This window comes from Halomonas shengliensis (assembly GCF_900104135.1).
Classification (GTDB): Bacteria; Pseudomonadota; Gammaproteobacteria; order Pseudomonadales; family Halomonadaceae; genus Halomonas; species Halomonas shengliensis.
Genome location: NZ_FNIV01000003.1, coordinates 279732 through 387573, shown reverse-complemented (window position 1 = coordinate 387573; position 107842 = coordinate 279732). Strand labels below are relative to the sequence as shown.

115 protein-coding genes and 5 tRNA genes (1 of these 120 running past the window's edge) are annotated in these 107842 nt (G+C 67.2%); 68 read left to right on the top strand and 52 right to left on the bottom strand.

Translation table 11 applies throughout. From position 1 onward, the window contains the following. Positions 1–107 precede the first annotated feature (107 nt). Positions 108–539 (top strand): IS200/IS605 family transposase, encoded by a 432-nt coding sequence (gene tnpA / locus BLP95_RS06890; protein ID WP_089677648.1) that lies wholly within the window; start codon positions 108–110, stop codon positions 537–539. 159 nt (positions 540–698) lie between these two features. Here the strand turns inward: tnpA and BLP95_RS06885 are convergent, their stop codons facing one another. Then, complete coding sequence (locus BLP95_RS06885) at positions 699–2486, bottom strand: PglL family O-oligosaccharyltransferase (protein ID WP_089677647.1); 1788 nt, start codon at positions 2484–2486, stop codon at positions 699–701. Positions 2487–2743: 257 nt separating this feature from the next. Between BLP95_RS06885 and BLP95_RS06880 the strand changes: the two genes are divergently transcribed. From BLP95_RS06880 to BLP95_RS16825, 7 genes are all read left to right on the top strand, one after another. Then, positions 2744–3772, top strand: a complete 1029-nt coding sequence (locus BLP95_RS06880) for an MBL fold metallo-hydrolase (RefSeq protein WP_342670383.1) — start codon at positions 2744–2746, stop codon at positions 3770–3772. Next, positions 3766–4173, top strand: a complete 408-nt coding sequence (locus BLP95_RS17235; RefSeq protein WP_342670382.1) for an MBL fold metallo-hydrolase RNA specificity domain-containing protein — start codon at positions 3766–3768, stop codon at positions 4171–4173. Before BLP95_RS06880 ends, BLP95_RS17235 begins: the two co-directional genes overlap by 7 nt. Positions 4174–4237: 64 nt before the next feature. Then, positions 4238–4540, top strand: a complete 303-nt coding sequence (locus BLP95_RS06875; protein ID WP_089677646.1) for a nucleotidyltransferase domain-containing protein — start codon at positions 4238–4240, stop codon at positions 4538–4540. Then, complete coding sequence (locus tag BLP95_RS06870; RefSeq protein WP_245678698.1) at positions 4537–5007, top strand: hypothetical protein; 471 nt, start codon at positions 4537–4539, stop codon at positions 5005–5007. The genes BLP95_RS06875 and BLP95_RS06870 overlap by 4 nt, the downstream gene beginning before the upstream one ends. Before the next feature lie 28 nt (positions 5008–5035). Beyond that, positions 5036–5446: an SRPBCC family protein gene (locus tag BLP95_RS06865; protein ID WP_089677645.1), complete on the top strand. Its 411-nt coding sequence runs from the start codon at positions 5036–5038 to the stop codon at positions 5444–5446. Between the two features lie 140 nt (positions 5447–5586). Continuing rightward, positions 5587–6015, top strand: coding sequence for a large conductance mechanosensitive channel protein MscL (gene mscL, locus BLP95_RS06860; protein ID WP_089677644.1), 429 nt, complete (start codon positions 5587–5589; stop codon positions 6013–6015). Between the two features lie 213 nt (positions 6016–6228). Then, positions 6229–6375 carry a hypothetical protein gene (locus BLP95_RS16825; RefSeq protein WP_176760238.1) on the top strand — a complete coding sequence of 49 codons (147 nt, stop codon included), beginning with the start codon at positions 6229–6231 and terminating at the stop codon, positions 6373–6375. Positions 6376–6390: 15 nt separating this feature from the next. On the opposite strand, the gene BLP95_RS06855 is transcribed toward BLP95_RS16825, so the two are convergent. The 9 genes from BLP95_RS06855 to mntA form a co-directional block, all read right to left on the bottom strand. Further along, positions 6391–6675, bottom strand: coding sequence for a type II toxin-antitoxin system RelE family toxin (locus tag BLP95_RS06855; protein WP_089677643.1), 285 nt, complete (start codon positions 6673–6675; stop codon positions 6391–6393). After that, the gene (locus tag BLP95_RS06850) at positions 6665–6913 is read right to left on the bottom strand and encodes a type II toxin-antitoxin system Phd/YefM family antitoxin (RefSeq protein WP_023005199.1); all 249 of its coding nucleotides are present in this window, start codon (positions 6911–6913) and stop codon (positions 6665–6667) included. Before BLP95_RS06850 ends, BLP95_RS06855 begins: the two co-directional genes overlap by 11 nt. A gap of 74 nt (positions 6914–6987) precedes the next feature. Continuing rightward, on the bottom strand, positions 6988–7881 hold the full coding sequence (locus tag BLP95_RS06845; protein WP_089677642.1) for a DNA replication terminus site-binding protein: 894 nt from the start codon (positions 7879–7881) through the stop codon (positions 6988–6990). Positions 7882–7884: 3 nt separating this feature from the next. Further along, positions 7885–8121, bottom strand: a complete 237-nt coding sequence (gene yacG / locus BLP95_RS06840) for a DNA gyrase inhibitor YacG (RefSeq protein ID WP_089677641.1) — start codon at positions 8119–8121, stop codon at positions 7885–7887. 64 nt (positions 8122–8185) lie between these two features. Beyond that, positions 8186–8800: a dephospho-CoA kinase gene (gene coaE, locus BLP95_RS06835; RefSeq protein ID WP_089677666.1), complete on the bottom strand. Its 615-nt coding sequence runs from the start codon at positions 8798–8800 to the stop codon at positions 8186–8188. A gap of 399 nt (positions 8801–9199) precedes the next feature. After that, positions 9200–10459 carry a type II toxin-antitoxin system HipA family toxin gene (locus BLP95_RS06830; RefSeq protein ID WP_089677640.1) on the bottom strand — a complete coding sequence of 420 codons (1260 nt, stop codon included), beginning with the start codon at positions 10457–10459 and terminating at the stop codon, positions 9200–9202. After that, on the bottom strand, positions 10449–10712 hold the full coding sequence (locus BLP95_RS06825; protein ID WP_089677639.1) for a helix-turn-helix transcriptional regulator: 264 nt from the start codon (positions 10710–10712) through the stop codon (positions 10449–10451). The genes BLP95_RS06830 and BLP95_RS06825 overlap by 11 nt, the downstream gene beginning before the upstream one ends. 238 nt (positions 10713–10950) lie before the next feature. Beyond that, a complete protein-coding gene (gene hepT, locus BLP95_RS06820) occupies positions 10951–11361 on the bottom strand; it encodes a type VII toxin-antitoxin system HepT family RNase toxin (RefSeq protein ID WP_089677638.1) in 411 nt (136 codons plus the stop codon). Further along, the gene (gene mntA, locus BLP95_RS06815; RefSeq protein ID WP_089677665.1) at positions 11351–11761 is read right to left on the bottom strand and encodes a type VII toxin-antitoxin system MntA family adenylyltransferase antitoxin; all 411 of its coding nucleotides are present in this window, start codon (positions 11759–11761) and stop codon (positions 11351–11353) included. Before mntA ends, hepT begins: the two co-directional genes overlap by 11 nt. A 107-nt stretch (positions 11762–11868) precedes the next feature. Between mntA and BLP95_RS06810 the strand changes: the two genes are divergently transcribed. From BLP95_RS06810 to BLP95_RS06800, 3 genes are read left to right on the top strand one after another with little or no spacing between them, the layout of a single operon-like run. Next, positions 11869–14304, top strand: a complete 2436-nt coding sequence (locus BLP95_RS06810; protein WP_089677637.1) for a Lon protease family protein — start codon at positions 11869–11871, stop codon at positions 14302–14304. Further along, a complete protein-coding gene (locus BLP95_RS06805) occupies positions 14294–15091 on the top strand; it encodes a universal stress protein (RefSeq protein ID WP_089677636.1) in 798 nt (265 codons plus the stop codon). Before BLP95_RS06810 ends, BLP95_RS06805 begins: the two co-directional genes overlap by 11 nt. A 29-nt stretch (positions 15092–15120) precedes the next feature. After that, positions 15121–15354, top strand: a complete 234-nt coding sequence (locus BLP95_RS06800; protein WP_089677635.1) for a type II toxin-antitoxin system Phd/YefM family antitoxin — start codon at positions 15121–15123, stop codon at positions 15352–15354. Here the strand turns inward: BLP95_RS06800 and BLP95_RS06795 are convergent. After that, a complete protein-coding gene (locus tag BLP95_RS06795) occupies positions 15325–15771 on the bottom strand; it encodes a CopD family protein (protein ID WP_089677634.1) in 447 nt (148 codons plus the stop codon). The two genes, BLP95_RS06800 and BLP95_RS06795, sit on opposite strands and share 30 nt — an antisense overlap. A gap of 120 nt (positions 15772–15891) precedes the next feature. Between BLP95_RS06795 and BLP95_RS06790 the strand changes: the two genes are divergently transcribed. The 4 genes from BLP95_RS06790 (at position 15892) to aptA (ending at position 19089) form a co-directional block, all read left to right on the top strand. After that, a complete protein-coding gene (locus BLP95_RS06790; RefSeq protein ID WP_089677633.1) occupies positions 15892–16473 on the top strand; it encodes a YqhA family protein in 582 nt (193 codons plus the stop codon). Between the two features lie 65 nt (positions 16474–16538). Further along, positions 16539–17012, top strand: coding sequence for a hypothetical protein (locus tag BLP95_RS06785; protein WP_089677632.1), 474 nt, complete (start codon positions 16539–16541; stop codon positions 17010–17012). A 108-nt stretch (positions 17013–17120) separates the two neighbouring features. Beyond that, entirely contained in the window at positions 17121–17588 is a 468-nt protein-coding gene (locus BLP95_RS06780) for a tellurite resistance TerB family protein (protein WP_089677631.1), read from the top strand. Positions 17589–17808: 220 nt separating this feature from the next. After that, positions 17809–19089, top strand: a complete 1281-nt coding sequence (aptA, locus tag BLP95_RS06775) for an omega-aminotransferase AptA (RefSeq protein ID WP_281187374.1) — start codon at positions 17809–17811, stop codon at positions 19087–19089. A gap of 118 nt (positions 19090–19207) precedes the next feature. Here the strand turns inward: aptA and nadS are convergent, their stop codons facing one another. Beyond that, a complete protein-coding gene (gene nadS / locus BLP95_RS06770) occupies positions 19208–19492 on the bottom strand; it encodes a NadS family protein (protein WP_089677629.1) in 285 nt (94 codons plus the stop codon). Continuing rightward, positions 19489–19827 (bottom strand): type II toxin-antitoxin system RelE/ParE family toxin, encoded by a 339-nt coding sequence (locus BLP95_RS06765; protein ID WP_089677628.1) that lies wholly within the window; start codon positions 19825–19827, stop codon positions 19489–19491. Before BLP95_RS06765 ends, nadS begins: the two co-directional genes overlap by 4 nt. Before the next feature lie 55 nt (positions 19828–19882). On the opposite strand from BLP95_RS06765, the gene BLP95_RS06760 reads away from it, so the two are divergent. Next, positions 19883–20062, top strand: coding sequence for a hypothetical protein (locus tag BLP95_RS06760; protein ID WP_089677627.1), 180 nt, complete (start codon positions 19883–19885; stop codon positions 20060–20062). Here the strand turns inward: BLP95_RS06760 and BLP95_RS06755 are convergent, their stop codons facing one another. Continuing rightward, positions 20063–21073 (bottom strand): GSU2403 family nucleotidyltransferase fold protein, encoded by a 1011-nt coding sequence (locus BLP95_RS06755; protein ID WP_089677626.1) that lies wholly within the window; start codon positions 21071–21073, stop codon positions 20063–20065. A 400-nt stretch (positions 21074–21473) separates the two neighbouring features. On the opposite strand from BLP95_RS06755, the gene BLP95_RS06750 reads away from it, so the two are divergent. Continuing rightward, on the top strand, positions 21474–22718 hold the full coding sequence (locus tag BLP95_RS06750) for an NAD(P)/FAD-dependent oxidoreductase (protein ID WP_089677625.1): 1245 nt from the start codon (positions 21474–21476) through the stop codon (positions 22716–22718). Between the two features lie 75 nt (positions 22719–22793). On the opposite strand, the gene BLP95_RS06745 is transcribed toward BLP95_RS06750, so the two are convergent. Then, entirely contained in the window at positions 22794–23216 is a 423-nt protein-coding gene (locus tag BLP95_RS06745) for a hypothetical protein (RefSeq protein ID WP_089677624.1), read from the bottom strand. Between the two features lie 173 nt (positions 23217–23389). Continuing rightward, positions 23390–24286 carry a DMT family transporter gene (locus BLP95_RS06740; protein ID WP_089677623.1) on the bottom strand — a complete coding sequence of 299 codons (897 nt, stop codon included), beginning with the start codon at positions 24284–24286 and terminating at the stop codon, positions 23390–23392. A 123-nt stretch (positions 24287–24409) separates the two neighbouring features. Here BLP95_RS06740 and pyrC point away from each other — a divergent pair, with 123 nt between their 5' ends. Beyond that, entirely contained in the window at positions 24410–25447 is a 1038-nt protein-coding gene (gene pyrC / locus BLP95_RS06735) for a dihydroorotase (protein WP_089677622.1), read from the top strand. Between the two features lie 324 nt (positions 25448–25771). On the opposite strand, the gene BLP95_RS06730 is transcribed toward pyrC, so the two are convergent. From BLP95_RS06730 to folD, 4 genes are all read right to left on the bottom strand, one after another. Then, complete coding sequence (locus BLP95_RS06730; protein ID WP_089677621.1) at positions 25772–26710, bottom strand: alpha/beta hydrolase; 939 nt, start codon at positions 26708–26710, stop codon at positions 25772–25774. 4 nt (positions 26711–26714) lie between these two features. Then, a complete protein-coding gene (gene mtnN, locus BLP95_RS06725) occupies positions 26715–27449 on the bottom strand; it encodes a 5'-methylthioadenosine/S-adenosylhomocysteine nucleosidase (protein ID WP_089677620.1) in 735 nt (244 codons plus the stop codon). Next, positions 27449–27913, bottom strand: coding sequence for an S-ribosylhomocysteine lyase (locus BLP95_RS06720; protein WP_089677619.1), 465 nt, complete (start codon positions 27911–27913; stop codon positions 27449–27451). The genes mtnN and BLP95_RS06720 overlap by 1 nt, the downstream gene beginning before the upstream one ends. A 96-nt stretch (positions 27914–28009) precedes the next feature. After that, a complete protein-coding gene (folD, locus tag BLP95_RS06715) occupies positions 28010–28867 on the bottom strand; it encodes a bifunctional methylenetetrahydrofolate dehydrogenase/methenyltetrahydrofolate cyclohydrolase FolD (protein ID WP_176760237.1) in 858 nt (285 codons plus the stop codon). A 164-nt stretch (positions 28868–29031) separates the two neighbouring features. On the opposite strand from folD, the gene BLP95_RS06710 reads away from it, so the two are divergent. The 11 genes from BLP95_RS06710 (at position 29032) to BLP95_RS06660 (ending at position 39520) form a co-directional block, all read left to right on the top strand. Continuing rightward, positions 29032–29108: transfer RNA gene (locus BLP95_RS06710), tRNA-Pro, on the top strand. 68 nt (positions 29109–29176) lie between these two features. Further along, a tRNA-Arg gene (locus BLP95_RS06705) sits at positions 29177–29253 on the top strand. Positions 29254–29298: 45 nt separating this feature from the next. Further along, positions 29299–29373, top strand: a tRNA-His gene (locus BLP95_RS06700). Positions 29374–29409: 36 nt separating this feature from the next. Continuing rightward, positions 29410–29484 (top strand) — tRNA-His (locus BLP95_RS06695). A 333-nt stretch (positions 29485–29817) separates the two neighbouring features. After that, positions 29818–31185 (top strand): trigger factor, encoded by a 1368-nt coding sequence (tig, locus tag BLP95_RS06690; RefSeq protein WP_089677617.1) that lies wholly within the window; start codon positions 29818–29820, stop codon positions 31183–31185. 71 nt (positions 31186–31256) lie between these two features. After that, complete coding sequence (clpP, locus tag BLP95_RS06685) at positions 31257–31877, top strand: ATP-dependent Clp endopeptidase proteolytic subunit ClpP (protein WP_089677616.1); 621 nt, start codon at positions 31257–31259, stop codon at positions 31875–31877. Between the two features lie 107 nt (positions 31878–31984). Beyond that, positions 31985–33265, top strand: a complete 1281-nt coding sequence (gene clpX, locus BLP95_RS06680; protein ID WP_089677615.1) for an ATP-dependent Clp protease ATP-binding subunit ClpX — start codon at positions 31985–31987, stop codon at positions 33263–33265. A 165-nt stretch (positions 33266–33430) separates the two neighbouring features. After that, a complete protein-coding gene (gene lon / locus BLP95_RS06675) occupies positions 33431–35836 on the top strand; it encodes an endopeptidase La (protein ID WP_089677614.1) in 2406 nt (801 codons plus the stop codon). Between the two features lie 176 nt (positions 35837–36012). Beyond that, a complete protein-coding gene (locus BLP95_RS06670; RefSeq protein WP_023004950.1) occupies positions 36013–36285 on the top strand; it encodes an HU family DNA-binding protein in 273 nt (90 codons plus the stop codon). Positions 36286–36434: 149 nt separating this feature from the next. Further along, positions 36435–38252 (top strand): SurA N-terminal domain-containing protein, encoded by a 1818-nt coding sequence (locus BLP95_RS06665; RefSeq protein WP_089677613.1) that lies wholly within the window; start codon positions 36435–36437, stop codon positions 38250–38252. Between the two features lie 209 nt (positions 38253–38461). Then, a complete protein-coding gene (locus BLP95_RS06660; RefSeq protein WP_089677612.1) occupies positions 38462–39520 on the top strand; it encodes a CobW family GTP-binding protein in 1059 nt (352 codons plus the stop codon). Here the strand turns inward: BLP95_RS06660 and BLP95_RS06655 are convergent. Then, entirely contained in the window at positions 39495–40256 is a 762-nt protein-coding gene (locus BLP95_RS06655) for a UDP-2,3-diacylglucosamine diphosphatase (protein WP_089677611.1), read from the bottom strand. The genes BLP95_RS06660 and BLP95_RS06655 overlap by 26 nt on opposite strands. Positions 40257–40335: 79 nt before the next feature. Further along, entirely contained in the window at positions 40336–40833 is a 498-nt protein-coding gene (locus BLP95_RS06650; RefSeq protein ID WP_089677610.1) for a peptidylprolyl isomerase, read from the bottom strand. Positions 40834–41147: 314 nt separating this feature from the next. On the opposite strand from BLP95_RS06650, the gene BLP95_RS06645 reads away from it, so the two are divergent. The 4 genes from BLP95_RS06645 to BLP95_RS06630 all read left to right on the top strand — a co-directional run bounded on the left by BLP95_RS06645 (position 41148) and on the right by BLP95_RS06630 (position 46008). Next, complete coding sequence (locus tag BLP95_RS06645; protein WP_089677609.1) at positions 41148–42863, top strand: glutamine--tRNA ligase/YqeY domain fusion protein; 1716 nt, start codon at positions 41148–41150, stop codon at positions 42861–42863. Positions 42864–42871: 8 nt separating this feature from the next. Beyond that, positions 42872–44278, top strand: coding sequence for a cysteine--tRNA ligase (gene cysS, locus BLP95_RS06640; protein WP_176760244.1), 1407 nt, complete (start codon positions 42872–42874; stop codon positions 44276–44278). Positions 44279–44494: 216 nt separating this feature from the next. Continuing rightward, the gene (locus tag BLP95_RS06635) at positions 44495–44749 is read left to right on the top strand and encodes a helix-turn-helix domain-containing protein (protein WP_089677607.1); all 255 of its coding nucleotides are present in this window, start codon (positions 44495–44497) and stop codon (positions 44747–44749) included. After that, on the top strand, positions 44746–46008 hold the full coding sequence (locus tag BLP95_RS06630; RefSeq protein ID WP_089677606.1) for a type II toxin-antitoxin system HipA family toxin: 1263 nt from the start codon (positions 44746–44748) through the stop codon (positions 46006–46008). Before BLP95_RS06635 ends, BLP95_RS06630 begins: the two co-directional genes overlap by 4 nt. Before the next feature lie 15 nt (positions 46009–46023). On the opposite strand, the gene BLP95_RS06625 is transcribed toward BLP95_RS06630, so the two are convergent. Beyond that, entirely contained in the window at positions 46024–46992 is a 969-nt protein-coding gene (locus BLP95_RS06625; protein WP_089677605.1) for a DUF1853 family protein, read from the bottom strand. A 97-nt stretch (positions 46993–47089) separates the two neighbouring features. On the opposite strand from BLP95_RS06625, the gene osmF reads away from it, so the two are divergent. The 8 genes from osmF to BLP95_RS06585 all read left to right on the top strand — a co-directional run bounded on the left by osmF (position 47090) and on the right by BLP95_RS06585 (position 56864). Continuing rightward, a complete protein-coding gene (gene osmF, locus BLP95_RS06620; RefSeq protein ID WP_089677604.1) occupies positions 47090–48016 on the top strand; it encodes a glycine betaine ABC transporter substrate-binding protein OsmF in 927 nt (308 codons plus the stop codon). Positions 48017–48055: 39 nt separating this feature from the next. Then, positions 48056–49201 (top strand): ABC transporter permease, encoded by a 1146-nt coding sequence (locus tag BLP95_RS06615; RefSeq protein ID WP_089677603.1) that lies wholly within the window; start codon positions 48056–48058, stop codon positions 49199–49201. Further along, positions 49198–50154: an ABC transporter ATP-binding protein gene (locus tag BLP95_RS06610; RefSeq protein WP_089677602.1), complete on the top strand. Its 957-nt coding sequence runs from the start codon at positions 49198–49200 to the stop codon at positions 50152–50154. The genes BLP95_RS06615 and BLP95_RS06610 overlap by 4 nt, the downstream gene beginning before the upstream one ends. After that, positions 50151–50882 carry an ABC transporter permease gene (locus BLP95_RS06605; protein ID WP_245678697.1) on the top strand — a complete coding sequence of 244 codons (732 nt, stop codon included), beginning with the start codon at positions 50151–50153 and terminating at the stop codon, positions 50880–50882. The genes BLP95_RS06610 and BLP95_RS06605 overlap by 4 nt, the downstream gene beginning before the upstream one ends. Positions 50883–51047: 165 nt before the next feature. After that, a complete protein-coding gene (locus BLP95_RS06600) occupies positions 51048–52268 on the top strand; it encodes a thiamine pyrophosphate-dependent dehydrogenase E1 component subunit alpha (RefSeq protein ID WP_089677601.1) in 1221 nt (406 codons plus the stop codon). 1 nt (position 52269) lies between these two features. Continuing rightward, complete coding sequence (locus tag BLP95_RS06595) at positions 52270–53247, top strand: alpha-ketoacid dehydrogenase subunit beta (RefSeq protein ID WP_089677600.1); 978 nt, start codon at positions 52270–52272, stop codon at positions 53245–53247. A gap of 37 nt (positions 53248–53284) precedes the next feature. Beyond that, positions 53285–54940: a dihydrolipoyllysine-residue acetyltransferase gene (locus BLP95_RS06590; RefSeq protein WP_089677599.1), complete on the top strand. Its 1656-nt coding sequence runs from the start codon at positions 53285–53287 to the stop codon at positions 54938–54940. Positions 54941–55037: 97 nt separating this feature from the next. Next, a complete protein-coding gene (locus BLP95_RS06585; RefSeq protein ID WP_089677598.1) occupies positions 55038–56864 on the top strand; it encodes a protein kinase domain-containing protein in 1827 nt (608 codons plus the stop codon). A 169-nt stretch (positions 56865–57033) separates the two neighbouring features. Here the strand turns inward: BLP95_RS06585 and BLP95_RS06580 are convergent, their stop codons facing one another. Genes BLP95_RS06580 through BLP95_RS06570 form a run of 3 tightly spaced genes read right to left on the bottom strand, consistent with a single transcriptional unit; the run spans position 57034 to position 59242 of the window. Then, positions 57034–57795, bottom strand: coding sequence for an amino acid ABC transporter ATP-binding protein (locus tag BLP95_RS06580; RefSeq protein ID WP_089677597.1), 762 nt, complete (start codon positions 57793–57795; stop codon positions 57034–57036). Beyond that, the gene (locus BLP95_RS06575) at positions 57792–58466 is read right to left on the bottom strand and encodes an amino acid ABC transporter permease (RefSeq protein ID WP_089677596.1); all 675 of its coding nucleotides are present in this window, start codon (positions 58464–58466) and stop codon (positions 57792–57794) included. The genes BLP95_RS06580 and BLP95_RS06575 overlap by 4 nt, the downstream gene beginning before the upstream one ends. Before the next feature lie 17 nt (positions 58467–58483). After that, entirely contained in the window at positions 58484–59242 is a 759-nt protein-coding gene (locus BLP95_RS06570) for an amino acid ABC transporter substrate-binding protein (protein WP_089677595.1), read from the bottom strand. Positions 59243–59527: 285 nt separating this feature from the next. Between BLP95_RS06570 and BLP95_RS06565 the strand changes: the two genes are divergently transcribed. The 3 genes from BLP95_RS06565 to BLP95_RS06555 are packed head-to-tail and all read left to right on the top strand — an operon-like array spanning position 59528 to position 61448. Then, complete coding sequence (locus BLP95_RS06565) at positions 59528–59929, top strand: antitoxin Xre-like helix-turn-helix domain-containing protein (protein WP_089677594.1); 402 nt, start codon at positions 59528–59530, stop codon at positions 59927–59929. Then, positions 59923–60615: an RES family NAD+ phosphorylase gene (locus tag BLP95_RS06560; protein ID WP_218118524.1), complete on the top strand. Its 693-nt coding sequence runs from the start codon at positions 59923–59925 to the stop codon at positions 60613–60615. Before BLP95_RS06565 ends, BLP95_RS06560 begins: the two co-directional genes overlap by 7 nt. 32 nt (positions 60616–60647) lie before the next feature. Next, a complete protein-coding gene (locus tag BLP95_RS06555) occupies positions 60648–61448 on the top strand; it encodes a hypothetical protein (RefSeq protein ID WP_089677593.1) in 801 nt (266 codons plus the stop codon). 16 nt (positions 61449–61464) lie between these two features. Here the strand turns inward: BLP95_RS06555 and BLP95_RS06550 are convergent, their stop codons facing one another. The 4 genes from BLP95_RS06550 to BLP95_RS06535 form a co-directional block, all read right to left on the bottom strand. Next, a complete protein-coding gene (locus tag BLP95_RS06550; protein ID WP_089677592.1) occupies positions 61465–61998 on the bottom strand; it encodes a winged helix DNA-binding protein in 534 nt (177 codons plus the stop codon). Positions 61999–62031: 33 nt separating this feature from the next. Beyond that, positions 62032–63327: a TRAP transporter large permease gene (locus BLP95_RS06545; RefSeq protein WP_089677591.1), complete on the bottom strand. Its 1296-nt coding sequence runs from the start codon at positions 63325–63327 to the stop codon at positions 62032–62034. 15 nt (positions 63328–63342) lie between these two features. After that, positions 63343–63894, bottom strand: a complete 552-nt coding sequence (locus BLP95_RS06540) for a TRAP transporter small permease (protein WP_089677590.1) — start codon at positions 63892–63894, stop codon at positions 63343–63345. Between the two features lie 64 nt (positions 63895–63958). Continuing rightward, positions 63959–64963 (bottom strand): TRAP transporter substrate-binding protein, encoded by a 1005-nt coding sequence (locus tag BLP95_RS06535; RefSeq protein WP_089677589.1) that lies wholly within the window; start codon positions 64961–64963, stop codon positions 63959–63961. A 200-nt stretch (positions 64964–65163) separates the two neighbouring features. Here BLP95_RS06535 and BLP95_RS06530 point away from each other — a divergent pair, with 200 nt between their 5' ends. Genes BLP95_RS06530 through BLP95_RS06520 form a run of 3 tightly spaced genes read left to right on the top strand, consistent with a single transcriptional unit; the run spans position 65164 to position 67585 of the window. Next, positions 65164–65925 (top strand): 5-oxoprolinase subunit PxpA, encoded by a 762-nt coding sequence (locus tag BLP95_RS06530; protein ID WP_089677588.1) that lies wholly within the window; start codon positions 65164–65166, stop codon positions 65923–65925. Further along, entirely contained in the window at positions 65922–66644 is a 723-nt protein-coding gene (pxpB, locus tag BLP95_RS06525; RefSeq protein WP_089677587.1) for a 5-oxoprolinase subunit PxpB, read from the top strand. The genes BLP95_RS06530 and pxpB overlap by 4 nt, the downstream gene beginning before the upstream one ends. Next, positions 66641–67585, top strand: a complete 945-nt coding sequence (locus tag BLP95_RS06520; protein ID WP_176760236.1) for a 5-oxoprolinase subunit C family protein — start codon at positions 66641–66643, stop codon at positions 67583–67585. The genes pxpB and BLP95_RS06520 overlap by 4 nt, the downstream gene beginning before the upstream one ends. A gap of 22 nt (positions 67586–67607) precedes the next feature. Here the strand turns inward: BLP95_RS06520 and BLP95_RS06515 are convergent, their stop codons facing one another. Further along, positions 67608–67820, bottom strand: coding sequence for a ribbon-helix-helix protein, CopG family (locus tag BLP95_RS06515; protein WP_089677586.1), 213 nt, complete (start codon positions 67818–67820; stop codon positions 67608–67610). A 164-nt stretch (positions 67821–67984) separates the two neighbouring features. On the opposite strand from BLP95_RS06515, the gene sugE reads away from it, so the two are divergent. Then, entirely contained in the window at positions 67985–68305 is a 321-nt protein-coding gene (gene sugE / locus BLP95_RS06510) for a quaternary ammonium compound efflux SMR transporter SugE (RefSeq protein ID WP_089677585.1), read from the top strand. Here the strand turns inward: sugE and csiR are convergent, their stop codons facing one another. Further along, positions 68306–69010 (bottom strand): DNA-binding transcriptional regulator CsiR, encoded by a 705-nt coding sequence (gene csiR, locus BLP95_RS06505; RefSeq protein WP_425402544.1) that lies wholly within the window; start codon positions 69008–69010, stop codon positions 68306–68308. A gap of 69 nt (positions 69011–69079) precedes the next feature. Next, positions 69080–70813 (bottom strand): SulP family inorganic anion transporter, encoded by a 1734-nt coding sequence (locus tag BLP95_RS06500; protein ID WP_089677584.1) that lies wholly within the window; start codon positions 70811–70813, stop codon positions 69080–69082. A 120-nt stretch (positions 70814–70933) separates the two neighbouring features. On the opposite strand from BLP95_RS06500, the gene BLP95_RS06495 reads away from it, so the two are divergent. Then, positions 70934–72208, top strand: a complete 1275-nt coding sequence (locus BLP95_RS06495) for an O-acetylhomoserine aminocarboxypropyltransferase/cysteine synthase family protein (RefSeq protein ID WP_089677583.1) — start codon at positions 70934–70936, stop codon at positions 72206–72208. A 34-nt stretch (positions 72209–72242) separates the two neighbouring features. Here BLP95_RS06495 and rarD read toward each other — a convergent pair whose 3' ends face one another. Continuing rightward, positions 72243–73163: an EamA family transporter RarD gene (gene rarD, locus BLP95_RS06490; RefSeq protein WP_089677582.1), complete on the bottom strand. Its 921-nt coding sequence runs from the start codon at positions 73161–73163 to the stop codon at positions 72243–72245. A 164-nt stretch (positions 73164–73327) separates the two neighbouring features. Between rarD and BLP95_RS06485 the strand changes: the two genes are divergently transcribed. The 3 genes from BLP95_RS06485 (at position 73328) to BLP95_RS06475 (ending at position 76152) form a co-directional block, all read left to right on the top strand. Continuing rightward, the gene (locus BLP95_RS06485; protein ID WP_089677581.1) at positions 73328–74503 is read left to right on the top strand and encodes an RNA-guided endonuclease InsQ/TnpB family protein; all 1176 of its coding nucleotides are present in this window, start codon (positions 73328–73330) and stop codon (positions 74501–74503) included. A gap of 135 nt (positions 74504–74638) precedes the next feature. After that, entirely contained in the window at positions 74639–75454 is an 816-nt protein-coding gene (locus BLP95_RS06480) for an amidohydrolase (RefSeq protein WP_089677580.1), read from the top strand. Next, the gene (locus BLP95_RS06475) at positions 75454–76152 is read left to right on the top strand and encodes a pseudouridine synthase (protein ID WP_089677579.1); all 699 of its coding nucleotides are present in this window, start codon (positions 75454–75456) and stop codon (positions 76150–76152) included. Before BLP95_RS06480 ends, BLP95_RS06475 begins: the two co-directional genes overlap by 1 nt. A 25-nt stretch (positions 76153–76177) precedes the next feature. Here the strand turns inward: BLP95_RS06475 and BLP95_RS06470 are convergent, their stop codons facing one another. The 7 genes from BLP95_RS06470 to gloB all read right to left on the bottom strand — a co-directional run bounded on the left by BLP95_RS06470 (position 76178) and on the right by gloB (position 85783). Next, positions 76178–77968: a GGDEF domain-containing protein gene (locus tag BLP95_RS06470; RefSeq protein WP_089677578.1), complete on the bottom strand. Its 1791-nt coding sequence runs from the start codon at positions 77966–77968 to the stop codon at positions 76178–76180. A 53-nt stretch (positions 77969–78021) separates the two neighbouring features. After that, positions 78022–79632, bottom strand: coding sequence for an ABC transporter ATP-binding protein (locus BLP95_RS06465; RefSeq protein ID WP_089677577.1), 1611 nt, complete (start codon positions 79630–79632; stop codon positions 78022–78024). Then, positions 79625–80692, bottom strand: coding sequence for an ABC transporter permease (locus tag BLP95_RS06460; RefSeq protein WP_089677576.1), 1068 nt, complete (start codon positions 80690–80692; stop codon positions 79625–79627). Before BLP95_RS06460 ends, BLP95_RS06465 begins: the two co-directional genes overlap by 8 nt. A 4-nt stretch (positions 80693–80696) precedes the next feature. After that, a complete protein-coding gene (locus tag BLP95_RS06455; protein ID WP_089677575.1) occupies positions 80697–81770 on the bottom strand; it encodes a microcin C ABC transporter permease YejB in 1074 nt (357 codons plus the stop codon). Positions 81771–81773: 3 nt separating this feature from the next. After that, positions 81774–83630 (bottom strand): extracellular solute-binding protein, encoded by a 1857-nt coding sequence (locus tag BLP95_RS06450; RefSeq protein WP_089677574.1) that lies wholly within the window; start codon positions 83628–83630, stop codon positions 81774–81776. Between the two features lie 111 nt (positions 83631–83741). Continuing rightward, positions 83742–84941: a transglycosylase SLT domain-containing protein gene (locus tag BLP95_RS06445; RefSeq protein ID WP_089677573.1), complete on the bottom strand. Its 1200-nt coding sequence runs from the start codon at positions 84939–84941 to the stop codon at positions 83742–83744. Between the two features lie 74 nt (positions 84942–85015). Then, positions 85016–85783 carry a hydroxyacylglutathione hydrolase gene (gloB, locus tag BLP95_RS06440; RefSeq protein WP_089677572.1) on the bottom strand — a complete coding sequence of 256 codons (768 nt, stop codon included), beginning with the start codon at positions 85781–85783 and terminating at the stop codon, positions 85016–85018. A 67-nt stretch (positions 85784–85850) separates the two neighbouring features. On the opposite strand from gloB, the gene BLP95_RS06435 reads away from it, so the two are divergent. The 3 genes from BLP95_RS06435 to nudC all read left to right on the top strand — a co-directional run bounded on the left by BLP95_RS06435 (position 85851) and on the right by nudC (position 88260). Then, entirely contained in the window at positions 85851–86645 is a 795-nt protein-coding gene (locus BLP95_RS06435; protein ID WP_089677571.1) for a methyltransferase domain-containing protein, read from the top strand. 104 nt (positions 86646–86749) lie between these two features. Next, the gene (dnaQ, locus tag BLP95_RS06430; RefSeq protein WP_089677570.1) at positions 86750–87490 is read left to right on the top strand and encodes a DNA polymerase III subunit epsilon; all 741 of its coding nucleotides are present in this window, start codon (positions 86750–86752) and stop codon (positions 87488–87490) included. Beyond that, positions 87490–88260, top strand: a complete 771-nt coding sequence (gene nudC, locus BLP95_RS06425; RefSeq protein WP_089677569.1) for an NAD(+) diphosphatase — start codon at positions 87490–87492, stop codon at positions 88258–88260. Before dnaQ ends, nudC begins: the two co-directional genes overlap by 1 nt. A gap of 37 nt (positions 88261–88297) precedes the next feature. On the opposite strand, the gene BLP95_RS06420 is transcribed toward nudC, so the two are convergent. Further along, a complete protein-coding gene (locus tag BLP95_RS06420) occupies positions 88298–88609 on the bottom strand; it encodes an SCP2 sterol-binding domain-containing protein (protein ID WP_089677568.1) in 312 nt (103 codons plus the stop codon). Between the two features lie 119 nt (positions 88610–88728). Between BLP95_RS06420 and sohB the strand changes: the two genes are divergently transcribed. Further along, positions 88729–89784 carry a protease SohB gene (sohB, locus tag BLP95_RS06415; RefSeq protein ID WP_089677567.1) on the top strand — a complete coding sequence of 352 codons (1056 nt, stop codon included), beginning with the start codon at positions 88729–88731 and terminating at the stop codon, positions 89782–89784. 13 nt (positions 89785–89797) lie between these two features. Here sohB and BLP95_RS06410 read toward each other — a convergent pair whose 3' ends face one another. Further along, positions 89798–90121: an ArsR/SmtB family transcription factor gene (locus BLP95_RS06410; protein WP_023005440.1), complete on the bottom strand. Its 324-nt coding sequence runs from the start codon at positions 90119–90121 to the stop codon at positions 89798–89800. Between the two features lie 263 nt (positions 90122–90384). Here BLP95_RS06410 and BLP95_RS06405 point away from each other — a divergent pair, with 263 nt between their 5' ends. The 3 genes from BLP95_RS06405 to BLP95_RS06395 all read left to right on the top strand — a co-directional run bounded on the left by BLP95_RS06405 (position 90385) and on the right by BLP95_RS06395 (position 93960). Continuing rightward, positions 90385–92295: a propionyl-CoA synthetase gene (locus tag BLP95_RS06405; protein WP_089677566.1), complete on the top strand. Its 1911-nt coding sequence runs from the start codon at positions 90385–90387 to the stop codon at positions 92293–92295. Between the two features lie 173 nt (positions 92296–92468). Then, positions 92469–93152 carry a 7-cyano-7-deazaguanine/7-aminomethyl-7-deazaguanine transporter gene (locus tag BLP95_RS06400; RefSeq protein WP_089677565.1) on the top strand — a complete coding sequence of 228 codons (684 nt, stop codon included), beginning with the start codon at positions 92469–92471 and terminating at the stop codon, positions 93150–93152. Positions 93153–93174: 22 nt separating this feature from the next. Next, on the top strand, positions 93175–93960 hold the full coding sequence (locus tag BLP95_RS06395) for an alpha/beta fold hydrolase (protein WP_089677564.1): 786 nt from the start codon (positions 93175–93177) through the stop codon (positions 93958–93960). A gap of 3 nt (positions 93961–93963) precedes the next feature. Here the strand turns inward: BLP95_RS06395 and BLP95_RS06390 are convergent, their stop codons facing one another. Next, a complete protein-coding gene (locus BLP95_RS06390) occupies positions 93964–95184 on the bottom strand; it encodes an ABC transporter substrate-binding protein (RefSeq protein ID WP_089677563.1) in 1221 nt (406 codons plus the stop codon). Positions 95185–95327: 143 nt separating this feature from the next. Between BLP95_RS06390 and BLP95_RS06385 the strand changes: the two genes are divergently transcribed. From BLP95_RS06385 to BLP95_RS06345, 9 genes are all read left to right on the top strand, one after another. Next, entirely contained in the window at positions 95328–97034 is a 1707-nt protein-coding gene (locus BLP95_RS06385; RefSeq protein WP_089677562.1) for a potassium/proton antiporter, read from the top strand. Between the two features lie 75 nt (positions 97035–97109). Then, positions 97110–97199, top strand: a tRNA-Ser gene (locus BLP95_RS06380). 134 nt (positions 97200–97333) lie between these two features. Continuing rightward, positions 97334–97795, top strand: coding sequence for an NUDIX hydrolase (locus BLP95_RS06375; RefSeq protein WP_089677561.1), 462 nt, complete (start codon positions 97334–97336; stop codon positions 97793–97795). 92 nt (positions 97796–97887) lie between these two features. After that, complete coding sequence (locus tag BLP95_RS06370; protein WP_089677560.1) at positions 97888–98562, top strand: Bax inhibitor-1/YccA family protein; 675 nt, start codon at positions 97888–97890, stop codon at positions 98560–98562. Between the two features lie 85 nt (positions 98563–98647). Next, the gene (gene tusD, locus BLP95_RS06365) at positions 98648–99040 is read left to right on the top strand and encodes a sulfurtransferase complex subunit TusD (RefSeq protein WP_089677559.1); all 393 of its coding nucleotides are present in this window, start codon (positions 98648–98650) and stop codon (positions 99038–99040) included. 10 nt (positions 99041–99050) lie between these two features. Continuing rightward, positions 99051–99425, top strand: a complete 375-nt coding sequence (tusC, locus tag BLP95_RS06360; protein ID WP_089677558.1) for a sulfurtransferase complex subunit TusC — start codon at positions 99051–99053, stop codon at positions 99423–99425. Positions 99426–99435: 10 nt separating this feature from the next. Continuing rightward, positions 99436–99723 carry a sulfurtransferase complex subunit TusB gene (gene tusB, locus BLP95_RS06355; protein WP_089677557.1) on the top strand — a complete coding sequence of 96 codons (288 nt, stop codon included), beginning with the start codon at positions 99436–99438 and terminating at the stop codon, positions 99721–99723. After that, a complete protein-coding gene (locus BLP95_RS06350) occupies positions 99723–100076 on the top strand; it encodes a TusE/DsrC/DsvC family sulfur relay protein (protein ID WP_089677556.1) in 354 nt (117 codons plus the stop codon). Before tusB ends, BLP95_RS06350 begins: the two co-directional genes overlap by 1 nt. A gap of 7 nt (positions 100077–100083) precedes the next feature. Then, the gene (locus tag BLP95_RS06345) at positions 100084–100665 is read left to right on the top strand and encodes an acyl carrier protein phosphodiesterase (protein WP_089677555.1); all 582 of its coding nucleotides are present in this window, start codon (positions 100084–100086) and stop codon (positions 100663–100665) included. Between the two features lie 2 nt (positions 100666–100667). Here BLP95_RS06345 and BLP95_RS06340 read toward each other — a convergent pair whose 3' ends face one another. The 8 genes from BLP95_RS06340 to BLP95_RS06305 all read right to left on the bottom strand — a co-directional run. Further along, the gene (locus tag BLP95_RS06340; protein WP_089677554.1) at positions 100668–101903 is read right to left on the bottom strand and encodes a molybdopterin molybdotransferase MoeA; all 1236 of its coding nucleotides are present in this window, start codon (positions 101901–101903) and stop codon (positions 100668–100670) included. A gap of 77 nt (positions 101904–101980) precedes the next feature. Beyond that, positions 101981–102502 carry a molybdenum cofactor biosynthesis protein B gene (gene moaB / locus BLP95_RS06335; RefSeq protein WP_089677553.1) on the bottom strand — a complete coding sequence of 174 codons (522 nt, stop codon included), beginning with the start codon at positions 102500–102502 and terminating at the stop codon, positions 101981–101983. Beyond that, positions 102499–102822, bottom strand: coding sequence for a DUF1244 domain-containing protein (locus BLP95_RS06330; protein WP_089677552.1), 324 nt, complete (start codon positions 102820–102822; stop codon positions 102499–102501). Before BLP95_RS06330 ends, moaB begins: the two co-directional genes overlap by 4 nt. A gap of 84 nt (positions 102823–102906) precedes the next feature. Then, a complete protein-coding gene (locus tag BLP95_RS06325) occupies positions 102907–103962 on the bottom strand; it encodes a formate dehydrogenase subunit gamma (RefSeq protein WP_089677551.1) in 1056 nt (351 codons plus the stop codon). A gap of 12 nt (positions 103963–103974) precedes the next feature. Continuing rightward, positions 103975–104589: a formate dehydrogenase FDH3 subunit beta gene (gene fdh3B, locus BLP95_RS06320; protein WP_023005457.1), complete on the bottom strand. Its 615-nt coding sequence runs from the start codon at positions 104587–104589 to the stop codon at positions 103975–103977. 55 nt (positions 104590–104644) lie between these two features. Then, the gene (locus BLP95_RS06315) at positions 104645–107497 is read right to left on the bottom strand and encodes a molybdopterin-dependent oxidoreductase (protein WP_089677550.1); all 2853 of its coding nucleotides are present in this window, start codon (positions 107495–107497) and stop codon (positions 104645–104647) included. Between the two features lie 24 nt (positions 107498–107521). Further along, entirely contained in the window at positions 107522–107725 is a 204-nt protein-coding gene (locus BLP95_RS06310) for a twin-arginine translocation signal domain-containing protein (protein ID WP_023005459.1), read from the bottom strand. Positions 107726–107810: 85 nt separating this feature from the next. Further along, positions 107811–107842, bottom strand: the 3' end of a protein-coding gene (locus tag BLP95_RS06305) for a TorD/DmsD family molecular chaperone (protein WP_089677549.1). The gene runs 607 nt beyond the window's last position; 32 of the gene's 639 nt are visible here — the last part of the coding sequence; the start codon falls outside the window, past its right edge — the gene reads right to left on this strand; it ends in the stop codon at positions 107811–107813.

Genomic DNA, 107842 nt, shown 5'->3' with positions numbered 1-107842 from the left:
AATAAATAAGGTAATCCCCCGGCTTTGCCGGGGGACTACCCGAGGTTTGACCGTGTGATGCGGTCAAAGGGAACCTCCAATCTCGGCCAAGAGATAGGAAGTTCCCAATGAGAGAGTACCAGAGTCTTGCTCACACAACATGGAACTGCAGGTATCATGTCGTGTTCATCCTCAAAAAGCGAAAGAAGGCGATCTTTGGTGGTATCCGAAAACACCTTGGTGAGGTGTTCCATGAGCTGGCAAGACAGAAGGAGTGCCAGATCGTAGAGGGGCACCTGATGCGTGATCACGTTCACATGTGTATCAGCATCCCTCCGAAGCACTCGGTGTCACATGTGGTTGGCTACATCAAAGGGAAGAGTGCGATATCTATAGCCAGAAACTTCATGGGCAGATCGCGAAATTTCTCTGGTGAAAGCTTCTGGGCGAGAGGTTATTTCGTCTCGACAGTAGGGCTTGATGAAGGAATGGTAAGGGCCTATATCCGGAATCAGGAAAAGGTGGATGAGCATTATGATCAGCTCAAGTTTGGAATGTGAGGCAGCCGCCTTCAGGCGGCTCAGATTCTTGCCCCTTTGAGGGGCTAACAATATAAAGCCCCCGGCTTTGCCGGGGGATACTTACTTTACCTTAAAAATACCATAGAAATTTAGCTTTATTGAGCAGCGGTCGGCAGCAATGCCGGCCGCTAGATTTTTTTAATTCAGAGGCACAGTAGCGGCAGTGGATGTCGTCTTTATATCGGCTTTCTTTGCGCTCTCTATTTCAAGAGAAGTAGGAAAAAGCCGGCGTGACAACTCGGTAATCGGCGATAGTTCTCCCTCGTTTTTAATGACTCTTTCAGCGCGAATCATATTGGCGTAAAGATCAGGAGTGGGGTTCACTCTGCTGAGATTTTCCGCCCATACTAGATAGTGGTTAACCATTCCTGTCATACCCAGTCTAGCAGCAGACTTGAGCTGCTGCGACATTACAAGAAACTCCAGTGTCCTACCAATTCCGAGGGGATTGATAATCTTGGTCAGTGCCTGAAACCTCTCCCCCTGCGTCTCTACATAGCGTTTTGTTTGCCACAGCGTATGGAAATGCGTCCCCATAAATACCACCAGCACCGCCGGGACCAGTACTACACCAGCCCTAACCCCGAAGGTATAGCGATTTTCCCACTCCTTTTCCTGCCAGCACTTGCTGGCCACTATGCCGAGCATTAGCACAAACACCAACCAATGCGCCTGGCTATGATAGAAGGGCAGTTCCAGCATGCTGTGAACGATCAGCGGTAGCAGCAGGGCCGCCAGCAGCAGCCTTTCCCCCTTCGGCCCCTTCGCTCTTGATTTCAAGGGCAGCAGCCGCCAAAGCACCCACCCGCCGAAACCGATCAGCGCAAGCAGCGGCAGCAGCCCGCCCTCGATGCCCCAATAAAGCAATTCATTATGGGGATGGGCGTAGGTCTGGGTGATGATGGGGTCGACGATCTCCGGCTGGTTCTGGGGCAGAGCGGCGCGCCAGTCGGCGAAGCTGTGCAGAAACTCGTACTGGAAGCGGCCGTAGCCCCAGCCGGTGAGCGGCTCCTCCAGGATCATCTTCAGGCTATGCAGGTAGACCGGAATGCGCTCGCCGCCTCGGCTCATGGCTTCGATGCTACGGCCACCATCCTGAGGCATCAGGTTAAGCAGGATGGCAAAGGCGATGCCGGCGAGCAGGGCGCCACCCCACTGCCTGAAGCGCGCGCGATCCTGGTGCCACAGGTAGCCCATCACCAGCGGTACGGCGATCAGGGTGCCCAAGAAGCCGCTGCGTGAGGCGATGGTCAGCAGCAGGAAGGGAATGAACAGCGGGGCGAGCAGGGTGACGCCGCGTTCGATCTTGTTACGTGCCTCGGCGAACAGCCAGGCGGAGATGACGAGCCCCGTGGCCAGGAAGCTCGCCATCACGTTGACCTGTTGGAAGACGCCATAGGGGCGGCCGCTCTCCACCGGGTAGCCCAGCCAGTTGCCCGGCTGCAACACGAAGTGCTGCACATAGCCGAAGGCGGTTTCCAGCAGCACCCCGGAGAGGATCGCCATGCCGATCCACCACCAGTCCCGGCGGGTGAGCTGGAGCTGGGCGATGCCCAACAGCAGGATCGCCCCGGCGGTGACGGTGAGCATACGGGGCAGGGCGATCAGCGAGGCCTCGTTCCAGCTCCACAGGAAGGGCAGCCATAGCGCCAGCAGCAACAGCCCCAGTCCCTTGTGGAAGGCGCTGAAGCGAATCACCCCGCGGCTCGCCGGCCACATGGCGATCGCCATCATCACCCCGAAGCCCATCCACACCGCGGCGTTGTGGGGCATGCGCAGCCCCGTGCCCCCCAGGTTGGGGAAGGTGACGTGCAGCAGCACGGTGAAGGTGACGAAGGCGGTGATGATAAACGCCTTGCGCAGGCGCGGGTTGGGCGCCTGGTCGTCAGGCTCGGGGCGGCTCAAGGCCTCATCGGCGGCATGCATGGCGGTTCCCTGGCTTTAAGGATGTGGGGCTGTAGCGATTTGTAACCGCTAGTCTCCGGGTTGGTAGGGCGTAGCGCAATACGCAGGCTGTTCTTGACCCCTTGACCCCTTGACCCCTTGACCCCTTGACCCCTTGACCCCTTGACCCCTTGACCCCTTGACCCCTTGACCCCTTGCCCCTTGCCCCTTGCCCCTTGCCCCTTGCCCCTTGGCCTTCGCCTACACTGCAGGCGTTCCCCGGCATGGAGGCCAGCGCGATGCCCGATTCCCTCTTCTTCCCCCGGCTCTCCCACCACGGCGGCGCCGGAGGCGTCACCGGTAGCTGCCATCGCCTGCAGATCAGCGATGACCGTGCCCTGCTGGTGGATTGCGGGCTCTTCCAGGGCCAGGACGCCGACCACGTCGATGGCTTCGAGCAGCTTAAGGTCACCTTCCCGGTCGATGACGTGCTGGCACTGGTGGTGACTCATGTGCATATCGACCATATCGGTCGCCTGCCCTACCTGCTGGCGGCGGGGTATCACGGGCCGATTATCTGTTCGGTGCCATCGAGCCGGCTGCTGCCGCTGGTGATCGAGGATGCGCTCAAGATCGGCTTCACCCGCGACCGGGCGCTGATCGAGCGTTTCCTGGCCGAGGTGGAGGGGCACCTGGTGGCGCTGGATTACCGCGAGTGGCACACCCTGGTGGACGACGACCGCCACCGGGTGCGTGTGAGGCTTCAGCGCGCCGGGCATATCCTCGGCTCCTGCTATGTGGAGGTGGATACCCTCGACCGCGAGAGTGGCGAGCGCCATCGCACCCTGTTCTCCGGCGACCTGGGCGCACCCTATGCGCCGCTGTTGCCGGCGCCCAATCCGCCCTGGGGCTGCGACACCCTGGTGCTGGAGAGCACCTACGGCGACCGGTGCCATGAGGATCGACGCCACCGCCGCGCCCGGCTCAAGGCGGCCATCGACCGGGCGCTGGCGAACGGCGGCACCGTGGTGATTCCGGCGTTCAGCATCGGCCGCACCCAGGAGCTGCTCTACGAGATGGAGACGCTGATCCACCAGGCGGGCAGCCGCCGCTCGCGGGAGCTGGAGATCATCGTCGACTCGCCCCTGGCGGCGCGCTTCACCGCGGTCTACCGCGAGCTCAGGCCCTGGTGGGACGCCGAGGCCCATGCCCGGCTGCGTGCCGGGCGCCATCCGCTGAGCTTCGAGAACCTCTACACCGTCGATTCCCACGAGGAGCACGAGCGCACTGTCGAATACCTGGCCGAGAGCCATCGCCCGCGGTGGTGATCGCGGCGAGCGGCATGGTCAGCGGCGGGCGGGTGGTCAACTACCTCAAGCGCATGCTGGGCGACCCGCGTCACTGCGTGCTGTTCACCGGGTACCAGGGCGCCGGCACACCGGGGGGCGATATCCAGCGCTATGGCCCCAGGGGCGGTTGGGTCGAGCTCGACGGCGAGCGCATCACCATCCGCGCCCGGGTGGAGACGGTCTCCGGCTACTCGGCCCACGCCGATGGCCAGGATCTTCTGACCTTCGTGCGCCGCATGCGCCGCCCGCCGCGGCATATCCGCCTGGTGCACGGCGAGCGCCAGGCTCAGCAGGCACTGCGTAAGGCCCTGCTGGCCTGGGCGGCGGAGCAGGGGCATGCGATGACGGTGACGCTGGGGGTGGACCTTGCCGAGGGCTGATTTTCCCAAGGTGCTTGCAAGCTGCGATACTCTGCGTGGCCCGTGGAGCCTGTGAGGAGACGAAATGCGCCTGGAAGAATCCGAGTGCCGTGTGATCGCCGATACGCTGCGCAAGCGGTTCGGAGAGCAGAGCAGGATCTGGCTGTTCGGTTCGAGGGTCGATGATACAGCGCGGGGCGGGGATATCGATATCTACCTGGAGCCGGAGATCCAGGCGCCCGATGCCATCGTCGATGCGCGACTGGAGGCACTGGTTGAGCTCAAGCAACGACTGGGCGACCAGCGGATCGACCTGGTGATCCATCGTGCTGCCGCCCGGGAGCTGCCCATTCATGCCATTGCCAGGGAAACGGGGGTGAAGTTGTGAGAGCACTGGAAGCCTTCGAAGGTAGCCTCGATGTCTGTGAGCGTCACGCCGATCGACTGCGCTGGGCCATGGGGGAGCTCTCTCGGCACTTTCCGCTGTCACCAGGAGAGCTTGGCGAGTTGACGGATGTCGAGCTCGCCATCATCGACCAGTTCATCGTACGTTTCTCGAAGCTGCAGGATGCCATGGGCGCCAAGCTCTTCCCGAATGTGCTGGCCTTGACCCAGGAGCACGGTGACCTGCCGACGTTTATCGACAAGGTGAACAAGCTGGAGAAGATAGGGGCCATCGAGTCGGCCTCGGCCTGGTTGCGGTTGCGTGAGATGCGCAATCAGTTCGCGCATGACTACCCCGACGACCCCGAGATCCAGGCCGGTCTGCTGAACAAGGCTTACGGTATGGCGGATGACTTGCTGGATTGTCTCTCACACATCAAGGTTTTCTCGGAGCCCTACCGGGCAATGTGAGCCCGATCACCGTTGCAGGGAGCATGCCATGGCCACCATCGAACACGCCGCGATCCTCAAGGCACCGCCGGAACGGGTCTTCGCGCTGCTGGAGCGGGTGGAGGACTTCGCCGACTACTCCGACCTGATCCACAGCATCGAGGCGCTGGGCGACGACCGCTTCCGCTGGCACGTGCATGCCGTGGGGCGCGACTGGCACTTCGACGTGGCGATCACCGAGCGGCGCGCGCCGGAGGCGTTGGCCTGGGCCTCGCTGGATGGCGTGGAGAACCAGGGGCGTTATCGCCTGCGCCCGGTGGAGGGCGGTACCGAGGTGAACCTGACCCTCACTTACACGCTGCGCAACAAGCTGCTGGAGAAGGCGGTGAACAAGGCCGCCACGCCGCTGGTGAACCGGGTCAGCCGGCAGATCCTGGAAAGGGTGGCGGAGCGGCTGTGAGAGGTTAGCCCTTGCTGGCAGCAGCGGGGGCAGACGCCAAGGGGGAGTTCCTGCCAAGCCCGATGGCTTTTCTCCCCGAGGCATATACTCAGAGTGACCGGCACTCGCTGGGCATGCCAAGGCCTCAAGGAGGGCAGGAGATGTTAAAGGAGTTCAAGGAGTTCGCCGTACGCGGCAACGTGGTCGACATGGCGGTGGGGATCATCATCGGTGGCGCCTTCGGCACCATCGTCACCAGCCTGGTGAACGACGTGCTCATGCCACCGATCGGCCTGCTGATGGGCGGGGTCGACTTCTCCAATATCTTCCTGGTGCTGAAGGGCGAGGGACCCTACGCCACCCCGGCGGAGGCCGCCGCGGATGGGGCGGTGACCCTGAACATCGGGCTGTTCGTGAATAACGTGATCAGCTTCCTGATCGTGGCCTTCGCGGTCTTCCTGCTGGTGAAGGGGATCAATCGCCTGCGTCGCCAACAGGCCCAGGCGCCCACCGAGCCCGCGGCCCCACCCGAGGAGATCCTGCTGCTGCGCCAGATCCGCGATAGCCTGGCCGATCGGGAGGGTCAATAGTGGGCGATGCGGGGCAGCGCAGGGGCGATAGGCGAGGCGAGTAAAAGTGGCCTGCGTCATGATGGCCCTGCGCTCCCGGGAGCGCCCACCATCCCGCTATCGGTTATCCGTTCCAGATGGGTAAATTCTATTAGCCGGCTATCTAGCTGGCCGATGGCGGAGGGACTATGATCATGCCTGAGGAGGCCGTGGGCCTCCCTTGAGGATATCGACATGATCAAGGCGCTGTTCTGGTGTTTCGCCGTGCTGGCCGCCCAGCTGGCCCTGCTGCACTGGGTCGACAGGCGGGTATTGGGGATGAAGTTCGGTGGCAGGGAAGAGAGGGACGAGTTGCCGGAGGAGGCGCGGCCGGAGGGCTGATGCCCTGGAGGGGGGCTACTGTTGTCTGGCGGCCTTGAGATAGACGCCGTTTTGATCCCGTTTGCCGACGGCGATGACCAGCACGACCAGTTCGCTGTCACGGACCTCGTAGACCAACCGGAAGCCCGCGCTGCGCAACTTGATCTTGTAGCGATGCTGGCTACCCGACAGGCGTGAGTCGGGGATGGTTGGTGATTCCAGGATAGTGCGCAGTTTCTTCTTGAACTGCTCGCGTACGCTGCCGTCGAGCTTGTGCCACTCCTTCAGGGCCTCGGCCTGAAAGCGCAGTTCATAGCTCATCCAGTGTCACCGAGATCTCTGCCTGGTCGCTGCGCTCGTCGGCGATGCGGTTGAGTTCGGCGTCTTCCAGCTTCTCAAGCAGCTCCTCGTAGACGGCGGCCGGAATGCAGTAGAAAGCGGGCTCGTTGCGGTTCAACACGGCGACCGGGAAGCCTTCTCCCGCAGCCACGGTGGCCATGGGGTTCTTCTTGAGCTCGGAGATGCTGGCGGTGGTGGTCGCCAGGATATGGTGAGGCATGGGAGGTCTCCTGTGATGATCTCATCACCATTTTAGACCTGTTCCGAGTCTTTCAACAGGTCTTGAAGCTTCCCTTATCGATACCGATAGACCCGCAGGCTGGGGAGAAAGGGCTCGTCCTCGAGCTTCTCGTCGCGGCGGCGGGAGCGGGTGCGTTTCTCCGGCGGCGACAGCGGCGGCAGGTTGTGGTCGGGCAGGCGGCCGTCGGGCGCGGGAATGAACAGCGGCAGGGCGACGTTCATGGCGCGGCGTATTCGGCCATCCTCCAGCGGCTCCCGATAGAAGAGGTTGGCGCGCATCAGCGGCGCCTGGCGCTGCACCTGGGCCAGCGGCTCTCCGCTGGGGATGCCGGCCAGCTTGCGCAGCTGGATGCGGATATGCGGCGCCTCGTGGTCCAGGGCCAGCAGCCTCTGCTCGGCCTCCTGCACCGTCAGCTTCTTGATGGAGCGCCCGCTCGAATACCAGGCCAGGCGCACCCGGGCGAGCGGCGCCTCGCTGGTGGGGATCGCCCGCCAGCACTGCTTGAGGTGTACCCTGGCCAGCCCTTCGCCGCGCAGGTGGTCGTGCAGCGCAGGATGGCGGAAGGGCAGCACCGCCTTGGCCTCGGGGATCAGCGCCGGGGCCTGGTCGCGGATGCGCGCGGTGAGTGCGGCGAATTCGGCCTTGGCGGTGTTGGCCGCGGCCACCGCCTCCATCACCACTTCGCTTGCCGCCACCAGGCCGATATGGGCGCGGGTGGCGCGGCCGTCCTGGCCATCCTGGTACCAGACGTCCTGCAGCGCCCGACGCAGCCATGCCGCGGCGTGCTCGGGGGAGACCGGCTCGGGCTCGCCGAAGATCCAGCAGGCGCCGGGGGCGCGGGCGTAGGCCTCGGCCACCGCGGCGGCGCGCTCGATCACCGCATCGAAGGCGGCCTCTAGCTCGGCGAGCAGGCGGTACTCGGGGTGCTGAGGGCTGGCGTCGTTCATTTCTTACTCTTGCCCGTCGTCCTGCAGGCCGCGCTCGGCGCGCAGGATCATCTCGTCGATCTCGGTCTCGTCCATGGCCGGCTCACCGGCGATACGGTGGCTGCCATCGGCCCAGGCGCCGAGGTCGAGCAGCCGGCAGCGCTGGCTGCAGAAGGGGCGGTAGGGGTTGTCCTCCCGCCATGCCACCTTCTTGCGGCATTGCGGGCAGGCGACGTGCAGGGGGCGTTGGGATTCGCTCATGGGGCTCCGGGGGTGGTTCAGTGTCAGTGTCAGGAGGTGCTGAGGTGCCTTGTGGGAGCTGAATTTATTCGCGATGGGGGGTGAGGACCAGCTGGCGATAGCGCCGATCCAGCTCGGCGACCTGGCGGCGCATCTCGGCCTCGCTGCCGCCATTATCCAGCACGTCGTCGGCGCGGGCCAGGCGCTCGGCGCGGGGCATCTGGGCGGCGACGATGCGCCGGGCCTGGTCGGCGTCCACGCCGTCGCGGGCGGCGGTGCGTTCGATCTGCAGCGCTTCCGGCACGTCGATGACCAGGGCGCGGTCGACCATCTCGACCTGGCCGGACTCGAACAGCAGCGGGGTGACCAGCAGCACATAGGGGGCACCATCGGCCACCAGGCGTTCCAGATGGGCGATCAGCCGCTCGCGGATGCGCGGGTGGGTGACCGACTCCAGCCAGCGACGCTCGCCTTCATCGGCGAAGACGATCTCACGCAGCTCACGGCGGTTCAGGGTGCCGTCATCGTTGAGTACCCGCGCGCCGAAGCGCTTGGCGATCTCGGCCAGCGCCGGCTCGCCGGGCGCCACCACCTCGCGGGCGACGTCGTCGGCATCTACCCAGGGGGCGCCCAGCGCCGCGAAGGCGCGGGCGACGGTGGACTTGCCCGAGGCGATGCCGCCGGTCAGGCCGATGATCAGGGCCATGTCGCTGTGCTCCTTGAAGCTGGCGTATCGGGAAGGTCGATGCTGCTGTGGCGGCATGATGCCATTCGGCGGGAGTGTGCTCCAGCAACTCGAACGATCCTTGGCTACTGGCATTGTGCCGAAATGGTAGGATAGTCATCCAGAATCCTCAGGGTGCCCACACCGTCTCAGGCCTGTGGTCTTGCCGACCTCGCTGATGTCGTCGGCGGCAGGAACATCCTGGCGAAAGCGCATGAGTACCCTTCAGGGCAGGGCTTGCCCGTAGCGCCTGTGATGTGAACGGTGCGGTAAGGCCGTCAGCAGCAGGAAGCGGCCACCCGAGTGATCGGGCTGGCACCCGAAAGGGAATCCTCTTCCTGAGTCGCGATGGCGCGAAGGGGGATTAGAGCGTCATCAGCGTTTCGACCACCGTTCCGGCAGCTTCCTGCAGTTGCTTAATAGCCTATTTTGCAACCTCTCCAACAGCGTCTGCTCCGCGCCCTGATGAGCCTGGGGGGCCAGAGCGACGAGGGTGCTGTCGATGGCCGCCGGGATGCGTTCGGCGAGTCCAAGCCCTTGGCGCAGGAAGTAGCGTGGCTGGAACTGCATCGAGCGCGCTAATGATTCGAGGTGCGAGCGTTCGATGCTGCCGGGGCGATCCTCACCGGCGATGCGAAACGCGAAGCGTCGAGAGAGGCCGCTGTAGAGCGTTGTGCTCATCAAGTCGTAGAACGGTGCCAACCGCGGACCTGCTTCCGTGTAGAGGATGGAGAGGTTCTTGGCGTGGCTATCGTTGTTGCCGATCAGCAGGTTAAAGAAGAACCAGGCGATCAGGCGTTGCAAGTCCTTGGCCGGTGTTCCCACCTGCTGCAGGAGTTCACGGCAGCGCACCAGGCCGGGGCCTCCGTCACTTTCGTATTTGATCAGTGAGGGAGTGTCGGCAAGCTGGCAGAAGTCGAGCTGGTGCAGGCGCTGCAGCCTGCCCTGTTCGTCGGGCATCCGGTCGTATCGTCGTACGAGGCAGGCGCGGGTATCGGGCTGGTAGCTAGCCTCAGCGACTTCGAGCCCGAGTTCGGCGGCCAGCTGCATGCAGAAGGTCTCGTTGATGGCGGTGGCCCATATGCCTCCCAGGCCTCGAATGTTCGGCTTGAGAACATGGCTGGACGGTGCCGATCCTTCCGGAATGGCGGGGCTTCCGTCTGCCTGCACCATCACCAGCAACTTGTCCTGGGCACCCGCCAGCGAGATACGAGCCTCTTCGCCCTGTTGTGAGAGCAGAGGGCCTCGTTCCCTGTGCCGCAGGTGGTCCGCCAGCGCTTCCCAACTGATAGGCCGATAGTGCGGCGGAGCGGGTGTCACCCCCGGTGGCAACAGAGTGAAGCCGCTGGCCGTGTCTCCGCCGATGGCTTTCAGCAGCCCGAAAACAGTAGTGGTGTGGTGGCGAAGCTCTAGGTGATGACGCAAGTCGCCTTCCGGCAGCAGGTTCTCGAAATAGGCCAGCACCGCATCGCCTACGTGCACCTGCTGCGAGAGGGGCAGGGAGGGTGAGAGACTCACCGCTTCAGGGTGTTCCAGCCACTCCGGAGCATACTCTAAGCGCAGCGGTTGAGCGTCATGCAGCCGGCCGACATGCTTGTCGCCGAGGTAAACCTCCAGGGCATCGTCACTCGCCATGGTGGCTGCCGCCCTTGCGCCGTACGACCACCTCGAGCCCCATCAAGTCCAGCACGTCCAATACCTTCTGCAATTGCAGGGTCGGCTTGCCCCGCTCCAGGTCGACGATGAAGCGATTGCCGGTGCCGGCCAGCCCGGCCAGGTCGATCTGCAACAGCCCCTGCTCGGTGCGCATCTGGCGCACCAGCCTGCCGAGCTCTTCGCTGTCGCGGATGGTGGCGGCCTGGGGAGTGAGGGGGTCGGTGGTCGGCATGGAAACCTGTATGTGATTACCGTTCAGTAACTCTAGCCAGGATTCCGGTGCCTCGCAACGCAATAATTACCGATCGGTAACTATTCTAGCAGCTAAGGCTGGATTAACGAACGAAATTACCGTTCGGTAATCCTTCGATGGGATCGCGGGTGAAGCTGACATGAAGCTGGTGGTGAGATGGATGGATGCCTGGGGCATGCCTGTCTCCTAGGCTTGGGCCATGATTTCCGTTTGCTTGCTACGCCAGCTCGACCAGCCGCGTGGCGAACGCCAGAAGCTCGTCGGTGTGATCCTCGATGATGGCCACCACGATGGGGATATGGATGGCCTGGTAGTCGTGCACGGCGATATTGCGAAAGCATGTCATCTGCTTCATCGCCCTGGCGAGGGGCGTGTCGATCAGCTCGGCCGTGGCCAGAATATCGAAGACATCTCGGGCGCTCTGGGGTAGCCCCAGCCTGTGGCGGCGAATCAGCCAATTCCCCGCGTCGATCGTGGCTTCACAGGCACGCTGCAGGTTGAGGATGGCGGCATCCTGTCGAGTCAGGTCATCGGGGAAGGTCGCCGGGTCCTTGGCGTACTCCTCGCGAGCACGCCCGACACCGCGCTCGATGGTGGCCGCCTTGTTGAGCAGGACATCATCCGCCATGCACACTGCCTCGTTGCTTGATGTCATCGATCAGCCCCCGCCGCTGGATGGCGAGGTCCCAGTATTCGCTCTGCACCATCAGCTCGAACTCGTCGGCCTCTGACCCGCACGCCCAAAGCCGCCTGCCCTCGCTGAGTACCTGCTGCTGGAGCACCGTCGAGGCCTGGCGAAGATCGACCAGGTCCACCTCGCGGTTCAGACGCTCGGCAAGTTCACCGGCAAGGGCCCAGCGCTGGGCGGCACTCAGCGGCCTGGGCAACAGGATGGCGAGGTCCACGTCGCTCTCGGCGTTGGCCTCGCCGGTCGCCTGGCTGCCGAAGAGATAGATGGCCTGCAGCGTGGACAAGGCGTCTCTAAGCAGGTCGACGCTTTGAGACGTGTCGATCTGGGGCAGTGACATGAGGATCTCCTCGGCTGGCATGCCTGGCGGGCCAGGCTTCAAGTCTACCATCCTTGATCTCGGTGCTGGCGGTAGTGGCGCGGCTGCTCCATGGTGAAGGTATTGGCATGGACGACAGGAGACGAGCCGTGGTCGAGCCGCTGACAAGCGCACAGGTGTATCAGGCATGCCCGGAGGAGGCCTTCGCCTTCGAGGTCACCAGCGAGCTGGAGTCGCTGGACCTGCTGGCGGGGCATGAGCGGGCGCGGGAGGCGCTGGCTTTCGGCACGGCGATCCGCAGCGACGGCTTCAACCTCTTCGTGCTGGGCCAGCCGGGGCACGGCAAGCACAACCTGGTGGGCCGCTACCTGACCGAGCGCTCCAGCCAGGACGCCTCGCCGCCGGACTGGTGCTACCTCTACAACTTCGAGGATCCCTCGGTGCCGCTCTACCTGCAGCTGCCGGCGGGGCTGGGGCGTCAGCTCAGGCGTGACATCGAGTCGCTGGTGGAGGAGCTGCGCGGGGCCATCCCGGCGGTGTTCGAGAGCGACGAGTACCAGAACCGCCTGCAGGAGCTGAAGCAGGCCATGGGCGAGCGCCAGCGCGATGCCGTGGAGGCGGTTCGCCGCGAGGCCCGCGAGCAGGGCGTGCTGCTGCTCTCCACCCCCAACGGCTTCACCTTCGCCCCCGCCGATGGCGACAGCGACAAGATGCTATCGCCCAAGGAGTACGAGAAGCTCCCCGAGGAGGAGCGCGAGCGAATCGAGCACACGGTGGAGATCCTGCAGCGCAAGCTGACCCAGGCGATCCGCCGCATGCCGAAGCTGGCCAAGGAGCTGCGCGATCAGGTCCAGCAGCTCAACGAGGAGGTGCTGCAGACCGCCATCGGCGCGCCCCTGTCGGAGCTCGAGGAGCGCTACCAGCACGAGGAGGGCGTGATCGCCCACCTGACGGCGATCCGCGAGGCGATCCTGCAGCACGCCGACTCCTTCATCAACGAGGAGGCGGAGATCCCGCCCGAGGCGATCTTCAGCCGCTGCTACCTCAACCTGCTGGTGGACAACGCCGACACCGAGGGGGCGCCGGTGATCTACCAGGACCTGCCGGGCCACCAGCACCTGGTGGGACGCATCGAGCACCATGTGCACAACGGCACCCTGCTCACCGACTTCTCGCTGATCCGCGCCGGCGCCCTGCACCGTGCCAACGGCGGCTACCTGGTGCTGGATATCCGTGGCCTGCTCACCCAGCCTGGCGCCTGGGAGACCCTCAAGCGCGTGCTGCGCGCCGGCGAGATCCGCACCGAGTCGCTGGAGCAGGCCTACGGCCTGATCAGCACGGTGAGCCTGGAGCCCCAGCCGATCCCCCTGGACATCAAGGTCGTGCTGCTCGGCGAGCGGCTGCTCTACTACCTGCTGTGCGAGCACGACCCCGAGTTCCTGGAGCTGTTCAAGGTACAGGTGGACCTGGAGGACGAGCTCGAGCGCAGCGACGAGAGCCTGGCGCTCTACGCGCGGATGATCGCCACCCTGGCGCGGGAGGCGGCGCTGGCTCCGCTGGATCGCAGCGGGGTGGCGGCCACCATCGAGCGAGCCAGCCGCCTGGCCGATGACCAGAAGCGGCTGACCGCGCGCCATCGTGATCTCCACGACCTGCTGATGGAGGCCGACCACTGGGCCAGCGTGGCGGGTTCCAGCGTGATCCGACGCGAGGATATCGAGAAGGCGGTGGCCCAGCAGCTGTGGCGGGCGGGTCGCATCCGCGAGCGCAGCCATGAGCAGATCACCCGCGGCAGCGTGATGATCGCCACTCAGGGGCGCGTGGTGGGGCAGGTCAACGGCCTCTCGGTGCTCGCGCTGGGCGACTTCGCCTTCGGCCAGCCGACTCGCATCACCGCGACGGCCAGGCCCGGCAGCGGCCAGGTGGTGGACATCGAGCGCGAGGCGCGCCTGGGCGGGCGCATCCACTCCAAGGCGGTGATGATCCTGTCGCGCTACCTGGCCGGGCGCTACGCCGCCGAGAGCCCGCTGTCGCTGTCGGCGAGCCTGGCCTTCGAGCAGTCCTACGGCGGCATCGAGGGCGACAGCGCCTCGGTGGCGGAGGTGTGTGCGCTGGTCTCGGCCATCGCCCGGGTAGGGCTCGACCAGGCCTTCGCGGTCACCGGCTCCATCGACCAGCACGGCGAGGTGCAGGCGGTGGGTGGCGTCAACGAGAAGATCGAGGGCTTCTTCGATGTCTGCGTCGCCCGCGGCGAACTTGAGGGCCAGGCGGTGATCCTGCCGGCCACCAACGTCGAGCACCTGATGCTCAAGCGCGAGGTGCGCGAGGCGATGGAGGGGGGCCGTTTCCGTATCTTCGCGGTGCGTCATGTGGACGAGGCATTGACCCTGCTGACCGGCGAGACCCTTGGCGAAGCCGACGAGGCGGGCAGCTTCCCGGCAGAGAGCCTCAATGGCAGGGTCCAGGCGCGCCTGGCCAGGTTCCAGGAGGTGGTGAAGGCCGCCTCCGGCAACGGTGACGAGCAGGCCGCCGAGGGCGGCGAGGAGGGCGGCGATGACGCCTGAGCTGCCATCCACCGAGCCTGGGCGTTCCACCGCGACGGGGCTAACCTCCGATGAGGCGCTGCGGGTATTGGCGCTGCTCGACGACTCCCGTCAGGGACTGGCGGCGCTGCAGGCCGCGGCGGCCCTGGCCGAGCAGGCGCGCGCCGAACTGGTGGCGCTGTTCGTGGAGGATCTCGACCTGCTGGCCTGCGCGGCCTTCCCCTTCTCGCGGGAGGTGGGAGCCAGCAGCGGGGTGGCCCGCCCGCTCTCCAGCGAGAGCCTGGAGGCGAGCCTTGCCCGCCAGATGCAGCGGGTGCAGCGTGCGCTGCGCCTGGCGGCGGAGGGCCGCGCGCTGCGCCATCGCCTGCAGGTGAGCCGCGGCCAGGTGGCGAGCGTCGCCCTGGAGGAGGCCGGGCCCGGCGACGTGCTTGTGCTGGGCAAGGCGGGGCTCTCGGCGCGCTGGGGCAATCGCCTGGGCTCCACCAGCCAGCGCCTGCTGCTGGAGGCGCCCTGCACGGTGATCATCTGGGACGAGCGCCACCCGCCGGAGCCGGGCCCGCTGCGCTACTTCCGTGGCGAGGTACCGGCGCTGCCCTGGGGCGAGACGCCGGAGGAGGCGGTGCGCCGCCATCCGCTGTTCCTGGGTCGCGAGGAACTCGCCCCCATGGACGCCCCGGCGCTGGAGCGCTTCCTCGCTCGCGCCCGCCGCGGCGCCCTGGTGATCACCCGCGCGCGGCTGATCACGCTGCTGGAACAGGATGTCGACCTGCTGGCCCGTATCCCGGTGCCAGTTGTCGTGGTGCCTTGAGATCGCCTCACCAGTTCATTGGAGTTCGTATGAAACGAATCAGCGATGTTGATCTCCGGGGAAAACTTGAGTCTGTCCTCGATGATCTGAGTGAGCCTGTGATGGTGGCTCGGGGCTCGGGTGAGCCGGTTGTGTTGCTGTCATATCAAGAGTTCCGGTCTCTCCAAGAGACTTTGTATCTCATGGCAAGTCCGCGAAATGCACAGCGTCTCAATGAAGCTATTGCTGAGGTCTCACATCCCCCAGCTGACTCGGAAGGATAGCCCGGTGACCACGAAGGCCACCGAGAGCAGGGTGACCGCGGCGATATGCCAGCCCATCAGCGGCAGGGTGGCGGCGGAGAGTCGCGGGATGACCCGTAAGCGGGCGTGGGTGGCGACCAGGGCGGTGAGCAGCAATAGCGCAAGCTTCACTCGGATCAGGTGGGCGATGGGGCCGGCGTCCGGGTCGAACCACAGCGAAAGCGACGGCACCTTCTGCCAGGCCAGCCACAGGCCGGTGACGGTCTGCACCACCAGCGCCGGCATGCCAATCCGCTCGTAGCCCTGTTCGAACCACTCAAGCGCGGCGATGTCGCGCCCCTTGAGTACCCGCGGCAGGATGGTGAAGGCGAGCACCAGATGGCCGCCGGTCCAGACGGTGGCACCGAGCAGGTGCAGGAGCAGCAGGGTGGCGGTCATGGTGCCCTCCATGGCGAGAACGATTGTCGCTTATTCTACCGGTCCGACACCGCCGGGCTATCTCTCCAAGGGGGTAGCGGGTGGTATCGTGGGCGCCGACACTTCATCGCAGGAGCCGCCATGACCCACCCCTCGAACACTCCCAAGGAAGCTCGGGCCGAGACCTCGCCCCAGGCCAGGAGCGGCCGCTACGAGCGGCTCTTCGAGCGCTTCCTGTGGAACAGCCGCCTGCTGGTGATGCTGGCGGTGGTGCCGAGCCTGCTGGGGGCGCTGGTGCTCTTCATCATCGGCACCCTGGATATCCTCAAGCTTACGGTGACCGCCGCCACCTACTACCTGGTCGGCGGCCAGCCTGACATCCACGAGACGGTGGTGCCCAGCGTGGTGATGGCGGTGGACATCTATCTGGTGGCCATCGTGCTGCTGATCTTCGGCCTCGGCGTCTACCGGCTGTTCGTCTCGCCCATCGAGCCCGCGGAGTCGCATCCCGCCTCCAACCCCTTCAACGTCAGCTCCTTCGACGAGCTCAAGGACAAGATCGCCCGGGTGGTGATCCTGGCGGTGATCATCGAGTTCTTCCGCGCCGTGGTGGACATCACCTTCGCCACACCGCTGGACGCCATCTACCTGGCGCTCTCCGTCCTGGCGCTGGCCGCGGCGCTCTACCTGATGAGTCGCGCCCACAAGCACCACCACAAGTAGGGGTAGCGAGCCGTCGCTGTCCGCTGTGGCACAATACCGGGTCTGAACATCGACAAGGATCGCCAATGGCCTATGTACTGGTGATGGGCGGCCTCGCGCTCTCGGTCAGCTTCACCCTGGGCTGGGCGCTGTGGCGTCTGGGTCGCGTGGCGCTGCGCTGGCTCACCGGCGGGACCCCGAGCGGCCGCTCGAAGGTTACGCCCAAGCCCCGGCAACGGGGCGCCAGCCGCTCCGCCGCGCCCAAGGCGGCCGCCAAGGCCAAGCCGGCTTCTACCAAGAGCACCAAGGCAGCCAAGCCGCCGAGAGAGCCCTGGGGCCTGACCCGTTGGCTGGCCGGGTGCCACTCCCTGCTGCCCCTGGCCAGCCTTGGGCTGATGCTCTACGCCCTGGGGCGCATCGTCGTTTTCGGCCTCGACCACCGTCCCGTCGAGGCCCCCAGCGGCTTCGCCGGCCTGGTCGATGGTCTCGGCTGGGCTGCCGCCATCCTGCTCGGCCTCGCCGTGCTCTCCCTGCTGGCCCGTTGGCGCTGCCGTGACTAACCCCGCTTGGGGTCAGACCCCTCAACTCGCTTTAGGGCCTGACCCCAAGGCGGCGAACCCGAGGGCGGCTGGCAGGTCCCAGCCTTAGCGAATGACAAGGAGACGCCTGTGCTAGCCAATATCCAGCGGTTCTTCCAGGAGATGCTGTCGGAGGGAGAGGCCGGCGCCGGCCACGAGACGCCGAGCCTGGAGCTCGCCGCGGCGGCGTTGCTCTGCGAGGTGATGCGTGCCGACTACGAGGTGACCGATGACGAACTCACGGCCCTGCGGCGGTTACTGCGTGAGCACCTCGAGCTCGGCGATGAGGCCATCGACGAGCTGATGACGCTGGCCCGGGAGGAGGTCGACGACGCCGTCGACCACTACCAGTTCGTCTCGCTGATCCGCGAGCACTACGCCTATGGACGGCGCGTGGAGCTGGTGCAGATGATGTGGGCCCTGGCGCTTGCCGATGGCGAGCACCATCACCTGGAGGAGCACCGTATCCGGCAGTTAGCCGATCTGCTGCACGTCAGCCACAGCGACTTCATCCGCACCAAGCTGAGGGTGCAGGAGGCGAACGACACCACAGGCTGAGCGCGTGCCTCGGCCGTTTCGACCAATGGCTGGCGATATCCACGCCGTCGTGCAAGTGTTATGTTTTATTCAACACTTGCCTGGTCCATGCTGAAGGCAAGCCCATGCCCCTTCAGGAGCCTCGATCATGTCCTCGACCCCGTTTGCGGATATCACCTCGACCTCGACTGCGCCGTTCCCCGGATCCGCCGATGCCTCGGCGATCAACCGCCACTACTGGATGCCGTTCAGCGCCAACCGTGACTTCCACGCCCATCCGCGGGTGATCACCGGTGCCGAGGGGCGCTACTTCATCGACGATCGTGGCCGCCGGCTGTTCGACTCCCTCTCGGGGCTGTGGACCTGCGGTGCCGGCCACAACCGCGAGGAGATCCAGCAGGCGGTGGCCCGCCAGCTGGGTACCCTGGACTATGCGCCCGGCTTCCAGGTCGCCCATCCGCTGGCCTTCCAGCTGGCCGAGCGGATTGCCGGCCTGACCCCAAAAGGGCTGGACCATGTGTTCTTCACCGACTCCGGCTCGGAGTCGGCGGACACCGCGCTGAAGATGGCCAAGGCCTACTGGCGTGCGAAGGGGCGCCCGGAGAAGACCCGTCTGATCGGCCGCGCCAAGGGCTATCACGGGGTCAACGTGGGCGGCACCAGCCTCGGTGGCATCGGCGGCAACCGCAAGCACTACGGCCAGCTGATGGAGGTGAGCCACCTGCCGCATACCCTGCAGCCGGGGCATGCCTTCACCCGGGGCCAGGCGGAGAGCGGGGCCGAGCTGGCCGACGCGCTGCTCGACCATATCGCCCTGCATGACGCCTCCAACATCGCCGCGGTGATCGTCGAGCCGATGTCCGGCTCCGCCGGGGTGATCGTGCCGCCCAAGGGGTATCTCGAGCGGCTACGCGAGATCTGCTCCGCCCACGATATCCTGCTGATCTTCGACGAGGTGATCACCGCCTTCGGGCGCAGCGGCGCGCGCACCGGGGCCGAGGCCTTCGGCGTGGTGCCGGACATGATGACCATCGCCAAGCAGCTCACCAACGGCGCGGTGCCCATGGGGGCGGTGATCGCATCAAACGAGATCTACGACACCTTCATGCACGCCGGTGGCCCCGAGCACGCCATCGAGTTTCCCCATGGCTACACCTACAGCGGCCATCCGGTGGCCTGCGCCGCCGGCCTGGCCGCTCTGGACCTGTTCGAGCGCGAGGACTTCCCGGCCCAGGTGCGGGCCATCGCCCCGGCCTTCGAGGCCAAGCTGCACGCCCTCAAGGGACGCCCGCATGTGGTGGATATTCGCAACTACGGCCTGGCTGGGGCGATCCAGCTCGCGCCGCGGGACGGCGACCCGACCATTCGTCCCCGCGATGCCCACCTGGCGCTGTGGGAGGCGGGCTTCTACGTGCGCTTCGGCGGCGACACCCTGCAATTCGGTCCGCCCTTCGCCAGCACCGAGGCGGAGCTGGAGCGGCTGTTCGATGCGGTGGCGGAAGCGTTGGACAGGCTCGTGTAATCTCGCTGCTTGCCCAGCGCGTTCATGGTCCTGGGCACGCGTCTACAGATGATGGCAAGAAATGTACCATGCCCCTGTCGACAGGCATGCGGGGGCATGGTGTGTCTGTCGGGAAACGTCAATGGGAAGCCAGTTCGTTGTAGAAGGCCGGGTTGTCACGAAGTGTCGCCAGTACCTTGGCGGCCAGTCCCGTGGGATTTCGGCGCTTGGTTTCCCAGCTCCTGATGGTGTCGACGCTAGTGCCCATGGCCTCGGCAAACTCCGCCTGCGACACATGTAGCTGGGCCCTGATGGCCTTCACGTCGGCGACCTCATGTCGCGTGACGCGACTGGCCTGGGTCTTACCCTGTTTGATGTCGACGGCTTCCTGAAGCGATGTCTGGAGTTCGTCAAAGATGCTCATGCGGACGCCTCCCCTTTCAACTGGCGTGTCAGGTTTTTTAATGCGGCCTTCTCGGCGAGCGACAGACTATCTTTGACGCTCTTGGGATAGGCCAGAATCAAGTAGATACGTTCGGCGGTCGCCAGTAAGTAGATCACCCGCGCTCCACCGCTTTTGCCTTGATGGCCAAGTGGCATGCGAATCTTGCGCAAACCGCCTGTGCCTTGAATCAGGTCGCCCTTGTCGGGTTGGGCGATCAGGGTGCGTTGAAGCTCCTTGAATTCGTCATCTGTGGCAATGGCCTGGATCTGCCGGGTGAAGGTCGGCGTTTCGATGAACTCGATGGCATGACTCACGTCAGGCGCTTCCTGGGAACGAGGCATTGATACTTGTACATGGTACATCTTCTGTTTGAGAGAGTCGACTATTCTCGTCAGGCAACGTGATGCTCACCTGGCGCTGTGGGAGGCGGGCTTCTACGTGCGCTTCGGCGGCGACACCCTGCAGTTCGGCCCGCCCTTCGCCAGCACCGAGGCGGAGCTGGAGCGGCTGTTCGATGCGGTGGCGGAAGCGTTGGATAACCTGGCCTGATCACACCTCCAGGTCGTCCAGCCCCGCCTGGACCTGCTGCGACAATAGGTGAGGGAAGGCTCTCTCCACCGCTCGCGTGGTGGGAAGCTCGCGAAGCTCGTGATGCAGCAGGCTGGCGACGATTCTGGCCTGTGCCTGATCGCGGTGGCGCTTCAAAGCATCCCTGTCTGGCTGGTGGCCGGCGTGCCACTTGTGGAGGAGGAACGCCCGGGGGTCGATAGTCGTCAGACGTAGCGGCATGCCGCGCTCGTCAAAGGCCACCGCCTCGAAGCTAGGCGAGGCGATGGCCCATTTGAGCGACTCGATGCCCACCGGCTTGAGGTCAGTGGTTTCCAGCTGTCGCTCGAAGTCGCTCATCGGCATCGGATTGGCAGTCTGGGTAATCAGGTCGACACGGTAGCCATTGGCATTGCCGGCTCGGAACTCGAACTGCCCAGCCGTGATCGGTGCAAAGGTCTTGTCGCTGGCCTGGATGACCGACAACAATGTGTCTCCTTCCAGGGTCGCCACGATGCGCAGCCCCTGGCGGGCATCCATCAGCACGTTCATATCGGCGGTCGCCAGATGTTGGGGGTCGATCCTGACTCCCGCTCGAGCCTCGTAGGCGTACAGGGCATTGGTGCCGATGATGCGGAACGGGATGCTGCGACGTTGCAGGGCGCGAATCACCCGAGCGCCAACCAGGGGGAAACGGTTCAACCGATTGGCGCGCACGTAGGCCGCGTGCAACCGTAGCTGCTCTTTCAGGCTGGCGTCGCGTTCCTTGTAGGCGGCCTTGCGGGTATTGAACTTTGCCTTCGTCTGCTCGGTTTCCTCGCTGCGGGGACCGATGGAGTGGTTCTTGCCGCCGGTGTAGCAGCGATAGAGGTAGTCACGACCTTTGATCCGCTTCCAGTGCATCGACCCCTCGACGTATCGAGCGCCAGTGCGGTGCTGCTCCAGCGCCTCGAACAGTTGGCTGGCGTTGATGGCGACACGAGAGGCTTCGGGCCCAAAAGGCATGTAGGACATCGGTAGGTCCACCTCGTTAACAAATTCATGTCTATTTATTATTCTATATTTGTTAACTTCACGACATCAGTGCGATGACGAACACTAGCAGCGAGCGCATGCGGTCTGCGGCATAGTGGGGAAGCGGCGGCGAGGGTTTACCGTTGTGCCTGGGGTGCTGGATAGCTTGTCCTGATTTCTATGTATTATGCAGTATATTTTTTTGCATAGATTTCTAACTACAAAGCAATATCCTGTCAAAGGTTGTAAATATAGAATATCTTGTGATGTTCTCCACGCTATGATGCGACCTGACGCCGCCACCGGGTCGCATTCGACCCGATGGCGGCATGGCGTCTATCGTTGAGTCAGGCCTCGCCGGGTGGCGGGGCCTGCGTGCATGTCAGAGGAGGGGAGCGTGATGTCTCGTGAGATCGTGGTGTTGGGAGCCGGCATGGTCGGCGTTTCGGTGGCCTGGCATCTGGTGCGCCAGGGCCATGCGGTGACGCTGGTGGATCGCCGCGAGCCCGGCCGCGAGACCTCCTTTGGCAATGCCGGCATCATCCAGCGCGAGGCGGTGCGTCCCTACGCCTTCCCGCGGGACCTCGGCACCCTGTTGCGGGTGCTGCCCAACCGTGAGGTGGATATCCGCTATCGCCCCACGGGTATGCTCGGCGCGGCGAGCCCGCTGCTGCAGTACTGGCACAACTCCGGCGGCTCGCGCTACCGGAAGATCGTGCCGGAGTACGCCTCGCTGATCATGCGCTGCCTGGAGACCCATGGGCCGATGATCGAGGCCGCCGGGGCGGAGTCACTGGTGCGGCGTGACGGCTGGCTGGAGCTCTACCACACCGAGGCCGCCTTCCAGGATCGCATCAAGGACGCACGCGAGAACCGCGAGCGCTTCGGCGTCGAGTTCGAGGTGCTGGATGCCGCCGGCCTCTACGCCAAGGAGCCGCACCTCAAGAAAGGGCTCGTCGGCGCCATCCACTGGACCCAGCCGTGGACCGTGGCCGACCCGGGCGCGCTGGTGCAGGCCTATGCCGAGCACTTCCGCGAGCAGGGCGGGCGCTTCCTGCAGGCCGAGGTCAAGGCGGTCGAGAAGGCCGGCGCGGGATGGAAGGTCACCACCGACAGTGAGACCCTCGAGGCGCAGCAGGTGGTGGTGGCCATGGGCCCCTGGAGCGGCAAGCTGATGGCGAAGCTGGGCCAGCCGGTGCCGCTCTTCGTCAAGCGCGGCTATCACATGCACTACGCCAGCGCCGACGAGAACGCCCATCTCAACCACTGGATCATGGACGCCGAGACCGGCTTCCTGCTCGAGCCCATGCGTGCCGGCATCCGCCTGACCACCGGCGCCGAGCTGGCCGACCTGGAGGCGCCGCCCCGCTTCAAGCAGCTCAAGGCGGCGGAGGCGGCCGCACGCAGGATCTATCCCCTGGGCGAGCGTCGCGACCCCGAGCCCTGGAAGGGCGCGCGGCCCTGCCTGCCGGACATGAAGCCGATCATCGGCCCGGCACCGGGGCAGGAGGGGCTGTGGCTGGCCTTTGGCCATGGCCACCAGGGCTTCACCCTGGGCCCGGTGACGGGGCTGCTGCTCAGCCAGATGATGGCGGGGGAGACACCCGAGGTGGATATGGCGCCGTTCAGCGCCACACGTTTCTGAAGCAAGCGTTGGTCGGGTGGTCAGTCGCCGGGGCAGCCGCCCCGGCGTTGTCGTTGTTGTCGGGCGCCCTTCTTTTCAGTCGCCGTTGCGGCGCTGCTTGACCTTGTGGGCGCAGAGCTTGATCACCAGGGTGACGATGAACACCAGCCAGCCGGCGGTGGCCACCACATTGAACAGCGTCAGCTTCTGGACCCCGCTCAGCGGCGTGAAGATCAGCTCGAAGCTGACGCCCAGCACGAAGGCGATGAACAGCGGCAGCGCCAGGATGTGCATCCACATCTCGGTGCGACGCTTCCTGACGTGGTAGCGGCGCAGCAGCACCCGTGTCGGCCGATGCACGAAGGTGACCAGCACCACGCTGCCCAGCAGCAGCAGGGCGGCCAGGGTGGGCTCCAGGTTGTCCAGGTAGGCCGACAGGCTGATCGACCAGTACACCACCAGCCACATCAGCCCGGCGGTGATGGCGGCGATATCGGCGTAGTGGCGCACCTTGGGCATCGTCTCTCCCCCGTGAATTCTGGCGGCATGATACGGGATTCCGCGGCTCGCTGGCGAGCGGGCAATTTCATTCGATCTGATTCGTTAAATAGCACGCTATTCTCCTCATCAGATCGATAAACTTGCCTCGAAACCCGAATCTCTCGTTACGATCGGTCAAGCCCGACAGGTTCCTAGCGGGCGAATCTCAGCACCAGCTTGCGCACCCAGTACCAGCGGTTGATCAGCAGCGCGGCGAAGATCAGCGAGCAGCCGGCCAGCTGCAGGGGCGTCATGGTCTCGCCGTACCAGGCGGCGGCCAGCAGCGCCGCCCATACCGCTTCCAGCATCAGGATCACCGCGGCGTGACTCGGGGTGGTGAGCCCCTGGGCATAGACCTGCAGGAAGAAGCGCAGGGTGCTGGCGAGCAGCACGCTGGCCGCGAGCCAGCCCAGGGTGACGCCGCCGATGCGTGCGGGCCAGGGCTCCACCAGCGCCGAGATCGAGCCCAGCACGACGCCCACCACGGTCAGCTGGATGGCGGTGAGGGGCAGGGCGGGCAGGCGGCGTACCACCCGCGTGTTCACGTTGATCAGCAGCGAGAAGAGCACCGCCGAGGTGGCGAACAGCCACTGGCTGGGCTCCAGGCGCAGTCCCGCGTTGAGGGAGAGCAGGGCGAAGCCGACCAGGGCGATGGGCAGCGCGATCCAGGTGGTGCGCGGTGGGCGGTCGCCGAACAGCAGCCTGGCCATGACGGGCACCAGCAGGATGCCCAGGCTGTTGATGAAGGCGCTCTCGCCGAGGTGGCGGGAATGAAAGAGCCCCAGGATCCAGAACGTCAGGGCGCCGCTGAACAGCAGGCCCACGCCGGCCCCGGCGACGACATCTCGCGCCGAGAGCCGGTGCAGCCGGGGCAGGGCGAATGCCATCAGGATCAGGCCCGCCAGCAGGAAGCGGCTGCCGATGAAGAGCAGCGGCGGCATGCCCGCCAGCGCCTCCTTGGAGAAGATCCAGCCGGAGGCGGCGAGCAGGGTGACGGTGAGCAGCAGCAGGTCGGCGCGCAGCGGGCTGCGCTCGAGGGTGTCGGCCATGGGGCGTCCGGGGTCAGGGCAAATCGCCATGTTAGCAGACTAGCGACCGGTGCGGCGCTGCCTGGGGCGGTGCCTTTCGGTATACTCCCCCCATTCGCTGAACCCGCTACCACAGGACGCGCCGTGACCTCCCTGACCCTGACCCGCCCCGACGACTGGCACCTCCACCTTCGCGACGACCAGGCGCTGGCCGCCGTGGTCGCGGCCTCGGCCCGCCAGATGGGCCGCGCCATCATCATGCCCAACCTCAAGCCGCCGGTGACCACCACCGAGCAGGCCCTGGCCTATCGCGAGCGCATCCTGGCGGCGCTGCCCGAGGGCAGCCGCTTCGAGCCGCTGATGACGCTCTACCTCACCGACAACACCCCGGCGGAGGAGATCGAGCGCGCCCATGCCAGCGGTCTGGTGCAGGCGGTGAAGCTCTATCCGGCCGGCGCCACCACCAACTCCGACTCCGGGGTCACCGACCTGGCCCACTGCGACGCGGCCATCGCCGCCATGGCGCGGCTGGGCATCCCGCTGCTGATGCACGGCGAGGTGACCGACGCCGAGATCGATATCTTCGACCGCGAGGCGGTGTTCATCGAGCGGGTGCTCACGCCGCTGCTGGAGCGCCATCCGACCCTCAAGGTGGTCTTCGAGCACATCACCACCGCCGATGCCGCCGAGTTCGTGTCTAGCGCGCCGGCCAACGTGGGCGCCACCATCACCGCCCACCATCTGCTCTACAACCGCAACCACATGCTGGTGGGCGGCATTCGGCCGCACTACTACTGCCTGCCGATCCTCAAGCGCGAACGCCACCGGCAGGCGCTGCTGGCCGCCGCCACTTCGGGCAGTCCGAAGTTCTTCCTGGGTACCGACAGCGCGCCCCACGCCCAGGGCGACAAGGAGAGTGCCTGCGGCTGCGCCGGCGCCTACACGGCACCGGCGGCCATCGAGCTCTACGCCACCGCCTTCGAGGAGGCCGGCGCCCTGGAGCGTCTGGAGGGCTTCGCCAGCCACCATGGCCCGGACTTCTACGGCCTGCCGCGCAACGCCGACACCATCACCCTGGTGCGCGAGCCCTGGACGCTGCCCGAGTCGCTGCCCTACGCCGATGGCCAGCGCATCGTGCCGCTACGCGCCGGCGAGACGCTCGAATGGAAGCTGAAGGGCTAACCGACCTGCACACGATGAAATGCACCACAGATGTTGCTATTGAGCGATTAAGACAATTTTTGAATCTTCGCACTTTGACGTGATTCAGGTTGTAGGAGGGATGCTTTGCATCGCGACGGGAGGCCGAAGGACTCCCAGGTGAAGCCCCCGGATTGGTAAACCGCCAGGGCGCCTGACGGCGCCAGTCGCGAGGCGGAGCCTCCCTCCTACCATGATGTCGCTACCCAAGGGTGGTTACGACACCTATCAGACAGCTTCACGCGAATGTGCGATGAACCCAACTTTTGTGGTGCTTCGAGCGTGTCTGGCAGATTAGCGCGCGTCTTAGCGGTCCCTCCTTTGCCCAGAGCGGCCCACCTGCCGCTCGAGGAAGTCTAGGCCGGCGTCGATGGCGCTGCCGCGAGTCAGGAAGCTGAGGAAGTGGCCGCGGCCGTGCTGGAGGAAGAGCTCGGCCTCCCCGCCCTGGTCGCGCAGCGCCTGGTAGAAGTCGGTGGCGTGGTCCACCGGCACCAGGGTGTCCCAGGTGCCGTGGAACAGGAAGAAGGGCGGCGGCGCCTCGGGGATCTGGCGCGCCGGGGAGGCGAGCCGATACTGTTCCGGCACCTCGGCGCGGGTGCCGCCGAGGAACTGCACCACCAGCCTGCCGTCGTCGAACTTGAACAGGTCGGTGGGGGTGCCGCCTGCCACCACGGCCGCGAGGCGGGCATGCTCGCCACCGTGCGGCGAGGAAAGCGGCCCGTCGCTTCCCGCCAGGGCCAGCAGGCTCACCAGGTGGGCTCCCGAGGAGAAGCCGACCCCGACGACGCGCTCGGTGTCGACGCGCCAGGCCGTGGCGTTGGCATGCAGCCAGGCCATGGCCTGCTGGAGGTCGTGGAGCTGGGCCGGGAAGCGATGCTCCGGGGCGAAGCGGTGCTCGATGTTCAGCGTGACGAAGCCGCGTCGGCTCAGCGACTCGGCGATGGCCTCCATGTCGTCCGGCGTGCGATTGCGCCAGCCGCCGCCGTGGACCAGCAGGGCGGCGGGGCGCAGGGAGCCATCGTCACCCTCTGGCAGCAGGACCCGGGCGTTCAGCGGCTCCGGCCAGTCGTCGGGGGTGTAGCGAAGCTCACCCAGGTCGCGAACGGTCTCCGGTTCGCCGTTTGGCATATCGATGTCATGCGCTACCACCTCGCGACCGTCGCTGTCCAGGTGCGTGCTGGCACAGCCGGCGAGGCCCAGGCTGGCCAGCAGCAGGGCGCCTCGCCACCAGGCCGCTGCCGGCATCACATCAGGCGCCCGCCACCGCGGCGTCGCGATGGCGGTCGGCCAGGCGTGCCACCATCGCCTCGATCATCTTCGAGGAGTGCAGCGCGGCCTTCTCCAGGAACTGCTCGAAGGAGAGGTGGTTGTCGCCGCCGCCGGCGATGTCGGAGAGGGCGCGGATCACCACGAAGGGGCAGTCGTAGAGATGACAGGTCTGGGCGATGGCCGCGGCCTCCATCTCGGCGGCGAGCATGGTGGGGAAGCGCTTGCGAGTCTGCGTCACCAGGTTGGGGCAGGCCATGAAGACGTCGCCGGTGGCGATCAGCCCCTCGACCACCTTGACCTCGCCCAGCGCCTCGACGCACTCGCGGGCCAGGTGCATCAGCCGCTCGTCGGGGAGGTAGGCGGCGGGCATGTCGGGCACCTGGCCGTGCTCGTAGCCGAACACCACGGCATCCACGTCGTGGTGGCGCACCTCGCTGGAGACCACGATGTCGCCGATCTCGAGCCCCTCGCCGAAGCCACCGGCGGAGCCGGTGTTGATGATCGCCTCGGGCCGGTACATGTCCAGCAGCAGGGTGGTGCCCACCGCGGCGTTCACCTTGCCGATCCCCGACTGCAGGATCACCACCTCGACGCCATGCAGTCGGCCGCTATGGAAGGTGTTGCCGACGTGGATGCGGGTCTCGCGCCCCTCTAGCAGGGAGGCCAGGCGCTCCACCTCCTGGCTCATGGCGCCGATGATGCCGATGCGCTTCATCAGGCGAACACCTGGGTCCACTCGTCACGCTTGGCCAGGAAGCCGCGGGCGACCTCCTTGGCCCCCTCGAGGCTGTGGCTCGCCGCCCAGCCGCACTGGGTCTCGTTGCAGGCCGGCACCTCGGTGGCCTCGAGGACGTCCTGGAGGGTCTTCTCCAGCAGCTCGAGCATGGCGTCGTAATCGTCGTGGTTGATCATCGCCCAGTAGAAGCCGGTCTGGCAGCCCATGGGGCTGATATCGACCACCTTGTCGGAGTGGTTGCGCGACATCTCGGCCAGCAGGTGTTCCAGGGAGTGCAGTGCGGGCATCGCCATGTGCCCCTGGTTGGGCTGGCAGATGCGCATGTCGTACTTGTGGATGGTGTCGCCGTGCTCGCCGGTCTTGATGTCGGCGAGGCGCAGATAGGGGGCCTTCACCTTGGTATGGTCCAGGTTGAAGCTCTCGACGTTCATCTTGTCGCTCATGGAATCCTCGTGTCTGGTGTGATGCAAACGGTGTGACTTCGGCCCGGGGCCGGTGTTCACCGGCGCCGGGGGAAGGGGGCTGCGCCCGGGAGGCTGTCAGCTGTCGTCGTGAAGGTCGGCGGCCTGGAGGGTATTCTCCAGCAGGGTGGCGACGGTCATGGGGCCGACCCCACCGGGAACCGGGGTGATCCAGCCGGCCCGTTCGGCGGCGGCCTCGAAGTCGACGTCGCCCACCAGGCGCCCATCCTCCTGGCGGTTGATGCCCACGTCGATGACGATGGCGCCCTTCTTGACCCACTCGCCCTTGACCAGGCCGGGGTTGCCCACCGCCACCACCAGCACGTCGGCGCGGCGCACGTGCGCCTCGAGGTTGCGGGTGAAGCGGTGGCAGACGGTGGTGGTGCAGCCGGCCAGCATCAGCTCCAGCGCCATGGGGCGGCCGACGATATTGGAGGCGCCGACCACGGTGGCATCCAGGCCACGCACGGCCAGGCCGCTCTCCTCGAACAGCGTCATTACGCCCTTGGGCGTGCAGGGGCGCAGCAGCGGCAGGCGCTGGGCCAGGCGGCCGAGGTTGTAGGGGTGGAAGCCGTCCACGTCCTTGTCGGGGTGGATGCGCTCGAGGATCGGCCGGGCGTCGAGGTGCGCCGGCAGCGGCAGCTGCACCAGGATGCCGTCCACCTTGGGGTCGGCGTTGAGCTCGTCCACCAGCGCCTCGAGGGCCTGCTGGGAGGTGTCGGCGGGCAGCTGATGACGAAAGGATTCGATGCCGGCCTCGACGCAGGCGTTGTGCTTGTTGCGCACGTAGACCGCGGAGGCAGGATCCTCGCCGACCAGCACGACGGCAAGCCCGGGCGTGCGTCCGCCGGCCTCGCGGCGCGCCTGTACCTGGCGGGCGACCTTCTGGCGAACACGAGCGGCTATGGCTTTGCCATCGATCAGTTGCGCGGTCATCGAGGATCCTCTGGGTGGCCGAATGAAGGAGGCGCGATTTTCGCATGCCGACGCCATGAAACAAAGCCGCGGCGCGGCGTCACTTGACGGTCGGGGAAAGTCACGTAGAATACGCAGCGCTCGACGAGGCCCCTGCGGCGGCGTCCGGCCCGCGAAGTCGACGGCGGAGTGTAGCGCAGCCTGGTAGCGCGCCTGCTTTGGGAGCAGGATGTCGGGGGTTCGAATCCCTCCACTCCGACCACAACCTGTTGATTGTCAAGGAATAATTTGACGTTCAGGGTTGCGGCCAGGCGAGTTGGAACGTAGAATGCGCCCATAGCTCAACCGGATAGAGCAACGGCCTTCTAAGCCGTAGGTTGCAGGTTCGAGTCCTGCTGGGCGTGCCATCCAGGCGCGGTGGCGGGATGCCGGTTCGAGCGATTGTCGATGTGGTGGATGTAGCTCAGTGGTAGAGCCCCGGATTGTGGCTCCGGTGGTCGTGGGTTCGATCCCCATCATCCACCCCACCTCGACACACGCAGTGCAGCGGTAACAAGGCAATGGTGGATGTAGCTCAGTGGTAGAGCCCCGGATTGTGGCTCCGGTGGTCGTGGGTTCGATCCCCATCATCCACCCCATGTCTTGCGTCTCTTTCGGTACCTCCGTGTTCAGCAGTTCCGCATCTTCCTCAGCATTCCTGCTTTCTGTTATCTAGTTTCTCGTTTTATCGCGCGGGCGCATTCGGCGTTGGCGGTCTTCGCGTTTCCGGAATATGCCCCCTTGCGTGGCGTGCCGGTGTCCATCGCTGGCTTGCTTGAGTCCCGTGTTCGGCCCAGCCCTTGCAATCCGGTCGCTTGCCCCCATCTCTCCTGCCATGGCGCTTGCCAGTGCCGGGCGGGATTCATAAAATCACCCCCTTGATTTTCCATTCACGCAGTCAACACATTGCCCCAGTCGGTAGAGGACATTTCATGCAAGTTTCCGTCGATACGACCTCCCAGATCGAACGCCGCGTCACCGTCCAGGTGCCGGCAGCCGAGGTCGACGAGGCCGTCAATGCCCGTCTCAAGGATGCCGCCAAGAACGTCCGCATGGACGGCTTCCGCCGGGGCAAGGTGCCGATGTCGGTGATTCGTCAGCGCTACGGCCGCGACGTGCGCAACGAGGTGGTCGGCGAGGTCATGCGTGAGCGCTACGTGCGCGCCATCTCCGAACACGAGCTCAACCCGGCCGGCTTCCCGCAGATCGAGGCCACCGTCAACGAGGCGGGCAAGGACCTGGAGTTCGTGGCGACCCTGGAGGTCTATCCGGAGATCGAGCTGGCCTCCATCGAGGGCACCGAGGTCGAGCGTCCGGTGGTCGAGGTGACCGACGCCGACGTCGACGAGATGATCGAGACCCTGCGCAAGCAGAACGCCGGCTGGGAAGCGGTCGAGCGTGCCGCCGAGGATGGCGACCAGGTCACCATCGACTTCCAGGGCTTCCTGGGCGACGAGCCCTTCGAGGGCGGCAGCGCCGAGGGTCACGACCTGGTGATCGGCTCCGGCAGCTTCATCCCCGGCTTCGAGGAGCAGCTCATCGGTGCCAAGGCCGGTGACGACACCGAGATCAAGGTCACCTTCCCCGAGGACTACCAGGCCGAGCACCTGGCGGGCCAGGAAGCCACCTTCAAGGTCAAGGTGCACGAGGTGAAGGGCCAGTCGCTGCCCGAGGTCGATGCCGAGTTCGTCAAGAAGTTCGGCGTCGAGGACGGTGACCTCGACAAGTTCCGCGCCGAGGTCAAGAAGAACATGACCCGCGAGGCGAGCCAGGCGGTCGAGAATCGCGTCAAGCAGCAGGTGCTGGGCGCCCTGCAGAAGGCCAACGACATCCCGGTGCCCCAGGCGCTGGTGCAGCAGGAGGTCGACGGCCTCAAGCGCCAGGCGGCCCAGCAGTTCGGCCTGGGTGAGGACTTCGATGTCTCCCAGCTGCCCAACGAGCTGTTCGCCGAGCAGGCCAAGAGCCGTGTCGAGGTGGGCCTGCTGCTGGCTGAGGTGATCAAGGCCAACGAGCTGGGTGCCAGCGATGACGAGATCAAGGCCAAGGTCGAGGAGCTCGCCGAGCAGTACCAGGAGCCCGAGCAGGTGGTCGAGTACTACATGGGCAACGAGCAGATGAAGACCCAGGTCAAATCCGCCATCCTCGAGGAGAAGGCGGTCGACCTGCTGCTCGAGCAGGCCAGCGTCAAGGACGTCGAGATGTCCTACCAGGATGTGCTGGCCGCCGCCCAGCAGCAGGACGAGGCCGACGAGGAAGAGGGCAGCGAGGAGAGCGCCGGCGAGGAAGAGCGCCAGGCCTGATCTGCCCCACGCCCCCGGCATGGCGTCGGGGGCGCATCGCTTCCATACATCGGATGCAAGGACAACACGCTATGAGCAACGAGTTCGAGATCCAGAACGCCGGCGGCCTGGTGCCCATGGTGGTCGAGCAGAGCGCCCGCGGCGAGCGCGCCTACGATATCTATTCCCGCCTGCTCAAGGAGCGTGTGATCTTCCTGGTGGGTCCGGTGGAAGACTACATGGCCAACCTGGTGGTGGCGCAGCTGCTGTTCCTGGAGTCCGAGAACCCGGACAAGGACATTCACCTCTACATCAACTCGCCGGGTGGTGCGGTGACCGCGGGCATGTCGATCTACGACACCATGCAGTTCATCAAGCCCGACGTCTCCACCGTCTGCATCGGCCAGGCGGCGAGCATGGGCGCGCTGCTGCTGGCCGGCGGTGCCGCGGGCAAGCGCTTCTGCCTGCCCAACTCGCGGATGATGATCCACCAGCCGCTGGGCGGCTACCAGGGTCAGGCCTCGGACATCGAGATCCATACCCGTGAGATCCTCGGCATCCGCGACAGGCTCAACCATATCCTGGCCCACCACACCGGCCAGGACATCGACACGATCGCGCGGGACACCGACCGCGACAACTTCATGGACGGCAAGCAGGCGGCGGAGTACGGCCTGATCGATGCCGTGCTGGATAAGCGGCCCACATCCTGATAGCGTGATTTTCATCACACGCTGATCGTTCCCGGCGGCACCGTCCGCCGCTGTGAGCCCGGTGGTGCCGCCCTGGCGGCACCGCCACCATCAAAAGAGGTAAGCGAATGGCCGACGGCAAAGGCAAGGACGACGGTGGCAAGCTGCTCTACTGCTCGTTCTGCGGCAAGAACCAGAACGAGGTGCGCAAGCTGATTGCCGGCCCGTCCGTCTATATCTGTGATGAGTGTGTCGACCTCTGCAACGACATCATCCGCGAGGAGGTGCTCGACAACGATGCCGAGAGCGACGAGGAGCGCCTGCCGACGCCCCGCGAGATCCGTCACACCCTCGACGATTACGTGATCGGCCAGGACCGCGCCAAGATGGTGCTGTCCGTTGCCGTCTACAACCACTACAAGCGCCTGCGCTCCGACGTGAAGAACGACGAGGTGGAGCTGGGCAAGTCGAACATCCTGCTGATCGGCCCCACCGGCAGCGGCAAGACGCTGCTGGCCGAGACCATGGCGCGGCTGCTCAACGTGCCGTTCACCATCGCCGACGCCACCACGCTGACCGAGGCCGGCTACGTGGGCGAGGATGTCGAGAACATCATCCAGAAGCTGCTGCAGAAGTGCGACTACGATGTGGAGAAGGCCGAGCGCGGCATCGTCTACATCGACGAGATCGACAAGATCTCGCGCAAGTCGGACAACCCCTCCATCACCCGTGATGTCTCGGGGGAGGGCGTGCAGCAGGCGCTGCTCAAGCTGATCGAGGGCACCACCGCCTCGGTGCCGCCCCAGGGTGGCCGCAAGCATCCGCAGCAGGAGTTCCTGCAGGTCCACACCGGCAACATCCTGTTCATCGTCGGTGGCGCCTTCGCCGGGCTGGAGAAGGTGATCCGAGACCGCGCCGAGAAGGGCGGCATCGGCTTCAATGCCGAGGTGAAGAGCAAGGACGACAGCAAGCCGGTGGGCGATATCCTGGCCACCGTGGAGCCCGAGGACCTGGTCAAGTTCGGCCTGATCCCGGAGTTCGTCGGCCGCCTGCCGGTGATCGCGACCCTCACCGAGCTCACCGAGGATGCGCTGATCCAGATCCTCACCGAGCCCAAGAACTCGCTGATCAAGCAGTACGCCAAGCTGTTCGAGATGGAGAACGTCGAGCTGGAGTTCCGCGAGGACGCCCTGCGCGCCGTGGCGGCCAAGGCCATGGCCCGCAAGACCGGCGCCCGCGGCCTGCGCTCCATCCTCGAGTCGGTGCTGCTCGACACCATGTACGAGATCCCGTCGCTGGACGGTGTCAGCAAGGTGGTGATCGACGCCTCGGTGATCAGCGGCGAGAGCGAGCCACTGCTGATCTACTCGCAGCAGCAGGAAGCCGCCGGCGACGGTACCGACGGCTGACGCCTCGGGGGTCACCCCGCGGGAGCGCCCAGCCTCCAGAGCCGGCCCGGCCGGCCGGAGACGCGGGGGCTCCCGTTTTTTTTGCCCCGCTGTCCACCTTGCAAAGACCCTCGGTCGCCCCCACCCATTGGGTATTCCTTCGTTTTCTCTTGAGGTACGTCTGCGATGCAGCAGAACGCTGATCAGACCCTGAGTCTGCCCCTTTTGCCGCTGCGGGACGTGGTCGTCTACCCGCAGATGGTCATCCCGCTGTTCGTCGGTCGCGAGAAGTCGATCGAGGCCCTCGAGGCCGCCATGAGTGCCGACAAGCGGGTGCTGCTGGTGGCCCAGCGCGAGGCCAGCAAGGATGACCCCGACCGCGACGATCTCTTCGCCATCGGCACCGTGGCCGAGATCATGCAGCTGCTCAAGCTGCCCGACGGCACCGTCAAGGTGCTGATCGAGGGGGTCTCCCGCGCCGACCTGGGCGAGCTGCACGCCGGCGAGGACTACACCCGCGCCGATGCCGTGCTGCGTGACAGCGTGCCGCTCACCGAGCGCGAGCAGGAGGCGCTGGTGCGCGTGCTGCTCAACCAGTTCGAGCAGTACGTGAAGATGTCGAAGAAGGTACCCAACGAGGTGCTCAACTCGCTCTCCGGCATCGAGGATCCCAGCCGCCTGGTGGACACCATCTGTGCCCACCTGTCGCTGAAGATCGACGACAAGCAGCAGCTGCTCGAGATGGACAAGGTGCGCGACCGCATCGAGCACCTGATGGCGCTGATCGAGTCCGAGATCGACCTGCTGCAGGTGGAGAAGCGCATCCGCTCGCGGGTCAAGGACCAGATGGAGAAGTCCCAGCGCGAGTACTATCTCAACGAGCAGATGAAGGCCATCCAGAAGGAGATGGGCGAGCTCGAGAACGTGCCCAACGAGGCCGAGAAGTACGAGCAGGCCATCGAGGAATCCGGCATGCCCAAGGAGGCCCGCGAGAAGGCCCTCCAGGAGCTGGGCAAGCTCAAGATGATGGCGCCGAACTCCGCCGAGGCCACGGTGGTGCGCTCCTACCTCGACTGGCTGGTATCGGTGCCGTGGAAGAAGCGCACCCGGGTCAAGCATGACCTGGTGCACGCCCAGAAGGTGCTCGACGAGGACCACTACGGCCTCGAGGAGGTCAAGGCGCGCATCCTCGAGTACCTGGCGGTGCACAAGCGGGTCAAGAAGCTCAAGGGTCCGGTGCTCTGCCTGGTGGGGCCGCCCGGGGTAGGCAAGACCTCGCTGGGCAAGTCCATCGCCCGGGCGACCAACCGCAAGTACGTGCGCCTGGCCCTCGGCGGGGTGCGTGACGAGTCCGAGATCCGCGGCCACCGGCGTACCTACATCGGCTCGCTGCCGGGCAAGATCGTCCAGCGCATGTCCCGCGCCGGGGTGCGCAACCCGCTGTTCCTGCTCGACGAGGTCGACAAGATCGGCATGGATCATCGCGGCGACCCCGCCTCGGCGCTGCTCGAGGTGCTCGACCCGGAGCAGAACGACACCTTCAGCGACCACTATCTGGAGCTGGATTACGACCTCTCCGAGACGCTGTTCATCTGCACCGCCAACTCCATGAACATCCCCGGGCCGCTGCTCGACCGCATGGAGGTGATCCGCCTGCCCGGTTACACCGAGGACGAGAAGCTGGCCATCGCCCGGCGCTACCTGGTGCCCAAGCAGCTCAAGGCCAACGGCTTCAAGGACGAGGAGCTGGCCTTCTCCGACGAGGCGCTGCTGGAGCTGATCCGCTACTACAGCCGTGAGGCCGGGGTGCGTGAGCTGGAGCGCCAGATCGCCAAGGTGTGCCGCAAGGTGCTGCGTGAACGCCTCGAGAAGGAGAGCAAGGAGGGGGCCCAGGCCCCGCTGCTGCTGGCCGCCGCCGATATCGAGGGGTATGCTGGGGTGCGTCGCTACAGCTACGGGCTGGCCGACCAGGAGGATCAGGTGGGTCGCGTGACCGGCCTGGCCTGGACCTCGGTGGGTGGCGAGCTGCTCAACATCGAGTCGGTGGTGACCCCGGGCAAAGGGCGCCTCAACAAGACCGGCTCGCTCGGCGACGTGATGAAGGAGTCGGTGAGCGCCGCTCAGACGGTGGTGCGGGCCCGGGCGCTGGCGATGGGCATCGACCCCGAGCGCTTCGAGAAGGAGGACCTGCACATCCACGTGCCCGAGGGGGCGACCCCCAAGGATGGCCCCAGTGCCGGCATCGCCATGGTCACCGCCATGGTATCGGCCTACACGGGCCGGCCGGTGCGCTGCGACGTGGCCATGACCGGCGAGGTCAACCTGCGCGGTGAGGTGCTGCCCATCGGCGGCCTGAAGGAGAAATTGCTGGCCGCCAGGCGCGGTGGTATAAAGACCGTGCTGGTACCCGAGGAGAACCGCCGGGACCTCAAGGAGGTGCCGGACAATATCAAGGAGGCTCTCGACATCAGGCCGGTACGCTGGATCGATGAGGTGCTGGAGGTAGCTTTAGCAAAAAGGGATGAGGCATCCGAGGGGGAAGCCCGTTCCGAAGATTCGACCTCTACATCGTCAATGATCAGCACCCATTGAGGCTCTTTTCCCCACCATTATCCAGGGCAAAGCCCGATATGGTGGGGCTCTGAGCGCAATGTTGCTTGACAGTGCTTTCCCCGCATTGCTATAAATTGCTTATGCTGTGATCGCGCTTGTCGGTTGAAAAGCCGGGTCGATTAGAGCCAAATTCCGAAAACGTCAAGGGGTGAAGTGTGAACAAGTCCGAGCTGATCGAAGCCATCGCCGCGTCCGCCGATATTCCCAAGGCCTCCGCCGCCCGCGCGCTGGATGCCATGGTGGATACCGTCACCGACAGCCTCAAGAAAGGTGACAGTGTTTCCCTGGTCGGTTTCGGTACCTTCCAGGTCAAGGAGCGTGCCGCGCGCACCGGTCGCAACCCGCAGACCGGCCAGCCGATCGAGATCAAGGCGGCCAAGGTTCCCAGCTTCAAGGCCGGCAAGGCGCTGAAGGATTCCGTCAACTGATAGCTCTGTCAACGGATACGCTTTCTCCGGAAAGCCAGGTGCGACGCCCGCGCCGCTGAAGGTTGACCACTACCGGTTGATTGATACAGGCGCATCGCCCTCGGCGGTGCGCCTGTCTTCGTTCTACTCTCCACTCTTCCGAGGCCTGCATGCTGCAAAGTATTCGAGACCGCTCCCGTAGCTGGGGAGCCAAGATCATCATCGGCGCGGTGGTCGTCACCATGGCGCTGTTCGGCGTCGAGTCGCTGGTGGGCCTGTTCGGCAACAGCGGCGACGAGGTCGCCGAGGTCAACGGCGAGCCCATCATGCGCCAGGAGCTGGAGCTTGCCGTGCAGCGGGCGATCCGCTCCGGTCAGGTGCCGCCCGAGCAGGAGCGGGCCCTGCGCGCCCAGATGCTCGACCAGCTGATCACCGATCGGGTGCTGCGCCAGTACGCCGAGGAGGGTGGGCTGCACTTCTCCGAGGAGCAGCTCGACCAGATCATCGTCTCGCTGCCCGAGTTCCAGGACCAGGAAGGGCGCTTCGACAGCGACCTGTTCCGCAACCGCCTGGCCAGCGCCGGCTATACCCCGGTGGGTTTCCGCGAGCAGCTGCGCCAGGATATGCAGCAGCAGCAGCTCCAGCAGGGGCTGGCGTTCAGCGACTTCACCCTGGAGAGCGAGCGCGAGCGCCTGGCCAAACTGCAGCGCCAGACCCGCACCTTCCGCCACGCCGCGATCGATGCCGCCTCCCTGGATGAGGAGGTCGCGGCCAGCGAGAGCCAGATCGAGGCCTACTACGAGCAGCATCAGGAGGCATTCCGGCGTCCCGAGCAGGTGCGCCTGGAGTATGTGGTGGTGGACCGCCAGGCCATGGCGGCCGAGGTCGAGGTCGACGAGGCGGCGTTGCGCGATGCCTGGCGCGAGGCTACCGCGGACGCCGACCGTCGTCTCTCCCACATCATGGTCACCTTCGGTGACGAGCGCAGCCGCGAGGAGGCGGTCAGCCGCCTGGAGGAGGTGCAGGCGCGTCTCGAGGAGGGCGAGGCCTTCTCCGAGCTTGCCGCCGAGTTCTCCGATGACACCGTCTCCGCCGAGCAGGGTGGCGACCTGGGCGTGGTGAGTCGCGGCTTCTTCGGCGAGGCCTTCGACGAGGCGGCCTTCTCGCTGGGCGAGGGTGAGGTATCCGGGATCGTCGAGACCGACAACGGCCTGCACCTGCTCAAGGTGACCGGCCTCGAGCGCGAGGCCTTCGCCGAGATGCGCGATGAGCTGCGTCGCCAGCTGGCCCGCGACGCGGTTTCCGACGCCTTCAACGACAAGGTACAGCAGCTGATCGACGAGAGCTTCTCCGCCGATGACCTGTCCAGCGTCGCCGATGACCTGGGGCTCGAGCTCGAGACCAGCGACTGGATCTCCCGTGAGGGCGCCGAGGGTGTGCTCGCCGAGCCGGGCGTGATGAGCCAGGCATTCAGCGACGATGTCCTCGGCGAGGGCTACAACAGCGAGGTGATCGAGCTGGACAGCGATCGCCGCCTGGTGCTGCGTGTGGCCGAGCATCGCGAGGCGACCACCTTGCCGCTGACCGAGGTGCGTGATGAGGTGCGGGCCGAGGTCGAAGCCGAACTGCGGCGCGAAGCGCTGCTGGCACGGGCCGATGAGCTGGTCACCACCCTGCGTGACGGCGAGTCGGTCGAGCTCGACTGGCAGCAGGCCGAGGCGGTCAGCCGCCAGCAGAGCCAGGGCCTTTCCCGGACGCTGATGGACGCCGCCTTCCGCCTGCCGGCGCCCGAGGGCGAGACACCCACCTACGGTCGGGTCGCCGACGGCGATCGCGCGGTGATCATCGCCCTGGAGTCGGTCGGAGAGGGCGAGATCGACGAACAGGTCGAGCAGTTCGTCGCCTCCATGGCCGAGCGTCTGCGTGCCCAGGCCGCCATCCAGGGGCTGATCGAGCACCTGCGCAGCGAGGCCGAGATCCGACGGTAAGCTACAAGGAGCAAGCGCCAAGAGGCCAAGTAAAAGTAGAAAGCAGAAAGAGAAACCCCGCACCCCTTCAGGGCTTGCGGGGTTTCTTTTCCTTGCATATCAGCACTTTCGACTTGTCGCTTTCTGATTGCTACTCGGACAGCCGGCGGCTTGGCGTTTGGCCACTTCAATATGTTATAACATTACGATTAAGTGACAAGAGAGCAGCCATGCCCACACCCCTTGCCCATATCCCCGTCCACCTGATCACCGGCTTCCTTGGCAGCGGCAAGAGCACGCTGATCCACCGCCTGATCGAGCAGAAGCCTGCCGGTGAACGCTGGGCGGTGCTGATCAACGAGTTCGGCCAGGTGGGCATCGACCAGGCGATGTTCGAGGAGCGTGATGACCTGGTGGTCAAGGGGCTCCCGGGCGGCTGCCTCTGCTGCCAGCTGGCCTTCGTGATGCAGGCGACCCTGGTCAATCTACTGCATCGCCATCGGCCCGATCGGGTGATCATCGAGCCTTCGGGGCTGGGCCATCCGGCGGGGCTTCTGGAAGTACTGCGCGGTGAGGCCTTCGCCGAGGTTCTCGACGTGTGCAGCGTCGTGGCGCTACTCGATCCCCGTCGCCTGGACGACCCGCGCGCCCGGGAACACGAGACCTTCCGGGACCAGCTCGCCATGGCCGATGGCGTGGCCTTGACCATGACCGACCTGGCAACGCCGGCCCAACTGGCCGCGGCGAGGGAGTGGGTGGAGCAGCTGTGGCCGCCCAAGGGCTGGATCCTCGAGGCACCCGGCGGCGAGCTGTCCCTGGCGAGGCTGACGGCGGGCGAGCGAGAGGTGTCGCTCCGGGCGGCGGCCGGCAGCGATGCCCATCGGCACCTGAGGCAGGCGGCGGACGACGCTCGCGGCATGAAGGGCGTGGTGCTGGAGGCGTTTGCCGAAGCACTGCCCGAGCCGGGCCGGCCCCGGCGAGAGGTCGGCAGCGCCCTGGGCCACGAAACCCTGGGCTGGCGGTGGCATCCGCATGACGTCTTCGATCTGGATCGGCTGGGGGAGCGCCTGGGCGGGTTGCCTGGTCCCCTAAGGGTCAAGGGCGTCTTCCACACCGACGCCGGCTGGAAGCTCTTCAATCGCGCCGAGGGTGCGGTAAGCCTGACCGATAGCGCCTGGCGGCGTGACTCGCGCCTCGAGATCATCGCTGAGGCAGGGGGGCTCCCCGACCCCGAGGCGCTGGAGGTGCTGTTGCAGGGCTGCCTTACTGGCCCAGCGGGATCTCCCTGAGTTGCGGGGCACCACCGTCGATCGCGATCTCCCACCCCGTGCCGGGCTGCCAGTCGCCCAGCACATAGCGCCTCGCCGGCTTGCCCTCGACCTCGAGCTCATGCACCGCCGGGCGGTGGGTATGGCCATGGATCAGGGTGGTGACGCCGTGCTCGGCCATCGCCTTGACCACCTCCTCGGGGGTCACGTCCATGATGTCCTCGGCCTTGTTGGAGTTGGCCTCGCCGGACTGGGCACGCAGCTGGCTGGCAAGGGCGACGCGCTGCTCGATCGGCATGGCCAGTACCTGCTGCTGCCACTGCGGATGGCGCGCCTGGGCGCGGAACGCCTGGTAGTCGGTGTCGCGGGTGCAGAGGCTGTCGCCATGCATCAGCAGCACAGGCCGGCCACCGAGCTCGACCACGCTGGGGTCCGGCAGCAGGGTGGCGCCGGCCTCATCGGCGAAGCGCTCGCCCAGCAGGAAGTCGCGATTGCCGTGCATCAGATAGAGCGCGGTGCCGTCATCGGCAAGCCGCCTGAGTGCGGTGGCGATACGGGCCGCCAGGTCGGCGTTGCCGCTGGGATCACGACCCGCCAGGTCGAGCAGGTCATCGCCGACCCACGCCTCGAAGAAGTCGCCGAGGATATAGAGGGCGTCACAGCCGCAGGCGCGCTCCTCCAGCCAGCGCAGGAAGCCCTCGGTGATCTCGGGGGCGCCGGGGTGGAGATGCAGGTCGGATATCAGCAGGGTGGCCATGGTCGAGGGTTCCCGGGTCGTGCGTCACAGGGCAGGACGCCCGCACGGGGCGGGCGTCGGACAGGGCAGGGAAGGCGGTTCAGTCTTCCTTGACGTAGGCCTTCTCGATCAGCACGTCCTGTGCCGGCACGTCGGCGTGCATGCCGCGGCGGGTGGTCTCGACCTTGCGAATCTTCTCGACCACCTCCATGCCGTCGACGACGCGGCCGAAGACGCAGTAGCCCCAGCCCTGGATGGACTTGCCGCTGTGGTTGAGGAAAGCGTTGTCGGCGACGTTGATGAAGAACTGGGCGGTGGCCGAGTGCGGGTCCTGGGTGCGCGCCATGGCCAGGGTGCCGACCTCGTTGGCCAGGCCGTTGTCGGCCTCGTTCTCGATCGGATCGCGGGTCGGCTTCTGGTTGAAGTCCTCGTCGAAGCCACCACCCTGGACCATGAAGCCGTCGATCACGCGGTGGAAGAGGGTGCCGTCATAGAAGCCGTCGCGCACGTACTGTTCGAAGTTGGCGGCGGTCTTGGGTGCCTTCTCGTGGTCGAGTTCGACGCTGATGTCACCGAAGGTGGTCTGCAGAACGATCATCGCTAAGTTCCTGTGCAATAAAGGGGCCCCGCCTTGGCGTTGCCCGTGGGCGTGGCGCTATAATACCGGTTTTGCTTCCATGCGCGAAGCGAGCGTGGAGCAGGGCACGGCGGTTGCCATTGGTGGCAGCCCGGGGCTGATCCGGCGGGAGGTCTTTGAGGAAACGCTGTGATCATCCCTGGGCGCTAACGACGCCATCCCTGGCGTAGAACCTCCTCTACGCTACGACCTGCCCCCGGCGCTCCTCCCGAGACGCGTCGCCATCGCTTGCGTCGGCAGGCCCGCATTCTCAACCAGAGGCTGTTTTTCTCGACATGTCCACCGAAACCACCAGCGCGCCGAACTTTATCCGCAACCAGATCCGCGAGGAGATCGAGGCCGGTCGCACCGGCAAGATCGTGACCCGCTTCCCGCCGGAGCCCAACGGCTTCCTGCATATCGGTCACGCCAAGTCGATCTGCCTCAACTTCGGGCTCGCCGAGCAGTTCGGTGGTGACTGTCACCTGCGCTTCGATGACACCAACCCGGCCAAGGAGGAGCAGGCCTACATCGACGCCATCAAGGAGGATGTCAGCTGGCTGGGCTTCGAGTGGGCCGGCGAGGTGCGCTTCGCCTCCGACTACTTCGACCAGCTCTACGCCTGGGCCCAGCACCTGATCCGTGAGGGCAAGGCGTACGTGGACGACCTCTCACCGGACGAGATCCGCGAGTATCGCGGTACCCTGACCGAGCCGGGACGGCCGAGCCCCTACCGCGAGCGCAGCCCCGAGGAGAACCTCGAGCTGCTCGAGCGCATGCGCGTCGGCGAGGTCGCCGAGGGCGAGAAGGTACTGCGCGCCAAGATCGACATGGCCTCGCCCAACATCAACCTGCGCGACCCGATCCTCTATCGCGTCCGTCATGCGCATCACCACCAGACCGGCGACAAGTGGAAGATCTACCCCTCCTATGACTTCACCCATGGCCAGTCCGACGCCATCGAAGGGGTCACCCACTCCATCTGTACCCTGGAGTTCGAGGATCATCGTCCGCTCTACGAGTGGTTCCTGGAGAACCTGCCGGTGCCGGCGAAGCCCCGCCAGATCGAGTTCGCTCGGCTCAACCTCAACTACACCCTGACCTCCAAGCGCAAGCTCAAGCTGCTGGTGGACGAGGGTATCGTCGATGGTTGGGATGATCCGCGCCTGCCGACCATCTCCGGGATGCGCCGCCGCGGCTATACCCCGGCCTCCATCCGCAAGTTCTGCGAGATGATCGGGGTGACCCGCGCCGACGGTGGCCTGGTGGACATCGCCATGCTCTATCACGCCATCCGCTCCGACCTCGAGGACAACGCGCCGCGCGCCATGGCGGTGCTCAAGCCCCTCAAGGTGGTACTGACCAATGTGCCCGAGGGCCATGAGGAGACCTACGAGGTCCCTGGTCACCCGGCACGGGATGACATGCCGGTGCGCAAGATTCCCTTCACCCGTGAGCTCTACATCGACCAGGACGACTTCATGGAGGAGCCGCCGAAGAAGTTCTTCCGCCTGGCGCCGGGCAAGGAGGTGCGTCTGCGCAACTCCTACGTGATCCGCTGCGACGAGGTGATCAAGGACGATGCCGGCGAGATCCGCGAGCTGCGCTGCTCCGTGGACTTCGACACCCTGGGCAAGAACCCCGAGGGCCGCAAGGTGAAGGGGGTGATCCACTGGGTGAGCGCCGAGCACGGTGTGCCCATGGAGGTGCGCCTCTACGACAACCTCTTCCTCGAGGAGCAGCCGGACCGGGACAAGGACGCCGACTTCCTTGAGCACCTCAACCCCGAGTCGCTGGTGGTCTGCCAGGCCATCGGCGAGCCGAGCCTGGCCGAGGTCGCCCCCGAGAGCCGCTTCCAGTTCGAGCGGGTGGGGTACTTCTGCGCCGACCGCCACGCCTGTCGCGACGGAAAGCGGGTGTTCAACCGTACCGTGAGCCTCAAGGACAGCTGGGCCAAGGTCCAGAAGAAGGCAGCTCAGAACCAAGACGCGCAGAAGAAGGGGGGAGCGTGAGCGCCGACCTGCAGATCTACAACACGCTGACCCGTCGCAAGGAGGCCTTCACCCCCATCGAGCCGGGGAAGGTGAGGATGTACGTGTGCGGCATGACCGTCTATGACTACTGCCACCTGGGCCACGCCCGGGTGATGGTGGCCTTCGACGTCATCACCCGTTACCTGCGCCAGCGCGGCTTTGATGTCACCTATGTGCGCAACGTCACCGACATCGACGACAAGATCCTGCGTCGCGCCGACGAGAACGGCGAGTCGATCGCCTCGCTCACCGAGCGCATGATCGAGGCGATGCACGAGGACGAGGCGCGCCTCGGCGTGCTGCCGCCGGACCAGGAACCCCGCGCGACCCGGCATGTCGACGACATCCTGACGATGATCGAGACGCTGATCGACAAGGGCTACGCCTACGCGGCGGACAACGGCGATGTCTACTACCGGGTGCGCCGCTTCGAGGGCTACGGCAAGCTCAACAACCGTGACCTCGACGAGATGCGCTCGGGCGCGCGTGTGGAGGTGGACGAGCACAAGGAGGACCCGCTTGACTTCGTGCTGTGGAAGGCGGCCAAGCCCGGCGAGGCGAGCTGGCCCTCGCCCTGGGGCGAGGGGCGTCCCGGCTGGCATATCGAGTGCTCGGCGATGTCCAAGTGCTGCCTGGGTGAGACCTTCGATATCCACGGTGGCGGGCCGGACCTCACCTTCCCGCACCACGAGAACGAGATCGCCCAGTCGGAGGCAGCCAACGGCAAGCCCTTCGTCAACACCTGGATGCACGCCGGGGCGGTGCGGGTGAACCACGAGAAGATGTCCAAGTCGCTGGGCAACTTCTTCACCATCCGCGAGGTGCTCGAGCACCACGACCCCGAGGTGGTGCGCTACCTGCTGGTGGCCAGCCACTACCGCAGTGCCATCAACTACTCGCCGGACTCCCTGGCCGAGGCCCGCAAGTCGCTGGAGCGCTTCTATAACGCTCTCGAAGGGGTGGCCCTGGAGGGCGTGTCGACACTGGGTGGCGAGGCGTCGCCGGGGTTCGAGGCGCGCTTTACCGCCGCCATGGATGACGACTTCAATACCCCCGAGGCGCTCTCGGTGCTCTTCGACCTGGCCCGGGAGCTGAACCGGGCGAAGAAGGAGGCACCCGGAGAGGCCCCGGCGCTGGCCGCCGAGCTCAGGCGCCTGGGGGGCATCCTGGGGCTGCTGCAGCAGGACCCGGCGGCCTTCCTCAAGGCGGGCGCCGGTGAGCTGCCGCTTTCGGAGGCGGAGATCCAGGCGAAGATCGACGAGCGCGCCGCGGCCAAGCAGGCCAAGGACTTCGCCGCCGCCGACGCCATTCGCGACGAGCTCGCCGCCCTTGGCATCATCCTCAAGGATTCCCGCAAAGGCACCGGCTGGGTGTTCGAGAGGCCCGAAACCTGAAGGCAATCCGCAAGCGCGATGACTAGCGCCAACAGACGCCCGGCTCCCTAAACCGATGTGCAGGGGAGTCGGGCGTCTTGGTTTTCCCGCCAAGGAAAAATTTCAGACAGAACTCCGCCTTTCCTTTCATTTTTCCCTGGCGGGATAAAATCTGGCAACGATGAGCACCTTGCTGTTATCTTTCCCTTTAGGGAAAGATCAGGAGGACATTTCGTCATGGACACACATGCCGGTGAAGCGCTTGACGTTCCTGTGCGCGATGCCCTCGTATTGGGGCAGCTGATACGCCGGGTCCGCAAACAGCAGGGATTGACGCTGGAGACCCTGGCCGGCCTCTGCGGGCTAAGCATTCGCTTCCTGAGTGAGCTCGAGAACGGTCGAGAGACCTGCAGCCTGGTACGAGTGCTCAAGGTGCTGGATACGTTGGGGATCGAGCTTACGGCCAAGCCGCCTGAGGCGCTGGCGTCGTGAAACGCCAGGATACGTTGCATGTCTGGCGCGAGGAGCGTCGCGTCGGCACCCTTTGGCGTGGCCAGGGGGAGCGCCTGATGGGCTTCGAGTATGCCCCATCCTGGCTCGATACGGGACACGCCATCTCCTCTAGCCTGCCGCTGGAGCAGAAAGCCTGGTTGCCAGAGGAGCAGACCGCTCACCGCTGGTTTGGCAACCTGCTGCCGGAGGAGCAGGCGCGGACGGCTCTGCTCAAACGGTTGGCGATTCCCGACGACGACTTCGCCTTGCTGGAAGCCATCGGCGGTGACTGTGCGGGTGCCTTGACGATCCTGCCGCCGGACCGCTATCCGACACGGGAGTGGGAGGCAACACCCATGCCACCGGAGAGGCTCGCCCAGTGGGCCGCCTTCCGTGATCGCTATGCGTTGATGGGCGATGTAGCACCACCTCGGCTCTCCCTGGCGGGAGCCCAGGACAAGATTCCGGTGTTGGTCGAGGAGGGTGTGATCAAGCTGCCGGGCGGGAGCACACCCTCGTCGCACATCCTGAAGTTTGCCGTGGACGGACGCGACCTGGTCATCCTCAACGAGCTGTTCCTGAATACCCTCGCCCGGCTGGCGGGCTTGGCGTGTCCGCTAACAACGGTGGGTGAGGTAGAAGGGCACTGGTACCTTCTCGTGGAGCGTTACGACAGGGACGGCATCGGCACCCCCGGACTGCGTCGAATCCATCAGGAGGATTTCTGCCAGGCCATGGGGCTCTCGCGGGTCGACAAGTATCAGGTGCCCAGCGGGCCACGCTTTGCCGATTGCGTGGCCACGGCTCGGCAGGCGTGTCGGCCCAGTGCCGCTTCTTTGCTGCATTTGCTGCGCTGGCAGATCTTCAACGTGCTGGTGGGTAATACCGACGGGCATGCCAAGAATATTTCGCTGCTTCAGGACGATCGTGGTCGCTGGCGAGTCGCGCCGGCCTACGACCTGGTGGGTACCCTGGTGCTTGGCTACCACCCCGGTCTGGCTTTTACCGTCGGTGAGCAGGCGAATTCGCAGCAACTGCTGTCCCGAGACTGGCAAGCCTTTGCGCGGGAGTGTGGGTTCGGCTATCCCCTCGTCAGACGCGAGATAGCCAGGCTGGTAGAACGCCTGGAAGCGTTGCTCGCCTCGCAGGCGTTGCTCGATGCCTTGCTGGACGCAGGCATGAGTGAGCGCGGCTGGAGCAGGCTCCAGCAGCAGCGCCACCACATTGCCAGACAGTGTCGACGGGCGGCGTCGTGGTAGTCGTCGCGGATGGCATCATCGCGGCGGCAGTGGGATCTGCCGCGGCCAGTCGTCGGAGACCACGAAGAGGCGTCGCCAGCCGGCGTCGGGGTGCCAGAGGGCGATCTGCACCGGAGTGGCGGGTTGGCGAAAGTGCTCGGCGAGGCGGCTGGCCAATTCATCGAGCGCAAGCAGCGATTCGGTTCGGGGAAGGGCGAGCCAGTGGGGCTTGGTGAGCCAGGCGCCTTGAGTGCCACGGGGTAGGGATGCCCGGAAGCGATGCCAGTCCTGCCAGAAGAGCCAGTGGCCGCGCAGATGATCGGCGGTCGCCTCGCGGGGTGGCGGCAGGGGGCGGTGCCAGGGGGTGAACAGCACCCCGGGGATTGCCACCCGAGGAATGAGGCGCCAGGGGCGGTCGGCGCCGACTCGACTGGCGCCCAGGCGGGCGACGATGGCCTCCCGGGCCGCGGGGTGATCGGCGAGGCGCAGCTGATGGCGGTGCAGGTGTTCGCGCTTGCCGGCCAGGCTGTCGGCGCCCCCGGGGCCGATCCAGCGCGCCTGGCTCTCGGCATCGCCTGGCCCCTCGGTCAGCCCCAGGTAGAACTTGATGGCCACCTCCAGGTGGACGATCGCCTCGTTATCTCCCTCCCGATAGAGCAGATCCAGCTCGCCCAGGGTGCGCTTGCCCTCGAGGATGCGCAGGTTGTGGGCGAGCAGTTCGGTCCCCGGCGCCCAGCCCAGCAGGAATTGCCAGAGGCGCTCGTGATAGAGCCCCATGCGCCCCTTGAGCGCGTTGCCGATGCAGCGCTCCAGCGGCTGTGGCCAGGCCTCCAGGGTGTCCAGCCAGCGCGCGGCGCGCTCGTCATCCTCAAGGCCCAGGATGTCGCGGCCGGGGCGTCCCGGCCAGGGCATGCGGATCAGGTCGGGCACCAGCAGCACCCAGGCCAGGTCGCGCACCAGCGGGTGGCGGCAGCGATCCAGCAGGGGCAGGGCGTCGGTGGGCATGGCGGCATCCTGTGCGTTGGCGGTGGGACACTGCAGGTATTCCCATGTTTCCTTATACTTCAGCGTACATCCATGACTCGCCAGGTGGTATTTCGCCATGCGACACGCCCTGCTTTCCTTCGCCACCCTCGCCGCCGCCGTTTCGCTGGGTGCCTCGCCCCTGTACGCCCAGGAGCCCGTCACCGTTTCGTCCAAGATCGACACCGAGGGCTCGGTGCTGGGGGAGTTGATCGTTCAGCGCCTGGAGGCGGCGGGGATTCCCGTCGAGTCGCGCCTGCAGCTGGGGGCCACCAGCATCGTGCGCGAGGCGCTGCTGGCCGGCGAGATCGACCTCTATCCCGAGTACACCGGCAACGGCGCCTTCTTCTTCGACATGACCGACAGCGACGTCTGGCACGACGCCGACGCGGCCTATGAGAAGGTGCGTGAGCTGGATGCCGAGAATGGCCTGGTGTGGCTGACGCCGGCCTCCGCCAACAACACCTGGGCGATGAGCGTGCGTGGCGAGCTGGCCCGTGAGCATGAGCTGGCGAGCCTCGAGGACCTGGCCCGTTACCTGGACGAGGGCGGCGAGTTCAAGTTCGCCGCCAGCGCCGAGTTCGTCGAGTCTCCCCAGGCCCTGCCCGCCTTCCAGGAGGCCTATGGCTTCACCCTGGATGACGACCAGCTGCTGGTCCTCTCCGGTGGCAACACCGCCTCCACCATGCGCGCCGCCGCCCAGCAGACCAGCGGCGTGAATGCCGCCATGACCTACGGCACCGACGGCGGCCTCAAGGCGCTGGACCTGGTGGTACTCGATGACACCCTGGGGGTCCAGCCGGTCTACCAGCCGGCGCCGGTGGTTCGCGCCGAGGTGCTCGAGGCCTATCCGGGCATCGAGGCGGCGCTGGCGCCGGTCTTCGCGTCGCTCGACCTGGAGACCCTGCAGTCGCTGAACGGCGACGTGGCCGTCAACGGCCGTCCCCCCGCGGATGTGGCATCGGATTACCTGGACACCCTGGCCCTCGATAGCTCGGAGCCGTAATCCGTGTCGCGCAGGGAGGCGCCGCTCAATCGCGTGGTGATGGCGCTGTCGCTGGTGGCGACGGCGACCTGGCTGGCGTTGCCTCTGGCGAGCGTCGCGCCCAATCGCATCGTACCCGGCACCGCCCATACGGCCACCGACCTGCTGGGTTGGCCGCTGGCGCTGTTGGCCTGCCTGCCGCTGGTGGCGCTGATGGCGCTTTCGCGGCGCCTCGATAGGGTTCGATGCCACTTGGCCCTGGCGCTGGTACTGCTCCTGTTGATGGCGCTGCCCGGCTGGTTGGCCATCGCCTCCCAGTGGCTGGTGGATCCCGAGCTGCCCCAGGCGAGGCTTGGCATCGGTGCGGCCTGGTGGCTGTCGCTGTTCTGGCTGTCACTGATGCTGATCGAGCTGCGCTCCCGGCTGGCGCTGGTGGGGTGGCGGGCGGCGCTGCTGCCTGTGGTGGTCGCGACGGCCTGGTGGCTGCAGGGGGCCTGGCTCGGCTCGCTGGCGCTCGGTCAGGAACTGGATGGGCGCCGCGGTGACTTCCTGGAAGCGGTGGTCGACCACCTGTTGCTGGTCGGTGGTGCCGTGGGAGCGAGTCTGGTACTGGGCGCACTGATCGCCCTGGCGATGCGCCAGAGCCCGCGCGTCGAGCGTCTGGGCTTCGCGGTGCTCAACTTCCTGCAGACGATCCCAAGCCTGGCCCTGTTCGGTCTGCTGCTGGCGCCGCTGGCCTGGCTGGCGGCGCGTTTCGATTGGCTCTCGGCGATCGGCGTGAGCGGCATCGGCTGGGCGCCCGCCTTCCTCGCCCTACTCGGTTACAGCCTGCTGCCCATGGTGCGCAACACCCATGTGGCCCTCTCCGAGGTGGATCCCGGTGTGCTGGAGGCCGCGCGAGGCATGGGCATGGGGCGTGGCCAGGTCTTTCGCCAGGTGCGCCTGCCTCTGGCGCTGCCGGTGGTGATCGAGGGCGTGCGAATCACCACGGTGCAGGCCATCGGGCTGACCGCGGTGGCGGCGCTGATTGGGGCAGGGGGGCTGGGGTCCTTCATCTTCCAAGGACTGGGCCAGGCGGCCATGGACCTGGTGCTGCTCGGGGCGCTGCCCATACTCGCCATGGCGTTGGTCGCGGATGCCCTGCTCGGGGCACTGGCACGTCGCCTGGACCATCGCCGCCTGGCGTCACCGGGAGGAGCACCATGATCGAACTCAAGGGCGTCACCAAGCGCTTCGGCGACGAGACGGCGGTCGACGCCATCTCGCTGACCGTCAAACCCGGTGAGCTGTGTGCCCTGGTGGGCACCTCGGGCTGCGGCAAGTCCACCACCCTGCGCATGATCAATCGCCTGATCGAGCACGACGAGGGGGAGATCCATATCGATGGCCGCCCCATTCGTGAGTTCGACGGTCGGCTCCTGCGCCGGCGCATCGGCTATGCCATCCAGAGCACCGGCCTCTTCCCCCACTGGACGGTGGCCCGCAACATCGGCCTGGTGCCGCGCCTGCTGAAGTGGCCGGCCGCTCGCGTGCGGGAGCGGGTCGAGGAGCTCATGGGCCTGCTCGGCCTGCCGGTGGATCAGTTCGCCGATCGCTACCCGGCCCAGCTCTCCGGCGGCCAGGCCCAGCGGGTGGGGGTGGCGCGTGCCCTGGCCGCGGATCCCGATATCCTGTTGATGGACGAGCCCTTCGGCGCCCTGGACCCGATCACCCGGGAGGGACTCCAGGCCGAGCTACGCGACCTGCAGTCGCGACTCAGGAAGACCATCGTGTTTGTCACCCATGACATGGACGAGGCGCTGGCTCTGGCCGACCGGCTGGTAGTGATGAAGGCGGGGCACATCGTCCAGCAGGGGACGCCCCTGGCGCTGCTGCGCGCGCCGGCCGACGACTTCGTGGCGTCCCTGTTGGGCGGCGACGATCGCGGACTGAAGGAGGCGGCCATCACCCAGGTCGCCGAGCGCATGCTGCCGCTGTCACCTCGCCTGCTTCCCCAGGCACGGGTGCATCGCGATGCCACCCTGCGTCAGGCACTGGCGGTGATGTTTCGCGAGCACGCCGACCGCCTGGCGGTGGTGGACGACGAGGCGATGCCGATTGGCGAGCTGTCGTTGCGACGCATCGTCGGGGCGGGGCGCGACGGGAGCGGTGAATCGTGAGTGGCCGCCAGGTGAACGCGTGGGCCGCGCCGCTGCTGTGGCTTTCGCTGTTGTTGCTCCTGGCGCTGGGCGGCGACTGGCTCGAGCCGCTGCTGCGCTGGAGCGAGCCCGACGCCCGTCGGGTGCTCTATCCCCAGGCCGACCTGCTGACCCTGCTGGTGCGCCATGTCCAGGTGGTGGCCATCGCCTCGGGCCTGGCGGTGGTGATCGGGGTGGGGGCGGCGATCCTGGTCACCCGCCCGGGCGGCCGTGACTTCCTGCCGCTGGTGGCCCAGTTCGCCTCCATGGGCCAGACCTTCCCGCCGGTGGCGGTGCTGGCGCTGGCGGTGCCTGTGCTGGGCTTCGGTACCTGGCCGATCATCGTGGCGCTGCTGCTCTACGGGCTGCTGCCCATCGTGCGCAACACCCTGGCGGGGCTCGAAGGGGTTGATCCGGCGGTGCAGGAGGCCGCCCGCGGCATGGGGATGGGGGGCGCGCAGCGGCTGTGGCAGGTGGAGTTGCCGCTGGCAGCCCCGGTGATCCTGGCCGGCATCCGTACCTCGGTCACCGTCAATATCGCCACCGCGGCGCTGGGGGCAACGGTGGGGGCCAGCAACCTCGGTGCCCCCATCATCGCCGGCATCGTCAACAACAACACCGCCTACATCCTCCAGGGAGCGCTGATGATTGGCCTGCTGGCGCTGGTGGTGGACAGCGTCTTTGCCCGTCTTCTTCCCGCAAGGCAGTAAGATCGCCTGCCATTATCGACCAAAGGTGGAGGCCGTTCGGCTGTCGATAGAGATCAGTTTACGTTAACGTCATCTCGGGTTGCGTTGATCCCGCGGGAGTGATCCTCCTGGCGAGGGTCGAGACTAGCGACAACACTGCCCTCAAAAGGGGTAGAGGACGCCGAGATGACAACGACACAAGATATCCATTCGCCGCGGTTCCTGGCCGGCGACGAGTTTTCCATTCCCACCTTCCGCCTGCTCCAGCAGGACGGCACCCTCTTCGAGGGCGCCGAGGCCCCCGAGCTCTCCCGCGAGCAGGCGCTGAAGATCTATCACACCATGGTGGCCACCCGGGTGCTGGACGAGCGCATGATGGCGGCCCAGCGCCAGGGGCGGCTCTCCTTCTACATGCAGTGCACCGGCGAGGAGGCCGCGGTGATCGGCGCGGCGGCGGCGCTCGATGACGCCGACATGATCATGGCCCAGTACCGCGAGCAGGGCGCCTTGGTCTATCGCGGCTTCAGCTACGACGAGTTCATGAACCAGCTGTTCGGCAACGAGCTCGACTATGGCAAGGGCCGCCAGATGCCGATCCACTACGGCTCGCGCAAGCTCCACTACATGACCATCTCCTCGCCGCTGGCCACCCAGATTCCCCAGGCCGCCGGCTACGCCTATGGCCAGAAGCTGGCCGGCGAGGGCCACTGTACCCTGTGCTTCTTCGGTGAGGGGGCCGCCTCGGAAGGCGACTTCCACGCCGCACTGAACATGGCGGCGGTGCACGAGGTACCGGTGATCTTCTTCTGCCGCAACAACGGCTATGCGATCTCCACGCCTTCCATCGAGCAGTTCGCCGCCGATGGCGTGGCGCCGCGGGCCTTCGGCTACCGCATGCACGTGATCCGTGTCGACGGCAACGACATCCTGGCGGTGCTCTCGGCGACCCGCGAGGCGCGCCGTATCGCCGTGGAGCAGAACAAGCCGGTGCTGATCGAGGCGATGAGCTACCGCCTGGCGGCCCACTCCTCCTCGGACGACCCCTCGGGGTACCGTTCGAAGAAGGAGGAGGCAGCGTGGCGCGAGAAGGACCCCATCCTGCGCATGCAGCACTGGCTGATCGACCAGGGGTGGTGGAACGACGACGAGGAGAAGGCGTTGCAGGAGTCACTGCGCCGCGAGGTGCTGGAGACCATGAAGCGCGCCGAGAAGCGTCCGCCGCCGCCGCTGGACAGCCTGGTGAGCGATGTCTATGCCGACGTCACCCCGGCGCTTCAGCGCCAGCTCGACCGCCTCAAGGCGCATGTCCGTCAGTACCCGGAGGCCTACCCCAAGGGGGCGCGCTCCCTGGACCCGGACGTCAAGGTCCACGACGACGACGCAGACGACGCCCAGGGAGGGAAGTGAGATGCCGACCATGAACATGCTGCAGGCGATCAACCAGGCCCTGGATATCGCCATGACCGAGGACGACAAGGTCGTCTGCTTCGGCGAGGATGTGGGCCTGTTCGGCGGGGTCTTCCGCGCCACCAGCCACCTGCAGGAGAAGTACGGCCGCGCACGCTGCTTCAACACCCCGCTGGTGGAGCAGGGCATCCTGGGCTTCGCCAACGGCCTGGCCGCCCAGGGCTCGGTGCCGGTGGCGGAGATCCAGTTCGCCGACTACATCTTTCCGGCCTTCGATCAGATCGTCAACGAGACCGCCAAGTTCCGCTACCGCTCCGGCGATCTGTTCAACGTCGGTGGCCTGACCATCCGCGCCCCCTACGGCGGCGGCATCTCCGGCGGGCTCTATCACTCCCAGTCGCCGGAGGCCTACTTCGCCCACACCCCGGGGCTCAAGATCGCGGTACCGCGCAACCCCTACCAGGCCAAAGGGCTGCTGCTGGCGGCGATCCGCGACCCGGACCCGGTGCTCTTCTTCGAGCCCAAGCGGCTCTATCGCGCCTCCACCGGCGAGGTGCCCGAGGAGGATTACCAGCTGCCCCTCGGCGAGGCGGAGGTCACTCGCGAGGGCACCGATGTCACCGTGCTCGGCTGGGGCGCGCAGATGGAGGTGATCGACCGCGCCGTGGAGCTTGCCGAGAAGGAGGGCATCTCCTGCGAGGTGATCGACCTGCGCTCCATCCTGCCCTGGGACGAGGAGAGCGTGGTGGAGTCGGTGCTCAAGACCGGGCGGCTGGTGATCACCCACGAGGCGCCGCTGACCGGCGGTTTCGCCGGCGAGATCGCCGCCACCGTGCAGGAGCGCTGCTTCCTCTACCTGGAGTCGCCCATCGCCCGGGTGACCGGCCTGGATACGCCCTTCCCGTTGACCCTGGAGAAGGAGTACCTGCCGGACCACCTCAAGGTGTTCGAAGCGATCAAGGCCAGCGTGGCCTTCTGATCCGATATCGGAAGCGACCAGTCTAGGAGACGACGAGATGAGCGATTTCATGCTGCCCGATATCGGCGAAGGTATCGTGGAGTGCGAGGTGGTGGAGTGGCGCGTCGCCGAGGGCGACGTGATCGAGGAGGACCAGCCGGTGGTCGAGGTGATGACCGACAAGGCGCTGGTGGAGATCACCGCCCCCGAGCCGGGGCGTGTCACCCGCCTCTACGTGGCCCAGGGCGACATCGCCAAGGTTCACGCCCCGCTCTTCGCCTATGAGGCCGAGGGCGAACAAGAGGCGGAACCGGCGACGGCCGAGGGGAGCCAGCAGGCCGCGGCTTCGCCGGCACCCGCGGTGCCCACCGCCACCGAGCCGGCGGGCGACGGCGCCTCACGGGAGGCGTCGGCGAAGGACTTCATCTTGCCCGATATCGGCGAAGGTATCGTGGAGTGCGAGGTGGTGGAGTGGCGCGTCGCCGAAGGCGAGCGGATCGAGGAGGACCAGCCGCTGGTCGACGTGATGACCGACAAGGCGCTGGTGGAGATCACCGCTCCCGAGGCGGGGGTGGTGCACCGGTTGCATGTCGCCCAGGGCGAGGTCGCCCGGGTCCATGCGCCGCTGTTCGCCTATGTGCCGGAGGATGCCGATGACCAGGCGGCTGCCGATTCCGCACCGGCGGCGGAAGAGCAGGCGGCCCCTGCCGCGAAAGCCACGCGCCGGGTCGAGTCCTCTGCGCCGGCCACCAGGGAGTCCCCGGCGGCCCAGGGGCGCGGCCCCTATGGCCGGATTCCGGCGGCCCCCGCGGTGCGCCGCTTGCTGCGCGAGCATGGCCTCGCCCTGGAAGAGGTGCCAGGCAGCGGCAAGCAGGGGCGCGTGCTCAAGGAGGACGTGCTGCGCCACCTCGAGGAACAGACACCGGAGACCGCTGCCGGGCAACCGGCGGCAGCCGCGACGTCACAGGCCGCCGATGGCCATGCCGGTACGTCGGCGCCTTCTTCTGCCGAGGGCGAGGTGCGGGTGGAGTCGCTGCGTGGCGTGCGCGCGGTGATGGCCCGGCGCATGGTGGAGTCGGCGTCCACCATTCCCCACTTCCAGTACGGCGAGGAGATCGACGTCACCGAGCTGCTGGCGCTGCGTGAGCGGTTGAAGCCGTTGGCCGAGGGCTCGCGACTCACCCTGATGCCCTTCTTCATGAAGGCGATGGCGCTGGCAGTACGCGAGGCCCCGATCCTCAACGCCCGGCTCAACGACGCCGGCGACGAGATCCACTACCTGCCGTCGGTCAACGTCGGCATGGCGGTGGACAGCCGCAGCGGGCTGCTAGTGCCCAACGTCAAGGGGGTGGAGCGGCTCTCGCTGCTGGGTATCGCCGCCGAGGTGGCGCGCCTGACCGAGGCCGCCCGGGCCGGCAAGGTCGCGGCATCGGACCTCAAGGGTGGCACCATCAGCATCTCCAACATCGGCGCCCTGGGGGGCACCTATGCGGCCCCGATCATCAACGCCCCCGAGTCGGCCATTGTCGCCATCGGCAAGACCCAGTGGCTGCCGCGCTTCGACGCCGACGATCGGGTGGTGAAGAGGGCGATCCTGACCGTCACCTGGGCCGGCGATCACCGCATCATCGATGGTGGCACCATCGCTCGCTTCTGCAACGCCTGGAAGGGCTACCTGGAAGCGCCCGAGTCGATGCTTCTCCACTTGAGCTGACGCCATGAGCTGGAGTTTCCTGAGTAGGAGGCCGGCTTCGCCGGGCGAATGGCGCCGACAGGCGCCCGGCAGTGTTTCCACCCGCTGAGATGAAGCCATGCCCCAGGCGCCCCTGCAGCAGTTCTATATCCCGGAAGAGCAGTCGATCTACCTGCTCAGCCATGGCGATGCCCGCAAGCTCAAGGCGTGGGTGGCGCTGTGCCAGGAGCAGCTGGAGCAGCTCGGCTATCGGGAGATCGAGCTGGTGGGCAAGGGCGCCTACGGCTTCGTCTTCGCCGGGGTCACCGCCCTGGGCGACGATTACGTGTTCAAGTTCACCCGGGTCAACCTGCCCCATCACCTGCAGGACCGCCTCGAGGAGGAGGCCTTCATGCTGGAGCAGGTCGACCACCCCCGGGTGCCGCGGCTGATCGCCTTCCAGCGAGTGCGCCACCAGTCGATCCTGGTGATGCAGCGCGCCCCGGGGCACAACCTGGAGGAGGTCTCGCTGCGCGAGGGGCGGCTCTCGCCAAGGCTGGTCGTGCGCATCGCCGACCAGCTCGCCGATATCCTGCGTACCCTGCGGCGCGAGTTCGGACCCGCCGGCAAGCCCATCGTGCATGGCGATATCAAGCCCTCCAACCTGGTCTTCGACGCCCGCGACGAGACCATCGCGCTGATCGACTGGGGCTCCTCGGTGTTCGCCCAGCTCGACGCCAACCAGCAGTTCGTGGCGGCCAACGTCATGGAGCTGATGTCGGACAACCTTCAGCAGACCAACGCCCGCCTGGGCGACGTCTACTTCATCGGCGAGGAGCAGCTCAATGGCGCGCTCTCCTCGCCACGCTTCGACGAGCAGGGGGCTGCCGGCACCCTCTACGCGCTGGCCTCGGCCCAGTCCTGCCGCTTCGGGCACCGGGCGATTCCCGCCACCTCCCTGGGCCTGCCGGTGGAGTTCGCGCGCATGCTGGATGGCATGCTCGACCCGGATCCGCGGCTGCGCATGCGAGCCGGCGATCACTTCATCCGCGAGATGCCGAGGATTGCCCGCACTGTGATGATCGACCTGCCCGAGCCCGCCGAGGCGCCGCTGGTGCCGGTGTGGGCGCGGCCCGCCGGGCGCGAGATCGATACCGTGGTGTACAGCTCGCGCAAGGCCTTCCTGCGCGAGGAGGGAGCGCCGGAGACCCTGAACGACGTCAATGACGTCCAGCTCGATCGCTACTACAAAAACTTCATGCAGGGCATGGGCGAGACCGAGAAGGCCTTCCTCGCCGCGGTGAGTCGCCTGGGGCGCTATCCGGTGGTGGGGGGGCTCGCGGTGCGCTGGGAGAGCGACGGCGTCTACATCGACACCTCGTTGAACCTCCACGACCCCGAACTCAAGGCCGCCTTTCGCTCGGCGGTCAACAACATGGTCCACCTGGCCCGGGCGATCTATCGCCAGGGGATCTTCAAGAGCTGCCTGTTCAATGCCCGGGATACCCTTCACCTGGAGCGCGACAGTCAGGCCGAGCCCTTCGTGCTGGAGCCCGGCATGCGTCTTCACTACGAGGTCAGCGCGGTGCCGGAGCTGGAGGATCGCACCCGACTGCACAGCTACTTCGAGGACGGGCCTGACCCCGAGGAGTTCCTGGTGCTGCCCGAGGCGATCATCATCGCCCTGGAGGCGCTCAACGAGATCCACCACACCGGCATGATCATCTTCGAGGCGCTTCCCCGGCACCTCAAGATCCACAGCTACTACCGCCTGCTCGATCCCTCCCGGGAGGACGAGTTCCGCGCCCGCCTCGAGGAGATCCTCGAGGCCGTGGGGCGGATCGAGGGACTCGGTGTCTCCGGCTTCATGAAGATGCCCTACAAGGACACCCGCTTCTTCCCCCATGCGGAACGCCAGCCGGAGCGTTTCTACCCGCGCAACCCGCGCCAGGTGGCGGAGGAGTAGCGGCGCTTTCGCATGTGGTGCCTGAGAAGGCCTGACGATCGCAGTAGGGTTAGCGCCGTGCAAAGGGTCCAAGAAGGGTAAGCGAAAGCAGGCAGGCTGGAATGGCGACGACTTGCTGAGCCTCAATCGCCAGTTCGCTCAACTGCGATAGCCCTGGCAGGCATTCGGCTCAGGTCGGGGTGTCGATTGCTACCTGGGTTGCCAGCACCTTGTGCAGGAAATCTCGTGTGCGGGGATCCTGCGGCGAACCGAAGAGCTGGTCGGGTGGCCCCTGTTCGACGATGCGACCGCCCTCCATGAAGATGACCCGGTCCGCGACGTCCCGGGCGAAGCTCATCTCGTGGGTGACGACCAGCATGGTCTGGCGTTCGCGCGCCAGCTGCTTCATCAGGCCCAGCACCTCCTCGACCCACTCCGGGTCCAGCGAGGAGGTCGGCTCGTCGAACAGGATCACCTCGGCCTGGGCCGCCATGGCGCGGCCGATGCCGACGCGCTGCTGCTGTCCACCGGACAGGGAGGCGGGGTAGGCATCGGCCTTGTCGGCGAGGCCAATGCGCTCCAGGATCTCCCTGGCCCGCGCATGCGCCTTCTCCTTCGGCCAGCGATTGACCACGATCAGCCCCTCGGCGATGTTCTGAAGCGCCGTCTTGTTGGCGAACAGCGCGTAGTTCTGGAACACGAAGGCCGTGCGCCGCCGTGCGGTCAGGATGTCGGCCCGGCTGGCCCGGGTGACGTCCACGTCCAGATCGCCGATGATCAGCCGTCCGGCATCCGGGCGCTCGAGGAAGTTCAGGCAGCGCAGCAGCGTGGACTTGCCGGTCCCCGAGGGGCCAATGACGACGATGATCTCGCCCTGCTCGATGGCCAGGTCGATGCCGTCGAGCACGGCGGTTCCGCCGAAGCGCTTGACGAGTCCGGTTACCTTGATCATCGGCGATAGGCCTCGTTGAGTCGGGTTTCCAGGCGCCGCTGGAACCAGGCCAGCAGCTCGACGATGACCCAGTAGAAGATCGCCACGGTGATGAAGGCCTCGAAGTAGAGGAAGCTGCCGGCGGCCTCCTTCTGGGTGGCGCCCATCAGCTCGGTGACCCCCAGGGTGAAGGCCAGGGAGGTCGCCTTGATCATGTCGATGAAGTAGTTCATCAGCGTGGGCACCGCCACGCGTGTGGCCTGGGGCAGCACGATGCGGCGCATCAGCTGGCCGTTGGTCATGCCGATGGAGAGGGCCGCCTCCGTCTGGCTGCGGTCGACCCCCACGATGGCGGCGCGGATGGACTCGGCCATGTAGGCCGAGAAGTGCAGGGTCAGGCCCATGATGGTGGCGGTAATGCCGTTGATCTGGGTCAGGAAGGCCATCAGCTGGGGCAAGCCGTAGTAGAACAGGAACAGCTGCACCAGCAGTGGTGTGCCGCGGAAGAAGGAGATGAACAGCAGGGTGGCGGCGTTGAGGCCCGGGATGCGCAGCACGCGAATCACGGCCAGGCCGCAGGCCAGCACCAGGGCCAGTGCCATCCCCACGGCAGCCATCTGCAGGGTCAGCGGCAGGTAGCGCAGCAGGATGGGCACCAGCCCCAGCATGTAGTCGAGATCGAGTACTTGCATGGAAGCGGCTCAGCGCCTCAGCGGCGCGTGATGTCGGTGCCGAACCACTCTTCCGAGATGGCCGCGAGCTCGCCCGACTCACGCAGGCTGGTCAGGGCGGCGTCGACCCGGTCACGCAAGGCTCGGTCCTCTTCGGTGTCACGGAACGGCAGGGCATTGCGGATCTCGGAGAACGGCTGGCCGGCCAGTGCCAGGGGCAGCGGCTTCTCCTTGATCACCTGGCTGGCACTGACCCGGTCCATGACGAAGGCGTCGACGCGGCCCAAGGCGGTATCCTGTTCGATGTTGCTCTCGTAGGTGCGGATGTCGATCTCGTCGGCGTAGGGCAGCTCGCGCAGCAGCTGCTCGTAGTTGGAGCCGAGGTTGACGGCAACTGTCTTGCCCTTCAGGTCCTCGACGCCCTGGATCGCCTCGTTGCCTTCCCTCACCACCACCTGGGCGCCGTCATAGACGTAGGGTTGGGTGAAGGCGTACTTGGCGGCGCGCTCCTCGGTGATGGTGATCTGGTTGGCGATGGTGTCGATGCGCCCCGACTCGAGCATGCCGAAGAGTCCCGAGAAGTTCGCCGTGACGAACTCGACCTCGACGTCCATCTCCTCGGCCACGGCCTCCATGACATCCACCTCGAAGCCCTGCAGCGTGTCCTGCTCGACGAAGGTGAAGGGGAAGTAGCCGCCGGACATGCCGACCTTGATGGCGTGTTCATCGGCCTGGGTCAGGCCGCCAGCGGTCATCAGGCCTGCGGCCATGGCGGTAAGGGCTAAGCGCTTGAGCATGGGGTGCTCCTGTATATCTGCTGAAGTCAGGGGAGATAGTGCGACGTCTGTGCCGCTGTTTGATGTACACAGTAAAGAATAAGGCAGCGGCATTTCCAATAGCCTTTGGTTATTTGAGCTACCGTCGCTGCCGGTCCTCGCTTGTAGGCACTCCGGGCCCTGTCGCCGGGTCAGCCTTGAGCGGTGCTGCCATCTGCGATGGCCCTGTTGAGATGGGCCCCCACTCTCTGATCTCCAGATAAAGATATGCTATCATTGTGTCTAGAGATACAGGGAGGGCAGGCCATGACCACAGTGGCAGCGCCGACGGAGGACCGAGCGAAGAGTGCCGCCGGCCTGAGAGCCGCGGTCGCCATCCTCGAGAAATGGGGGGCGAGCGGTGAGCAGGCCGCGGCGATCCTGCGGGTCTCGCGCAGCACCTATGCCCGCGCCAGGCGGCACGATCCCGAGTGGCGGGTCAGCCTGGACGAGGACCAGCTGACGCGCATCAGCCTGGTACTCAACATCCATGCCAGCCTGAGGGTCCTCTTCGATAACCCCGAGAACCTCTATGGCTTCATGGCCATGGCCAATCACAACGTGCCGTTCCATGGGCGTTCCCCGCTCCAGGTGATGGCGGAGGGCGGCATGCTGGCGCTCTACGATGTCTTCCGTCACATCGACAGCCTGCGGGGGGGCCAGTGGTAGCGCTGGCGTCGCTGCCCTCCCTTCCCGCCGGAGAGCGACAGGGCTATCGTCTGGTCAATTCCAAGTACCCGCCCATCGACCTCTTCGACGATGTCGCCAGTGCCGACGAGTTCGCGATGCTGCATGAGCTCCAGGCGCTGACCAACCCGCGTCTGCGAGCCCAGGTCGGCGATATGGGACTGGTGTCCCGCGAGGAGATCCCCTTCGGCATTCCGGGCTGCTCCTATGCCGTGGCGCCCTTCACTCGCGTCAATCCGGCAGGCTCGCGCTTCAGCGCGGGGGCGTATGGGGTACTGTATATCGCGGATGTCATGGAGACCGCGCTCGCCGAGGTGCGCTATCACCAGGAGGCGTACTGGCGCAATGTGCCGGGGCTTAACTTTGAGCGTTTCGTGTTTCGGGGCCTGAGGGGTCGATTCCACGAGACGGGCATGCTGGATGGCCTGGCGGTACCCGCCACGCACCCGGTGTATGACTCCGATGACCTCTCGGCGGCCCGGGCCCTCGGCCGGTCGGTGAAGCACGCCGGCCTGCCGGGGCTTCGCTACCGCTCGGTACGCCGCCCCGGTGCCATGGCCTGGGCGCTGATGACCCCGCGGCCGGTGATCGCCATGGTCCAGACCGCCCACTACGAGATGGTCTGGAATGACGCCATCACCGCCGTCAACCGGCTCTCTACCCCCTGAACCGACGCTTCATGCCCTGAACGGGAGCCCCGATGCTGTCGCCGATACTCTTCAAGCTGCTGGCCACCGCCGCCATCGTCATCCTCGTCGCCCTGGCGGTGGCCCGGGTGGGGCCGCGCCTGGGCGGGATACTGGCCGGCACCCCGGTGATCCTGGGGCCCGGCTACTTCTTCATGCTGCGCGAGCAGCCCCCGGCCTTCGTGCAGGAGGCGGTGCTCTCCACGCTGCATGCGCTTGCGGCCACGCTGCTGTTCACGGTGTGCTTCGTGATGACCGCAGGCCGGCTCTCGGCGCTCAGGAGCCTGGGGCTTGCCAGCCTGCTGTGGGTGCCGGCGGCGCTGCTGTTCACTTTCCTGCCCGGAGGCCTGGCGGGCGCGCTGGGTGCCTACCTGGCGCTGCTGGTGCTGGCCGAGGGGATCAATCGCTGGCTGCGCCTGGGGCAGCCGGTGGTGGTGGCGAGCTCGGGCTGGCTCGACCTGCTGCTGCGCGGCCTGCTCGCCGGCGGACTGGTGAGCCTGGCGACGACGCTCGCCGCCCGGGCGGGGCCCGGGGTCTCCGGCGTCATCCTGGGATTTCCCGCCGGCATCCTGACCATCGCCTGGGCGCTCCATGAGCGCTACGGCGCCGAGGTGGCGCGCATGACGGTGAGCATGACCCAGCGGGGGATGCTGAGCCTGCTGGCGTTCTGTGCAATGAGCTACCTGGGCGTGGGGCAACTGCCCGGGATGCTGGTGTTCGCGCTCTCCCTGGCGGCCGCCATGGCCACCAGCTTCCTGCTCTTCATGGTCAGCCTGTGGCGGGCGCGGCGCCTCTTTGCCCGCGAGGCGGCCTGAGCCCGCCTGATACGAGCTACAGCGACGCCGCCGCCCGGGCGGCCTGGTCGTAGATGCCCGACATCGCCCGCAGCATGCCCGCCAGACGGCTGGTCTCCTCGGGTTCGATCCCCAGCGAGGAGAGCGATTCGATCAGGCAGTCCTCGCGGATCTCGGCGTAGCGCTGGCAGGTGCTGCGCCCCTCCTCGGTGGTGTGGAAGAAGGTCTCCTTGCCGCGCTTCTCGCCGTGAACCAGCCCGAGCTTGGTGAGCTTCTTGAGCGCATAGGTCACGGTGTGGCTGTCCTCGACATTGAGTACCAGGCAGATGTCGGAGAGCCGCTTGGCGCGCTCGCGATGGTTGACGCTATGCAGCACCAGTACGTCCAGCGGGCCGAGCTCCGGATAGCCCGCCGCGGTCATGCAGCGCACCATCCAGCGGGTGAAGGCGTGGGAGGCGATGATCAGCCCGAACTCGAACTCCGACTGCTCCTGGGCGCGATGGGAGAGGTGGGCGGAGGAGACGATGGGGCCCCGAGAGGCCCCCTTGGTGGTGCGGCGTTCCGTGTCCATCGGTAGTCACGCTCCTCGGTCATTGTGGGTAGGTCAGTTGGCCATGGCCTGGGGCAGCCAGGTGGCGATCCCCGGGAACAGCCAGATCAGGATCACCCCCAGCATCATCAGGAAGAAGAAGGGCAGGGCGGCCCAGGCGATGGAGAGGATGTTGCGCCCCGTCATCCCCTGCAGCACGAAGAGGTTGAAGCCCACCGGGGGGGTGATCTGGGACATCTCCACCACGATGACCAGGTAGATGCCGAACCAGATCAGGTCGATGCCCGCCGCCTCCACCATGGGCAGCATGATGGAGGTGGTGAGCACCACCACCGAGATGCCATCCAGGAAGCAGCCCAGCAGGATGAAGAACAGCGTCAGCGCCATGATCAGCATCCAGGGCGAGAGGCCGAGTGTGCCGATCCAGGCGGCCAGGTCGCTGGGCAGCCCGGTGAAGCCCATGGCGGCGGTGAGGAAGGAGGCGCCGGCCAGGATGAAGGCGATCATGGTGGAGGTGCGCACCGCTCCCAGCAGGGCGTCGCGGAAGGTAGCGCGGTTCATGTTGCCCTGCAGGCGCGCCAGCAGCAGCGACAGCACCATCCCCACGGCGGCCGCCTCGGTGGGGGAGGCCAGGCCGGCATAGATCGAACCGATGACGCCGACGATCAGCGCCAGCATCGGGATCAGGCGCCGGGCGCGGCGCAGCTTCTCGGCCAGCGGCAGGCGATCCTCGGCGGGGGGTACCTTGTCGGGATAGCGCCAGGACCACAGCATCAGGTAGAGGGCGAACAGCGAGATCAGCAGCAGCCCGGGCAGGATGCCGGCCATGAACAGGCGGGCGATGGACTGGTCGGTGGCCACGCCATAGACGATCAGGATGATCGATGGCGGGATCAGCAGGCCCAGGGTGGCGGAGCCCGCCAGGGTGCCGATCACCAGCTTCTCGTCGTAGCCGCGCCGGGTCAGCTCGGGGATGCTCATCTTGCCCATGGTGGCGCAGGTGGCGGCCGAGGAGCCGGAGACGGCGGCGAACAGGCCGCAGCCCACCACGTTGGTGTGCAGCAGGCGGCCCGGGATGCGCTGCATCCAGGGCGAGAGCCCGGTGAACATGTCGTCAGCCAGGCGTGAGCGGAACAGGATCTCGCCCATCCAGATGAACATCGGCAGGGCGGTCAGCTCCCAGCTGTAGCTGGAGCCCCAGATATCGGACGCCATCACGCTGCCGGTGGGCACCGAGGAGAACTGGGAGAGGCCTAGCCAGCCAAGCCCCAGCAGCGAGAAGGCGACCCAGACACCGCTGCCGAGCAGCAGCAGCAGGGCGCCGAAGAGTACGAGCATCATGGTCAGCATGTCAGGTCTCCGGGCTCACTCGTGGCCGCTGTCGTCGATGGTGAAGGCGTGCGGATCACGGATGGCGGCGACCAGCGTCTGCCAGAGCCCCTCCGCCAGCGCTAGGCAGAACAGGACCACCCCGGTGAGCATCGCCGACTGGGGGATCCACAGCGGGATGCTGACCAGCCCATAGGAGCTCTCGTTGAAGGCGATGCTGTCGGCCAGCAGCCAGTAGAGGTTCCACGCCAGGTAGAGGCACAGCGTGAGCGCGATGGCGAGGCAGAAGACCTCGACCCAGGCGCGCAGCGCGGGGGGCAGCTGGCCGATCAGCAGGGTGACGCGGATATGGCCGCCATGCACGAAGGTGTAGGCCAGGCCCAGGAAGCTGGCGCCGACCAGCAGGAAGCCGGAGATCTCGGCGAGGCCGGGGATCGCCAGGCCGATGCGGTTGCCGCCGACCCAGGTGGCCACCTGGTCGACGATGCGCCCGAGGATCTGGGCGGTGATCAGTAGGCAGATCAGGCTCAGGCAGGCCGCGGCCAGGTAGCCGCCGAGGTGATAGAGGGGGCGGAGTCGGTAGGTCATGAGCGGGTCCCGAGGGTGAGTCGGTAGCACCCCGGCCGGAGTGGCCGGGGCGGTCGGGCCGGGATCACTCCCCGGCGTTGCGGTAGGCCTCGAGGATGGTCTGACCCTGCTCGCCGGCACGCTCGACCCACTCCTGGGTCATGGTCTCGCCCACCTCGCGAAGCTTCTCGGCCAGCGCCTCGCTCGGTTCGCTGACCACGATGCCGTTCTCCTCGAGCACCGCGATGGCGTCGTCGGTCTCCTGGCGGCTCATCTCCCAGCCGCGGGTCTCGGCCTCGGCGGCGGCGTCCAGCAGCGCCTGCTGGCTGGCCTCATCGAGGCGCGAGAAGGCACGCTCGCTGACGATGATCATGTTCTTGGGCAACCACAGCTGGGCATGGTTGAAGTGACTCAGATAGTCCCACGCCTTGGTGTCGGCGCCGGTGGCCGGCGAGGTGATCATCGCCTCGACGCGCCCGGTGCTGAAGGCGGTAGGGATGTCGGGGACCTCCACCTGGGTGGGCACCGCGCCGACCAGCTGGGCGATGCGCTCGCTGGCGGTGTTGTAGGCACGCATGCTCAGGTTCCTGAGGTCATCACCGCTATCGATCTCCTGGTTGGTGTAGATGCCCTGGGGCGGCCAGGGGACGGCGAACAGCAGCCGCAGCCCCTGCTGCTCGAGCTCCTCGGCGATGATCTCCCGCGAGGCCTCCCACAGCTCCCAGGCTTCCTCGTAGCTGGAGGCAAGGTAAGGCACCGAGTCCACCTCGAAGATGGGGTTCTCGTTGGCGAGACGCGACATGATCAGCTCGCCCATGGGCACGATGCCCCGGCGCACCGAGTTCTTGATCTCGGCGTGGCCGATCAGCGAGCCGTTGGAGTGCACGGTGATGTCCAGCTCACCATCGGTGGCCTCGCGCACGTCGTCGGCGAACTCGCGGATGTTCACGGTGTGGAAGGTGCGATCGCCGTAGGGCGTCGGCATGTCCCACTCGGTGGCGGCGACGACGCCCGAGGAGAGGGTGGCCAGGCTGGCGCCCAGGGCCGCGGCGCTGACCAGGTGGGGAAGACGGGATTGGATCGCAGGCATCGAAAGGTCCTCGTTGAGTGTTCGTTGTTGTGCGGGTCACGTGTCGAATGTCACCGACTACGCTCTGAGTGTAGCCGTTGACGATGGGGCGAGGTTAGGCGGGTCCTGTTATCTTCGTCAACGTTAACTAGACGAATGGATGATGTGTTATCGATAAATTGTTGATAAATTCATTTGGACATTTCGATCAGGAGAGACCCATGCCATCGTGTCCCTTGCTGCTCAATGCCGACATGGGGGAGAGCTTCGGTCCCTGGGTGATGGGCATGGACCATGAGGTGATGCCCCATGTCGACCTGGCCAACGTCGCCTGCGGCTTCCACGCCTCCGACCCCGACGTGATCCGCATGACGGTTCGGCTCGCCGCCCGGCACGGCGTGCGGGTCGGTGCCCATCCCGCCTATCCGGACATGGTGGGGTTCGGTCGGCGCTCCCTGGCTTGCTCCGCCGAGGAGGTGGAGAACCTGGTGCTCTACCAGCTCGGCGCCCTTTCCGGGGTGTGCCGGGCGGAGGGGCTTGCGGTGAGCTACGTCAAGCCCCACGGCGCCCTCTACAACGACATGGCCCGCGACCCCGAGATCATGACCGCGGTGATGCGAGCGATCCTGGCCTACGACCCCTCCCTGCCGTTGATGACCATGGCGACCCGGGACACCTCGGCGGTGCGCGAGCTGGCCGAGGCGCAGGGCGTCACCCTGTGGTTCGAGGCCTTCGCCGATCGCGCCTACGATGGTGAGGGCAGGCTGGTCTCGCGTCGCGAGATGGGCGCCGTCCACCATGACCCCGAGGTGATCGTCGACCAGGCGGTGCGCATCGCCACCGGCAAGCCCTTGACGGCAAGCGACGGCAGCGAGCTGCTGCTCACCGCCGACACCCTCTGCGTGCATGGTGACAACCCGGAGTCCATCGCCGCGGTGAAGGCGATTCGCCAGGCACTGAGCCGTCTCGAGGCGAGCGCATGAGGCAGTATCTCGGATTGCCGCGGATCGAGTCCGCCGGCCTGGATGGCTGGATGGTGCGCCTCTTCGATCGCATCGACGAGGGTAACCTGGCCTGGCTCGGGGCGCTGGCGCGCCGCTGTGAGGAGGAATTCGGTGAGGCGCTGGTGGACCTGGTGCCCTCCTATACCACCCTGCTGGTGGTGTTCGACCCGCTGCGCCTGGCGCCCGCCACCGCTCGACTGCGCCTGCAGTCGCTGCTGGCCACACTCGAGCCCGACGAGGCGGTCGGCACGGGGGAGGTGCATGAGTTGCCTACCTGGTACGACCCCAGCGTCGGCCCTGACCTCGAGCGGGTCGCCCGGCATGCCGGCATGAGCGTGCAGGCGGTGATCGACTGCCATGCCGGGCGCGACTACCGCGTCTTCGCCCTGGGCTTCGCCCCCGGCTTCGCCTTCATGGGGCTGCTCGACGAGCGCCTGGAGGTACCGCGCCTGGACACGCCGCGCCAGAAGGTGCCGAGGGGCAGCGTGGCCATCACCGGCCGCCAGACCGCCGCCTACCCGGCGGTCACGCCGGGTGGCTGGAACCTGCTGGGGCGTACCGCCGCGCGCCTCTTCGATCGCGACCGTGACGGCTTCAGCCTGCTCAGGGTGGGCGACAGGGTCCGTTTCGTGGCGGTGGATCGGGCCACCTTCGAGCGCCAGGGCGGTGATGCCACGCCGATGGAGGCGCTTCCATGAGTCAATATACCGTTATCGGGCTTCGCGTCGAGCGTGCCGGCCCCCTGGCGCTGCTGCAGGATGCCGGGCGGTTCGGCGTGCGCCGCCTGGGCGTGACCCAGGGCGGGCCGGCCGACCTGCACGGCTGGGCCTGGGCCAACCGCCTGGCCGGCAATCCCTGGGGGACAGCGGCGCTGGAGATCACCTTCGGTGGCCTGACGCTGGTGGCGGAGCGTGACCTGACCCTCGCGGTGGCCGGCGCCGATCTGGGGGCGACCCTCGAGGGAAGCCCCTTGCCGCTGTGGGAGACCGTGATGGTGCGGGAAGGGCAGAGGTTGACCTTCGGTTCGCCACGCCACGGCCTGCGCGCCTATCTGGCCGTGGCGGGCGGCTTCCATGCCGAGCCGGTGCTGGGCAGCGTCAGCTGCGTGGTGCGCGAGGGGCTGGGCGGATTCGATGGCCGTGGCAGCAAGCTCGCCGACGGCGATCGCCTGGCGGTGCGCGCCGATGCCGGCCGGCGAGTCGCGAAGCAGGAAGTGCCGGAAGGGGAGCGACCCGACTACGCGGAGCCTGCGACGCTGGCGCTGCTGCCCGGGGCGCAGGTGGCGGATTTCAGCGGTGACAGCCTGTTCGCCGCCTTCAACCGCCCCTGGCGCGTGGATGACCGTGCCGATCGCATGGGGGTGCGGCTGACCGGCCCCCGGCTGACCTGCCGGATCGGCTCGCTGATCTCCGAGGGGATCGGGCTCGGGGCGGTGCAGGTGCCCCCCGACGGCCAGCCCATCGCGCTGCTCAACGACCGCCAGACCATCGGCGGCTACCCGCGGCTGGGGGCGCTGACGCCGCTTGCGGCGTCGCGCCTGGCCCAGTGCCTCCCGGGCCAGGCGCTTCGCCTTCGGCCCACCACCCCCGAACGCTCCCTGGCGGCGCTGCGCCGTTTCCGCGACGCCGTGGCCGGCTGAGCGCCGAGCGTTCCCGGCGCCGTCAGGCGCCCAGGCCGCTCTCGCGCAGCAGCTGGTCGATGCTGGCGCCGGCGCGCGTCGGCTGGGCGTCTTCCATCAGCAGCTCGGCCTCGAGGGCGGCGACACCGCCCTCGAGGCAGCGTTCGATCAGCACCGAGCGGCTAAGGCCGGTGGCCTCGGTGAGGCGCTCGAGGCGGGCTTCCAGCTCCCTGGACAGTCTCAGGATATGGGGCATGACGCGGTCTCCGGGTTGAGGCTTGCCGTTGCACTCCACATTGGCCATCCTTGCAGGCCTTCATGTCGCTAGCATGACAGATTCAGCGGCAAATGGCGTCGGGACGACCCGGCTTGCCTTCCACGCTGCGGGGACGGCCTCGCCGGAACAGGGACTGCACGACGATGGCAACGGCCTGGACGCTGCTGGTAATCGCGGGGCTGCTGGAGGTGGCCTGGGCGCTGGGGATGAAGGCCACGGAGGGTTTCACTCGGCTGTGGCCGAGCCTGTTCACCCTGACCACGATGCTGGCCAGCTTCTACCTGCTGGCCCAGGCGATGAAGACACTGCCGGTGGGCACCGCCTATGCGGTGTGGGTCGGCATCGGCGCCGTGGGGACCGTGCTGCTGGGCATCCTGATCTACGGCGACAGCGCCTCGCCGCTGCGCCTGGCGAGCCTGGTGCTGGTGCTGGCGGGCCTGGTCGGACTCAAGCTGGCGGGGTGATCAGGTCAGCCCCTGCTGGCGCATGGCCTCGGTGATGATCGGCACCGGGGTCATCAGATGCTCGCGCATCATGGCGGTGGCGCGCTCGCTGTCGCGGGCCAGGATCACCTCGACCAGGGCGGCGTGCTCGCGCCGCTTGCGCTCCAGTGCCTCCTCGGAGAGCACCGTCTCGCGCAGCCACAGGTGGCGATAGCGCTCCACCTGATCGAACAGACTCTGGCGAATCTGCAGCAGGTGGGGAGAGCCGCAGCCGCTGACGATGGCACTGTGAAACGCCTGGTGACGGGTGTCCCAGACCTCGAGCAGCTCCTCGGGAGTGTTGACCTCCATCACCTTGGAGAGGGTGTGGGCGCGGGCCAGGATCTCGGCCTCCCAGCTGTCGTCGCCGCGCTCGATGGCCAGCGCCAGCAGGAGCCCCTCGATCTGGGCCCGGGCGTCGTAGAGGTCGGCCAGCTCGGCCAGCGACATCGGTGCCACGCGGAAGCCCCGCTGGCTGATCGCAACCACCAGGCGTTCCGCCACCAGCTGGGAGAGCGCCTCACGCAGCGGGCCTACGCCCAGGTCGTAGCGCTCCTTGAGGCGACTCATCAGCAGCTTCTCGCCGGGCTTGAAGACGTTGCGGATGATGTCCTTCTTCAGGCGATGGTAGGCGCTGATCCCGAGGTTCTCGCGGGACGCCGGGGTGTCGAGGGGCATGGTGTCCATGATGTCGTCATTTTGTCCGTGTGCCTGACATGATAGCCGAATATCGGCACCCGGGTTAATGCCGCCAGGCTACGGCGCCTCCTCTGTGCCTGCCTCCGGGCTCGCCTTCAGCGCCTGCCAGGCGGCATAGCTGCTGAGAAAGACCCGCCCCGTCAGATCGTCGAGGAAGTCGCTGCGCTTGAGGCGGTCCATCACCGGTCCCTTGACCTCGGCCAGGTGCAGCGTGACCTCCGCCTCCTGCAGTCGTGCGTTGATGGCATCCAGGCTCTCCAGCGCCGAGGCGTCGATCAGGTTGACCGCCGAGCAGATCAGCACCACGTGCTCCAGCCCTGGCTCGCGGGCTACCATCTGCAGCACCGTGTCCTCGAGGTAGCGCGCATTGGCGAAGTAGAGGCTCTCGTCGATGCGCAGGAAGGCGACGCTGGTGAGGGTCTCGACCTCGTGGCGGGTGATGCTCCTGAAGTGCTCGGTACCGGGGATGCGGCCCACCACGGCGCTGTGGGGGCGGCTGGTGCGGTAGAGGAAGAGGCCGATGGAGAGCACCACGCCGCTGATGATGCCGGCCTCGACCCCCTCCACCAGGGTCAGCAGGATGGTCACCGCCATGGCCGAGAAGTCGCTGCGCGAGTAGCGCCAGGTCTGGCGGATCAGCGGGATGTCCACCAGGGTCAGGATCGCCACGGTGATGGTGGCGGCCAGGGTGGCGATGGGCAGGTGATGCAGCAAGGGGGTGAAGGCGAGCGTCACCCCGCCGATGCCGAGTGCTGCGAAGAGCCCGGCCAGGGGCGTCTGGGCACCGGCCTCGTCGTTGATCACGGTACGCGAGAGCCCGCCGGTCACCGGCATGCCGGCGGTGAAGGCGGCCGCCAGGTTGGCACCACCCAGGCCCACCAGCTCCTGGTTGGGGGAGATGCGCTGGCGTCGCCGGGCGGCCAGCATCTGGGCCATGGAGATCGACTCCACGAAGCCCACCACGCTGATCAGCAGTGCCGGAATCAGCAGCGCCTTCCATAGAGAGAGCTCCGGCGTGGGCAGGGTGAGCGGCGGCAGGCCGGCGGGGATGTCGCCGACCACCGCCACCCCGCGCCCGGCGAGCCCCAGGCGCCAGCTCAGCAAAGTGGTGGCGATCACCGCCAGCACGGGAGCCCCCCGGGCGATCAGCGATGCGGTGCCGGTGGTGAGGCCCAGCCGAGTGAAGAGCCGTACCCCATGGCGTCGGGAAAGTACCAGGAAGAGCAGGGTGCCGAGTCCCATGGCAAGCGTCGGCCAGTGAAGCTGGGAGAGGTTGCCGACCAGGCTTGCGATCAGGTCCAGGGCGTTGTAGCCCCCGGCGTCGATGCCCGCCAGGTGGGCCGACTGGCTGATGGCGATCAGCACCGCCGAGGAGGAGAGGAAGCCGGCGATCACCGGGTGGCTCAGGAAGTTGGCGAAGAAGCCCAGGCGCAACAGGCCCATGGCCACCAGCATCGCGCCGGAGAGCAGCGAAAGCACCAGCGCGGCCTCGAGGTAGGCGGCGCTGCCTGGCGTGGCCACGCTGGAGAGCGCGGTACCGGTCATCAGCGCGATGATCGCCACCGGGCCGATCGCCAGGGTGCGACTGGTGCCGAGGAGGGCATAGAGCACCGCCGGCAGCAGGCTGGCGTAGAGGCCCACCACGGCGGGCAGCCCGGCCAGCAGCGCATAGGCCAGCGACTGGGGGATCACCATCACGGTCACGATCACGCCGGCCAGCAGGTCTGCCCCCAGCAGGCGTCGATTGTAGTGGGGCAGCCAGGTGAGAACCGGCAGGTAGCGTTTCAGCATCCGTTGCCTGGTCGAGTCGAGGGAATAAGGCATTAGCCTAAACGATATTAGTGCTCGGGTTCAGGGTTGGTTAGCATCGAGTGAAACCGACAACACCCTCACGACACGCTAGGACACGCCATGCAACGCGAAACCATCGCCCTCCATCACGGCTATGCCCCCGACGACCAGCACGCGGTGGCGGTGCCGATCCACCAGACCACCTCCTTCTCCTTCGACAGCGCCCAGCACGCCGCCGACCTCTTCGACCTCAAGGTCGAGGGCAACATCTACTCGCGGATCATGAACCCGACCTGCGCCGTGCTCGAGCAGCGCGTGGCGGCGCTGGAGGGTGGCATCGCCGGCCTGGCGGTGGCCTCCGGCATGGCGGCGATCACCTACGCCATCCAGACCATCGCCGAGGCGGGCGACAACATCGTCTCCATCAGCGAACTCTACGGCGGCACCTACAACCTCTTCGCCCATACCCTGCCGCGCCAGGGCATCGAGGTGCGCTTCGCCGACAAGGACGACATCGCCGGCCTCGAGGGGCTGATCGACGCGCGTACCAAGGCGGTGTTCTGCGAAAGCGTGGGTAACCCCTCCGGTAGCGTGGTGGACATGGAGGCGCTGGCCGAGGTGGCGCATCGCCATGGCGTGCCGGTGATCGTCGACAACACCGTGCCCACCCCCTTCCTGTGGCGCCCCATCGAGCATGGGGCCGACATCGTGATCCACTCCGCCACCAAGTACATCGGCGGCCACGGCACCACCGTGGGCGGAGTGATCGTCGACTCCGGCAAGTTCCCGTGGGCCGAACATGCCGAGCGCTTTCCGCTGCTCAACGAGCCGGATGTCTCCTACCACGGTGTCTGCTATACCCGGGACCTGGGCGAGGCGGCCTTCATCGGTCGTGCCCGGGTGGTGCCGCTGCGCAACATGGGGGCCGCGCTATCCGCCCAGTCGGCATGGCAGCTGCTGCAGGGCCTCGAGACCCTCTCCCTGCGTATCGAGCGTATCTGCGACAACACCCAGCGCATCGCCGAGTACCTGCAGGGCCACGACGCCGTGACCTGGGTGCAGTATGCCGGCCTCGAGTCCCACAAGGACCACGCCCTGGCCAGGAAGTACATGGACGGCCGCGCCTCCGGCATCCTGAGCTTCGGTATCCAGGGCGGCCGCGAGGCAGGGGCACGTTTCTACGATGCCCTGGACATGATCCTGCGGCTGGTCAACATCGGTGACGCCAAGACCTGCTCCTCGATCCCGGCGGCCACTACCCACCGCCAGCTCAACGACGAGGAGCTGGTCAAGGCGGGTGTGACCGCGGACATGGTGCGCCTCTCCATCGGTATCGAGCATGTCGACGACATCATCGCCGACCTCGACCAGGCGCTGGCGGCGAGCCAGGCCTGAGACGACCCGGGGCCGCTTGTGGCCCCGGGTCCCGCTACCTTCCGGCCGGCTGCGGGGTCTCCCGTGGCCGGCTCTGCCATGCCGACCAGGAGTAGAGCGCCAGGCCCGTCCAGATCAGCACGAAGGTGGCCAGCTGCACGCCGGAGAGCGGCTCGCCGAACACCAGCAGGGCGATGAAGAACTGGATGGTGGGGTTCAGGTACATCAGGAAACCCAGGGTCGCCAGGCGCAGGCGCCGGGCGGCCCCGGCGAAGGCGAGTAGCGGCAGGGCGGTGATCACCCCACTGGCGATCAGCAGCAGGGTGGTGCGCGTGTCACCCAGGAAGTGCGAGAGCTCGGCCTGAGTCAGCCAGCCCAGGGTGATCAGCCCCAGCGGCAGCAGCAGCAGGGTCTCCACGAAGAGCCCCGAGAGGCCGTCCAGGGGCACCTGCTTGCGCAGCAGGCCGTAGGTACCGAACGAGAAGGCCAGCGCCAGGCTGATCCAGGGCAGCTCGCCGAGCATCACCAGCTGCAGGGCGATCGCCAGCGCCGCCAGGCCCACGGCCACCGCCTGCAGGCGATGCATGGTCTCGCGCAGCACCAGCATCCCCAGCGCCACGTTGACCAACGGGGTCATGAAGTAGCCGAGGCTCGCCTGGAGCACATGGCGGGTCTCTACCGAATAGATATAGAGCCCCCAGTTGAAGGCGATCAGCAGCGCACAGCCCAGTACCCGCCCTAGCCGCCGCGGCTGCCCGAGGGCCTCGCGGATCGGGGCCCAGCGCCCGAGCAGGGTGACCAGCCCCACCAGGAAGAGGCAGGACCACAGCACCCGGTGGATCAGGATCTCGAAGGCGGGCACCCCCTCGAAGAGGGCGAAGAACAGCGGGAAGCAGCCCCACATGGTGTAGGCGGCCAGCCCGAAGATGACGCCCTGGCGGGCTTCCTTGTCGGCGGCGATGGGCGTGGTGGTCATCGTGGTTCTCGTCAGCGAAACAGCGATTAACTTAGCCAAAATCCGCGTAAACCCTCGCCCACTCGGGCGGGTATACAAGCGGGCAGCGCTATAGCGCTGCTGGGTTGGCGGTATGGGGTCCGGCAGCATAAGCTGTACATACATCCATGCATCAATGGCGCGCCATGCTGAAGGCTACCAAGATACGCATCTATCCCACGACCGAACAGGCGGAGTTCCTGAACCGCCAGTTCGGTTCGGTGCGCTTCGTCTATAACACCGGCCTTCGCATCATGTCCCAACGCTACCAACGTCACGGGCAGTCGTTGAGCGCCAAGCACGACATCAAGAAGCTGCTGCCGGTCGCCAAGACATCGCGCAAGTACGGCTGGCTGAAAGAGGCTGACTCCATCGCCCTCCAGCAAGCGTGCCTGAACCTCGACCATGCCTTCCAGCGTTTCTTCGATCCCAAGCAGAAGGCGGGTTACCCACGCTTCAAGAGCAAGCGGGGCCAGCAGTCCAGCTACCACTGTGTTGGCGTCAAGGCTGGCGACGACTGGGTCAAGGTGCCCAAGCTTGGGCCGATCAAGGCCAAGGTTCACCGTAAGGTCGAGGGAGAGCTGAAAAGCATCACCCTGACCCGAACGGTCACCGGCGAGTACTACGCCTCGCTACTCTACGAAACAGGTCACGCCGCCCCCGCACTACTGAAGGATGTCGAGGGCGCCAAGGTCGTCGGCCTCGACATGGGGTTGTCGCACCTTGCCATTGACTCGAACGGCCGAAAGATCGCCAATCCGCGATTCTTCAAGCAGGCGCAGAGGAACCTCAAGCGCAAACAGCAGGCGCTGTCACGCAAGCAAAAAGGTAGCGCTAATCGAGCCAAGGCACGACTACTTGTCGCCAAGGCTCACGAGCGGCTGGCCAACGCCCGAAACGACTTCCAGCATAAACTGTCCCGGCAGATCGTTGACGACAGCCAAGCGGTGATCGTCGAGACGCTGAAGGTCCGCAACATGATGAAAAACGCCCGCCTCGCCAAGCACATCGGCGATGCGTCATGGCACGCGTTGACCACCAAGCTGGCATACAAGGCCAGGGAGCAGGGCAAGCATCTGGTCAAGATCGACCCGTGGTTTGCCAGTTCCAAGACCTGCCATGTCTGTCAACACAAGGTGGACGCCATGCCGTTACACATCCGGTCGTGGGAGTGCCCTGCCTGCCATACGCTCCACGACCGGGACATTAACGCGGCGCTGAACATCAAGCACCAAGGCATTATCCAGTTGAAGGCGGAAGGGCTGTCCGTCTCTGCCCATGGAGGCTTGCGTAAGTCCGGCACATCGACGGCGGCTGCCTGAGAAGTGGGAAGCCTCGCCCGCTAGGGTGGGGAGCAGTCACCAGCCTATTTGCCGCCGGGCCATGGTTCCGGCTGACGGTGTTCGTGCTGTCGGGTAGTCTGGGCGGCAACAGCCACGACGACGAGGGAGGCCGCCATGAGCGAGCTCAGAACGACCCTGGTGCAGTGCGACCTGCGCTGGGAAGACCCGGCCGCCAACTGCCGGATGCTGGAGGAGACCCTGGGCGATCTGGGGGGCAACGACACCGACCTGATCGTGCTGCCGGAGATGTTCGCCACCGGCTTCACCATGAACTCCAGGGAGATGGCCGAGCCTATGGAGGAGAGCCGCACCGTGGCCTGGCTGCGCGAGCAGGCCTGGCAGCGTGGTTGCGTGGTCACCGGTAGCGTGGCGATCGTCGAGCACGGCGACTACTTCAACCGCCTGGTGTGGGCACGCCCCGACGGCTCCATCGCCACCTACGACAAGCGTCATCTGTTTCGCATGGCGGGCGAGCACGAGCGCTACGCCATGGGCCACGAACGGGTCATCGTCGAGCTCAAGGGATTCCGGATCCTGCTCAGCGTCTGCTACGACCTGCGCTTCCCGGTGTGGCTGCGCCAGCAGCCCGGCGAGGGCGAGCACTTCGAGTACGATGCCCTGCTGTGCGTAGCCAACTGGCCGGCCCCGCGCCGTCACCCCTGGCGGATCCTGCTGCAGGCCCGGGCCATCGAGAACTTGTGCCCGGTGATCGGCGTGAACCGTGTCGGCGAGGACGCCAAGGGACTGCCCTATGCCGGTGACTCCATGCTGGTGGACGCCAAGGGGGAGGCGCTGATCGACGAGGCCGAAGGCACACCCTTCGTCAAGACCGGCACTCTGTCGCTGGAGGAGCTCCAGCGCTTCCGGGAGAAGTTTCCCGCCTGGCGTGACGCCGACCACTTCGGCCTCGCCGATGGGGTGGGCAGCTGATGCGCCTGGACCGTTTCCTCGCCGAGACCACCGACCTGACCCGTAGCCTGGCCAAGAAGGCACTGCACCGCGGCGAGGTGAGCGTCGACGGCGAGGTAGTGAAGAACCCCGCCACCCAGGTGGACGCCTCCAGCCAGGTGACCTGGAACGGCCAGCCGCTGGCGCTGGTGGGGCTGCGCTACGTGATGCTGCACAAGCCGGCCGGGGTGGAGTGCACGGCGCGCCGGACCCTCTATCCCCGCGCCATCGACCTGATCGCGCTGCCCAAGGTGGAGCGCCTGCAGCCGGTGGGGCGCCTGGACGTCGACACCACCGGCCTGGTGCTGCTATCCGATGACGGCCAGTGGTCCCATCGCGTCACCTCCCCCAGGCATCGTTGCGGCAAGGTCTACCGGGTCACCCTGGCTGACCCGCTGGAGGGCGCCGCCCTCGAGGACGCCATTGCCCGCTTCGCCGAGGGACTCCTGCTCGATGGAGAGGAGAAGCCGACCCGCCCGGCCGAGCTTGCCATGCGCGAACCGACCGTCGCCGAGCTGACCCTCTTCGAGGGCAAGTACCACCAGGTGAAGCGCATGTTCGCCGCCATCGGCCATCACGTGGTCGCCCTGCACCGCGAGTCCATCGGACCGCTGTCGCTGGGCGAGCTTTCCGAAGGGGAGTGGCGGGAGCTGAACGCCGAGGAGGTCGCCGCCTTCTGACCGGCGACCCGAGGGGATCGGCGCCTCAGGTGCCGGCGGCGCCAGGGGGTGCCGGATCCGGATCGCTGGTTGCCCTGTTCCAGGTCGCGCTGCGGTCGCGCCCCTGGTACTTGGCCTGGTAGAGCGCCTTGTCGGCGAGCCCCAGCAGGGCGATGGGCTCCCGGGCGTGACAGGGATAGGTGGCCACGCCGCAGGAGAGGGTGAGTGTTGGCAACGCCAGATCGCCATGCTGCAGCCGGAGCCGCCGGACCCGCTCGACCAGGTCCCTGGCCCGGGCCTCGGCGCGCTCGGTGGTGGCGCCGGGCAGCAGGGCGACAAACTCCTCGCCCCCCATGCGACACACCACGTCGGCATCGCGGAAGTGCTCCTGCAGCAGCTGGGCCACCGCCATCAGCACGCCGTCCCCCGCCTCGTGCCCGTAGCGATCATTGATCCGCTTGAAGTGGTCCAGGTCGATCATGATCAGCGACAGCGGCTTCCCCTCGCGGTCCGCGCGGCTCGCCTCGTGCTGCAGCAGCTCGTCGAAGAAGCGTCGGTTCTTGAGTCCGGTGAGCGGATCCTCGTAGGAGTACCCCTCCAGCTTGTGCACCAGGCGGTCGAGCTCGGCGGTGCGTTCGCGTACCTGCTCCTCCAGGTGGCGGTTGAGCCGCGCCAGCTGCTGCTGGGTATGACGGTAGTGCCACAGCGAGACCCCGACGATGGCCAGGGTGAAGGCGAGCAGCCCCAGGCTGACCGGTACCTTGCGCCAGGCTAGCAGGCCATGGGCCACCGCCATGTCGGCCAGCAACAGCAGGGCGATCAGCGCGAAGCTGCCGATGATCCAGTGCTGCTCGCCGTTCAGACGACGCAGCCGCCAGCTGGCCAGCACCAGCATCATGGGCAGGGTGATCGCCAGCAGCAGGTCGAACGGGGGAAAGGTCGCGGCGATGCTGACGCGCCCGGTGAGGATCAGGACCAGGGCGGCCACGAGATAGACCAGGTGCAGCCGCCACAGCCCCTGCATCCAGCGTCGTGGCCATCCTTCCAGCCAGTGGGTCAGCAGCAGCCCCATGGCCACCGGGAGGGTGAAGTAGCCGGTGGCGGCGATGCCATCCCACAGCAGCGGCCGATTGAGCATCAGCTGGCTGAACTGGGTCTCGGCGAGGATCATGGCGCCGGCGGCCAGCGAGAAGAGCGCCACCGCGGCGAGGCTCTGGCGCTGGGCGCCGATGGCGGCGAAGCCCCCGGCCAGCAGGGCCAGCAGCAGCGAGACACCGGCGATCACCACATCGTCCCAGGCGCGCTGCACGATCATGGTCAGGGCGTCGAAGCGGTCTATCAGCTTCACCTCGCCCCACAGGCCGATGTCGGTGTAGTCCGAGAAGACCCGCACGTGCAGCGGCTTGCCGGCGAAGTCCTCGGGCAGCTCGATCATGTGCCAGGGCCAGCCCGCGAAGCGGCCGCGCCCCACGTCATCGAACTCGCCGTACTGGTAGAGCGGCTCGCCGTCGAGGAAGAACTGGGCGATCAGGTCGATGCTGTAGAGGTAGATCACCGGGTCCCGCCACTCGCCCTCGGGCAGGGTGGTGCGCAGCCAGAGGTGCTCATGACCGGCCCGGCCGGGCGGGTTGGAAGGGAAGTCGATCACCTGCCATTCGCCGCTGCCGGCGTCTTTGAGCCAGGCGGGTGACCCCGAGGCATCCAGGGGGCTGTCTCCCCAGCGCCACTCCCAGCCGGTGATGTCCTGGGGCGGCGCCGTGGCCGCCATGCCGATGGCGGGGCCGAGCAGGCAGAGCAGGGCCAGCAGGAGGATCTGGCAGAGCAGGGAACGGCGCATCGGAAACCCGTCGGGAGGTGGCGACGCGCCGAGTATAGCCGAGGGCTGGGGCCTCAGTCCCCGCCCCGAACGGGCGCTGCTTCCACGTTAGGGGCCAGGCCCGCCGCGGTCACCAGCGCCCGGGTGTAGTCGCTGCGCGGCCTGGCCAGCACCTCGAGGCAGTCGCCTTCCTCGACCACCTCGCCCTCCTTGAGCACCAGGAGTCGATGGGCCATGGCGCGCACCACCGCCAGGTCGTGGCTGATGAACAGGTAGCTCAGCCCACGCCGGGCCTGGAGGTCACGCAACAGCGCCACCAGCTGCTTCTGCACGGTGCGATCCAGCGCCGAGGTGGGTTCGTCCAGTACCAGCAGCTCCGGTTCGAGGATGATGGCGCGGGCCACGGCGATGCGCTGGCGCTGGCCGCCGGAGAATTCGTGGGGGTAGCGTCCGGCGCAGTCCTCTGGCAGGCCCACCTCACGCAGGGTAGCGGCGACCCGCCGCCTGACCTCCGGCTCGCCAAGCTCGGGATGGTGGAAGCGCAGCCCCTCGCTGATGATCTCCGAGACCGGCAGGCGCGGGGAGAGCGAGCCGAAGGGGTCCTGGAAGACGATCTGGGCGCGCTGGCGCATGCGCCGCAGCGCTGCCCCGCTGAGGGCGTCCAGGCGGGTGTCACTCAGGGTGATCTCGCCGCGGCTCTCCACCAGGCGCAATAGGGCCTGGGCCAGGGTGGTCTTGCCAGAGCCGGACTCGCCGACGATGCCCAGCGTCTCGCCACGGCCGAGCGAAAGCGACAGCGGGCGAACCGCCTCGAAGGCGGGCGGGCGCTTCATCAGCAGCCGCTTGGGGCGCTGGAAGCGTACGCCGAGCCCCTTGGCGGAAAGCAGCATCGCCGGGTCGCTGACCGGGGCGGGGCGTCCCTCGGGCTCGGCCGCCAGCAGGGTGCGGGTGTAGGCGCTTTGCGGGGCGTCGAAGACCCGCGCCACGGGACCGGTCTCCTGCTCGCGGCCCTGGTAGAGCACGCAGACGCGATCGGCGTGGCGACGCACCAGGTTGAGGTCGTGGGTGATGAAGAGCATGCCCATGCCGTGGCGGTCGCGCAGCTCGGCGAGCAGGGCGAGGATCTCCTGCTGCACGGTGACGTCCAGCGCCGTGGTGGGCTCGTCGGCGATCAGCAGGGCGGGGTCGTTGGCGATGGCCATGGCGATCATCACCCGCTGGCGCTGTCCCCCGGAGAGCTGGTGGGGCCAGGCGTCGGCGAGCTCCTCGGGGCGCGGCAGCTTCACCTGGGCGAGCAACTCGATGACCCGGGCCCGCGCCGCCCGGCCGGCGAGGCCCTGGTGCAGGCGCAGGGTTTCGCCGATCTGCTTGCCCACGGTGTGCAGTGGGTTGAGCGAGGTCATCGGCTCCTGGAACACGAAGCCGACCCGGCCACCGCGCAGCCCCTGCCACTCCCGGCCCTTGAGGCGCGAGAGGTCGGTATCGCCCAGGAAGCGGCCGCCGCTGACGCCGGCGTTGCGCGGCAACAGGTCCATGGCCCCCAAGGCGGTGACCGACTTGCCGGAGCCCGATTCGCCCACCAGCGCCAGGGTCTCGCCGCGTCCCACCCTGAGCGAGAGGCGGTCCACCACGGTGACGCCGTCGAAGGCGATGGAGAACTCCTCCAGGCGCAGCAGGTCAGGCATCGGCGGGACTCCTCTGGATATGCCGCGGGTCGAAGGCGTCGCGCAGCCCCTCGCCGATGAACACCAGCAGCGAGAGCATCAGCGACAGGCTGACGAAGGCGGTGATGCCGAGCCAGGGGGCGTGCAGGTTGTTCTTGCCCTGGGCCACCAGCTCCCCCAGCGACGGGGAGCCCGGGGGCAGGCCGAAGCCCAGGAAGTCCAGGGCGGTGAGGGTGGTGATGGCGCCGGTGAACAGGAAGGGGATGAAGGTCAGGGTGGCGACCATGGCGTTGGGCAGCACATGGCGCCACATGATCAGCCGCGGCGGGAGCCCCATGGCCCGGGCGGCGCGCACGTACTCCAGGTTGCGGGCGCGCAGGAATTCGGCGCGTACCACGTCGATCAGGCCCAGCCAGGAGAACAGCAGCATGATGCCCAGCAGCCACCAGAAGCCCGGCTGCACGAAGCTGGCCAGGATGATCAGCAGGAAGAGCACCGGCAGCCCCTGCCAGATCTCGGTCAGGCGCTGGCCGATCAGGTCGGTCTTGCCACCGAAGTAGCCCTGGATGCCGCCCACCAGCACCCCCAGGGCCAGCGAGCCCGCGGTGAGGACCAGGGCGAACACCACCGAGAGGCGAAAGCCGTAGATCACCCGCGCCAGCACGTCGCGCCCCTGGTCGTCGGTGCCCAGCCAGTGGCGGCCATCCGGCGGTGCCGGCGAGGGCCGCATCATCTGCATGTCCAGGGTCTGGTAGGAGAAGGGTACCGGTGGCCACAGCGCCCAGCCGTGCTCGGCGATCTGCGCCTGGACGAAGGGGTCGTGATAGTCGGCGGTAGTGGGCAGGAAGCCGCCGAACTCGGTCTCCGGGTAGTCGACCAGCAGCGGCACGTACCAGTCGCCCTGGTACTGCATCACCAGCGGCTTGTCGTTGGCGATCAGCTCGGCGGCGAGGCTCACCACGAACAGCGCGGTGAACAGCCACAGCGACACCCAGGCGCGGCGGTTGGCACGAAAGACTCGCAGGCGGCGGCGGGTGATGGGCGAGACGCGCCCGGCCAGGGAGGCGAACGATAGGGCCATCGGCTCAGGACTCCCGTGTCTCGAAGTCGATGCGCGGGTCGACCCACACATAGGTCAGATCGGAGACCAGCTTGAGCAGCAGCCCGATCAGGGTATAGAGGAAGAGGGTGCCGAAGATCACCGGGTAGTCGCGCTGCATCACCGCCTCGAAGCCGAGCAGCCCGAGCCCCTCCAGGGAGAAGATTACCTCGATCAGCAGTGACCCGGTGAAGAAGATCGACACCAGGGCCCCGGGCAGGCCGGCGATGATGATCAGCATGGCGTTGCGGAAGACGTGGCCGTAGAGCACGCGCCGGTCGCTGGCGCCCTTGGCGCGGGCGGTGAGCACATACTGCTTGTGGATCTCGTCGAGGAAGCTGTTCTTGGTCAGCATGGTCAGGGTGGCGAAGCTGCCGATGGTCATGGCGATCACCGGCAGGGTGATGTGCCAGGCGTAGTCCTTGACCTTGCCCCAGGTGGATAGGTCATCGAAGTTGGGCGAGGTGAGGCCGCGCAGCGGGAAGAGGTCCCAGTAGCTGCCCCCGGCGAACAGTACCACCAGCAGGATGGCGAACAGGAAGCCGGGGATGGCGTAGCCGACGATGACCAGTCCCGAGGTCCAGACATCGAAGCGCGAGCCGTGGGTCAGCGCCTTGCGGATCCCCAGCGGGATGGAGATCAGGTAGACCAGCAGGGTGGTCCAGAGTCCCAGCGACACCGACACCGGCAGGCGCTCGATCATCAGCTCGATCACCGGCCGGTCGCGGAAGAAGCTGGTACCGAAGTCGAAGGTGGCGTAGTCGGCCAGCATGCCGAGGAAGCGCTCGTGGGCCGGCTGGTCGAAGCCGAACTGCGCCTCGAGCTGCTCGATGAAGCGCGGGTCGATGCCGCGCGCGCCGCGCGACTCGTTCTGCACCACCACCTCGCCGCCGCCGGTATCCAGGCGGGTGCTGGCCATGGCATCGGCCCCCTCGAAGCGAGCCAGCATCTGGTCGATGGGGCCCCCCGGGGCGGCCTGCACGATGATGAAGTTGAGCAGCATGATCCCCAGCAGGGTGGGGATCATCAGCAGCAGGCGACGCAGGACATAGCGACCCATGGCTTAGCGGCCTCCGCGCTGGCGACGTTCGATGAGGGCCGCCCGCTCGGGGTCGACCCACCAGGCGGCCATGTCCATGCCGTATTCGGGGCCGGGCTCGGGCCAGCCGAACTTGTCCCACACCGCGATACGGGTCTCCCCGGAGTGGTAGTGGGGAATGACGATATGCAGGTGCAGCAGGACGCGGTCCAGCGCCCGGGCCAGGGTGTTGAGCTCCTCACGGCTGTCGGCACGGATCAGTCGGGCCACCAGGTCGTCCACCGCGGGGTGGTCGAGCCCCATGAGGTTGCGGCTCTGGGGCACCTCGGCGAAGTCGCCGGTCCAGAACTCCCGCTGCTCGTTGCCGGGGTTGTTGGACTGGGGGAACTGGCCGATCACCATGTCGAAGTCGAAGCCGCGCAGCCGGTTGAGGTACTGGTTGATATCGACGATGCGGATGCGCCCCTGGATGCCGAGGCGCGCCATGTTTCGCAGCATCGGCTGCACCACCCGCTCAAGGCCGGTGTCGTAGAGCAGCACCTCGAGGGTCAGCGGCTCTCCCGTCTCGCCGTCCACCAGGCGTCCGTCGTCGACCCGGTAGCCCGCCTCGCGCAGCAGCTCTAGGGCCCGGCGCAGGCGCTCGCGCAGGGCGTCGGGCTGCTCCAGGGGCACCGGTTCGGTGAAGACCGCCTCGGGGAGCTCGTCTCGCCAGGGGGCCAGCACCTCGAGCTCGGCGTCGCTCGGCAGCCCCTCGGCGGCCATCTCGGAGTTCTGGAAGAAGCTCTCGGTGCGCCGGTAGGCGTCATAGAAGATGTTGGCGTTGAGCCAGGGGAAATCGAAGGTCAGCGCCAGCGCCTCGCGCACGCGCCGGTCCTGGAACCGCTCCTTGCGCAGGTTGAAGACGAAAGCCTGCATGCGTGCCGGCTGGCCGTCCGGCACCGTGACCTTCCTCACCAGCCCCTCCTCGAAGGCGGGGAAGTCATAGCCGATCGCCCAGGTGGCGGCGCGTGCGTCGATGCGAAAGTCCAGCAGGCCCGCCTTGAAGGCCTCCCAGGCGATGTCGCGGTCACGATAATAGTCATAGACCAGGCGGTCGATGTTGTGGCGGCCGCGATTGACCGGCAGCTGGCGTCCCCAGTAGTCGGGGTCACGTTCATAGACGATGCGCCGCCCCGGGTCGACCTCCGCGATGCGGTAGGGGCCGGAGCCGGGATGGGCATCGAGGGTCGGGGAGGTGAAGTCGCGGCCTTCCCAGTAATGTTTCGGCAGCACCGGCAGCTGGCCGACGATCAGTGGCAGCTCTCGGGAGTGGGTCGAGGCGAAGTCGAAGCGCACGGTGTCGGTGTCCAGCGCCGTCACCGCCTCCACGTCGGCGTAGTAGGCGCCGTAGAAGGGATTGCCCTGTTCGGTGAGCAATTCGAAGCTTAACACCACGTCCTCGGCGGTCACTGGCTCGCCGTCGTGGAAGCGCGCCGCGGGACGCAGGTCGAACTCCACCCACTCGCGTGCTGGATCGAGGCGGATGCCCTCGGCGAGCAGCCCGTAGAGCGAGAAGGGCTCGTCGGGGTTGCCGGCCAGCAGGGTGTCGTAGATCTGCGAGACATCCGCGGCCGGGGTGCCACGGATGATGAAGGGGTTGGTGGAGTCGAAGCTGCCGCCTACCGCCGCCTGGGTCAGGGTGCCGCCGCTGGGCGCCTCGGGGTCGACATAGGGGAAGTGGGCAAAACCCTCCGGCAGCGCCGGCTCGCCGTAGAGCGCCAGGCCATGCACCGTGGGTACCGACTCACCGGCAGGCGAGGCATCCGGCGACTGGGCGCTGGCTAGCGGCGCCAACAGGCTCAGCAGCAGTAGTGTGGTGGTCCGGCGTGACGGTCGAGGCATCCTTGACATCCCGTGTCGACAACGTCGCCGGCCGCTGCCGGCGTCGCTCCTAAGGTCTCAGCGGCGGGCGTGAAAGACAAGTCCCGCCCTCGCCTCACGCCGGGGCCTGCCTCAACGGGAGGCGAGGCTTCGGGTCGGCAGCGTCAGGGCCTGGCCGGGGCGGATCAGGCTGCCGGTGAGGCCGTTGGCCTGGCGGATCTCGTCGACGCTGACCCCCTGGCGGGCGGCGATGGCGGCCAGGGTATCGCCCCGGCGAACCACGTAGCGGTCGTCGCCGGTCTGGGTGCTTGCCAAGGCGGGGGCGGGCGACGCCAGGCGGGCCATGAGCTCGTCGGCGCGCTCGGTGGGCACCAGCAGCACGCGGCCGCCACCCGGCGGCACCACGCCGCCGGTGACGCCGGGGTTGAGCTCGGCCAGCGTCTGGTGGGGCACGCCCGCCAGGCGGGCCGCCTCGTCCAGACGCAGCGGCTGGTTGACGGGAACCTTGGCGAAGGCCGGGGCGTCCTCGATCTCGGGCAGGGCGACCTGGTACTCGTCAGGGTTGGCGATGATGGCGGCGATCGCCTTGAGCTTGGGCACGTAGTCCATGGTCTCGCCGGGCAGCGAGAGGCTCCAGTAGTCGCCGCTCTTGCCCTCGGCCAGCGCCTGGCGACGCGCCCGGTTCACGGTGCCTGCGCCGGCGTTGTAGGCAGCCAGGGAGAGCTGGATGTCGCCGTCGTACCACTGCTCCGCCTGGCCCTCGATATAGTCCAGGGCGGCGCGGGTCGAGGCCACCACATCGAGGCGGCCATCGTAGCCGCGCTGGCGGGCAAGGCCCAGGGCGTCGCCGGTGCGCGGCATGAACTGCCACAGGCCGGCGGCGCCACGATGGGAGCGGGCACCCGGATCGAAGGAGCTCTCGACGAAGGGGATCAGGGCGATCTCGGCGGGCAGGCCGCGCTCCTCGACCCTCTCGATGATCCAGGCGAGCCAGGGACGAGCGCGCTCGGTGATCTCGACGATGTTGTGCGGGGCCTGGCGGTAGTGGTCGATCCACGCCTGCACGCGGGGTCTGTCGATGCCGTCCTGCCACGCGAGGCGGCTTCTCAGCCGGCTCCAGGCGTCACGGGGTTCCAGCGCCAGGGCATCCCAGAAGTGGCGGGCCAGCCCATAGGGTGAGGGCTGGGCCACCTCGCTGGGCTCGATGCCCGCGGTGGCGCGGCGCTCCAGGGTGGAGGCCTGGCTCTGCATGCCGGCACTCATCAGGGCGCCGAGCAGCGCGGCGCTGCTGGCGAAGGCGAACAGCCTGCGGCGGGTGGTGTGGTAGGTCATCCGGTCGTGTTCCTCCAAGGCGCGTGGTTGCCCTCCGGCATGGCCGGAAGGCCGGTAGCGTCCAGGGATCGAGTTCAGAAATTGTCCTTCCAGGCGCGCAGGGTGGCGAAGGTCGCCTCGTCGCTGTCGACGTCGCCATGGGCCGAGGCGGCCTGGCGCACGCCGGCATCCGCCACGCGCAGGAAGGGGTTGATGCGTTTCTCGCGGGCCAGGGACGTGGGCAGCGTGGGGCGCTCGAGCTCCCTGGCACGCTGGCACTCCTCCATGGCCTGGGTCACGTCCGGGTTGTGGGGGTCGGCCGCCTGGGCGAAGCGCAGGTTGGCCAGGGTGTATTCGTGGGCGGCGAACACCAGGGTGTCGTCCGGGAGGGCGGCGAGCTTGCCGAGCGAGGCATGCATCTGCGCCGGGTCGCCCTCGAACAGCCGGCCGCAGCCGGCGCTGAACAGGCTGTCGCCGCCGAACAGCAGCGGGGGAATGCCCGCGGTGAAGAAGGCGATATGGTCCAGGGTATGCCCCGGCACCGCGATCACCTCGAACAGCCGACCCATGACGCGAACCTCGTCGCCCTCGGTGACCGGGGTGTCGATGCCCGCGATGGCGTCGTTGTCGGGGCCGATCACCCGCGGCGAGTAGCGCTTGATCAGCTCGTCCAGGCCACCGGTGTGGTCCTGATGGTGGTGGGTGATCAGCACGGTCGAGAGCGTGAGTCCCTCGCGTTCCAGCAGCTCGATGACCGGGGTGGCGTCGCCGGGGTCGACCACGCAGACCTCGGGGCTCGTGTCCTGGCGCAGAAGCCAGATATAGTTGTCGCTAAACGCGGGAATCGGTGTCACGCTCAACATGGGCGGCTGTCCTGAGTGGGCATGAACGGTTCGCAAAATCCGCCCAATATGAAGAGACGGGAGAGGCATGTCAACCGAGACCAGCGCCCAGCGCCTGGCCGCCCTGGTTCGCGAGGGGCGTCGCTTCTGGTCCACGCCGGAGGGGCAGGTCCTGCGCCAGGCCGAGCGTGCCTGCCTGGGGCCCGCCTGTGAGCGGCTGTTCGGCGCCCACAGCCTGGAGCTCGGCTACGGTGGCCTGCTGGCGGACATGTGCCCGGTGCGCCATTCCCTGGCGTGGGCGCCGACCCGCGAGCTGGCCACGGATCCCTCGACGCTGGTCTGCGTCCCCGAGGCGTTACCGCTCCCCGATGGCTGCCTCAACCTGGTGGTGGTGCATCACCTGCTGGAGGTGGCGCCCGACCCCCATCACCTGCTGCAGGAGGCGGCACGGGTCACCGCCGACACCGGCAAGCTGATCCTGTTCGGCTGGATGCCGTTCTCCGCCGGGGGCCTGGCGCGGCTCTCGCCGGCGCGGCGACGGCGACTGCCGTGGGCCGGCCAGTGGCGCTCGCCGCGTCGCCTGCGCGACTGGCTGGCGTTTGTCGACTTCGAGATCGAGCGGGTAGACTACTGCGGCTTTCACCTGCCCGGCCGGCCGCCCGGCAATGCGCTGCTGGAGACCCTGGGACGTCGCCATAACCTGGCGCTGGGTGACAGCTACATGATCCAGGCCTGCCGGCGCCCACAGCTGGCCCAGCGCCAGGGCAGCCGGCTGCGCTTCGCCGCCCCGCTGGGGGGACCGGCGCTGGGTACCACGCGCCTGGAGCCAGGGCGGGTTGCCCGCCACGAGGGCTCGAGAGCCGAGAAGGAGGCAAGGGGTTGAGTCACTCCGACATCGGCGAGCCTTCGCCGATCACCCTCCTGGCCAAGGCGGCCAAGATTTACCAGCACGGCATGGCGCCGAAACACACCGCATAGGGAGGGCGCATGCGCCAGATCGTTCTCGACACAGAGACCACCGGCATCGATCCCCGCGAGGGCCATCGCCTGATCGAGATCGGCGCGGTGGAGATGGTCAATCGGCGCCTGACCGGGCGCAGCTATCACCAGTACATCAACCCCGAGCGCCCCATCGAGGAGGAGGCGATCTCGGTCCACGGCATCACCAATGAGCGCGTCGCCGACGAGCCGGTGTTCGCCGAGGTGGCCGACGCCTTCTGGGCCTTCATCGAGGGGGCGGAGCTGGTGATCCACAATGCCCCCTTCGACGTCGGCTTCATCGACCACGAGCTGACAAGGCTCAACCGTGTCCGCGGCGAGCCCGCGCTGGGGCCGGTGGCCGAGCACTGCCGCATCCTCGACACCCTGCAACTGGCCCGGGACAAGCATCCCGGCCAGCGCAACAGCCTGGATGCCCTGTGCAAGCGCTACGAGATCGACAACGGCCATCGCGTGCTGCACGGCGCGCTGTTGGACGCCGAGATCCTCGCCGACGTCTACCTGGCGATGACCGGCGGCCAGACCGCGCTGCTGCTCGATCCCAGCGCCGCCAGCGAGGGCAGCGGGGCGCGTGGCATCCAGCGCCGCCCGGTGGCGCTCGAGCCCGGTCGGCTGGCCGTCACCGCCCCGAGCGAGGCGGAGCTCGATGCCCATCGCCACAAGCTGGCGCGGATCCGCGAGTCGGCGGGGGAGTGCGTTTGGGATGGCGTCGAGGGGATTCCCCACTGATGCTGCGTCGCGAACTGCCGCTGGAGGCTAGCTCGGGGCAGGTGATTCGTCTCGCCGAGGGGCGCATCGCTCCGGCCCCGGATGGCGGGGTGCTGCAGCCGGCGATGCCCTGGACGGCGGCGATGCAGCCGCTGGCCTACTGGCACGACGCCCCGGTGGCGCTCAGCCTGGAGGAGCGCGCCGGCGACGACTGGCCGGCCGGGCGCGACTGGCTCTCCCGCCTGCCCGAGTCGCACTTCCCGCTGGTCTCGACGGCGCTCCAGGTCGGGGCCTGGCTGCGCGACCACCGCTTCTGCGGGCGCTGTGGCGCCCCGGCGGAGCGTCTCGACGCCGAGTTCGCCATGCACTGCCACGCCTGCGGGCATCGCAACTACCCGCGCATCTCGCCCTGCATCATCACCCTGGTGACCCACGGCGATGCCCTGCTGCTGGCGCGTAGCCCGCGTTTCCCGCCGGGTCGCTACTCGACCCTGGCCGGCTTCATCGAGCCGGGGGAGAGTGCCGAGGAGGCGGTGCGTCGGGAGATCTTCGAGGAGGTCGGGCTCGCCGTGGGGCGCATCCGCTACTTCCGCAGCCAGCCCTGGCCCTTCCCCCATTCGCTGATGCTGGGCTTCTTCGCCGAGGCCGCCAGCCGCCGGATTCGCATCGACGGCCAGGAGATCGTCGATGCCGCCTGGTTCTCCCCGCGCCGGCTGCCTGCGCTGCCGCCCCTCTACTCCATCTCGCGGGCGTTGATCGAGACCCACCTGGCCGAGGTGGCGGCGCGCTAGCCGGCGGGCGGGGCAGGGTGCCCCGTCCGCCGCGGCCTCAGCCTTTCGGGAACAGGCGGGTCAGCTGGGTGGCCAGCATGACGTTGCCGGTGGCCTTGAGCTTGCCGGTCATGAAGGCGGTCATGCCGTTGACCTCGCCGCTCATCAGCCCCTTGAGGGTATCGGTGCTCATGCTCAGGCTGACGGAGGGATCCTCGTGCTCCCCCTCCTCGACGGCGAGCTCGCCGTCCCGGATCACCAGGTAGTGGCTGGCGGCGTCATCGAAGTGGAACTGGAAGACCTCGTCCATGCCGCTGGCGGCCTGGGGGTCGAAGCGCGCGATCAGGGTGTCGAGGGTGGACTGGCTCATGTGCGGGGCTCCTGATGGGACGGGTGAAGCGCGAGGGTATTTCAAACAACTGTTTCAATCAAGCGGGCCGGCCCCACGACCAGGCGGTTCCCGGCCGGCGAGACCCGTGAGGAGGCAAGATGGGTGAGTGGCTTTCGGATTTCGGCATGTTCCTGGCGCAGCTGCTGAGCCTGGCGGTGATCGTCGGGCTCGCTGTCGCGGTGGCGGCGCGGCTGCGCGGCGAGGGCGGCGACGAGGCGCGGCTCAAGGTCGAGGAGCTCAACCGCGGGCGTGGCGCCCGCACTCGCCGCCTGCGCCTGGCGGCCAGCGAACCCGGTGCGCGCAAGCGGCTTGTCAAGGCGTTTCGCCGCGAGGACAAGCGCCAGGCCAAGGCCGGCAAGGGCCGATCTGGCAAGGATGAGAGCGATGCGCATGCCGCGACCCTCTGGCTGCTGGACTTCCATGGCGATATCCGGGCCAGCGGCACCGGGCGCTTCGCCGAGGAGATCTCGGCGGTGATCTCCGCCGCCGAGCCCGGTGACGAGGTGGTGGTGCGCCTGGAATCCGCCGGCGGCCTGGTGCATGCCTACGGGCTCGCCGCCGCCGAGCTGGATCGCCTGCGCGAGGCGGGGCTCACCACCACGGTCTGCGTCGACAAGGTGGCCGCCAGCGGCGGCTACCTGATGGCTTGCGGGGCAGACAGCGTACGCGCCGCGCCGCTCGCCGTGCTGGGCTCCATCGGCGTCGTCGCCCAGGTGCCCAACGTCCATCGCCTGCTCAAGCGCCACGACATCGACGTGGACGTGCTCACCGCCGGCCGCTACAAGCGCACCCTCACGGTGCTGGGCGAGAACACCGAGGAGGGGCGCGAGAAGTTCGTCGAGGATCTCGAGCGCACTCATGAGCTGTTCAAGCGCCACGTCGCCGAGCGGCGCCCGGGGCTGGATATGGAGACGATCGCCACCGGCGAGATCTGGTACGGCAGCGAGGCGCTGGAGAAGGGGCTGATCGACGCCCTGGGCACCAGCGAGGCCTATCTGGTGGAGCGCATGGCGTCGGCGCGGGTGATACGGGTGCGGCTTGAGCCGCCGCGGCGACTGGGGGAGCGCCTGAGCCTGGCGGTCGCGGCCGGAGTCGAGCGTGCCCTGCTGCGCGGCGCCGAGGCCCTCGATGCCAGCCGCTGGCTGAAGCGCTAGGAGGGCAGGGCGGTCAGCCCTGGGCCAGGCCGAGCTCCACCAGGGTGGCGATGATGCGGCGGGCACTCTCGCCCTGCAACGAGTAGTAGATGGTCTGGGAGGCGCGGCGGGTAGTGACCAGCTCCTCCCGGCGCAGGATGGCCAGGTGCTGGGAGAGTGCCGACTGGCTCAGCGCCAGGTGGCCATTGAGCTCGGTGACGGACATCTCGCCGTCGTCGAGCAGGCACAGGATTCGCAGCCGGTTGTCGTTGGCCATGGCCTTGAGCAGGGCGGTGGCGCGGTCGATGGCGCCGCCCCCCTCGATGAGTCGTGCTGCCTCGCTGCTCGGCGTGTGCATGGGCCCTCCCCGCGCTGACGGTGGTGTCGGGCGGACGCGTTCGCCTGCCCGTATATTGTGGTTTCCTCAAGCATAGCCCAGGCCCGCGTTGCCGTGTGCGTTGATTTGGCGTCTTTCGGCGTGCTTCCTCGTCCTGGTTGTTGACAATAACGCTACAAGCCTTGCGCCTTTCGTCGCAAATTAGCCTATCGTATGAGGGTAACTCGGCAGCGGTGCTTTACAGTGTCAACAATCACCCGTGACCGGACCGCGAAAGGAACCCCATGAGCCGCTATACCGACGAATTCCGCCGTTCCATCGACCATCCCGAGGCGTTCTGGGCCGAGCAGGCCCGGCGCATCCCCTGGTTCAAGGCGCCCGAGCGCATCCTCGAGTACGACGAGGCCAACCATGCCCGCTGGTTCGCCGACGGCGAGCTCAACATCGCCCACGCCGCCCTCGACCACCATGTCGAGCAGGGACGCGGCGACCAGCCGGCTCTCTACTGGGACTCCCCGGTCACCGACAGCAAGAGCACCCTGACCTTCCGCGAGATGCGCGACCAGGTGGCGAGTTTCGCCGGCGCGCTGCGCGACCTCGGTGTGGAAAAGGGCGACCGGGTGGTGATCTACATGCCCATGGTGCCCGAGGCGCTGGTGGCCATGTACGCCTGTGCCCGCCTGGGGGCCGTGCACTCCGTGGTGTTCGGCGGCTTCGCCCCGCATGAGCTGGCGGTTCGTATCGAGGACGCCACGCCCAAGGTGGTGGTCGCCGCCTCCTGCGGCGTCGAGGTCAACAAGGTGCTGCCCTACAAGCCGATCGTCGATGCCGCCATCGAGCAGAGTGCCCACAAGCCGGATGCCTGCGTGGTGTTCCAGCGCGAGCAGCATGTCGCCGAGCTGGGTGCGCGGGACCACGACTGGGCCACCCTCGTCGCCAAGGCCGAGCCTGCCGACTGTGTGCCGGTCAAGGGGACCGATCCCCTCTATGTGCTCTACACCTCCGGTACCACCGGCAAGCCCAAGGGCGTGGTGCGCGACACCGGCGGCTATGCGGTGGCGCTGGCCTACTCCATGGACGTGATCTACGACGTCGAGCCCGGCGAGGTGTTCTTCTCCGCCTCCGACGTCGGCTGGGTGGTGGGCCACTCCTACATCGTCTATGCGCCGCTGCTGCGCGGGGCCACCTCGGTGGTCTACGAGGGCAAGCCGGTCAAGACCCCGGATGCCGGCGCCTTCTGGCGCCTGATCGAGGAGTATCGGGTCAAGAGTTTCTTCACCGCCCCCACCGCCTTCCGCGCGATCAAGAAGGAGGATCCGGACGGCAAGCACCTGGCGAACTACGACATCTCCAGCCTCAAGGCGCTGTTCCTGGCCGGCGAGCGGCTGGACCCGCCGACCTTCCACTGGCTGGATGACCTGCTCGAGGTGCCGGTGATCGATCACTGGTGGCAGACCGAGACCGGCTGGCCGATCGCCGCCAACCTGCACGGCCTGGAGCCGATGCCCACCAAGGCGGGCAGCGCCACCGTGCCGGTGCCGGGCTTCGACGTGCAGATCCTCGACCGCGAGGGGGAGCCGATGGGCCCCATGGAGCAGGGCAGCGTGGTGATCAAGCAGCCCATGCCGCCCGGCTGCCTGGTGGGCGTGTGGGGCGACCCCCAGCGCTTCCATGCGGCCTACATGGCGGCCTTCCCGGGCTACTACCTGACCGGTGACGGCGGCTATATCGACGAGGATGGCTACCTGTTCATCATGGGCCGCACCGATGACGTCATCAACGTGGCCGGCCACCGTCTCTCCACCGGCGAGATGGAGGAGGTCGTGGGGGCCCATCCGGCGGTGGCCGAGTGCGCGGTGATCGGCATCCACGACGCCCTCAAGGGACAGCTGCCGGTCGGCCTGGTGATCCCCAAGGATGGCTTCGACGGCCGCGAGGTGGAGCTCGAGGAGGAGCTGATCGCCCTGGTGCGGGACAAGATCGGTCCCATCGCCTGCTTCAAGCAGGTGCTGGTGGTGGACCGCCTGCCCAAGACCCGTTCCGGCAAGATCCTGCGCAAGCTGCTGCGCAACATCGCCGACGGCAAGGAGTTCGGGATTCCCTCTACCATCGATGACCCGGCGAGCCTGGAGGAGGTCCACGATGCCATGAAGGCACGCGAGGTGGGGGCCGCCCACGAGGCCCGCCAGGTCTGAGCCTGCCTGCCGTCTGCCTCATGCCGCGCCGCCCTTAGGGGCGGCGCGGCGTGTTTGCGGGGCAGGGCGCATGGCCAGTCGGCGGTCGAGCCCGTATAATGCGCCGCGCCGGCGACCGCCGGCCCCGACGTTCAAGAGGGTTCCCTCACCCCTCCCGCAAAAAAGGATCCGAGATGTTCGTGCTCTCCCCGCTACAGTATCGCCGCTGCCTGGCGCTGCTCATCACCTTCCATATCGCCATCATCGCCGCCAGCAACTATCTGGTGCAGCTACCCTTTACCCTGTTCGGCTTCCATACCACCTGGGGTGCCTTCAGCTTCCCGTTCATCTTCCTGGCCACCGACCTTACCGTGCGCCTGTTCGGCAAGGAGCCGGCGCGGGCCATCATCATGCGGGTGATGCTGCCGGCGCTGGCGATCTCCTACGCCGTCTCGGTGATCTTTCCGCGTGGCAGCTTCGCCGGGCTGGAGGCGCTGGGGGAGTGGAACCTGTTCGTCGCCCGCATCGCCGTGGCCAGCTTCATGGCCTACGTGCTGGGGCAGCTGCTCGACGTCCACGTCTTCGATCGCCTGCGCCGCCTGCGCGCCTGGTGGGTAGCGCCGGCGCTCTCCACGGTGGTCGGCAACCTGGCCGACACCTTCGCCTTCTTCTCCATTGCCTTCCACCGCAGCCCCGACCCGTTCATGGCGGCCAACTGGCTGGAGATCGCCGCGGTGGACTACGTCTGCAAGCTGGTCATCAGCCTGCTCTTCTTCCTGCCTCTCTATGGCGTGCTGCTGGCCTGGCTGAGCCGTCGGCTGGTGGCCGTCACCGGCCGCGAGGACGTGGCGCCCGAGGTGGCCCGCGCCCGCTCCTGATCCCCTGAACGAGGTGTTGCCCATGTCGATCGAGCTCAACCATCTGGATACCGGCGGCGAGGGCGTGCCGCTGGTGGTGATCCACGGCCTGTTCGGCAGCGCCGACAACTGGCGCTCCCACCTCAAGGCGTGGGAGGGGCGGCGGCGAGTGATTGCGGTCGACCTGCGCAACCATGGCCGCTCGCCCCATGCCGAGGGGATGGGCTACGCGGCGATGGCCGAGGACGTGGCGGCGCTGCTGGATCGGCTCGAGATCGCGCGCTGCCACCTGCTGGGCCACTCCATGGGCGGCAAGGTCGCCATCAGCCTGGCGCGCCTGGCGCCCGAGCGCATCGCCTCGCTGATCGTCGCCGATATCGCCCCGGTGGCCTACGGCCACGACCACGACAGCGTCTTCGCCGCCCTGCGTCGCGTGGAGGCCGGAGCGCCGACCAATCGTCGCGAGGCCGATGCGCTGCTCGCCGAGCACGTCGCCGAGAAGCCGGTGCGCCTCTTCCTGGCCACCAACCTGATGAGGGGCGAGGGCAACGTGCTCGCGCTGTGCCTGGGTCTCGACGAGATCCAGGCCGACTACGAGTCGATCATGGGCGAACCGGCGGGCCACGAGCCCTTCGCGGGCCCCACCCTGGTGCTGCGCGGTAGCGCCTCCCACTACGTGGACGATGAGCACCTGCCGGCCCTGCGCCGGGTGCTGCCCGAGGCCGAGATCGTCACTCTGGAGGCGGGCCACTGGCTGCACGCCGAGCAGCCCGAGGCCTTCCGTGAGGCGATCGACGCCTTCCTGGCGCGGCACGACGCCAGCGCCTGAGCCTCACTCGGCGCCGAGGTCCACCGCCAGTTGTTCCAGTGGGTGGGGAGCCTCGATCACCCCCTGCTCCTGGAGCAGCGCTTCCATGCGCCGGTAGCGCCCCGCATCCAGCGCCGCCGGCTGGGCGCTCAGGCGCATCAGCACCGCCGGCCAGGCGTCGCGGTTGGCGGGCGTGTCGAGGGTGGGCTCCAGCGCCACCAGCTTGTCCCAGGCCGCGTCCGGTTCCTCGATCATCCATAGCGTGGTGTCGCGCAGGATTGCCACCAGCTCGTCGAGGGGGCCGCGCAGGCGGGCGAGTCGATCGCGATTGGCGACCAGGATCAGGCCGTCGTGCACCGGCACGCCGTGCTCCTCCAGCCGGAACAGCCGGGTGGCCACGCCGCGATCCGCTAGTTGACGAGGCAGGGCGAGGCGCACGGGGGTGATCACCCCGTCCAGGTCCTGCTCGGACAGGGCGGTAGCCAGGGTGAAGCCGGTCTCGGCGAGGGCGACCTCGTCGACGGCGATGCCATGGGGAAGGAGCAGGGCCGGCAGCAGCAGGTCCCGTGCTGCTTCGGTCGCGACGCCCAGGCGCCGCCCGGCCAGCGACTCGGGACCCCGGCCGGCGCGTGACTCGCGCATCACCAGCCCCGCCAGGGGGGTATCCACCAGGGTGGCCACGCGCACCAGCGGCTTGCCGCGCGCCACCTGCAGGTGCAGCTGCGGCTGGTGGGTGAGGGCGAGGTCGACCAGGCCGGCACCGAGCAGGCGCAGCGGGGCGGCGGGATCCGCCGGGCGCTGGATCTCGAGGCTGAGCCCCTCACGCCGAGGCAGGCCGTTGCCGGCGGCCAGCAGCAGGGGGGCCTGATGGAGGCTCGGGTACCAGTCGAGCATGATGGTCAGGGTGTCGAGTGGCGGTGGCTCGAGGGGTTCCGGAGGGGCGTGGACGACGCTTGGCACCTCCGCCACCGGCGCCCCCTCTTCGGCGTTCGGCGACGGTGAGGCGGGCAGGGTGGCTTGTGCCGCGGAGGTCTCCGTGGCGTCATCCGCCGGCGCTGTTTCGTCGCCTGGCGAGGGGCCCAGGTCGGGGACCATGACCTCGCTGTCCAGGGTCAGCGGCGGCGGCGCCTCGAGGGCGGCCTCGGTCTCGGCCCAAGCGGGGGAGAGCGACGACAGCAACAGCGCGACAAGCAGCGGGGCGAGTCGCGTTCGTCGCCCGCAGGCATCGGCGGCAGGGTGGGGCATTCGCAGGCTCCGTGGCGAAGACGATGACGCAGGCCGGCGGCAAGTGTATCCGCGGCGTCCGTTGGCTGACCAGTCGCGCCGGCCGACATCGCGCCGCCATGGGCCGCATGCGATAATGCCACCATTGCCATCGAGAGGATGCCATGGACGTCATCAACACCCTTTTCATTCTTAGTGGCCTGCTCATCGCGCTGAGCGTGCTGGGCAGTCGCCTCTCTAGCCTGGTGGGCTTGCCACTCCTGCTGATCTTCCTCGGTCTCGGCATGCTGGCGGGCGAGCAGGGCATCCTCGGCATCGAATTCGACAATTATTCGTTGGCCTTTGTCATCGGGCATCTGGCGTTGGCCATGATCCTGCTGGATGGCGGCCTGCGCACGCGGCTCAAGACCTTTCGCGTCGCCTTTCGGCCCGCCCTGACGCTCGCCTCGGTGGGGGTGTTCATCACCAGTGGCCTGGTCGGTGTCTTCGCCATGTGGGTCTTCGACCTCTCCCTGGTGCAGGGGCTGCTGGTGGGGGCGATCGTGGGCTCCACGGATGCCGCGGCAGTGTTCTCGATGCTCAGTGGCCGGGGCCTCAACCTCAACGAACGGGTCGGGGCGACCCTGGAGATCGAGTCGGGCACCAACGATCCGATGGCGATCTTCCTCACCCTGGTGCTGGTCTCCTTGCTGGCCGGTGAAGTGGGGGGGCCGCTCGATACGCTCCTGCTGCTGGTGGAACAGTTCGGCCTGGGGGTTGCCCTTGGCCTCGGCGGAGGCTGGCTGAGCGCGCGGCTGCTGCGCTGGGTCGACCTGGCTCCGGGCCTCTACTCGCTGCTCGCCCTGGCGCTCGGCTTCTGCATCTTCGGGCTGACCAGCCTGCTGGGCGGCAGCGGCTTCCTGGCGATCTACCTGGCCGGTCTGATGATCGGCAACCAGAAGGGGCGCCACCTGAACTTTATCCTGCCGGTCCATGACGGCCTGGCGTGGCTCAGTCAGATCGGCCTCTTCCTGGTGCTGGGGCTGCTGGTCACGCCGACGGACCTGGTCGACTACCTGCTTCCGGCCGGGATGGTCGGCCTGGTACTGATCTTCGTGGCGCGTCCCATCGCCGTGGTCGTGGCGCTCAAGCCCTTCTTCAAGTTTCGCTGGCGCGAGATCGGCTTCATCTCCTGGGTGGGGCTGCGCGGCGCGGTGCCCATCGTGCTGGCGATCTTCCCGGTGATCGGTGGGGTGGAGGATGCAGCCCTCTACTTCAACGTGGCCTTCGCGGTGGTGCTGCTGTCGCTGCTGGTGCAGGGCAGCACGCTCTCGGTGATGGCGCGCTGGACGAAGGTGCTGATGCCGAGCTCCGTGTCACCCAACCATCGTGGCCCACTGGGCATCCTGCCCGAGAACGACTACGAGATGTTCGTCTACCGGGTGGAGAACCAGGACCTGGCCGACGTGCCCATCCGCCTGCTGCGCTTTCCCTCCGGGGCGCTGATCTCGGCGCTCTTCCGCGAGCATGCCATGCTCCACCCCAAGGGCAGTACACGCCTGCAGCTTGGCGACGTGCTCTGTGTCATCGGGCGCAGCGAGGACCTCCCGGCGCTCAACCGGCTGTTCAATGGCGAGGCCAAGCTCAAGCAGGAACGCGCCTTCTTCGGCACCTTCACCTTCGATGGGGAGGCGAGGATGCAGGAGGTCGCCGAGGCCTACGGGCTGACCCTGAGCCCCGGCGAACGCGATATGACCCTGGGCGAGTTCGTGGCGCTGCGCGTCGGCGGCCACCCGGTGGTGGGCGATGATGTCGACTGGCATGGCATCCACTGGGTGGTCAGCGAGATGGAGGGCAACCGTGTCACCCGGGTCGGCCTGCGGCTCTATTGAACCGCGGCTAACGTCTTGATCGCACGCCGCTCTTGACCCACACGGCAGAGCTGGTAATATGCATCGCCGTGAGCCGGAGGGATGGCAGAGCGGTTGAATGCACCGGTCTTGAAAACCGGCAAGGGTTAACGCCCTTCCAGGGTTCGAATCCCTGTCCCTCCGCCACTTCTTCAAGAAAACCAGCCCCTTGCGGCTGGTTTTCGCGTTTATGCACCATCCTACCCCACCTTGGCGAGGCGACTTGCCAGCCTCGAGTCGAGCTCGCAGAGTAGAGGCATCCCCGCCGCCGAGAGTCGACCATGCCGAATACCGACGCCTCCAACGTCCCGTCCCGCCCTATCCCGGCGGTCTCCACCGCGCTGCTCTGGAACGAGCATATCCTGATGGTGCGTCGCGCCCATGCCCCCAACGCCGGTCGCCTGGCCCTGCCGGGCGGCAAGGTGGAACCCGGCGAGACCCTCCAGGCGGCGGCGAAGCGTGAGCTTCTCGAGGAGACGGGGCTGCGCGCCGAGGCCGGCGAGGTGGTCACCGCGATCGACCTCTTCGACCATGAGGCGGACGGCAGCCTGCGCAGCCATTACGTGATCATCGTGCTGCGCATGGCCTGGCAGGGGGGCGTGGAGGGCGCCGCCAGCGATGCCACCGAGCTGGTGTGGCTGGATCGTGACGGCCTCGAGGCGGCAGGCAGCGACGTCTGCAGCACCGCGGCGCGGGTGGCCGAGGCCCTTCTGGAGGAGGCCGCAGGGAAGAATCAGCGTTGAGTCCTGCCGGGTCAGGCTCTTGCGCGGGGAACTTCGAGGCGGCATCCTAGGTCAATTGGCACGATCTACCAACGACAGGGAGCAACGGTTCAATGGCCTATCAAGAGTCACATGTGACCCGCCAGGAGACCCAGACCCGGGTTGCCAGTACCAACAAGGTGCTGCGCAACACCTATGGCCTGCTGGCCATGACACTGCTCTTCTCGGCAGTGACCGCCGGTGCCGCTATGGCGATGGGCATCGAGCGCATGAACATCCTCGTGTTCTTCATCGGCGCTTACGGTCTGATGTTCCTGGTCCACAAGACCGCCCACTCCGCCATGGGCCTGCTGACGACCTTCGCCTTCACCGGCTTCATGGGCTTCACCCTGGGGCCGATCCTCAACGCCTACCTGGCACTGCCCAATGGCGCGGCCCTGGTGATGAACGCCCTGGCCATGACCGGCCTGACCTTTATCGGCCTCTCCGCCGTGGCGCTGATCACCAAGAAGGATTTCAGCTTCCTGGCCAACTTCCTGATGGCCGGTGCCATCGTGCTGATCCTGGCCATGTTGGCGGGCATTTTCTTCCAGATTCCCGCCCTGATGCTGATGGTGTCAGCCGGCTTCGTGCTGTTCTCCTCGGCGGCGATCCTCTACCAGACCAGCGAGATCGTTCACCGGGCCGGTGAGACCAACTACATCCTTGCCACCGTCACCCTCTATGTGTCGATCTACAACCTCTTTGTCAGCCTGCTCTCCCTGCTGGGCATCATGAGCAGCGACTGACGATCGACCTCGATCGTGATGATCCGGCTGGCCCCGCCTCGGCGGGGCCAGCCTGTTTGCAGGCCACTTCCGCAGGAGACCCCGGATGCGCTATGCCATCCTGCTGCTCGCGGCCCCCTACAGCCACCAGGCATCTCACTCGGCGCTGCGCTTCGCTCGAGCGCTGCTGGCGAGAGGGCATACCCTCGAGGGGGTGTTCTTCTACCATGAGGGCGTGCATAACGCCGCGCGCCTGGCGGCGCCGCCCCAAGACGAGCCCCATCTCGTCGACGGCTGGGCGGCCCTCGGCGAGGCCCATGGGGTGCCCCTTCAGGTCTGCATCGCCGCCGCCCTGCGCCGCGGCCTGCTCGACGAGCGCGAGGCTCGCCGCCATGGCAAGCAGGGCGCCAGCGTCGAGGCTCCGTTCGAGCTCACGGGGCTCGGCCAGTTGGTCGACCTGGGACTGCGCTGCGACCGCCTGATCACCTTCGGACCCTAGGAGCCCAGCGATGCACGACGAGACGCACCACGGCGACCTGCTGGTGATCCTGCGCCACGCGCCCCACGGCTCGAGCTGGCTGCGTGAGGGGCTGGATGCGGCCCTGGTGGCGGCGGCCTTCGAGCGACGCGTGACGCTGCTCTTCCTGGGTGAAGGCGCGCTGGCACTGCTCGAAGGGCAGGGTGTGGGACCAATGGGGCAGAAGGGCACGGCACCGACCCTGGCCATGCTGGAGATGTATGATATCGACCGGCTACTGGTGGAGGAGAGGGCGCTTCGCGACTATGGCCTCGATGCGTCGATGCTGCTCCTGCCGGCACGCCCCGTGGGTGCCACCGAGATGGCCGAGGAGCTGGCCGCCCACTCCCTGGTACTTAACTTCTGACGAGTCGACCATGCTGCTGCATATACTCAATCGCGCACCGGACACGCCTGCCTGCCGCCAGGCGCTATCGGCCTTGGGGCCCGCGGATCGCCTGTTGCTGATCGAGGACGGAGTGATCGGGGCCTTGCCGGCTCAGCGTGCCGCCTTCCCGGGGGTGGAAGGGCGTCTGTACGCCCTGCATGAGGACCTGGAGGCGCGTGGGCTGCTCGGTCGTCACGCCGATGGCATCCAGGTCGTGGACGTCGAGGGCTTCGTGGCCCTGACCGAAGCGTGTGAGCGCACGGTGAGCTGGTACTGATGGCGAGCACAGAAATATACCGTTATCTCTCTGTGGCAGAAACCCAAATCCCTCTGGACCCTGAGGGCTACCTCGTCAACAGGCACGACTGGTCCGAGACCGTCGCCGAGGCGCTTGCCGCCGAGGAGGGCATCGCCCTCACCGAGGCGCACTGGGAGGTGATCCGGGTATTGCGCGACTTCTATGCACGCTTCGAGCAGGCCCCCGCCATGCGCCCCCTGGTCAAGGCGGTGGGCCAGGCGCTGGGGCCGGAGAAGGGGCGCTCGATCCATCTGATGCGCCTCTTCCCGGGAAGTCCTGCCAAGGTAGGGGCTCGCCTGGCGGGGCTGCCCAAGCCCACCAACTGCCTGTGAGGCGCCGGTGAACTTCCTGGCCCATGCCTGGCTTGCCCGCGGCGGGGATGACGACTTCCTCTACGGCAACCTGATCGCCGATGGGGTGAAGGGCAGTGACCTGAGTGACTGGCCCATGGGGGTGGCGTGTGGCATCCGTCACCATCGGCGCGTCGATGCCTATGTCGACGGCCACCCCGTCACTCGGCAGATCCTGACGCGCTCACCGCCCGGCGGGCGTCGGGTGATGGGCATCGCCCTGGATCTGGTGTGGGACCACTTCGTGGCCCGGGAGCTGATCTTGCATGACGCCGGGGATCGTCTGGTGGAGCGCACCTACCGTCTGCTGGCGGCGCGCTCGGCACCCGCTCGCCTCGCCCCCATGGTGCCGCCGCTGGTCGAGCAGGACTGGCTGCGTCGCTACGCCGACTTCCCCTTCACCTGCCGTGCCATCGACGGCATCGGCCGACGCCTCACCGGCCCCAACCGCCTCGCCGAGCTGCTGCCCTGGCTGGAGGCGGAGTATTCCGCCCTGGAGGGCGAGTTTCACCGGCTATGGGTGTCGGTACGCCAGGAGTTGGAGGTTTCTCCCACGCCCGGCGCAGGGTGATACTAGCCGACGCCTCCGAGCCATAGGCAGGTCACGGGGTCGCCGGGCGTCACCTCGCTATCGGCGGGAATCACCGCCAGGGCATCGGCCTCGATGCAGGAGGAGAGCACCGCCGAGTTCTGGTCCTCGAAGGCCCGGGCCCTTGGCCCCTCCGCCTCGAAGGTGAGGGTGACGCGCATGTAGTGGGCGCGTGGACCGGTGCGGGTCGCGAAGTCGGCCCGGGCGGGCACCTCGGGCAGTTGTGCCAGGGCTGGGCAGCCCAGCAGGGCGCCCACCAGTGGCCTGAGGAACAGCCAGGCGCCCACGAAACTCGATACCGGGTTGCCCGGCAGGCCCACGAAGCGCGCTTCACCGCCGCCTGCACGCGGCAGTCGCCCCAGGGCGAGGGGCTTGCCCGGACGGATCGCCAGGCGCCACAGGTCAAGGCGCCCCAGCGCCTCGACGGCAGCCTTGATGTGATCCTCCTCGCCGACGCTGACACCCCCGGTGGTGACCACGACATCCGCCGCCTGAGCGGCCTCGGCCAGGATCCGCCGGGTGGCGGCGGCGTCATCGGGAATCGATGCCATCATCACCGGCTCGGCACCGAAGCGCTCCAGCAGGCGGCGCAGCATGGGACGGTTGGAGTTGTAGAGCTGGCCCGGCGCCAGGGGCCGACCGGGGTCGACGATCTCGTCGCCGGTGGAGAGTAGGGCGAGGCGAGGGCGGCGACGAACCGCGACTTCGGTGATCCCCTGGCCGGCGAGATGCCCGAGGGCCGCAGCCTCCAGCCGTGTGCCGGCCTCCAGCACCGCCGCGCCGGACGCCACGTCACGGCCGCGTCGGCGCACGTTATCGCCGGCCGGCACGCCCTCGGGTATCCAAGCCGTCGTGCCCTCGACCTCGACCCGCTCCTGCATTACCACGCAGTCGGCCCCGGGCGGGATCTCACCGCCGGTGAAGATCCGCGCGCAGCTCCCGGGTGCCAGGGGGCGTGCCGGGGTGCCGGCGGCGATGCGCTGGCTGATGGGGAGCCGGCCGCCGGCGTCGCGATGGTCCAGGGCGTAGCCGTCCATGGCGCTGTTGTCGAAGCCGGGCACGTCGAGGCGGGCGGTCACGGTCTCGCCCAGCACCCGGCCGGCGGCCTGTTCCAGCGGCAGGGTCTCGTTGTCGAGCGCCTCCACCTCCGCCAGCAGTGCGGCCAGGGCCGCCGAGACCGGCTTGAGCTCACCCCCCTTGTCCCCCCTTGCCTTATCCATGCTGGCCTCGCGCCGGGATCATCGGGTTGGCCTGATGGTAGCGAGAGCCGCAGGGCGTGTGACGGGTTTTCCTTATGTCAGGCATGCTGGCCTCGCTCCGGGATCACCAGGTTGGCGAAGTTGCAGGGCTTGTGTCGGCTGTCCAGCTGCTCGGCGAGGATGCCATCCCAGGCGGTGCGGCAGGCACCGGTGGAGCCGGGCAGGCAGAACAGCACGGTGGCGTTGGCCAGCCCGCCCAGGCAGCGGCTCTGCACCGTGGAGCTGCCGATCTCCTGCCAGCTCAGCTGGCGAAACAGCTCGCCGAAGCCCTCGATGCGCTTGTCCAGCAGCACCGAGACCGCCTCTGGCGTGGAGTCGCGGCCGGTGAAGCCGGTACCGCCGGTGGTCAGCACCACCTGGATCTTGGGGTCGGCGATCCAGGCTGCCACCACCGCCCGGATGCGGTAGACGTCGTCGGGCACGATGCGCTTCTCGGCGAGGCGATGGCCGGCGGCGGTAAGGCGCTCGACCAGCGCCTCGCCGCTGCGGTCCGTGGCCTCGGTGCGGGTGTCGGAGATGGTCAGCACCGCAATGGTGAGGGGGATCATCGGCTCGTTCATGCTTGCCCGCGCTCCTGCTTGGCGGCCTGGCGCGCCGCGAAGGCGGCCTGCTGCTCGGGGCTAGCTTCCTGCTGGTACTGCTCCTTCCATTGGGCATAGGGCATGCCGTAGACATGTTCCCGGGCCGTCTCGTAGTCGAGCTCGGCGCCGCGCTCCTCGGCGGCGCTCACCAGCCACTTGGAAAGGCAGTTGCGGCAGAAGTCGGCCAGGATCATCAGGTCGATGTTCTGGACCTCCTTGTGCTCGTCCAGGTGGCGCAGCAGGCGGCGGAAGGCGGCCGCCTCGAGTTCGGTGCGTGTCGCGTCGTCCAGGTGCTGCATGGGGTCACTCCCTCGGATGGTTTTCGGCCAGCATAACAAAAGACACCGCCCGCAGGCGGTGTCGAGTGGGGCAGAGGATTAACGCTAGCTGGAGCCCTGTGGCGAGGAACCGGAAGGCCCCTTCGCCTGCGCGATCTGCTCCTCGGGCACCGCGCTCTCCTTGACCTCCTCGTACCACAGGTTGTGGTGTTCCTTGGCCCAGGTCTCGTCGACGTAGCCCGTAGTCATCCCTTCCAGTGACCCCTCGGTGCCGACGGTGCCGATGTAGATGTGACCCAAGGCCACGGCGGTCAGGCCCAGGGCCCCCACGGCGTGAATGATGTTGGCCCACTGCATGGTGTCGCGCGCCTGGCCGTAGTTGGGGAAGTCCAGCACGAAGCCGCTGACAATGACCGCCAGGCCGGCGGTGGCCAGCAGCCAGTACCAGACCTTCTCGCCGCCGTTGGCGAAGCCGGCATCGGGATGCCCCTTGCCCACCAGGCCGCCGCCCTTGGCGAACCACTGCAGATCGTGGGCCTTGGGGATGTTGTGGCTGAGCAGGCGAAGCAGCAGGATCACCAGCAGGATGCCGAACAGCGGTCCCAGGTAGTTGTGGATCAGCTTGGTACCCGACATCATCGCCGCCCAGGCCCCGTCGCCGAACAGCGGACGCAGCAGCGTCTTGCCATAGGCCAGGTTGAGTCCGGTGAGGGCCAGCAGGATGAACAGCGTCGCCACCGTCCAGTGCAGGGAGCGCACGACCAGTGACCAGCGCAGCAGCTTGCGGCCGGTACGTGGCTCGTCGAGCTTCTTGCGTCCCACCAGCAGGTAGAAGAGCGCGATCGCCGCGATCATGCCCAGCACCGCGATCGCCCCGAACGGGGAGATCCAGCGCTCGCGGATCTGCCGCCAGGTCTCGCCGCTCGCGTTCACCAGGTTATAGGTGCTCTCGGCCCGGGAGTCCCGGTAGTTGGGGCCTGTCTCGCCGGCCTTGACCTGTCGCCACAGGTCGGCGTCCACGGCGGGGACAGCGAAGGCTGCCTCGCGACCAGGATCGGCCTGCTGCGCCAGGGCGCCCTGGGAGAGGGCCAGCCCCAGCGCCAGCATCAGCGCGAGTAGGCCCAGCCGCCAGAGCGACCGCCATTGCATGGTATGGCTCATGGGATCACCTCCTCAGCCCTGCTGGCTGGCGTCATAGGCCAGCGAGTCAGCATCGGCGCGGGGGTTGCCGGACCAGCCGCCATCCTTGTGGCCGCGCTGGACCACCCGCTGGCGGAAGATGTCGGCCACCTCCTGGGCGTCGCCGGCCAGCAGCGCCTTGGTGGAGCACATCTCGGCGCACAGCGGCAGCTTGCCCTCGGCGATGCGGTTGGCACCGTACTTCTGGTACTCCTCCTCCTTGGTCTCGGCGGGGCCGCCGGCACAGAAGGTGCACTTGTCCATTTTGCCGCGCTCGCCGAAGGCGTTCTGCTGCGGGAACTGTGGCGCGCCGAAGGGGCAGGCGTAGAGGCAGTAGCCGCAGCCGATACAGAGATCCTTGTCGTGCAGCACGATGCCGTCATCGCGCTGAAACAAGGTTTCGGTCGGGCATACAGCGATACAGGGGGCATCGTCGCAGTGCATGCAGGCGACGGAGATCGAGACCTCCTCCGGCTCGCCGTCGTTGAGGGTCACCACCCGGCGGCGCTGGATCCCCCATTCCACCTCATTGGCGTTCTTGCAGGCGGTGACGCAGCCGTTGCACTCGATGCAGCGCTCCGCGTCGCACATGAATTTCATCGTGGCCATGGTTGTCTCCTTGTCGCGGTGCGGGACGCGCCCGCACCGCGTGTCTGGTCAGGCGTCAGGCGCGCTCGATGCGGCACAGGGTGCACTTGGTTTCCTGCATCTGCGTCACGCTGTCGTAGCCGTAGGTGGTGGCGGTGTTGGCCGCTTCGCCCAGCACGTAGGGCGCCGAACCGTCAGGGTAGACGTCGTGCAGGCTCTCGCCCTGGAACATGCCACCGAAGTGGAAGGGCATGAACACCACCTCACGGGCGACCCGCGGGGTGACCAGCGCCTTGACCCGCACTCGACCACCCTCGGCCCCCTCGACCCAGACGTCGTCGCCTTCGGTGATGCCCAGGTCGTTGGCGAGGGCCGGGTTGATCTCGACGAACATCTCCTGCTGCAGCTCGGCCAGCCACGACATGGAGCGGGTCTCCTCGCCGCCGCCCTCGTACTCCACCAGGCGCCCGGAGGTGAGGATGATGGGGTAACGGTCTGTCACATCCTGCTGCTGGATACTCCAGTAGAGCGTGGGCAGGCGGTAGTGGGAGGCGACGTCGTCCCAGGTGCGGTACTCCTCCACCAGGTCTCGGCGGCTGGTGTAGAGCGGCTCGCGGTGCTTGGGGATCGGGTCCGGGAAGGTCCAGACGTTGCAGCGTGCCTTGGCATTGCCGAAGGGCGCACACTCGTGGGCGATGGCCACGCGCTGGATGCCGCCGGAGAGGTCGGTCTTCCAGTTCTTGCCCTCGGCCTCGGCCTTCTCCTCCTCGGTCAGGTCCTCCCACCAGCCCAGGTCCTTGAGCATGTCGGCGGTGAACTCGGGATAGCCATCCTCGAGCTCGGACCCCGCGCTGTAGGAGCCGTCGGAGAGGATGTTCTCGCCCTCGTGCTCGATGCCGAAGCGGGCTCGGAAGGTAAGGCCGCCCTCGGAAACCTTCTTGCTGGTGTCGTAGAGGATCGGGGTGCCCGGGTGGCCCATCTCGGCGGTGCCCCAGCAGGGCCAGGGCAGTCCGTAGTAGTCACCGTCGGCGGGGCCACCCTCGGCTCTGAGGTCACGGAAGCTGAAGGTATGCCAGTTCTGCTGGTGCGCCTTGAGCCGCTCCGGGCTCTGGCCGGTATAGCCCACGGTCCACATGCCGGCGTTGAACTCGCGGGTGATATCCTCGATCAGCGGCTCGGTGCCGTTGACCGCGATGTTCCTGAACAGCTGGTCGGCGAAGCCCAGCTTGCGCGAGAGCAGGTACATGATCTCGTGGTCGGGCTTGGACTCGAACAGCGGGTCGATCACCTTGTCACGCCACTGGATGGAGCGGTTGGTGGCGGTGACGCTGCCATAGGTCTCGAACTGGGTCGCCGCCGGCAGCAGGTAGACGCCATCCTGGCGGCCGTGCATCACCCCCGCCACGGTGGGGTAGGGGTCGACGATGACCATCATCTCCAGCTGTTGCATCGCCTTCTGCATCTCGGGGCCGCGGGTCTGGGAGTTGACCGCATGCCCCCAGTAGAACATCGCCTTGAGGCTGGTGCGCTGGGTGATGTTCTCGTCATCCTCCAGCACCCCGTCGACCCAGCGCGACACCGTGATGCCGTTGGTGTACATCGGCTGGCCATCCGAGTACTCGGTCTGGTCGAAGCGGCCCTTCAGCCACTCGTAGTCGAGGTCCCAGACCCGCGCCCAGTGCTTCCAGGCACCCTCGGACAGGCCGTAGTAGCCGGGCAGCGAGTGGGACATCAGCCCCAGGTCGGTGGCGCCCTGGACGTTGTCGTGGCCGCGGAAGATGTTGGCCCCGCCGCCGGACTTGCCGATATTGCCCAGCGCCAGCTCCAGGATGCAGTAGGCGCGGGTGTTGTTGTTGCCGGTGGTGTGCTGGGTGCCGCCCATGCACCAGACGATGCAGCCCGGGCGGTTGTCGGCCAGGCGTTTCGCGGTGTCGTACATCTGTGCCTCGGGCACGCCGGTGACGCGCTCCACCTCCTCGGGCGGGAAGTTGGCCACCTCGGCGCGTACTTCGTCCATGGCGTAGACGCGCTGGTTGATGTACTCGCTGTCCTCCCAGCCGTTGGCGAAGATGTGCCACAGCAGGCCCCAGATGAAGGCCACGTCGGAGCCCGGGCGGATGCGCACGTAGCTGTCGGCCTTGGCGGCGGTGCGGGTGAAGCGCGGGTCGACGACGATGATCTGCGCCTGGCTGCGCTCCTTGGCCAGCAGGATGTGCTGCATGGCCACCGGGTGCGCCTCGCTGGGGTTGGAGCCGATGAACATGATGGCGCGGCTGTTCTGGAGGTCGTTGAGCGAGTTGGTCATCGCCCCGTAGCCCCAGGTGTTGGCCACGCCGGCCACGGTGGTGGAGTGGCAGATGCGTGCCTGGTGGTCGGTGTTGTTGGTGCCGGCCAGGGCGGCGAACTTGCGCAGCAGGTAGGCCTGCTCATTGTTAAACTTGGCCGAGCCCAACCAGTAGATGCTGTCGGGGCCATGCTGCTCGGTGAGCTCGAGGACCTTGTCGCCGATCTCCTCGATGGCCTCCTCCCAGCTCAGCCGCTGCCACTCGCCCCCCACCAGCTTCATGGGGTACTTGAGGCGGCGGCTGGAGTGGCCGTGCTGACGCAGCGAGGCGCCCTTGGCGCAGTGGGCACCCCGGTTGATCGGATGGTCGAAGGCCGGCTCCTGCTTGGTCCAGATCCCTTCCTGAACCTCGGCATAGACGCCGCAGCCCACCGAGCAGTGGGAGCAGACGGTCCGCTTGGTCTCCACCGGTGCGTCGGAGTAGGCGGTCTTCTCGGCCGCCTCGGCGCGCCGCATCATCGGTGAGCCCATGAAGCCGGCGGCCGCCAGGCCGCCGGTGGTCGCGCCGCTGCGCTTGAGGAACTGGCGGCGAGAAATCCCCAGGCCCTCGGGCCGCTGGGACGCTGTCTTACGTGTCAGGCGCATGTCATTTCTCCTCGCTAGCGGCCGTCAGTCACGCAGGGTGGCGTAGAAGGCGCGGACATGGTCGGTTTCGCGGTAGTGGGTGTCGGCCTTCTCGGTCGGTGCCGCCTTGGGGGTGTCGGCCTGCACCAGGGTGACGTGGCCGACCGCGGCGGCGGCGCCGGCGGCCGCGGTGCCGGCCCCCAGGGTCTTCAGGAAACGCCGGCGTTGCGGATTGCGAGTCGTGCGCATGGGATGGGTCTCCTCTCTCATTCTTTTATGGCCGCCAGTCGGCCTCGTTCTGGTGTTGTTGTGTTGTGGTGCTTGCCGCAGGCCCTCAGGGCTCGAGGATCCTGACCGGCGAGCGCT

Excerpts from the sequence above, each read along its gene's own strand:
- tnpA (WP_089677648.1), top strand. The coding sequence starts at position 108 with ATGAGAGAGTACCAGAGTCTTGCTCACACAACATGGAACTGCAGGTAT.
- BLP95_RS06885 (WP_089677647.1), bottom strand. The coding sequence starts at position 2,486 with ATGCATGCCGCCGATGAGGCCTTGAGCCGCCCCGAGCCTGACGACCAG.
- BLP95_RS06880 (WP_342670383.1), top strand. The coding sequence starts at position 2,744 with ATGCCCGATTCCCTCTTCTTCCCCCGGCTCTCCCACCACGGCGGCGCC.
- BLP95_RS06875 (WP_089677646.1), top strand. The coding sequence starts at position 4,238 with ATGCGCCTGGAAGAATCCGAGTGCCGTGTGATCGCCGATACGCTGCGC.
- BLP95_RS06865 (WP_089677645.1), top strand. The coding sequence starts at position 5,036 with ATGGCCACCATCGAACACGCCGCGATCCTCAAGGCACCGCCGGAACGG.
- mscL (WP_089677644.1), top strand. The coding sequence starts at position 5,587 with ATGTTAAAGGAGTTCAAGGAGTTCGCCGTACGCGGCAACGTGGTCGAC.
- BLP95_RS16825 (WP_176760238.1), top strand. The coding sequence starts at position 6,229 with ATGATCAAGGCGCTGTTCTGGTGTTTCGCCGTGCTGGCCGCCCAGCTG.
- BLP95_RS06855 (WP_089677643.1), bottom strand. The coding sequence starts at position 6,675 with ATGAGCTATGAACTGCGCTTTCAGGCCGAGGCCCTGAAGGAGTGGCAC.
- BLP95_RS06850 (WP_023005199.1), bottom strand. The coding sequence starts at position 6,913 with ATGCCTCACCATATCCTGGCGACCACCACCGCCAGCATCTCCGAGCTC.
- BLP95_RS06845 (WP_089677642.1), bottom strand. The coding sequence starts at position 7,881 with ATGAACGACGCCAGCCCTCAGCACCCCGAGTACCGCCTGCTCGCCGAG.
- yacG (WP_089677641.1), bottom strand. The coding sequence starts at position 8,121 with ATGAGCGAATCCCAACGCCCCCTGCACGTCGCCTGCCCGCAATGCCGC.
- BLP95_RS06830 (WP_089677640.1), bottom strand. The coding sequence starts at position 10,459 with ATGGCGAGTGACGATGCCCTGGAGGTTTACCTCGGCGACAAGCATGTC.
- BLP95_RS06825 (WP_089677639.1), bottom strand. The coding sequence starts at position 10,712 with ATGCCGACCACCGACCCCCTCACTCCCCAGGCCGCCACCATCCGCGAC.
- hepT (WP_089677638.1), bottom strand. The coding sequence starts at position 11,361 with ATGGCGGATGATGTCCTGCTCAACAAGGCGGCCACCATCGAGCGCGGT.
- mntA (WP_089677665.1), bottom strand. The coding sequence starts at position 11,761 with ATGTCACTGCCCCAGATCGACACGTCTCAAAGCGTCGACCTGCTTAGA.
- BLP95_RS06810 (WP_089677637.1), top strand. The coding sequence starts at position 11,869 with ATGGACGACAGGAGACGAGCCGTGGTCGAGCCGCTGACAAGCGCACAG.
- BLP95_RS06805 (WP_089677636.1), top strand. The coding sequence starts at position 14,294 with ATGACGCCTGAGCTGCCATCCACCGAGCCTGGGCGTTCCACCGCGACG.
- BLP95_RS06800 (WP_089677635.1), top strand. The coding sequence starts at position 15,121 with ATGAAACGAATCAGCGATGTTGATCTCCGGGGAAAACTTGAGTCTGTC.
- BLP95_RS06795 (WP_089677634.1), bottom strand. The coding sequence starts at position 15,771 with ATGACCGCCACCCTGCTGCTCCTGCACCTGCTCGGTGCCACCGTCTGG.
- BLP95_RS06790 (WP_089677633.1), top strand. The coding sequence starts at position 15,892 with ATGACCCACCCCTCGAACACTCCCAAGGAAGCTCGGGCCGAGACCTCG.
- BLP95_RS06785 (WP_089677632.1), top strand. The coding sequence starts at position 16,539 with ATGGCCTATGTACTGGTGATGGGCGGCCTCGCGCTCTCGGTCAGCTTC.
- aptA (WP_281187374.1), top strand. The coding sequence starts at position 17,809 with ATGCCGTTCAGCGCCAACCGTGACTTCCACGCCCATCCGCGGGTGATC.
- nadS (WP_089677629.1), bottom strand. The coding sequence starts at position 19,492 with ATGAGCATCTTTGACGAACTCCAGACATCGCTTCAGGAAGCCGTCGAC.
- BLP95_RS06755 (WP_089677626.1), bottom strand. The coding sequence starts at position 21,073 with ATGTCCTACATGCCTTTTGGGCCCGAAGCCTCTCGTGTCGCCATCAAC.
- BLP95_RS06750 (WP_089677625.1), top strand. The coding sequence starts at position 21,474 with ATGTCTCGTGAGATCGTGGTGTTGGGAGCCGGCATGGTCGGCGTTTCG.
- BLP95_RS06745 (WP_089677624.1), bottom strand. The coding sequence starts at position 23,216 with ATGCCCAAGGTGCGCCACTACGCCGATATCGCCGCCATCACCGCCGGG.
- BLP95_RS06740 (WP_089677623.1), bottom strand. The coding sequence starts at position 24,286 with ATGGCCGACACCCTCGAGCGCAGCCCGCTGCGCGCCGACCTGCTGCTG.
- BLP95_RS06730 (WP_089677621.1), bottom strand. The coding sequence starts at position 26,710 with ATGCCGGCAGCGGCCTGGTGGCGAGGCGCCCTGCTGCTGGCCAGCCTG.
- mtnN (WP_089677620.1), bottom strand. The coding sequence starts at position 27,449 with ATGAAGCGCATCGGCATCATCGGCGCCATGAGCCAGGAGGTGGAGCGC.
- BLP95_RS06720 (WP_089677619.1), bottom strand. The coding sequence starts at position 27,913 with ATGAGCGACAAGATGAACGTCGAGAGCTTCAACCTGGACCATACCAAG.
- folD (WP_176760237.1), bottom strand. The coding sequence starts at position 28,867 with ATGACCGCGCAACTGATCGATGGCAAAGCCATAGCCGCTCGTGTTCGC.
- tig (WP_089677617.1), top strand. The coding sequence starts at position 29,818 with ATGCAAGTTTCCGTCGATACGACCTCCCAGATCGAACGCCGCGTCACC.
- clpP (WP_089677616.1), top strand. The coding sequence starts at position 31,257 with ATGAGCAACGAGTTCGAGATCCAGAACGCCGGCGGCCTGGTGCCCATG.
- clpX (WP_089677615.1), top strand. The coding sequence starts at position 31,985 with ATGGCCGACGGCAAAGGCAAGGACGACGGTGGCAAGCTGCTCTACTGC.
- lon (WP_089677614.1), top strand. The coding sequence starts at position 33,431 with ATGCAGCAGAACGCTGATCAGACCCTGAGTCTGCCCCTTTTGCCGCTG.
- BLP95_RS06665 (WP_089677613.1), top strand. The coding sequence starts at position 36,435 with ATGCTGCAAAGTATTCGAGACCGCTCCCGTAGCTGGGGAGCCAAGATC.
- BLP95_RS06660 (WP_089677612.1), top strand. The coding sequence starts at position 38,462 with ATGCCCACACCCCTTGCCCATATCCCCGTCCACCTGATCACCGGCTTC.
- BLP95_RS06655 (WP_089677611.1), bottom strand. The coding sequence starts at position 40,256 with ATGGCCACCCTGCTGATATCCGACCTGCATCTCCACCCCGGCGCCCCC.
- BLP95_RS06650 (WP_089677610.1), bottom strand. The coding sequence starts at position 40,833 with ATGATCGTTCTGCAGACCACCTTCGGTGACATCAGCGTCGAACTCGAC.
- BLP95_RS06645 (WP_089677609.1), top strand. The coding sequence starts at position 41,148 with ATGTCCACCGAAACCACCAGCGCGCCGAACTTTATCCGCAACCAGATC.
- BLP95_RS06635 (WP_089677607.1), top strand. The coding sequence starts at position 44,495 with ATGGACACACATGCCGGTGAAGCGCTTGACGTTCCTGTGCGCGATGCC.
- BLP95_RS06625 (WP_089677605.1), bottom strand. The coding sequence starts at position 46,992 with ATGCCCACCGACGCCCTGCCCCTGCTGGATCGCTGCCGCCACCCGCTG.
- osmF (WP_089677604.1), top strand. The coding sequence starts at position 47,090 with ATGCGACACGCCCTGCTTTCCTTCGCCACCCTCGCCGCCGCCGTTTCG.
- BLP95_RS06615 (WP_089677603.1), top strand. The coding sequence starts at position 48,056 with ATGGCGCTGTCGCTGGTGGCGACGGCGACCTGGCTGGCGTTGCCTCTG.
- BLP95_RS06610 (WP_089677602.1), top strand. The coding sequence starts at position 49,198 with ATGATCGAACTCAAGGGCGTCACCAAGCGCTTCGGCGACGAGACGGCG.
- BLP95_RS06600 (WP_089677601.1), top strand. The coding sequence starts at position 51,048 with ATGACAACGACACAAGATATCCATTCGCCGCGGTTCCTGGCCGGCGAC.
- BLP95_RS06595 (WP_089677600.1), top strand. The coding sequence starts at position 52,270 with ATGCCGACCATGAACATGCTGCAGGCGATCAACCAGGCCCTGGATATC.
- BLP95_RS06590 (WP_089677599.1), top strand. The coding sequence starts at position 53,285 with ATGAGCGATTTCATGCTGCCCGATATCGGCGAAGGTATCGTGGAGTGC.
- BLP95_RS06585 (WP_089677598.1), top strand. The coding sequence starts at position 55,038 with ATGCCCCAGGCGCCCCTGCAGCAGTTCTATATCCCGGAAGAGCAGTCG.
- BLP95_RS06580 (WP_089677597.1), bottom strand. The coding sequence starts at position 57,795 with ATGATCAAGGTAACCGGACTCGTCAAGCGCTTCGGCGGAACCGCCGTG.
- BLP95_RS06575 (WP_089677596.1), bottom strand. The coding sequence starts at position 58,466 with ATGCAAGTACTCGATCTCGACTACATGCTGGGGCTGGTGCCCATCCTG.
- BLP95_RS06570 (WP_089677595.1), bottom strand. The coding sequence starts at position 59,242 with ATGCTCAAGCGCTTAGCCCTTACCGCCATGGCCGCAGGCCTGATGACC.
- BLP95_RS06565 (WP_089677594.1), top strand. The coding sequence starts at position 59,528 with ATGACCACAGTGGCAGCGCCGACGGAGGACCGAGCGAAGAGTGCCGCC.
- BLP95_RS06555 (WP_089677593.1), top strand. The coding sequence starts at position 60,648 with ATGCTGTCGCCGATACTCTTCAAGCTGCTGGCCACCGCCGCCATCGTC.
- BLP95_RS06550 (WP_089677592.1), bottom strand. The coding sequence starts at position 61,998 with ATGGACACGGAACGCCGCACCACCAAGGGGGCCTCTCGGGGCCCCATC.
- BLP95_RS06545 (WP_089677591.1), bottom strand. The coding sequence starts at position 63,327 with ATGCTGACCATGATGCTCGTACTCTTCGGCGCCCTGCTGCTGCTGCTC.
- BLP95_RS06540 (WP_089677590.1), bottom strand. The coding sequence starts at position 63,894 with ATGACCTACCGACTCCGCCCCCTCTATCACCTCGGCGGCTACCTGGCC.
- BLP95_RS06535 (WP_089677589.1), bottom strand. The coding sequence starts at position 64,963 with ATGCCTGCGATCCAATCCCGTCTTCCCCACCTGGTCAGCGCCGCGGCC.
- BLP95_RS06530 (WP_089677588.1), top strand. The coding sequence starts at position 65,164 with ATGCCATCGTGTCCCTTGCTGCTCAATGCCGACATGGGGGAGAGCTTC.
- pxpB (WP_089677587.1), top strand. The coding sequence starts at position 65,922 with ATGAGGCAGTATCTCGGATTGCCGCGGATCGAGTCCGCCGGCCTGGAT.
- BLP95_RS06520 (WP_176760236.1), top strand. The coding sequence starts at position 66,641 with ATGAGTCAATATACCGTTATCGGGCTTCGCGTCGAGCGTGCCGGCCCC.
- BLP95_RS06515 (WP_089677586.1), bottom strand. The coding sequence starts at position 67,820 with ATGCCCCATATCCTGAGACTGTCCAGGGAGCTGGAAGCCCGCCTCGAG.
- sugE (WP_089677585.1), top strand. The coding sequence starts at position 67,985 with ATGGCAACGGCCTGGACGCTGCTGGTAATCGCGGGGCTGCTGGAGGTG.
- csiR (WP_425402544.1), bottom strand. The coding sequence starts at position 69,010 with ATGGACACCATGCCCCTCGACACCCCGGCGTCCCGCGAGAACCTCGGG.
- BLP95_RS06500 (WP_089677584.1), bottom strand. The coding sequence starts at position 70,813 with ATGCTGAAACGCTACCTGCCGGTTCTCACCTGGCTGCCCCACTACAAT.
- BLP95_RS06495 (WP_089677583.1), top strand. The coding sequence starts at position 70,934 with ATGCAACGCGAAACCATCGCCCTCCATCACGGCTATGCCCCCGACGAC.
- rarD (WP_089677582.1), bottom strand. The coding sequence starts at position 73,163 with ATGACCACCACGCCCATCGCCGCCGACAAGGAAGCCCGCCAGGGCGTC.
- BLP95_RS06485 (WP_089677581.1), top strand. The coding sequence starts at position 73,328 with ATGCTGAAGGCTACCAAGATACGCATCTATCCCACGACCGAACAGGCG.
- BLP95_RS06480 (WP_089677580.1), top strand. The coding sequence starts at position 74,639 with ATGAGCGAGCTCAGAACGACCCTGGTGCAGTGCGACCTGCGCTGGGAA.
- BLP95_RS06475 (WP_089677579.1), top strand. The coding sequence starts at position 75,454 with ATGCGCCTGGACCGTTTCCTCGCCGAGACCACCGACCTGACCCGTAGC.
- BLP95_RS06470 (WP_089677578.1), bottom strand. The coding sequence starts at position 77,968 with ATGCGCCGTTCCCTGCTCTGCCAGATCCTCCTGCTGGCCCTGCTCTGC.
- BLP95_RS06465 (WP_089677577.1), bottom strand. The coding sequence starts at position 79,632 with ATGCCTGACCTGCTGCGCCTGGAGGAGTTCTCCATCGCCTTCGACGGC.
- BLP95_RS06460 (WP_089677576.1), bottom strand. The coding sequence starts at position 80,692 with ATGGCCCTATCGTTCGCCTCCCTGGCCGGGCGCGTCTCGCCCATCACC.
- BLP95_RS06455 (WP_089677575.1), bottom strand. The coding sequence starts at position 81,770 with ATGGGTCGCTATGTCCTGCGTCGCCTGCTGCTGATGATCCCCACCCTG.
- BLP95_RS06450 (WP_089677574.1), bottom strand. The coding sequence starts at position 83,630 with ATGCCTCGACCGTCACGCCGGACCACCACACTACTGCTGCTGAGCCTG.
- BLP95_RS06445 (WP_089677573.1), bottom strand. The coding sequence starts at position 84,941 with ATGACCTACCACACCACCCGCCGCAGGCTGTTCGCCTTCGCCAGCAGC.
- gloB (WP_089677572.1), bottom strand. The coding sequence starts at position 85,783 with ATGTTGAGCGTGACACCGATTCCCGCGTTTAGCGACAACTATATCTGG.
- BLP95_RS06435 (WP_089677571.1), top strand. The coding sequence starts at position 85,851 with ATGTCAACCGAGACCAGCGCCCAGCGCCTGGCCGCCCTGGTTCGCGAG.
- dnaQ (WP_089677570.1), top strand. The coding sequence starts at position 86,750 with ATGCGCCAGATCGTTCTCGACACAGAGACCACCGGCATCGATCCCCGC.
- nudC (WP_089677569.1), top strand. The coding sequence starts at position 87,490 with ATGCTGCGTCGCGAACTGCCGCTGGAGGCTAGCTCGGGGCAGGTGATT.
- BLP95_RS06420 (WP_089677568.1), bottom strand. The coding sequence starts at position 88,609 with ATGAGCCAGTCCACCCTCGACACCCTGATCGCGCGCTTCGACCCCCAG.
- sohB (WP_089677567.1), top strand. The coding sequence starts at position 88,729 with ATGGGTGAGTGGCTTTCGGATTTCGGCATGTTCCTGGCGCAGCTGCTG.
- BLP95_RS06410 (WP_023005440.1), bottom strand. The coding sequence starts at position 90,121 with ATGCACACGCCGAGCAGCGAGGCAGCACGACTCATCGAGGGGGGCGGC.
- BLP95_RS06405 (WP_089677566.1), top strand. The coding sequence starts at position 90,385 with ATGAGCCGCTATACCGACGAATTCCGCCGTTCCATCGACCATCCCGAG.
- BLP95_RS06400 (WP_089677565.1), top strand. The coding sequence starts at position 92,469 with ATGTTCGTGCTCTCCCCGCTACAGTATCGCCGCTGCCTGGCGCTGCTC.
- BLP95_RS06395 (WP_089677564.1), top strand. The coding sequence starts at position 93,175 with ATGTCGATCGAGCTCAACCATCTGGATACCGGCGGCGAGGGCGTGCCG.
- BLP95_RS06390 (WP_089677563.1), bottom strand. The coding sequence starts at position 95,184 with ATGCCCCACCCTGCCGCCGATGCCTGCGGGCGACGAACGCGACTCGCC.
- BLP95_RS06385 (WP_089677562.1), top strand. The coding sequence starts at position 95,328 with ATGGACGTCATCAACACCCTTTTCATTCTTAGTGGCCTGCTCATCGCG.
- BLP95_RS06375 (WP_089677561.1), top strand. The coding sequence starts at position 97,334 with ATGCCGAATACCGACGCCTCCAACGTCCCGTCCCGCCCTATCCCGGCG.
- BLP95_RS06370 (WP_089677560.1), top strand. The coding sequence starts at position 97,888 with ATGGCCTATCAAGAGTCACATGTGACCCGCCAGGAGACCCAGACCCGG.
- tusD (WP_089677559.1), top strand. The coding sequence starts at position 98,648 with ATGCGCTATGCCATCCTGCTGCTCGCGGCCCCCTACAGCCACCAGGCA.
- tusC (WP_089677558.1), top strand. The coding sequence starts at position 99,051 with ATGCACGACGAGACGCACCACGGCGACCTGCTGGTGATCCTGCGCCAC.
- tusB (WP_089677557.1), top strand. The coding sequence starts at position 99,436 with ATGCTGCTGCATATACTCAATCGCGCACCGGACACGCCTGCCTGCCGC.
- BLP95_RS06350 (WP_089677556.1), top strand. The coding sequence starts at position 99,723 with ATGGCGAGCACAGAAATATACCGTTATCTCTCTGTGGCAGAAACCCAA.
- BLP95_RS06340 (WP_089677554.1), bottom strand. The coding sequence starts at position 101,903 with ATGGATAAGGCAAGGGGGGACAAGGGGGGTGAGCTCAAGCCGGTCTCG.
- moaB (WP_089677553.1), bottom strand. The coding sequence starts at position 102,502 with ATGAACGAGCCGATGATCCCCCTCACCATTGCGGTGCTGACCATCTCC.
- BLP95_RS06330 (WP_089677552.1), bottom strand. The coding sequence starts at position 102,822 with ATGCAGCACCTGGACGACGCGACACGCACCGAACTCGAGGCGGCCGCC.
- BLP95_RS06325 (WP_089677551.1), bottom strand. The coding sequence starts at position 103,962 with ATGAGCCATACCATGCAATGGCGGTCGCTCTGGCGGCTGGGCCTACTC.
- fdh3B (WP_023005457.1), bottom strand. The coding sequence starts at position 104,589 with ATGGCCACGATGAAATTCATGTGCGACGCGGAGCGCTGCATCGAGTGC.
- BLP95_RS06315 (WP_089677550.1), bottom strand. The coding sequence starts at position 107,497 with ATGCGCCTGACACGTAAGACAGCGTCCCAGCGGCCCGAGGGCCTGGGG.
- BLP95_RS06310 (WP_023005459.1), bottom strand. The coding sequence starts at position 107,725 with ATGCGCACGACTCGCAATCCGCAACGCCGGCGTTTCCTGAAGACCCTG.